The 115,343-nt window shown below is 41.3% G+C and carries 93 protein-coding genes and 2 tRNA genes (2 of these 95 cut by a window edge); 50 read left to right on the forward strand and 45 right to left on the reverse strand.

Annotated elements, in window-relative coordinates; genetic code table 11:
- A protein-coding gene (gene cyoE / locus H3U73_RS05505) for a heme o synthase (protein ID WP_041880326.1) crosses the window boundary here: on the forward strand, window positions 1-732 show its 3' portion. 159 nt of this gene lie to the left of the window's left edge; the window shows 732 of its 891 coding nt (coding positions 160-891); the start codon falls outside the window, past its left edge; it ends in the stop codon at window positions 730-732.
- A gap of 95 nt (window positions 733-827) precedes the next feature.
- A complete protein-coding gene (locus tag H3U73_RS05510) occupies window positions 828-2,213 on the forward strand; it encodes an MFS transporter (protein ID WP_232336203.1) in 1,386 nt (461 codons plus the stop codon).
- Between the two features lie 137 nt (window positions 2,214-2,350).
- On the opposite strand, the gene H3U73_RS05515 is transcribed toward H3U73_RS05510, so the two are convergent.
- Window positions 2,351-4,081, reverse strand: a complete 1,731-nt coding sequence (locus H3U73_RS05515; protein WP_078475311.1) for a cation:proton antiporter — start codon at window positions 4,079-4,081, stop codon at window positions 2,351-2,353.
- Between the two features lie 331 nt (window positions 4,082-4,412).
- Here H3U73_RS05515 and H3U73_RS05520 point away from each other — a divergent pair, with 331 nt between their 5' ends.
- Together H3U73_RS05520 and H3U73_RS05525 are read left to right on the forward strand one after the other, a co-directional pair.
- Window positions 4,413-5,351: a Dyp-type peroxidase gene (locus H3U73_RS05520; RefSeq protein ID WP_084549979.1), complete on the forward strand. Its 939-nt coding sequence runs from the start codon at window positions 4,413-4,415 to the stop codon at window positions 5,349-5,351.
- A 104-nt stretch (window positions 5,352-5,455) separates the two neighbouring features.
- Entirely contained in the window at window positions 5,456-6,958 is a 1,503-nt protein-coding gene (locus H3U73_RS05525; RefSeq protein WP_078475313.1) for a sodium:proton antiporter, read from the forward strand.
- Between the two features lie 65 nt (window positions 6,959-7,023).
- Here H3U73_RS05525 and thrC read toward each other — a convergent pair whose 3' ends face one another.
- Both thrC and H3U73_RS05535 read right to left on the reverse strand, forming a co-directional pair.
- A complete protein-coding gene (thrC, locus tag H3U73_RS05530) occupies window positions 7,024-8,439 on the reverse strand; it encodes a threonine synthase (RefSeq protein ID WP_084549981.1) in 1,416 nt (471 codons plus the stop codon).
- Between the two features lie 38 nt (window positions 8,440-8,477).
- Window positions 8,478-8,825 (reverse strand): hypothetical protein, encoded by a 348-nt coding sequence (locus H3U73_RS05535; protein ID WP_084549983.1) that lies wholly within the window; start codon window positions 8,823-8,825, stop codon window positions 8,478-8,480.
- Window positions 8,826-8,993: 168 nt separating this feature from the next.
- Between H3U73_RS05535 and H3U73_RS05540 the strand changes: the two genes are divergently transcribed.
- The 4 genes from H3U73_RS05540 (at window position 8,994) to recX (ending at window position 12,696) form a co-directional block, all read left to right on the forward strand.
- The gene (locus H3U73_RS05540) at window positions 8,994-10,307 is read left to right on the forward strand and encodes a replication-associated recombination protein A (protein ID WP_198190157.1); all 1,314 of its coding nucleotides are present in this window, start codon (window positions 8,994-8,996) and stop codon (window positions 10,305-10,307) included.
- Entirely contained in the window at window positions 10,294-11,364 is a 1,071-nt protein-coding gene (locus tag H3U73_RS05545) for an aldose epimerase family protein (RefSeq protein WP_198190158.1), read from the forward strand. Before H3U73_RS05540 ends, H3U73_RS05545 begins: the two co-directional genes overlap by 14 nt.
- Before the next feature lie 157 nt (window positions 11,365-11,521).
- Entirely contained in the window at window positions 11,522-12,229 is a 708-nt protein-coding gene (locus tag H3U73_RS05550) for a phosphoglycolate phosphatase (protein WP_198190159.1), read from the forward strand.
- Entirely contained in the window at window positions 12,226-12,696 is a 471-nt protein-coding gene (recX, locus tag H3U73_RS05555) for a recombination regulator RecX (protein WP_084549989.1), read from the forward strand. The genes H3U73_RS05550 and recX overlap by 4 nt, the downstream gene beginning before the upstream one ends.
- Window positions 12,697-12,848: 152 nt before the next feature.
- On the opposite strand, the gene H3U73_RS05560 is transcribed toward recX, so the two are convergent.
- The 6 genes from H3U73_RS05560 to aceE all read right to left on the reverse strand — a co-directional run bounded on the left by H3U73_RS05560 (window position 12,849) and on the right by aceE (window position 21,946).
- Window positions 12,849-13,802 (reverse strand): bile acid:sodium symporter family protein, encoded by a 954-nt coding sequence (locus H3U73_RS05560; RefSeq protein WP_084549991.1) that lies wholly within the window; start codon window positions 13,800-13,802, stop codon window positions 12,849-12,851.
- Window positions 13,803-13,834: 32 nt separating this feature from the next.
- The gene (gene rpsT, locus H3U73_RS05565) at window positions 13,835-14,101 is read right to left on the reverse strand and encodes a 30S ribosomal protein S20 (protein WP_025330392.1); all 267 of its coding nucleotides are present in this window, start codon (window positions 14,099-14,101) and stop codon (window positions 13,835-13,837) included.
- 121 nt (window positions 14,102-14,222) lie between these two features.
- Window positions 14,223-15,350: an AI-2E family transporter gene (locus H3U73_RS05570; protein WP_084549997.1), complete on the reverse strand. Its 1,128-nt coding sequence runs from the start codon at window positions 15,348-15,350 to the stop codon at window positions 14,223-14,225.
- A 273-nt stretch (window positions 15,351-15,623) separates the two neighbouring features.
- Window positions 15,624-17,375: a dihydrolipoyl dehydrogenase gene (lpdA, locus tag H3U73_RS05575; RefSeq protein WP_198190160.1), complete on the reverse strand. Its 1,752-nt coding sequence runs from the start codon at window positions 17,373-17,375 to the stop codon at window positions 15,624-15,626.
- 112 nt (window positions 17,376-17,487) lie between these two features.
- On the reverse strand, window positions 17,488-19,128 hold the full coding sequence (aceF, locus tag H3U73_RS05580; RefSeq protein ID WP_198190161.1) for a dihydrolipoyllysine-residue acetyltransferase: 1,641 nt from the start codon (window positions 19,126-19,128) through the stop codon (window positions 17,488-17,490).
- 109 nt (window positions 19,129-19,237) lie between these two features.
- The gene (gene aceE, locus H3U73_RS05585) at window positions 19,238-21,946 is read right to left on the reverse strand and encodes a pyruvate dehydrogenase (acetyl-transferring), homodimeric type (protein ID WP_370570142.1); all 2,709 of its coding nucleotides are present in this window, start codon (window positions 21,944-21,946) and stop codon (window positions 19,238-19,240) included.
- 952 nt (window positions 21,947-22,898) lie between these two features.
- On the opposite strand from aceE, the gene H3U73_RS05590 reads away from it, so the two are divergent.
- On the forward strand, window positions 22,899-23,867 hold the full coding sequence (locus tag H3U73_RS05590; RefSeq protein WP_198190162.1) for a DnaJ C-terminal domain-containing protein: 969 nt from the start codon (window positions 22,899-22,901) through the stop codon (window positions 23,865-23,867).
- Window positions 23,868-23,882: 15 nt separating this feature from the next.
- Window positions 23,883-24,149 carry a chaperone modulator CbpM gene (locus H3U73_RS05595; RefSeq protein WP_078475325.1) on the forward strand — a complete coding sequence of 89 codons (267 nt, stop codon included), beginning with the start codon at window positions 23,883-23,885 and terminating at the stop codon, window positions 24,147-24,149.
- A 34-nt stretch (window positions 24,150-24,183) separates the two neighbouring features.
- Here H3U73_RS05595 and mtgA read toward each other — a convergent pair whose 3' ends face one another.
- A complete protein-coding gene (gene mtgA / locus H3U73_RS05600) occupies window positions 24,184-24,879 on the reverse strand; it encodes a monofunctional biosynthetic peptidoglycan transglycosylase (RefSeq protein WP_198190163.1) in 696 nt (231 codons plus the stop codon).
- On the reverse strand, window positions 24,876-25,685 hold the full coding sequence (gene aroE, locus H3U73_RS05605) for a shikimate dehydrogenase (protein WP_198190164.1): 810 nt from the start codon (window positions 25,683-25,685) through the stop codon (window positions 24,876-24,878). The genes mtgA and aroE overlap by 4 nt, the downstream gene beginning before the upstream one ends.
- 463 nt (window positions 25,686-26,148) lie before the next feature.
- Between aroE and H3U73_RS05610 the strand changes: the two genes are divergently transcribed.
- The 3 genes from H3U73_RS05610 to glnA all read left to right on the forward strand — a co-directional run bounded on the left by H3U73_RS05610 (window position 26,149) and on the right by glnA (window position 30,678).
- On the forward strand, window positions 26,149-27,624 hold the full coding sequence (locus H3U73_RS05610; RefSeq protein WP_198190165.1) for an MFS transporter: 1,476 nt from the start codon (window positions 26,149-26,151) through the stop codon (window positions 27,622-27,624).
- 73 nt (window positions 27,625-27,697) lie between these two features.
- Complete coding sequence (locus H3U73_RS05615) at window positions 27,698-28,828, forward strand: P1 family peptidase (protein WP_198190166.1); 1,131 nt, start codon at window positions 27,698-27,700, stop codon at window positions 28,826-28,828.
- A gap of 431 nt (window positions 28,829-29,259) precedes the next feature.
- The gene (glnA, locus tag H3U73_RS05620; RefSeq protein ID WP_025330382.1) at window positions 29,260-30,678 is read left to right on the forward strand and encodes a type I glutamate--ammonia ligase; all 1,419 of its coding nucleotides are present in this window, start codon (window positions 29,260-29,262) and stop codon (window positions 30,676-30,678) included.
- Window positions 30,679-31,079: 401 nt separating this feature from the next.
- Here the strand turns inward: glnA and H3U73_RS05625 are convergent, their stop codons facing one another.
- Window positions 31,080-31,850: an MBL fold metallo-hydrolase gene (locus H3U73_RS05625; RefSeq protein ID WP_198190167.1), complete on the reverse strand. Its 771-nt coding sequence runs from the start codon at window positions 31,848-31,850 to the stop codon at window positions 31,080-31,082.
- 330 nt (window positions 31,851-32,180) lie between these two features.
- On the opposite strand from H3U73_RS05625, the gene ppx reads away from it, so the two are divergent.
- The 4 genes from ppx to H3U73_RS05645 all read left to right on the forward strand — a co-directional run bounded on the left by ppx (window position 32,181) and on the right by H3U73_RS05645 (window position 36,005).
- Window positions 32,181-33,680: an exopolyphosphatase gene (ppx, locus tag H3U73_RS05630; RefSeq protein WP_084585087.1), complete on the forward strand. Its 1,500-nt coding sequence runs from the start codon at window positions 32,181-32,183 to the stop codon at window positions 33,678-33,680.
- Between the two features lie 25 nt (window positions 33,681-33,705).
- Window positions 33,706-34,782, forward strand: coding sequence for a magnesium/cobalt transporter CorA (gene corA, locus H3U73_RS05635; RefSeq protein ID WP_084549883.1), 1,077 nt, complete (start codon window positions 33,706-33,708; stop codon window positions 34,780-34,782).
- An 81-nt stretch (window positions 34,783-34,863) separates the two neighbouring features.
- Window positions 34,864-35,361, forward strand: coding sequence for an acyl-CoA thioesterase (locus tag H3U73_RS05640; protein WP_025330379.1), 498 nt, complete (start codon window positions 34,864-34,866; stop codon window positions 35,359-35,361).
- A gap of 20 nt (window positions 35,362-35,381) precedes the next feature.
- Window positions 35,382-36,005 carry a riboflavin synthase subunit alpha gene (locus tag H3U73_RS05645; RefSeq protein WP_198190168.1) on the forward strand — a complete coding sequence of 208 codons (624 nt, stop codon included), beginning with the start codon at window positions 35,382-35,384 and terminating at the stop codon, window positions 36,003-36,005.
- Between the two features lie 139 nt (window positions 36,006-36,144).
- Here the strand turns inward: H3U73_RS05645 and H3U73_RS05650 are convergent, their stop codons facing one another.
- The gene (locus H3U73_RS05650) at window positions 36,145-36,573 is read right to left on the reverse strand and encodes a hypothetical protein (RefSeq protein ID WP_198190169.1); all 429 of its coding nucleotides are present in this window, start codon (window positions 36,571-36,573) and stop codon (window positions 36,145-36,147) included.
- A gap of 1,921 nt (window positions 36,574-38,494) precedes the next feature.
- Here H3U73_RS05650 and ribBA point away from each other — a divergent pair.
- The 5 genes from ribBA to H3U73_RS05675 all read left to right on the forward strand — a co-directional run bounded on the left by ribBA (window position 38,495) and on the right by H3U73_RS05675 (window position 42,663).
- Window positions 38,495-39,583, forward strand: coding sequence for a bifunctional 3,4-dihydroxy-2-butanone-4-phosphate synthase/GTP cyclohydrolase II (ribBA, locus tag H3U73_RS05655; protein WP_038648756.1), 1,089 nt, complete (start codon window positions 38,495-38,497; stop codon window positions 39,581-39,583).
- Between the two features lie 152 nt (window positions 39,584-39,735).
- Complete coding sequence (locus H3U73_RS05660) at window positions 39,736-40,632, forward strand: DMT family transporter (RefSeq protein WP_025330375.1); 897 nt, start codon at window positions 39,736-39,738, stop codon at window positions 40,630-40,632.
- A 133-nt stretch (window positions 40,633-40,765) separates the two neighbouring features.
- Window positions 40,766-41,218, forward strand: coding sequence for a 6,7-dimethyl-8-ribityllumazine synthase (gene ribH / locus H3U73_RS05665; RefSeq protein WP_038648753.1), 453 nt, complete (start codon window positions 40,766-40,768; stop codon window positions 41,216-41,218).
- Window positions 41,219-41,252: 34 nt separating this feature from the next.
- The gene (gene nusB / locus H3U73_RS05670) at window positions 41,253-41,669 is read left to right on the forward strand and encodes a transcription antitermination factor NusB (RefSeq protein ID WP_025330374.1); all 417 of its coding nucleotides are present in this window, start codon (window positions 41,253-41,255) and stop codon (window positions 41,667-41,669) included.
- Window positions 41,670-41,904: 235 nt separating this feature from the next.
- Complete coding sequence (locus tag H3U73_RS05675) at window positions 41,905-42,663, forward strand: RDD family protein (protein WP_078474175.1); 759 nt, start codon at window positions 41,905-41,907, stop codon at window positions 42,661-42,663.
- Between the two features lie 86 nt (window positions 42,664-42,749).
- Here the strand turns inward: H3U73_RS05675 and H3U73_RS10825 are convergent, their stop codons facing one another.
- Window positions 42,750-43,373 carry an RDD family protein gene (locus tag H3U73_RS10825; protein ID WP_198190170.1) on the reverse strand — a complete coding sequence of 208 codons (624 nt, stop codon included), beginning with the start codon at window positions 43,371-43,373 and terminating at the stop codon, window positions 42,750-42,752.
- A 319-nt stretch (window positions 43,374-43,692) separates the two neighbouring features.
- On the opposite strand from H3U73_RS10825, the gene H3U73_RS05685 reads away from it, so the two are divergent.
- From H3U73_RS05685 to recG, 3 genes are all read left to right on the forward strand, one after another.
- Window positions 43,693-44,271, forward strand: coding sequence for an RDD family protein (locus H3U73_RS05685; protein WP_084550530.1), 579 nt, complete (start codon window positions 43,693-43,695; stop codon window positions 44,269-44,271).
- Between the two features lie 189 nt (window positions 44,272-44,460).
- A complete protein-coding gene (gene ilvD / locus H3U73_RS05690; protein ID WP_198190171.1) occupies window positions 44,461-46,329 on the forward strand; it encodes a dihydroxy-acid dehydratase in 1,869 nt (622 codons plus the stop codon).
- A gap of 190 nt (window positions 46,330-46,519) precedes the next feature.
- Window positions 46,520-48,556 (forward strand): ATP-dependent DNA helicase RecG, encoded by a 2,037-nt coding sequence (recG, locus tag H3U73_RS05695; protein WP_198190344.1) that lies wholly within the window; start codon window positions 46,520-46,522, stop codon window positions 48,554-48,556.
- Between the two features lie 151 nt (window positions 48,557-48,707).
- Here the strand turns inward: recG and H3U73_RS05700 are convergent.
- From H3U73_RS05700 to H3U73_RS05720, 5 genes are all read right to left on the reverse strand, one after another.
- Window positions 48,708-48,782: transfer RNA gene (locus tag H3U73_RS05700), tRNA-Glu, on the reverse strand.
- A gap of 9 nt (window positions 48,783-48,791) precedes the next feature.
- Window positions 48,792-48,868: transfer RNA gene (locus H3U73_RS05705), tRNA-Arg, on the reverse strand.
- Between the two features lie 159 nt (window positions 48,869-49,027).
- The gene (locus H3U73_RS05710) at window positions 49,028-50,368 is read right to left on the reverse strand and encodes a deoxyguanosinetriphosphate triphosphohydrolase (protein WP_198190345.1); all 1,341 of its coding nucleotides are present in this window, start codon (window positions 50,366-50,368) and stop codon (window positions 49,028-49,030) included.
- Window positions 50,369-50,525: 157 nt separating this feature from the next.
- Entirely contained in the window at window positions 50,526-51,281 is a 756-nt protein-coding gene (gene gloB, locus H3U73_RS05715; RefSeq protein ID WP_100125293.1) for a hydroxyacylglutathione hydrolase, read from the reverse strand.
- 16 nt (window positions 51,282-51,297) lie between these two features.
- Window positions 51,298-51,834, reverse strand: coding sequence for an NUDIX hydrolase (locus H3U73_RS05720; RefSeq protein WP_025330368.1), 537 nt, complete (start codon window positions 51,832-51,834; stop codon window positions 51,298-51,300).
- A 123-nt stretch (window positions 51,835-51,957) separates the two neighbouring features.
- Between H3U73_RS05720 and crcB the strand changes: the two genes are divergently transcribed.
- Window positions 51,958-52,344 (forward strand): fluoride efflux transporter CrcB, encoded by a 387-nt coding sequence (gene crcB / locus H3U73_RS05725; protein WP_198190172.1) that lies wholly within the window; start codon window positions 51,958-51,960, stop codon window positions 52,342-52,344.
- A gap of 48 nt (window positions 52,345-52,392) precedes the next feature.
- Here the strand turns inward: crcB and H3U73_RS05730 are convergent, their stop codons facing one another.
- Window positions 52,393-52,938 carry a GNAT family N-acetyltransferase gene (locus H3U73_RS05730; protein ID WP_084564786.1) on the reverse strand — a complete coding sequence of 182 codons (546 nt, stop codon included), beginning with the start codon at window positions 52,936-52,938 and terminating at the stop codon, window positions 52,393-52,395.
- A gap of 50 nt (window positions 52,939-52,988) precedes the next feature.
- On the reverse strand, window positions 52,989-54,617 hold the full coding sequence (locus H3U73_RS05735; protein ID WP_174829967.1) for an ABC-F family ATPase: 1,629 nt from the start codon (window positions 54,615-54,617) through the stop codon (window positions 52,989-52,991).
- 145 nt (window positions 54,618-54,762) lie between these two features.
- Between H3U73_RS05735 and H3U73_RS05740 the strand changes: the two genes are divergently transcribed.
- Window positions 54,763-55,995, forward strand: a complete 1,233-nt coding sequence (locus tag H3U73_RS05740; RefSeq protein WP_198190173.1) for a chloride channel protein — start codon at window positions 54,763-54,765, stop codon at window positions 55,993-55,995.
- Window positions 55,996-56,020: 25 nt separating this feature from the next.
- Here the strand turns inward: H3U73_RS05740 and hemF are convergent, their stop codons facing one another.
- Window positions 56,021-56,947 carry an oxygen-dependent coproporphyrinogen oxidase gene (gene hemF, locus H3U73_RS05745; protein WP_084550518.1) on the reverse strand — a complete coding sequence of 309 codons (927 nt, stop codon included), beginning with the start codon at window positions 56,945-56,947 and terminating at the stop codon, window positions 56,021-56,023.
- A 220-nt stretch (window positions 56,948-57,167) separates the two neighbouring features.
- Here hemF and grxB point away from each other — a divergent pair, with 220 nt between their 5' ends.
- The 3 genes from grxB to H3U73_RS05760 all read left to right on the forward strand — a co-directional run bounded on the left by grxB (window position 57,168) and on the right by H3U73_RS05760 (window position 60,596).
- Window positions 57,168-57,815 (forward strand): glutaredoxin 2, encoded by a 648-nt coding sequence (grxB, locus tag H3U73_RS05750; RefSeq protein ID WP_037392813.1) that lies wholly within the window; start codon window positions 57,168-57,170, stop codon window positions 57,813-57,815.
- Between the two features lie 262 nt (window positions 57,816-58,077).
- Window positions 58,078-59,790 (forward strand): thiamine pyrophosphate-dependent enzyme, encoded by a 1,713-nt coding sequence (locus tag H3U73_RS05755; protein ID WP_110414071.1) that lies wholly within the window; start codon window positions 58,078-58,080, stop codon window positions 59,788-59,790.
- Window positions 59,791-59,921: 131 nt separating this feature from the next.
- A complete protein-coding gene (locus H3U73_RS05760; RefSeq protein WP_198190174.1) occupies window positions 59,922-60,596 on the forward strand; it encodes an XRE family transcriptional regulator in 675 nt (224 codons plus the stop codon).
- Between the two features lie 531 nt (window positions 60,597-61,127).
- On the opposite strand, the gene H3U73_RS05765 is transcribed toward H3U73_RS05760, so the two are convergent.
- The 16 genes from H3U73_RS05765 to pcnB form a co-directional block, all read right to left on the reverse strand.
- A complete protein-coding gene (locus tag H3U73_RS05765) occupies window positions 61,128-63,128 on the reverse strand; it encodes a DUF3488 and transglutaminase-like domain-containing protein (RefSeq protein ID WP_198190175.1) in 2,001 nt (666 codons plus the stop codon).
- The gene (locus H3U73_RS05770; protein ID WP_198190176.1) at window positions 63,122-64,057 is read right to left on the reverse strand and encodes a DUF58 domain-containing protein; all 936 of its coding nucleotides are present in this window, start codon (window positions 64,055-64,057) and stop codon (window positions 63,122-63,124) included. Before H3U73_RS05770 ends, H3U73_RS05765 begins: the two co-directional genes overlap by 7 nt.
- Window positions 64,041-64,952, reverse strand: coding sequence for a MoxR family ATPase (locus tag H3U73_RS05775; RefSeq protein WP_037392804.1), 912 nt, complete (start codon window positions 64,950-64,952; stop codon window positions 64,041-64,043). The genes H3U73_RS05770 and H3U73_RS05775 overlap by 17 nt, the downstream gene beginning before the upstream one ends.
- 197 nt (window positions 64,953-65,149) lie before the next feature.
- A complete protein-coding gene (gene greB, locus H3U73_RS05780) occupies window positions 65,150-65,656 on the reverse strand; it encodes a transcription elongation factor GreB (RefSeq protein WP_084550506.1) in 507 nt (168 codons plus the stop codon).
- Between the two features lie 77 nt (window positions 65,657-65,733).
- Window positions 65,734-68,004 carry an NADP-dependent malic enzyme gene (locus H3U73_RS05785; RefSeq protein WP_025330355.1) on the reverse strand — a complete coding sequence of 757 codons (2,271 nt, stop codon included), beginning with the start codon at window positions 68,002-68,004 and terminating at the stop codon, window positions 65,734-65,736.
- Between the two features lie 944 nt (window positions 68,005-68,948).
- Window positions 68,949-69,614: an HAD family phosphatase gene (locus H3U73_RS05790; protein WP_084586780.1), complete on the reverse strand. Its 666-nt coding sequence runs from the start codon at window positions 69,612-69,614 to the stop codon at window positions 68,949-68,951.
- On the reverse strand, window positions 69,611-70,279 hold the full coding sequence (gene hda / locus H3U73_RS05795) for a DnaA regulatory inactivator Hda (protein ID WP_037392794.1): 669 nt from the start codon (window positions 70,277-70,279) through the stop codon (window positions 69,611-69,613). Before hda ends, H3U73_RS05790 begins: the two co-directional genes overlap by 4 nt.
- Before the next feature lie 141 nt (window positions 70,280-70,420).
- Window positions 70,421-73,114 (reverse strand): bifunctional [glutamate--ammonia ligase]-adenylyl-L-tyrosine phosphorylase/[glutamate--ammonia-ligase] adenylyltransferase, encoded by a 2,694-nt coding sequence (gene glnE, locus H3U73_RS05800; protein ID WP_198190177.1) that lies wholly within the window; start codon window positions 73,112-73,114, stop codon window positions 70,421-70,423.
- 192 nt (window positions 73,115-73,306) lie between these two features.
- A complete protein-coding gene (locus tag H3U73_RS05805; protein ID WP_025330351.1) occupies window positions 73,307-73,789 on the reverse strand; it encodes a peptidylprolyl isomerase in 483 nt (160 codons plus the stop codon).
- An 87-nt stretch (window positions 73,790-73,876) separates the two neighbouring features.
- Window positions 73,877-75,874: a DNA helicase Rep gene (gene rep / locus H3U73_RS05810; protein ID WP_037392787.1), complete on the reverse strand. Its 1,998-nt coding sequence runs from the start codon at window positions 75,872-75,874 to the stop codon at window positions 73,877-73,879.
- 72 nt (window positions 75,875-75,946) lie between these two features.
- Window positions 75,947-76,606: a uracil-DNA glycosylase gene (gene ung / locus H3U73_RS05815; protein ID WP_198190178.1), complete on the reverse strand. Its 660-nt coding sequence runs from the start codon at window positions 76,604-76,606 to the stop codon at window positions 75,947-75,949.
- Between the two features lie 93 nt (window positions 76,607-76,699).
- The gene (gene thiD, locus H3U73_RS05820; protein WP_198190179.1) at window positions 76,700-77,524 is read right to left on the reverse strand and encodes a bifunctional hydroxymethylpyrimidine kinase/phosphomethylpyrimidine kinase; all 825 of its coding nucleotides are present in this window, start codon (window positions 77,522-77,524) and stop codon (window positions 76,700-76,702) included.
- Between the two features lie 172 nt (window positions 77,525-77,696).
- Entirely contained in the window at window positions 77,697-78,488 is a 792-nt protein-coding gene (gene panB / locus H3U73_RS05825; protein ID WP_078474438.1) for a 3-methyl-2-oxobutanoate hydroxymethyltransferase, read from the reverse strand.
- Window positions 78,489-79,035: 547 nt separating this feature from the next.
- Window positions 79,036-79,668: a deoxynucleoside kinase gene (locus H3U73_RS05830; RefSeq protein WP_025330346.1), complete on the reverse strand. Its 633-nt coding sequence runs from the start codon at window positions 79,666-79,668 to the stop codon at window positions 79,036-79,038.
- Between the two features lie 19 nt (window positions 79,669-79,687).
- Window positions 79,688-80,203, reverse strand: a complete 516-nt coding sequence (folK, locus tag H3U73_RS05835; protein ID WP_084550483.1) for a 2-amino-4-hydroxy-6-hydroxymethyldihydropteridine diphosphokinase — start codon at window positions 80,201-80,203, stop codon at window positions 79,688-79,690.
- Entirely contained in the window at window positions 80,200-81,534 is a 1,335-nt protein-coding gene (pcnB, locus tag H3U73_RS05840; RefSeq protein ID WP_084550479.1) for a polynucleotide adenylyltransferase PcnB, read from the reverse strand. The genes folK and pcnB overlap by 4 nt, the downstream gene beginning before the upstream one ends.
- A 205-nt stretch (window positions 81,535-81,739) precedes the next feature.
- Here pcnB and H3U73_RS05845 point away from each other — a divergent pair, with 205 nt between their 5' ends.
- The 4 genes from H3U73_RS05845 to purE are packed head-to-tail and all read left to right on the forward strand — an operon-like array spanning window position 81,740 to window position 83,831.
- On the forward strand, window positions 81,740-81,925 hold the full coding sequence (locus H3U73_RS05845) for a DUF3460 family protein (RefSeq protein WP_025330343.1): 186 nt from the start codon (window positions 81,740-81,742) through the stop codon (window positions 81,923-81,925).
- Between the two features lie 17 nt (window positions 81,926-81,942).
- Complete coding sequence (locus tag H3U73_RS05850; RefSeq protein ID WP_084550476.1) at window positions 81,943-82,611, forward strand: O-methyltransferase; 669 nt, start codon at window positions 81,943-81,945, stop codon at window positions 82,609-82,611.
- Window positions 82,612-82,638: 27 nt separating this feature from the next.
- Complete coding sequence (locus H3U73_RS05855) at window positions 82,639-83,337, forward strand: hypothetical protein (RefSeq protein ID WP_198190180.1); 699 nt, start codon at window positions 82,639-82,641, stop codon at window positions 83,335-83,337.
- Window positions 83,334-83,831: a 5-(carboxyamino)imidazole ribonucleotide mutase gene (gene purE, locus H3U73_RS05860; protein ID WP_025330340.1), complete on the forward strand. Its 498-nt coding sequence runs from the start codon at window positions 83,334-83,336 to the stop codon at window positions 83,829-83,831. The genes H3U73_RS05855 and purE overlap by 4 nt, the downstream gene beginning before the upstream one ends.
- Window positions 83,832-84,385: 554 nt before the next feature.
- On the opposite strand, the gene H3U73_RS05865 is transcribed toward purE, so the two are convergent.
- From H3U73_RS05865 to gltX, 3 genes are all read right to left on the reverse strand, one after another.
- Window positions 84,386-86,050, reverse strand: a complete 1,665-nt coding sequence (locus tag H3U73_RS05865) for an AMP-binding protein (RefSeq protein ID WP_174829954.1) — start codon at window positions 86,048-86,050, stop codon at window positions 84,386-84,388.
- 154 nt (window positions 86,051-86,204) lie between these two features.
- Entirely contained in the window at window positions 86,205-87,311 is a 1,107-nt protein-coding gene (gene mnmA / locus H3U73_RS05870) for a tRNA 2-thiouridine(34) synthase MnmA (protein WP_025330338.1), read from the reverse strand.
- Between the two features lie 258 nt (window positions 87,312-87,569).
- Complete coding sequence (gltX, locus tag H3U73_RS05875) at window positions 87,570-88,961, reverse strand: glutamate--tRNA ligase (protein ID WP_174829976.1); 1,392 nt, start codon at window positions 88,959-88,961, stop codon at window positions 87,570-87,572.
- Window positions 88,962-89,073: 112 nt separating this feature from the next.
- On the opposite strand from gltX, the gene H3U73_RS05880 reads away from it, so the two are divergent.
- The 8 genes from H3U73_RS05880 (at window position 89,074) to H3U73_RS05915 (ending at window position 101,024) form a co-directional block, all read left to right on the forward strand.
- Entirely contained in the window at window positions 89,074-90,075 is a 1,002-nt protein-coding gene (locus H3U73_RS05880; protein ID WP_174829953.1) for an asparaginase, read from the forward strand.
- Window positions 90,076-90,594: 519 nt separating this feature from the next.
- Window positions 90,595-91,809 (forward strand): sugar efflux transporter, encoded by a 1,215-nt coding sequence (locus H3U73_RS05885; RefSeq protein ID WP_198190181.1) that lies wholly within the window; start codon window positions 90,595-90,597, stop codon window positions 91,807-91,809.
- Between the two features lie 806 nt (window positions 91,810-92,615).
- Window positions 92,616-93,056 (forward strand): hypothetical protein, encoded by a 441-nt coding sequence (locus H3U73_RS05890; protein WP_084549776.1) that lies wholly within the window; start codon window positions 92,616-92,618, stop codon window positions 93,054-93,056.
- 772 nt (window positions 93,057-93,828) lie between these two features.
- A complete protein-coding gene (gene gabT, locus H3U73_RS05895; protein WP_084549774.1) occupies window positions 93,829-95,103 on the forward strand; it encodes a 4-aminobutyrate--2-oxoglutarate transaminase in 1,275 nt (424 codons plus the stop codon).
- Window positions 95,104-95,184: 81 nt separating this feature from the next.
- A complete protein-coding gene (locus H3U73_RS05900) occupies window positions 95,185-96,642 on the forward strand; it encodes an NAD-dependent succinate-semialdehyde dehydrogenase (protein WP_078474311.1) in 1,458 nt (485 codons plus the stop codon).
- Between the two features lie 161 nt (window positions 96,643-96,803).
- A complete protein-coding gene (locus H3U73_RS05905) occupies window positions 96,804-98,189 on the forward strand; it encodes an amino acid permease (RefSeq protein ID WP_232336111.1) in 1,386 nt (461 codons plus the stop codon).
- A gap of 122 nt (window positions 98,190-98,311) precedes the next feature.
- Window positions 98,312-99,562, forward strand: coding sequence for a kynureninase (gene kynU / locus H3U73_RS05910; protein WP_084549772.1), 1,251 nt, complete (start codon window positions 98,312-98,314; stop codon window positions 99,560-99,562).
- 82 nt (window positions 99,563-99,644) lie between these two features.
- Window positions 99,645-101,024 carry an amino acid permease gene (locus H3U73_RS05915; protein WP_084549770.1) on the forward strand — a complete coding sequence of 460 codons (1,380 nt, stop codon included), beginning with the start codon at window positions 99,645-99,647 and terminating at the stop codon, window positions 101,022-101,024.
- Window positions 101,025-101,215: 191 nt separating this feature from the next.
- On the opposite strand, the gene H3U73_RS05920 is transcribed toward H3U73_RS05915, so the two are convergent.
- Window positions 101,216-101,632, reverse strand: a complete 417-nt coding sequence (locus H3U73_RS05920) for a DUF2628 domain-containing protein (protein WP_037392114.1) — start codon at window positions 101,630-101,632, stop codon at window positions 101,216-101,218.
- A gap of 432 nt (window positions 101,633-102,064) precedes the next feature.
- On the reverse strand, window positions 102,065-103,963 hold the full coding sequence (gene htpG, locus H3U73_RS05925; protein ID WP_084551774.1) for a molecular chaperone HtpG: 1,899 nt from the start codon (window positions 103,961-103,963) through the stop codon (window positions 102,065-102,067).
- 215 nt (window positions 103,964-104,178) lie between these two features.
- Here htpG and H3U73_RS05930 point away from each other — a divergent pair, with 215 nt between their 5' ends.
- From H3U73_RS05930 to H3U73_RS05955, 6 genes are all read left to right on the forward strand, one after another.
- Window positions 104,179-105,279 carry a conjugal transfer protein gene (locus H3U73_RS05930; RefSeq protein WP_084551775.1) on the forward strand — a complete coding sequence of 367 codons (1,101 nt, stop codon included), beginning with the start codon at window positions 104,179-104,181 and terminating at the stop codon, window positions 105,277-105,279.
- A complete protein-coding gene (locus H3U73_RS05935; RefSeq protein WP_084551776.1) occupies window positions 105,279-105,758 on the forward strand; it encodes a low molecular weight protein-tyrosine-phosphatase in 480 nt (159 codons plus the stop codon). Before H3U73_RS05930 ends, H3U73_RS05935 begins: the two co-directional genes overlap by 1 nt.
- A 170-nt stretch (window positions 105,759-105,928) precedes the next feature.
- Complete coding sequence (locus H3U73_RS05940) at window positions 105,929-106,657, forward strand: YebC/PmpR family DNA-binding transcriptional regulator (RefSeq protein ID WP_037392106.1); 729 nt, start codon at window positions 105,929-105,931, stop codon at window positions 106,655-106,657.
- A 60-nt stretch (window positions 106,658-106,717) separates the two neighbouring features.
- The gene (locus tag H3U73_RS05945) at window positions 106,718-106,927 is read left to right on the forward strand and encodes a hypothetical protein (RefSeq protein ID WP_025330322.1); all 210 of its coding nucleotides are present in this window, start codon (window positions 106,718-106,720) and stop codon (window positions 106,925-106,927) included.
- Window positions 106,924-107,307: a VanZ family protein gene (locus H3U73_RS05950; RefSeq protein WP_037392104.1), complete on the forward strand. Its 384-nt coding sequence runs from the start codon at window positions 106,924-106,926 to the stop codon at window positions 107,305-107,307. The genes H3U73_RS05945 and H3U73_RS05950 overlap by 4 nt, the downstream gene beginning before the upstream one ends.
- A 1-nt stretch (window position 107,308) precedes the next feature.
- Complete coding sequence (locus H3U73_RS05955; protein ID WP_037392103.1) at window positions 107,309-108,625, forward strand: aminopeptidase P N-terminal domain-containing protein; 1,317 nt, start codon at window positions 107,309-107,311, stop codon at window positions 108,623-108,625.
- A gap of 74 nt (window positions 108,626-108,699) precedes the next feature.
- Here the strand turns inward: H3U73_RS05955 and hslO are convergent, their stop codons facing one another.
- Complete coding sequence (gene hslO / locus H3U73_RS05960; protein WP_084551777.1) at window positions 108,700-109,614, reverse strand: Hsp33 family molecular chaperone HslO; 915 nt, start codon at window positions 109,612-109,614, stop codon at window positions 108,700-108,702.
- Between the two features lie 1,230 nt (window positions 109,615-110,844).
- Here hslO and H3U73_RS05965 point away from each other — a divergent pair.
- Both H3U73_RS05965 and H3U73_RS05970 read left to right on the forward strand, forming a co-directional pair.
- Window positions 110,845-113,076, forward strand: coding sequence for a calcium-binding protein (locus tag H3U73_RS05965; RefSeq protein WP_084551779.1), 2,232 nt, complete (start codon window positions 110,845-110,847; stop codon window positions 113,074-113,076).
- A gap of 437 nt (window positions 113,077-113,513) precedes the next feature.
- Window positions 113,514-114,356, forward strand: a complete 843-nt coding sequence (locus H3U73_RS05970) for a class II glutamine amidotransferase (RefSeq protein ID WP_084551780.1) — start codon at window positions 113,514-113,516, stop codon at window positions 114,354-114,356.
- 262 nt (window positions 114,357-114,618) lie between these two features.
- Here H3U73_RS05970 and H3U73_RS05975 read toward each other — a convergent pair whose 3' ends face one another.
- Window positions 114,619-115,343 carry the 3' portion of a sodium-dependent transporter gene (locus tag H3U73_RS05975; RefSeq protein WP_084551781.1) on the reverse strand. 637 nt of this gene lie beyond the right edge of the window, so the window shows 725 of its 1,362 coding nt (coding positions 638-1,362); the start codon falls outside the window, past its right edge; it ends in the stop codon at window positions 114,619-114,621.

Genomic DNA, 115,343 nt, shown 5'->3' on the forward strand with positions numbered 1-115,343 from the left:
GCGTTTAATAATCTGATTGACCGTGATATTGATCCGAAAATGGAGCGTACTAAGAATCGTGTGCTTGTGCGGGGCTTAGCATCTGCCCGTGTAACATTTGCACTGGCCACGATACTGGGTATTGCCGGATTTGTTGTGCTTTATTTTGGCGCAAATCCCTTAGCCATGTGGTTATCTGTAATGGGCTTTGTGGTTTATGTAGGGATTTACAGTCTCTATATGAAACGGCATTCAGTTTACGGAACTTTAATTGGCAGTCTGTCGGGTGCCGCACCACCAGTAATCGGTTATTGCGCTGTAAGCAATAATTTTGATGCAGGTGCACTTATTCTGCTGGCGATTTTCAGTCTCTGGCAGATGCCACATTCCTATGCAATCGCGATTTACCGCTTTAAGGATTATCAGGCGGCTAATATTCCGGTTTTACCGGTAGTAAAAGGCATTGCTGTAGCAAAACACCATATCACGTTTTATATTATTGCCTTTATGTTTGCAACATTGATGCTGTCAATAGGCGGTTACGCTGGCTACAAATATCTGGTCGTTGCTGCGGCTGTCAGCGTGTGGTGGCTGTGTATGGCATTATCCGGCTATAAAGCACAGAATAATGATCGTATATGGGCGCGCAAACTGTTTGTGTTTTCGATTATTGCTATCACTACCTTAAGCATAATGATGTCGGTAGATTTTATGACTCCGGCCTCACAAACTGTATTAAGCTTTGCTGGCTGATACCGTGACATAAATATATAACAATACGCAAACCAACCCAACCTGCCTTTGTTTCTTTTACAATAGGCAGGTTTTTCTTTTAAGCAGTATTAAACATGAATTCCAAGAACAACAGTGATACACACATGAATCTTGCCGAAAGGCGTGCAACTTGGGGATTAGGAGCAGTCTTTTCGCTGCGCATGCTGGGCATGTTTATGGTTCTTCCTGTTCTGACTACTTATGGTATGAAACTAGAGGGAGCAAGTGAAAGCCTGATCGGACTGGCAATCGGAATTTATGGTCTGATGCAGGCTATATTACAAATTCCTTTTGGTTTGTGGTCTGACCGTTTCGGGCGTAAACCTTTAATTGTAGGCGGCTTGCTGATTTTCACTCTGGGCAGCATTATTGCTGCCTTAACATCCTCTATCTGGGGAGTCATACTGGGACGTGCATTACAAGGCAGTGGTGCTATCGCAGCAGCTGTAATGGCATTATTATCTGACCTGACGCGCGAACAAAACCGCACCAAAGCCATGGCTTTTATTGGTATTAGCTTTGGTATCACTTTTGCAATTGCCATGGTCTGCGGACCTATCATTACACACGCAATAGGTTTACACGGATTATTCTGGGTTATTGCGGTACTGGCACTGGCTGCTATCGGCCTGACATTGTTTTTTGTACCCGACAGTACTGTTCATATACTTAACCGTGAATCAGGCATTGTACGCGGCAGTTTTGGTACTGTACTGCGCAACCCTGCCCTGTTTAAGCTGAACATCGGTATTTTCTGCATGCATTTTCTGCTTATGTCGACTTTTGTTGCACTGCCTATACAACTGGAACAGGCAGGCTTTCCGGCAGCCAGACATTGGCAGATTTATTTATACACGATGCTGATTGCTTTCATAACTGTTCTGCCACCAATTATATACGCTGAAAGCAAACGGCAAATGAAGCAAGTGTTTATCTTGTGTGTTGCCGGACTATTAATTGCTGAAAGTGTATTATGGCTGGCTAATATTTCTTTCTGGCCGCTTGTCACAGGTGTTTTATTATTCTTTATTGCTTTTAATCTGATGGAAGCACTCTTGCCTTCATGGGTCAGTAAAGAAGCACCGGCAGGTTATAAAGGCACTGCAATGGGCATCTATGCAACCGGGCAGTTTCTGGGCGTAGCCTGCGGAGGAACAATCGGAGGCTGGCTAGCTGCACATACCGGTGCACATAGTGTTTTTATCTTTGGCACAGGATTAACTTTTATCTGGCTTCTGCTGAGCCTGACAATGCACGAACCACCCTATTTGGCCAGTCTGCGCATTATCCTGAAACAGGGTCGTGTTTTACCTGACAATGCCCGACAACAATTACTTGAACAGGCTGGTGTACATCAGGTACTGATTATTCCTGAAGAACACAGTATATATATCAAAATAGACAGCAAAATTACTAACCGTGAACAACTGGAAGTATTCATCGATACCATAAGTAATTAAACCAAAACAGGCGCAAACCAATATTAGATAATTATTGATTTACGCCTGTTTCAGAAAATATCATTCTCAGGATATTGGATTATTTTTAAAAAACTAATAAAAAAATTATATTTTTCTATTGGAATCAATGTCAGTTTTCAGACCTGTCCGAATGCTTGCATAATTTCATTGGCCAGTACGAGCTGACTGTCAACAACTTTGGTTGCCCCTGCCTGAATAAACAATTGTTTGTCCTGTTCATATCTGCTGAATGTGACTATGTGCAGTTGCGGATTAAGCGCGATAGCAGCCTTTATAATTGATATCACTTCAGTTTTATTCTGAATAGTAATAATCAGATTTTTAGCCTGAGCGACAAATACAGCGTCCAGCATCCCATCTGATAATGCATGCCCATAGGCAACGGGTATCTGACGTGCACGCAACTCGGTAACAACTTCTAAACGATTTTCCTGTACATAGACTGTTTCATTACGTGCGTGCAAATGTCTGATTATTTCTTGTCCGACCGGGCCTGCACCCACCAACACTGTATGATCGCTCACCGCAGGAGCAATAGCCATATCTTCATCTACAAAATAGATTGAAACCGGCTTAATCGGTGCAGCTACTTTTGCATGAGGTTTATCCGATAATCGATTATTCTCGGACACAATGGTTGTAGCAGAAGTTTTTTGCTGTGACTGTTTTTCCAGATAGTGGTTCAGCCAGACAAATAAAAACGGGTTACAGATTATGGATATTAGTGCACTACCCAGAATCAGATCACTGGCTAATTGTGGCAAAATATTGTATACCGCGCCCAGACTGGCAATCATGAAGGAAAACTCACCGATCTGAGCCAGCGCAACAGCAATTGTTAGTGCAGTTTGAGGCGGATAGCCGAATACACGCACAATCAAAAATGCTCCCGCACTTTTACCTATTACTACCACCAATAAAGTGGCTAAGAGTAATAGTGGGTTACGGACAATAATACTAGGATCAAACAGCATACCCACTGAAACAAAAAACAGTACGGTAAAAAAATCACGTAAGCCGCCGGATGCTTCTTCAGCAGTGTGATTCATACTGGTTTCGCTGATGATGGCTCCGGCAAAAAAAGCACCCAGAGCAAACGACACACCAAAGAAATAATTGGCCAGTATGGCACAGCCTAAAGCAATAGCAATGACAGCCAGACGAAACAACTCAGGACTTCCGGTGCTCACTACACGCTGTAAAGACCATGGAATTATTCTGCGACCAAGAAAAAGCATAACCAGTATAAATGCAATGATTTGTACTCCGGTTTTACCCAGCAAATAAAGCAAATTTGCACTGGAAACAGCTCCCTCTCCTGATAAAACCGGCGCCAGAGCCGGAATCATCACCAGCACAAACACCATGGCAATATCTTCAACAATCAGCCAGCCGGTGGCAATTCGCCCCTGTGTAGAATCCCCCAAATGCCAGCGCTGTAAAGCCGCTATTAAGACAACAGTTGAAGCACAAGATAGAGCCAATCCGAAGACGATACCGGCACCTGTTGTCCAGCCAGCCAGATAAGCAAGCAGCCAGCCAAGTAAAGTAGCCAGAATAATCTGGATAAGTGCGCCTGGTATTGCTACCCGCTTAACCGCAAGTAAATCGCGAATGGAAAAATGCAGTCCCACCCCAAACATCAGCAAAATCACGCCCAGTTCGGCCAACTGCTGTGATAAATGCATATCTGCAGTAAATCCTTTGGTATACGGTCCGACAATTATGCCGGCCAGCAGATAGCCGACCAGCGGGGGCATACGCAGCTTATGTGCGATATAACCGAGCACAAAGGCGAAAAATAAACCACCTACGATGGTTTCAACCAATGGAAATGAGTGATGCATTGCTTTCTCAGGGTAATAGTAAATAATAGTAAGTAATCTATACTAGCGGAAAAATATCAGCAAATAAAAGCTTTTATACGCTTTTAGGTTATAATTATCATATTTTATCGATAATTTTCATATCTTATGTATAAGTATCCCCATTTATTAATTACGTTACTAATACAGGCAGTGAGAAAAGCCGGGTTTATTACTCGGTTCGGTTTACAGTGCTGAACGTATTTACAGGCAATTTTTATGACATAGTTAAAAATATTTAAATTCATGTCAGTTTGTACTTAATAATGTACGTTGATTTCATTATAATAATGGTTTAGGAAAGTATTTATTAATGACAATATACAGAACACCTTCAGTATTAGCTTATCCGGGTAAAAGTGCTTTATTTATTACGTTAGGGATACAGAATAATCAGGCAGCGATTACCAAGGTACTCGAATTTATTACTGGTTTTTCAGCGTTAGTACGCAGCATGCATGGCCGGTTTCATGATGAGAATTTTAATGCATTAATGGGGATTGGTTCGGAAGCCTGGGACAGGCTGCGGCCGGGTAAACCAAAGCCTAAGGAACTGATTCCTTTTACTGCTATTAAAGGCGAAAAACATACTGCTGTAGCGACAGCAGGCGATCTTTTCTTTCATATCCGTGCCGATCGTCAGGATATTTGTTATGAAATGGCCGCTATGATTGATGAACTACTGGCTGATGCGACTTATTCCATCGATGAAGTAAGTGGTTTCCGTTATCTGGATGGTCGCGCTATCATCGGTTTTGTTGACGGTACTGAAAATCCGGAAGATGTATCCAAAGCAGAATATGCTCTGGTGGGTGATGAAGATCCGTTATTTCGCAACGGCAGTTATGCTTTTACTCAGAAATATCTGCATAACATGCAGGCATGGCGGCAATTATCAGTAGAAGAACAGGAAAAAGTCATTGGCCGGCGCCGTTTTAATGACATTGAGCTTTCTGATGAAGAAAAGCCGAAAACTGCACATAGTAACGTGAGTAAGGCTTATGATGCGCAAGGCAATGAACTGAAAATTATTCGTGCCAATGTAGCATTTGCTCATCCGTCAAAAAATGAGTACGGTACGTTTTTTATCGGTTATGCACGTTCATTTGCAGTAACACGCCAAATGCTGCAGCATATGTTTACCGGAAATGACGAAGGTCACGTAGACCGTCTGCTGGATTTCAGCACACCGGTAAGCGGCAGTCTCTATTTTATTCCAGCACCTGATTTACTGGATGAATTTGATTCGTAAGTTATTATTGCAAGTTTTGATTCAAGGGGAACCTGCTACAAACTGCGACAGATTCGATTCATCAGCAACTTATTACAATACTTAAATAAAGGAAAACTGTTTGCATGGGTAGTGTACTTTTTTTACAGGCAATAACGGTTATTTTTTCACTGTCTATTGTCACCACATTATTAAATAAACGCTTATTTGATATGCCGCAGGCCATTGGTGTACCGATTGTTTCAGCCATTCTGGTGTTTGCACTGCAATGGGGCATGAATTTATTCGGACGCAATCATTTTATCCATGTAGATATCATGGCCTTAAAGGCAGCCGTAAGTCATATTAATTTTTATGATTTTCTGGTAAACGGCGTAATCTGCTTTATTCTGACCTCCTCTGCTCTTAAATTTAAGATTTCTGATTTAAAGCGTTACTGGAGACAAATTCTGATTCTGGCCACTCTGGGATTATTGCTGTGCTCAGTGCTGTTTGGCGGTCTGCTTTATGGGTTTCAGTTTCTGGTCGGCGATCATGTTCCTCTGCTGGTTCTGCTGTTACTGGGCTCTGCTCTGGGTGCAACAGACCCTATCGGGATTAAAGGCGTACTGAGCTCAGTACGTACCCCACGCCATTTAATGGTTAAACTGGAAGGTGAATCATTATTTAATGATGCCATGTGTATCGTTGTATTTATGACCATTCTTACTCTGATTAATGGTCAGCACGTATCTCCTTTAGGTGTTATTGAAAATTTCTTCTATGAAATTGTTGTTGCCGTTATTATCGGGTTTATTTTCGGCATTGGCGCATTGCGCCTGTTGCATGGCAAACATGAAAATGAATCACTGATTCTGACAACAGCTTTGCTGGCTTCCGGTTCTTATCTGGTGGCTTATTTCGCTCATGCGTCCGGCCCGATTGCCTGTGTTGTCGGCGGTTTGATCGTTGGAAATAAATGGCAGGAAGTTTTACAGAAAAAAGAAATAGATGATGTTAATAACTTCTGGCACGCTGTAGAAGGCATCATCAATTCATTTCTGTTTACCTTAATCGGTCTGGAACTGTTTATCGTTGATATGAGTAAAACTCTGGTTATCGGCGGTATTATAGCTTTCGTATTACTGCATCTGAGCCGTTTTGCCGGAAACATACTGGCATTTATGTTGTTTCCGAAAGTATATAAGAAAAGCTACCATGGCAGCCTTACCATTTTATCTTGGGGGGGTGTACGCGGTGGTATCTCTCTCGCCCTGATACTGGCTGTAGCCAATATGCCGGCATTGGCTAAATACAGCGATATTCTGGTTGGTTATACATTTATCTGTGTATTGCTTTCCGGTGTGGTATGTGGCCTTGGCTTACCGGAAATACTCAACGCATTCTATTACAACCCGAATGAACCTAAAACCGGGTTCCGAGGCTGGTATCAGCGCCAGTGCCACCGTTTCAACCGCAGCGGAGTGATGTACACTATTGAGGATCGTTCTGACGGATCAGAATACATTTCTGTCTATAATCCTGTTGCAGTAGCCACTGCGGCCGCTAATCCAAGTGAAGAAATTGCGCTGACTCCTGAAGAATTAAAACAGAAAGTAGATAAACTGGAAAATCCGGATAATTTCTAATTTGAAAAACTAAGGCCGGCATAACCATGCCGGCCTTTAATATTTAAAAACGCTTACATCTACTTTTATTTACCTAATTGTGTTTCCACAAACCGTTTAACCGCAGCCGCATCATTATCCATCACGGTAACATGCTGTGGTAAATCTTCCAGTCCGTCTAGATTATCAGGGCGCGGTATGGTTACATCACTTCCAACTGCCTCATGAATGGTCTGTGCAAATTTAGCTGCCAGAGCAGTTTCCAGACACACAATGATTTCGCCGGCTTCGCGCAACTGTCGCGCTACCTTTACGCCATCTGCTGTATGCGGATCAATCAATTCATTGTCTTCCCGATACACCTGAGCAATGGTTTGCAAACGATCAGCATGAGTACTTTTACCAGCAGCAAAACCATACTGATGCTGAATTTTATTCAGCATATGGCTTAAATCAAATCCCTCACCAGCTGCAACCTGCTGCCAGAGTTTTTGCATATGGGAACCATCATGGTCAAGCAAATCATAAACAAAGCGTTCAAAGTTGGAAGCCTTGGAAATATCCATAGACGGGCTTGAAGTAACAAATGTATGTGCCGCATCACGGGGACGATAATGCCCAGTGTTGAAAAATTCATTCAACACATCGTTTTCATTTGTAGCAACAATCAGGCGATGAATAGGCAGCCCCATGCTTCGGGCAATATGCCCTGCGAGCACATTACCAAAATTACCACTGGGTACGCAGAATGAAACCTTCTGTTCATTTGTGCTGGTAGCCGCAAAATAGCCCTTAAAGTAATACACCACCTGCGCAACAATACGACCCCAGTTGATAGAATTAACTGTACTTAAATGATAGTGTGCCTTAAAAGCATGATCATTCTGCAGCGCTTTTACAATATCCTGGCAATCATCGAACATGCCTTTAACAGCAATATTAAAAATGTTACTGTCTTTCAGGCTATACATCTGAGCACGCTGAAAATCACTCATTTTTCCATATGGCGACAACATAAATACATTTACCCGTTTTTTGCCGCGCAGAGCATACTCAGCAGCAGAACCGGTATCGCCACTGGTGGCGCCGATAATATTCAGAAAGCGGTTTTCACGTTCCAGCACATACTCAAACAAATTACCCAATAATTGCATGGCCATATCTTTAAATGCCAGCGTCGGACCATTTGAAAGTCCTTCAATCAGAATTCCATCATGCAAAGTTCTGACCGGAGTAATCTCATTACTTCCGAATATTTCTTTTGTATATGTCTTACTGACTATCTTCTGTAAATCTGCTTTGGGAATATCAGTAGCAAACAGACTGATAATCTGCATAGCCAGTTCAGCATAATTTAATGACCGCCACTCATGAAGAGTAAATGTATCAATATGCGGATAGCTTTGTGGTAATAATAAACCACCGTCATCTGCCAGTCCGGCCATTAATGCCTGACTGAAATTTTTTGACGCGGTCTGCCCTCTGGTGCTAATGTATTTCATTGTTTCTCCTGTATGATTTAATCATATTTGAGCTATAGTTAATAACGCTGTAATCTTATCTTGCATACTCTGGCCTGAGATACAGTAAATTCACGCACTCTTCGCTGACGAACCTGCGGATCGACCATTTTTGCAATTTCTTTAATACTGAGTTTTCGACTTGCATGTACTGCAATACAGTTACAATCCTTTTGACTGATTCTTTTGATGATAAATAATTCTGTCAATTGTTTATTTATCGGTTGACTAAACTGACGCTGACATTCCTGATTGATCATATATCCGCCAATACCAGATATCAGCCCGTATTCTGATTTTCTGTCATAATTTATATAAGCCCCTATCACCACAACTATAAAAACCAGAAAAAACAATATTTTACTCATGTAATTTCTTCAGTTGGATTAAATTTAAGTCTAGAATACAACTTTTCTTATTTATACAATATATAACCATACTGATTATACCTATAATCCAATGGTTACCAGCCCTGCAAAGTTTACATAATCAGGTACAATATATTACACGAATTATCGTGTACTGAATGACACGTTATGGATTTATTTAATCAGAAACCTTTACCACCACTGGCAGAACAGTTACGCCCGAAAAATCTGGACGACGTAATCGGGCAGCAACACCTGATTGGTGCAGGTAAACCTCTGCGTGTTGCCGTAGAAACCGGACACCTGCATTCCATGCTGTTATGGGGTCCTCCCGGCGTGGGTAAAACCACTCTGGCACGGATTCTGGCACAAAGCTTTAATGCTCTGTTTATTCCTTTATCAGCGGTTTTTTCAGGAGTAAAAGAAATCCGTACTGCGGTTGAAAAAGCTCAGCTGGCTTTACAACAGGGACAACGCACCATACTTTTTGTCGATGAAGTACATCGCTTTAATAAATCACAGCAGGATGCATTTTTACCTTATGTCGAAAACGGCTTATTTACTTTTATAGGCGCTACAACAGAAAATCCTTCTTTTGAGGTTAATCCGGCACTGCTAAGCCGATCACAGGTGTATACCCTGCACTCACTCAGCATTGAAGAACTGAAACAATTGCAAAATAAAGTTTTCAGCCTGCCTGAGTTTCAATCATTCAGTATTAGTTCGGATGCACAGACATTAATCCTTAACAGCGCTGATGGTGATGGCAGGCGTTTTCTGAATTTACTCGAACAACTGATTCATACCGCACAAGCACAGCAGCAAACTGAAATTAGCGCAGAGTTAACTGCCGGCAGTCTTGGCACGCAATTACGCCGTTTTGATAAAGGCGGCGACAGCTTCTACGAACAGATTTCTGCACTGCATAAATCAGTACGCGGATCTCATCCGAATGCCGCTCTGTACTGGTTTACCCGGATGCTGGATGGTGGTGCTGATCCCCGCTATCTGGCAAGACGTATAATCCGTATGGCATGGGAAGATATTGGTCTGGCTGATCCGAGAGCGATGCAAATAGCCAATGATGCAGCGCAGACTTTTGAACGACTTGGCAGCCCTGAAGGGGAACTGGCTCTGGCGCAGGCAGTACTGTATCTGGCGTGTGCGGCAAAAAGCAATGCCGGTTATCTTGCTTATAACGAAGCCTGTGCTTTTGTCAAAAAACACCCGTCCAATGAAGTACCGGTTCATTTACGCAATGCACCGACTAAGTTAATGAAAGAGCTGGGCTACGGGCGTGAATACCGCTATGCCCATGATGAACCTAATGCCTATGCAGCCGGAGAAACCTATATGCCTGAAGGGATGGATGAACCGGCATTCTATCAGCCGGTAGCTCGCGGGCTGGAAATTAAAATCGCCGAAAAACTGGCGTTCTTACATAATCTTGATGAAGAGGCCGGAGAGAATGAAATCAAATGAACTTTCATTATGTACGATTAGTACCCAGCCATTCGGTTTGGTAGACGGTGAAAGTGCCACATTGTGGACACTGACAAACAGTCAGGGGATGCAGGTATCTGTTATGGATTTCGGCGCCACAATTACCTCACTCATCATGCCGGATAGAGATTGTAATCCTGTGCAATGTGTTCTGGGTTTCAATAATGCTGAGGATTATGCCAGCACCAGTTATCGTACCAACAATCCTCATCTGGGCGCTGTAATCGGACGGCATGCCGGACGCATCAGCTTTGCACATGCACCGCTCAACCATGAACTGCTCCACCTGACTGCTAATCAGGGAGAACATCATATGCATGGCGGATATACTGGTTTTGATCAGAAGTGGTGGAAAGTATGTGCTACCCATAATGATGAACATTGCGCTTCGGTTACCATGCAGCTTTTTAGTGCCGATGGTGAAGAAGGCTATCCGGGTAACCTGAATGTACAGGTATGCTATACCCTGACAGTAAATAACGAACTGAATATTGATTTCAGCGCTGATTCAGATCGTGATACTTTAATTAATCTGACTCAGCATAGTTATTTTAATCTGGCTCTGAGAGAAAGCACGATCAGCGAACATCAGTTATGGCTGTTACCACAAGAAGTCATTGTGACTGATAAAGATATGATACCAACTGGTGATATTCATAAGGCACCGGCAACGCTTGATTTTCATTCAGCACGTCCCATAGGCAGCAGTATCATTGATACGGCCTATGTATTACCACCAAATTCAGCAAACAACATTGTTGCGCGCTTAAGTGCTCCAGATACCGGTTTGTCCATGGCGGTAAAAACAGATGCACCTGTAATGGTGGTCTATAATGCTCAAAATCTGTCTGAGCAGCAGATACCGGCACGTAAATCACTTCTGCCGTTTGCAGCAATCTGTTTTGAACCACAAGGCTATACAGATGCTCCGAATCACCATGCATTTCCGAATAATATTCTGCATGCCGGTACAAAGTTTAAACAGCATATAGCTTATATATTCAGCCGTGATCCCATTCAGCCAGTTATAAACTAACTACAACGGATTAATTGCCTGTAGTTTTATCCGGCTATGTCTGAACCTAAATAATACCGGATTGCTAAACAGAGTAAATATACTGCTACCGGCAGCCTTACTGGTTATTTGAACATGATAAAATAAGCATGTCTTTTACCCAATCAATAAGCCAATCATGAAATGGAATGATATTCATGCCATAGCATTCGATCTGGATGGTACCCTGGTCGATTCAATCGCCGATTTATGTGCTGCTGCCAATCATATGCGCGCGGAACTAGGACTGTCATCATTGCCAGAATCTGAACTGACTACCTATGTAGGTGACGGTTTATCCAGCCTTGTACACCGGGTTCTCAGTGGTAATCGGGACGGTCTGGTGGATGAAGCCATCTGGACACAAGGATTTACTGCCTTTATTTCCTATTACCGTACTCATTTGAGTGTTCATACCCGCCCCTACCCTGAAGTAGAAACCGCACTGGCATTATTCCGTGCCCGTGGTTTGCCTTTAGCAGTAATCACAAATAAAAATGAAATTCTGGCTGTGGAATTATTATGTGAGCTTGGATTGGCTGATTCATTCAGTTTGGTTGTGGGTGGTGATACACTGGCTGAAAAAAAACCTTCTCCTATGCCTTTATTGCACACAGCAGAAGTATTAGGCGTACCCGTCGGAAATTTACTGATGGTTGGTGACTCTGCTAATGATATTCTGGCAGCTAAAGCAGCCGGAGCTTTAAGCTGTGGCGTCACATGGGGTTATGCAGATATGGCACAGCTGGCAAAAAACACCCAGACTAAACCAGACATTATTGTTGATCATCTGCCTCATATTGATGATGGCATACGTCATCATGCTAACAGCGAAATCCGCGCATGAAGCAAAAAATCAGTTTACGTGCCCGTGCCATTGCCCTACTGGCACGGCGGGAAATCAGCAGAGCTGAGCTGGCACGTAAGCTGAATCCTTATGCAGATGAAAACGACAATCTTGAAGCATTACTGGATGAACTGGCACAAAAGCACTGGCAATCAGATGAGCGATATACGGAAACTTATATCAATAGTAAAAGCCGGCTGCATGGTAATCTGCGTTTAGAGCAAAGCCTGAAGCAAAAAGGTGTTGATGCAGCTCTGATTGCAGATTATTTACCGGACAGAGAACAACAGACAAATAATGCTATAGCTGTTTTGCAAAAAAAATATCGTCAACCTCCCGCTGACTTAAAAGAAAAACATAAATGTATGCATTTTCTTGCTTACCGCGGTTTTAGTATGGATATTATTCACTCAGCTATCCGCCAGGCGTGGGCTGATACTTCGCTGCCTGACGAAGATGAATACTGATTATAATGACAGGTACTGACTACACATCCTAAAAATACAAAATTTCGTCTATATACATACAAAATCAATACCTGTACATTTAATTCAGCAAAGCATTATTAAATAAAAAAAGCCCAGACTAATAACCGGGCTTTTTTGGTATGTCAAATTAATTAATGTAAACTGACATCTTCACGTTTTACATGGTCGTTACTTGTACCTGTCGGCTTTCCCGACCAATAGCTGGCGAGAAATGAACCGGAAATATTATGCCATAATGAAAATATTGCGCCCGGTAAAGCAGCCATCGAACCAAAAAATTCAGATCCCAATACTGCTGCCAGACCAGAATTCTGCATCCCTACTTCCAGAGCCAGTGTGCGACAGATGGATTTATCAAAACCAAACAACCGTCCACCCCAGTAACCGCCAATCAGCCCTAAAGCATTATGCAAAATCACACCAACAACAACAATTACCGTCTTTATTCCGATTTTATCGCTGCTTAATGACACCACAGTTGATAGCACAATAATAATCATACACATCGTTATCAGTGGCAGTGAAGGTATAATTTTTTTTACCAGTTTCGGCGCAAAATAATTAATACTTACCCCTATAGCAATAGGTAAGGCAACAATCAGCAAAATTTCCCTGAGCATATTTACGACAGGTACTTCGATTGATGCAGCTATATAAAGTTTTGCCAATAGTGGTGTAGCAAAAATGCCCACTACAGTAGACAAGGCACTGATTGTGACAGACAGTGCAACATCACCTTTGGATAAAAACACCATCACATTCGAAGCAGTACCACTGGCCACACATCCTACCAGCACCATTCCTGCCTGCAATTCTGGTGACATGTTCAGCAATCTGGCAATCAGCCATGCCGCCAGTGGCATAATCAGATAATGCAGACCAATACCTGCCGCAATAGGCGCCGGCCGCTTCAATACTCGGGTAAAATCCTCAATTCTCAGCGTCATGCCCATGGATAGCATTACCAGCATCAGCATTTCAGAGATATAAGATTTCAGAGGAGTAAAAACGGCAGGATTATAATAGGCAAAGATAGAACATAAGGCTGCCCACAATGGGAACAGCCTTGTGATAATAGCAATCATGAGAATCGTCTCATGCAATGACAAAAATCAGCTTAAGCAGCCATAGCCTTGATTTTGGCAGCCAGACGGCTTTTATGACGTGCAGCTTTATTTTTATGGAAAACACCTTTATCAGCAATGCGATCAATCACTTTAACGCTCTCGCTGTAGGTAACCTGAGCAGCTGCTTTGTCACCAGCTTCAACGGCTTTCAATACTTTTTTAACCGCAGTGCGAAAAGCGGTACGCAAGCTAGCGTTATGGGCACGTTGTTTCAGTGCCTGACGGGCGCGCTTACGAGATTGTGCACTATTGGCCATCAATATCTCCTAACATACATATACAAATCATGAAACGCAGAATTTTAATGACTTCACAGCATAAATGCAAGTACTGGTGTTGTTTTTTCAGCAGGCAACATATAAAAACAAGAAGCCAAGATTATCTGTCCTGCTGTGTTTTTTCATCCTTGATTATGCTATTTTCCGGTAATTTGCGGAAATAATCACTTCTCCAGTACGCCTGAGTTCCTTCCCGAATCAATACCAGACATATAGCAGCCAGTGGTAACGCCAGCAGCATACCGACAAAACCAAGTAACTGCCCGAATGCCATCAATGAGAAAATAACCCAGAACGGAGACAGACCAATTCTGTCACCCACAATTTTCGGAGTGACAAAGAAGCTTTCCAGAAACTGACCAATGGCAAATACACCCCAGACAAGTAATAGTCCTGTCCAGCCATCAAACTGCAATAATGCTGCCAGCGTGGCCAGCAGCAAACCGGTAAAAGCACCCAGATAAGGTACAAACACCAGCAAACCGGCAACCATACCTATGGCAAATCCGGATTCCAGCCCTACCAGTGCCAGCCCCAGACCATAAACCATGCCCATAATTACCATTACGAGCAGTTCGCCGCGAAGGAATTCGCCCAGTACCGTATCCATATTGGTTGCGATACGATTATAAGTAGGTAAGGCACGGCGCGGAATCAGATGCCGGATACCGGAGGTCCAGCGATTCCAGTCCAGCAGAAAATAATATAAAAGAAAAGGCAGTAACAGCAGATTGGTCACCCACTCTACCATACCACTGCTATGCTGCCATACTACAGGTAAAACTTTGGAAGCGGCATCTTTAATACTGGCATTATGAGTTTGAATCCATTGTGCTACATACTTGGACATATAATCCGCATCCCAGCGGATACGGATATGAAATGTCTGATTAAGCCATGGAACAAGCCGGTGATGCACCCAGTCAAGAAATGCGGGCAGTTTCTCATAAATACTGTCCAGCAAATTAATCAGCATCGGTATCACAATCAGCAGCAAAATCACAATAACACTCAGTCCCAGAAACATCACCAGCATTGCTGCCAGCGAGCGGGAAATTTTTAGACTATGCAGTTTTACTACCAACGGATTTAAAATATAGGCCAGTACTCCGGCTGCGGCAAAAGGCATTAAAATCGGTTTTAGCCCTACAAATAGACCGATGGTTGCCAGCAGTACCAACCCGCCTATAATCCAGGGGGCAATACCAGAAGAGGTTTTGCTGTTCATATTCATTTAATTACACTCATACTGATTAATAAAAATATAAGCTCACAGCAATATACGGATAATGATTTATCAGCATATTTATTTTGATAATAGCTGAATAAGCACAGTACTGGAATGTCTAAATGTAACTTACGTATCAGATACTGATATTTTTTTGCAAAAATTATTTAATTTAACCAGCTGATTTAATCAATTGTTTCCGAATTTACCCTTTTTCCAATAAAAAAGCTGTCCGGAAAAACCGGACAGCTTGTGATATAAGAATTTTAGTTTTTACTTTTTACGCTGTGGTGGCAGATCAGTACACGTACCCATAGCAACTTCAGCCGCCATACCTATTGATTCACCCAGCGTCGGATGAGGATGGATGGTGCGACCGATATCATCTGCATCACAACCCATTTCAATAGCCAGACAGATTTCACCAATCATATCGCCGGCACTCGGACCAACAATTGCACCGCCGATTATCAGTCCACTGTCGGCGTCAAAAATCAGCTTAGTTGCACCCTCACTGCAACCATTGGCTACAGCACGGCCGGAAGCAGCCCAAGGGAATACAGATTTAGTGATTTTTACCCCGTCTTTTTTCGCCTGATCTTCTGTCATGCCTACCCATGCAACTTCCGGATTGGTATAAGCCACCCCAGGGATAACACGTGCATCAAAATACGCCTGATGACCGGCACAATTATCAGCAGCCACATGGGCTTCATGTACAGCTTTATGCGCCAGCATCGGCTGCCCCACAATATCACCTATGGCAAAAATATGCGGTACATTAGTACGCATCTGCTTATCAACATTAATAAACCCGCGATCTGTAACGGCCACTCCGGCGTTTTCTGCGCCTATCAGCTTGCCATTGGGTGCACGACCGGCTGCAACCAGAACTAAATCATAGCGTTGCGGCTGTGTCGGAGCTTTAGCGCCTTCAAATGTCACGTAAATACCATCTTCTTTAGCTTCAACAGCTGTGGTTTTGGTATTCAGCATAATATTATCAAAACGATGTTCGTTTTTCTTCTGCCAGATTCTGACCATATCGCGGTCAGCACCCTGCATCAGACCATCCATCATTTCTACTACATCCAGACGTGCGCCCAGTGTGCTGTACACTGTGCCCATTTCCAGACCAATAATACCGCCGCCGATTATCAGCATTTTTTCCGGCACAAATTTCAGTGCCAGAGCGCCTGTTGAATCAACAATGCGCGGATCTTCAGGAATAAACGGTAAATTAACTACGCGACTGCCGGCAGCAATAATGGTATTTTTAAAAGCCAGTGTTCTGGTTTCACCGGTTTCAACACGTCCTTCACCTGAAGTCAGTTTGACTTCAATATGATGCGGATCGATATAACGACCATTACCGCGAATAATATCAACTTTACGGGTTTTAGCCATGCCGGCCAGACCGCCGGTCATTCTCGCTACTACTTTTTCCTTGTAGCTGCGCAACTGGTCGATATCAATTTTTGGTGCCGGATACTCAATACCATTGGCTTTCAGTTCTTTAACTTCATCGATTACAGCTGCATTATGCAGTAAAGCTTTGGATGGAATGCAACCAACATTCAAACAAACGCCGCCTAAAGTTGCATAACGTTCCACGATGGCAACTTTCAGGCCTTCATCAGCTGCGGCAAAAGCTGCAGAATACCCACCCGGGCCGCCGCCAAGTACAACAACATCGTACTCAGCATCACTGCTGCCGGAGTAACTGGCTGCCTGAGGTGCTGCTACCGGTGCACTTTCAGCTGCAGGAGCACTTGCTGCCGGTTTAGCAACAGCTTCTACTACTGCAATCACACCGCCTTCAGAAATTTTATCACCAACTTTAACTTTAACCTCTTTCACCACACCGGCTGTTTCTGCCGGTACATCCATCGTGGCTTTATCTGTTTCCAGCGTAATCAGTGTGTCATCTACCGCAACGGTATCGCCCGGTTTGATTTCTACCGCAATAATATCGACATCTTTATAATTGCCGATATCCGGTACTTTCAATTCAATTAAGCTCATGGTCTTACCTTTTGCCTGACTGTTGCATTAGATACAACAGTAATTGCCTGTATTTCATGTATACAGGCTGCCAGAAACCAATCTGTTTTCAGGCAGCCTGTTATTTAAAAACTTACAGAGATACACGGCGGAAATCAGCCAGCAGCTGGCTGATAAATACCAGAAAACGCATACCGGCCGCACCATCAATCACACGGTGGTCAAAAGACAGAGACAGCGGGCATTGTAAGCGCGGCTCAAATTCCTTACCATTCCAGGTCGGTTTGATCTGTGATTTACAAACGCCCAGAATAGCCACTTCCGGTGCATTAACAATAGGCGTAAAGCCTGTACCGCCAATACCGCCTAAAGAAGAAATGGTGAAAGAAGCGCCTTGCATTTCCTGAGGTTTCAGCTTGCCTTCACGAGCACGCTTACTCATATCAGCCAGTTCCTGCGTGATTTCTTTCAGACCTTTCTGGTCAGCGTTTTTAATAACCGGCACAACCAGACCATTCGGCGTATCAGCGGCAAAACCGATATGAATGTATTTCTTCAGAATCAGGTTATCACCATCAAGCGAAGAATTAAATTCAGGGAATTCCTGTAATGCTTTCACGCAGGCCAGAATAATGAAAGCCAGCGGAGATACTTTAATACCGGCACGCTCCCATTCTTTATTCAGCTGTTTACGGAAAGCCTCCAGATCTGTCATGTCTGCATCTTCATGCAAAGTAACATGAGGAATCATTACCCAGTTACGAGCCAGATTCTGACCAGAGATTTTCTTGATTCGTGACAGTTCTTTAACTTCAATTTCACCAAATTTGCTGAAATCTACTTTAGGCCATGGCAATAAATCCAGCCCGCCTCCGAGAGAAGCACCACTACCACCCTGCTCAACCTTCTGCATAACCGATTTAACAAATTCACGCAGATCAACAGGGGTAATGCGCCCTTTACGTCCACTACCACTCACACGTCCTAAATCTACGCCAAGTTCACGAGCCAGTTTGCGTACAGACGGGCTGGCATGGGCTTTTTCAAAACCTTTCTCATCAATATCAGAGCTGCCAAAAGCCTGAGGCACGTGGCTTTTGATTTCGGCACGTAATTCGTTATTTTCAGCAGATGGTGTGGCAGCAACCTGTTTTTTGATTTCAGAAGCTTCTTTTTGTTCCGGCGTTAACGGTGCGGCAGTAGCACTTGCCGGAGCAACAGCCACTTCAATCAGAGCACTTCCTTCTGATACTTTATCGCCAACTTTTACATGTACAGCCGTTACTTTACCGGCAACAGTAGACGGTACATCCATCGTCGCTTTATCAGTTTCCAGGGTAACCAGTGTCTGATCAACAGCCACATCATCACCAACCTTAATATCTACTTCAATTACATCAACATTCGAGAAATTACCGATATCCGGCACTTTCACAGCAACAGACTGAGCAGCTGTACCGGCTGCTTCGGTAGTTGTTGCCTTAACCGGAGCTTCAGTAGTGGTACCAGCAGATGAAGATGCACTTGCGGCAGCAGAAGTTTCTACTTTCACAATCACATTACCTTCAGATACTTTATCACCTACTTTAACCAAGACTTCTTTCACCACACCAGCCTTATCAGCAGGAACGTCCATAGTGGCTTTATCTGTTTCAAGCGTAATCAGGGTATCGTCTACCGCAATGCTATCGCCAACTTTGACCGCCACGTCAATAACATCGACACCGGTATAATTACCGATATCAGGCACTTTTATTTCTACAATCTGACTCATCATTATGTCCTTTGATGACAGCAGGCTTAAGCCTGCGTCCGACAATCATTAGCTTGCACAGCCAGCAAAACCTGCCTGAAATCCGAATGAACTTCAGGCATTGGGTTTATTAACGTGCCCAGCTCGGTTCTACATCAGCCTTGATACCATATTTATTGATGGCATCCTGTACCACCTGTTTACTGATCTTGCCTTCATCAGCCAGACCATTCAGAGCAGCTACAGCCACGTGGTAACGGTTGATTTCAAAGAACTCACGCAAATTGTCACGGGAATCACTGCGACCAAAGCCATCTGTACCCAGAACTGTGAACACATCCTGTGGTACATAAGCACGAATACGGTCAGCAAAGTGACGTACATAATCGGTTGAAGCCACAATCGGACCTTCATGACCAGACAGTAATTGAGTCACATAAGGTACTTTCTGGGTATCGGTCGGATGCAGACGGTTGTAGCGTTCGATATCAATACCATCACGGTACAGTTCATTAAATGAAGTCACACTCCAGATATTGGCATCAACATCGAAATCCTGTTTCAGCAGTTCTGCTGCAGCAATCACTTCCTGCAAAATAACACCGGAACCCATTAACTGCACTTTCAGTTTACCGCTGCCACCTTCCTGCAACAGATACATACCTTTCAGAATCTGCTGTTCGATTCCTTCACGCTGCGGCATAGCCGGATGTTTATAGTTCTGGTTCATCAGAGTGATGTAATAGAACACATCTTCACGGTCTACATACATGCGCTGCAGACCATGCTGAATAATGACAGCAACTTCATAAGAGAAGGACGGGTCATAGGAAATGCAGTTTGGAATCAGCTCAGCCTGAATATGGCTATGACCATCCTGATGCTGCAAGCCTTCACCGTTCAGAGTTGTACGGCCGGAAGTACCACCCAGCATAAAGCCGCGGGCACGCTGATCACCGGCAGCCCAGGCCAGATCGCCGATACGCTGGAAACCAAACATTGAATAATAAATATAGAACGGGATTAGCGGGCAATCATTATTGGAATAGCTTGTTGCAGCAGCAATCCATGAACTCATTGCACCCGGCTCATTAATACCTTCCTGGAAAATCTGACCATTTTTAGATTCTTTATAGAACATCAGCTGGTCGTGATCCTGCGGGGTGTAAATCTGACCTTTCGGATTCCAGATAGCATACTGACGGAACAGACCTTCCATACCGAATGTACGGCTTTCATCCGGCACAATCGGCACAATCCGCTTGCCGATATTTTTATCTTTAAGCAGTGTACTCAGAATACGTACGAAGGCCATTGTTGTAGAGAATTCACGGTCTCCGCTATCCTGCAGCTGAGCTTCAAATTCACTTAATGGCGGAATTGGCAGCTGCTCAGAATCAGGATGACGGTAAGGCAGGAAACCACCCAGCTGAGCACGACGCTCTTTCATGTATTTCATTTCTTCGCTGTCTTCAGGCAGACGGAAGAATGGCAGAGTATGTTCCATCTCTTCATCAGTTACCGGAATCTGGAAACGATCACGGAACTGTTTCAAAGATTTCATATCCATTTTCTTAGCCTGGTGAGCAGTATTCTGTGCCTCACCAGAAGCACCCATACCATAACCTTTAATGGTTTTAGCCAGAATTACAGTCGGACGTCCATCCGGATTATTAACTGCTTCATAGTAAGCGGCATACACTTTATGCGGATCGTGACCACCACGGTTCAGTGACCAGATTTCATCGTCTGACATATTAGCCACCATGGCTTTCAGTTCAGGCGTATTGAAGAAGTGTTCGCGCACATATGCGCCATTCTGTGATTTATACATCTGATAATCACCGTCAACACATTCTTCCATGCGTTTTTTCAGCAGATTATCTTTATCCTGAGCCAGCAGTGCATCCCACTTACTGCCCCAGATTACTTTCAGTACATTCCAGCCGGCACCGCGGAAGTTGCCTTCCAGTTCCTGAATAATTTTACCGTTACCGCGTACCGGTCCGTCCAGACGCTGCAAGTTACAGTTAACAACAAAAATCAGGTTATCTAATCCATCACGGGCAGCCAGTGCAATTGCGCCCTGACTTTCCGGCTCATCCATTTCGCCATCACCACAGAATACCCATACTTTACGGCCCTGAGTTTTCGCCAGACCACGGGATTCCAGATATTTCAGCAAACGGGCCTGATAAATACCCTGGATTGGTCCCAGACCCATAGATACTGTCGGGAACTGCCAGAAGTCAGGCATCAGCCATGGATGAGGATAAGAAGACAGGCCATTACCATGTACTTCCTGACGGAAATTACTCATCTGTTCTTCAGTTAAGCGGCCTTCAACAAATGCACGTGCATAGAAACCAGGTGCACTATGACCCTGGAAAAATACCAGATCGCCTTCCTGATTATCTGTTTTACCATGCCAGAAGTGATTGAAACCAACATCATATAAAGTAGCACAAGACTGGAAGCTGGCAATATGCCCGCCCAACTCAAGATTCTTTTTGCTGGCATTTAATACCAGTGCTGCCGCATTCCAGCGCACCAGTGATCGGATTCGGTGCTCTAATTCATGATTACCCGGTGATTTTTTTTCTTTACCAACAGGAATAGTATTCAGATAGGCTGTTGTGGCACTGAACGGCATATAAATGCCTCGGCGGCGGATATAGCGCACCAGGCTTTCCATTAAATAATGCGCACGTTCAGGTCCCTCTTCTTTCAGCACCGAGCTGAGTGAATCCAGCCATTCCTGGGTTTCAATCGGATCGATATCTTGATCATGGAAGTCAGCAGACATAGCAATATCCTCTTTCATTTGGGATTGAGTCATGAACAAAACACTTTATGTTGTTGCTATTTCATTTATCATTTTCTTTATTAACCAGATGCTTTACCAAATTAATTAAAAGAAATACAAATAAATTCAAATAACTTACAATAAATCTGCATAATCTTAGTTGAATAAAAGCATATATTATTGTGATGCAACATACTGTATTTTCGTTTAAATCGTACCAGCGTAATACCTAAACAGCAATGTATTTTTACACCAATTTTCTGATTTAAAACAAGTAAACAAATTATCACAGAAATTTTATCAGAATGTGGTAAATGATTTTTACTATGCCAAAAACAGGTAATTAGATAAAACAAAAGTAAATATAATAAGTTATATTAATACCAAATACGTAATTATCATTAACAAAAACTATTTCTTATTAATAAATTCAGAATTGAAATTATTTTTGAATTTATGCACATTAGTTGGCATTTATTAACAAATAAATTTTATTTTATACAAACGCTATTAATGAGTAATCATATTTGTTTATTCGCTGCTTTAAACAACCAAACCTAAATCAAGTTATCAGTATCAGTTTTATTCAGACAAATGAGATTTTCTTTATTTTTATCTTAGTTTTAATTCTTTAGAATTTTATTTATAGTTTAATGTTAAATAATTATCATAAACTGATCCCATAAAATTATTTCACATTCTGTTATTTTCAATCTCAATTTATAATTTATTTAGTATAATCAATATTATATTAGCTGGATTATTACAATTTTTCTTTATCGCATTATTAAATCAAGTTTTAATTTCTTTCAGACTTCAAAAATTAATCATTTCATTTTTATTTAACTATAATTAAAACACAAATATACATTTTATTAATTGTTTTTACTACCTAAAATAAGCACTTTAAATCTTAATCATTTGACCTTATTTTAATTTAAATAGTATTTTGAAAACGAATAGAAATTTCAGCAAAGGATAAAATATGGCTGAACGCAATTATTATGAAATTCTGGGTGTTGATCGAAAGGCCAGCGAAGACGATATCAAAAAAGCTTATCGTAAACTGGTTCGCAAATATCACCCAGATGTAAGTAAAGATCCTGATGCCGTAGCTAAAACTAGTGAAATCAATATTGCTTATGAAACCTTACATGATAAGGAAAAACGGGCTGAATATGATGAAATGCTGGACAATCCGTTCCGGCATAGCAGCCGGCAGGCTGGAGGCAGCCAGGGTGATTACAGTTATCAGCAGTATGATTTTGACCCGAGTCACTTTGGCCAGAACGGAGCCTTTGGCAATGGCGATTTTCGTTTTGACGACTTGTTCTCTGCTTTCGGCAGCAGTGCAAGACAAGGCTTTCAACAACGCCGAAGCGGTCCGGCAGGCGGAGAAGACCAGCATGCTGAGCTGATTATTGATATTGCCGCAGCCTATCAGGGAGCACAGCGTAATTTATCCCTGGATATGCCTACACTGAATGCTCAGGGGCAAATGGCTTATGAGCGTAAAACACTCAATGTAAAAATTCCGGCAGGAATTACTGAAGGTCAGCAAATCCGGCTTAGCGGTCAGGGATTACCTGGTTTTAACGGTGGTTCATCCGGAGATTTATATTTAAAAATCAGTTTCCGTAATCAGGATAATTTATATGTCCAGAACCGTAAAGATGTTTACCAGCGTATCAACGTCGCTCCCTGGACTGCTGCATTAGGCGGTAAAACAGATATCACCACTCCAGCCGGCAAACTGAGTGTCAATATTCCTGCCAACAGCCACAACGGGCAGAAAATGCGCCTGAAAGGTAAAGGTATACCGGCAAAAGCAGCCGGTGATTTGTATCTGCTGATTAATATTGTGCTGCCACAAGCCAGTAACGAAGCAGACCGTGCCGCATGGCAGGCACTTGCCACGCATTACGCCGGTTTTAAACCCCAGAATCATGTTTGATAACAGGAGCGAAGAATGAATAAAAATCAACAAGATATTGAATTGAGCTTTGATGATCTGGTTCGTGCCTGTGACAATCAGAGTAACTGGATATTAAGCCTGATTGCTGAAAGCGTTATTCCTGTTGAACAAGAACCGCAATTGGCGCGCTATAGTGGCTACCATATGGCTATTGCCCGCCGCGCATGGCGTATTCATCGTGATTTTGATGCCAGTGCGAGTGCCACTGCACTGATTCTGCAATTACTGGATGAAGTAGAAGATTTACGCCGACGCGGTTAATCTGGAGTGAGTAATTAACCAATACTCTTTGCAGTTACTGGTCATTATCCGGCAATTGTGCAGAACCCATTCGCCGTAAAATAACATTGGCTTTACGGCGGATTTCTTTATCTCGCGGATGATCAATGTAATACAGCGGTCTGGGTACACGCGCAGCGAGTTTGGCTGCCTGCTGCGGAGACAACTGCATGGCGGTTCGTCCATAAATCGTTTCACTGGCCGCTTCGGCACCGTATACCCCATATCCCCACTCAATTACATTCAGATATAGCGCAAAAATCCGGTCTTTATTGGTTGTAGCTTCAAGCAGCGAAGTAATCACTGCTTCTTCTGCCTTACGCCAGTAACTGCGACTTTCAGATAAAAACAGATTTTTAGCCAGCTGCTGGCTGATGGTTGACCCGCCAGCCTTAATATTACCCTGACGTTCATTTTTTTTAATTGCCGTACGGATACCATTCCAGTCAAAACCATCATGTTCGGCAAAACGCGCATCTTCTGAGGCAATCAGCGCTTTTTTCAGATTTGGCGAAATACGGTTGTAAGCTACCCACTGATAATTCAACTGCGTATCCGGGTGAGTTTCAGCCAGCTCATGCATACGTAACAACATAAACATGGTACGGTGCGGCGCTACTGTCCGATAGATTAACAGACTGCCATAAATATAAACATTAAACAGCAAAAACAGCGTAACGAGCACAATAAACAAATTACGCACGATTTTCATGACTGTTCCATTTCTTTACGTATCTGCTCGGTTACCGGCCGGATATCAGGATTAAAACCATGCCACAATGCATATGAGGCTGCTGCCTGCGCTACCAGCATACCAAGACCATCAGCCAGATGCCGACACCCTGCTTCATGAGCCTGAAGCAAAAAAGGGGTTAGCTTTGCCGAATACATCATATCGTAAACCAGTTGTGCTCTGGCCAGTACTGGCGCAGACACAGATAATTTCTGCCCGTGTAAACTACCTGAGGTAGCATTGATAATGACATCATATTCCGGTTTTATCTGCGTTACTGCACACCAGTTTACATTATGCTCTTGAGCAAGCAACTGCGCTTTTTCAACTGAACGGTTAGCAATGGTCAGTGAAGCCGGCAGTTGCTGTAAAAGCGGCTGAATGACACCACATGCTGCACCACCGGCTCCCAGCAGTAATATATGTTTATTACTCAGAGAAAATGACAGTAATTCTTCAATTGCCCGCACCAGACCAATACCGTCAGTATTGTCTCCCAGCAACTGTCCGTTGCGCCAGAATAAAGTATTAACAGCTTTTGCTGCTTTAGCCCGTTCAGTCAGCACATCAGCCAGAATATAAGCCTCATGCTTAAAAGGCACAGTAACATTAGCCCCGGTTCCGCCGGCTTTAAAAAATTCTCTGGCTTGTACAGCAAAATCATCTAAAGCAATCAGACGCCGCTCATAAATTAACTTTTGACCGTGCTGAGCAGCAAAAGCCTGATGAATTTGCGGAGAACGACTATGCGCTACAGGATTACCCAATACTGCAAATATACTCATTGACTCCCCTCTGCTATGTAAATAACTGTCGCCATTATCCAGACTACACCGGTCAAAGGCAAAACCCTATCATAAAACCATTAATTTTTCTTTCATGATAAGCAGACGCTGGCTTTCATACGTATGCATATCTGGTCACTAAATAAATTTCTGACTGAATAAAATTAGTTTTTTAGCCTGAAAACCAGACCAATTAGCAACAATTGTAAAAATTTATTTTTATTTTACTTCAATTTACCGTATGATTTACTCACGCTTACTCTTTAATTTTCGGATTATCGATTAACCGTAATAAAACCTGATTACATCCAGGTAAACACAAAACTACTTATCAATCAGCTGGCATTCAATCAGCACGTTCAAAAATAATCTGATATCAGGCCAGCATCTGAAGTAAAAATTTCTAATTTTTATGCAATGCATATTGCAATGCCAATTGATATAGTTTTTATCAGGATGAATCATGCATACTCGCCGGCCTGTCGTTCCTCACACATTCAATAAAAAATTACCCTTACACGTTAAACTGGGATATGCCATCGGACAAATGGCCGATTCACTCGCCTATAATCTTTTTTATGTTTTTTATCTTTTTTTTCTGACAAACGTTGCCAGCATTCCTGCTACTCAGGCAGGTACCATTGTTCTGATTGCTGTTATCTGGGATGCTGTGGCTGATCCGCTGGTCGGTCAGTTTTCAGATAATATCTGTTCACACTGGGGGCGGCGCAGACCATTAATGCTGGCAGCTATTCTGCCATATACCCTGCTATTGTTACTGCTCTATACTGATATTTCATCTCTCAGCACCAATCAGAAAACGGTTTATTTCACCATAATTGCCATTCTGTTCTGGTCTGCTTACAAAATCTACGTCATACCTTTCTACACTTTAGGTGCAGAAATGACCAATAACTTTGATGAACGTACTTCGCTTCGGGTATGGGCGGGTTATGCACTTAATGCAGCCGTTCTTGTATCTTCTTGCGCTCCGCCGCTGATTGTTAAATGGATGGTAGATTATGGATTCAGTGTCAGCAGCGGCTGGCACGGCGTGAGTGTGATATTTGCTGTTCTGACTTTACTGAGCGGACTCACCTGCTGGTTTCTGACACGTGGTTATGAACTGCCTGTCCGGCATAAAACAAGCCGAATACATAGCAGATACCGGCTTCTGGCTTTTATTCGCGAAGTTATCAGTAATATGATTGAAATCTGGCGTCTTTCATCAAGTAAATTTCTTGGCGCATCAGTTTTTTTCTGGTCGGCAGCTTACGCACTCAGTACCGGAGCCTTATATTATTTATTCTTAAACAACATGGCATACAGCGAAAAAGATGCTGCGATCTGTTTTTTGATTTATAGCTCACTGGCTCTTGCCTGGCTTCCCGCTGTAAATTATACCGCGCAGAAATTTGATAAAAGAAATGTCTATTATCTGTCTATGCTCATTAGCTCAATAGGCACAGGCGTATTCTTTTTTTGCGGAATTCCTAACAGAACTATGCTGATAATTTTTTTAATTCTGCTGCAACTTGGCAATAGTTATTTTTGGACTATATATTATTCCATGATGTACGACATTAGTGAGCTGGATGATTTTATTAACAACAAACGAAGAGAAGGAGCAATTACAGCCCTGATGTCATTCTTACAAAAATTCGGTAGTGCACTGGCCATTTGGTTTATTGGTTTTTATCTGGAGAAACATGGATATATATCATCCACAGGTCAGGAAACCATTATTCAGCCACCACTGGCACAACAGGCTATTCTGGAATTAAACACATGGATTCATGCATTAGCCGGCATTATTGCTGCATTGTGTGCTATTGGTTATCCACTGTCCCGCAGCCGTTACCAGGCATTACTTACCGCTCTTAAAGCAAAAAAAGAGCAGCAACCGTACACCACCAGTAATTTCAAACAACTATTGTAAAAATACTGCAAAAGCTGATTTTTACAATATAATCAAGACAAACAACATGATACATGTAAAAAGGAGAAATATTATGACTAAGAAACGTGCACGGGAATTAGGAATTCCTCTAACCGGCACCACTGGCAAAAACAATGCGATAACCGATGTATGCGGCATTGAAGTTGGCTACAGTACCGTTATCTATGGTACACCGGATGATTATACAGGTCCGGGTTCAGCCTTTGCCCGTACTGGCGTAACCGCTATTTTGCCCAGAGGTAAACAACGCAGTGCTGTATTCGTCGGCAGGCATGATTTAAACGGTAATGGAGAATTAACCGGCACTCACTGGCTGGATGATTCAGGTTTAATGCATGGTCCGGTACTCATTACCAATACCAACAGCGTAGGTATTGTTCGCGATACCACCAGCAAATGGATGATAGATAATCACTTTTATTTTCCATATGTTAACAATGGTCAGCCTGTAGACGGCGTAGGATATTTTTATCCGGTAGTGGGCGAAACATGGGACGGATTATTAAACGACATTAATGGTTTTCATATCAAACCTGAACATGCACTTGAGGCTTTAAATAATGCACACGCAGGTGCCATTGCTGAAGGTAACGTCGGTGGTGGCACCGGCATGATCTGCCATGATTTCAAAGGTGGTACCGGCACCGCATCACGTATAGTCAGCACAGAAGCCGGTGAATTTACTCTGGGTGTACTGGTACAGGCCAACCATGGGATGCGTGATACTTTTCAAATTTGCGGTATTCCGCTGAAAGATGAATTTGGTCCTGAAACCATGCCTGTAATTAATACTTTTGCCCCCAAACCGGGAACAGGATCTATCATTGTGATTCTCGCTACCGACGCCCCGTTACTTCCCTGGCAACTGAGTAAACTCACCAAACGTGTCCCTATTGGCATAGGCTTACTCGGCGCTTATGGTGATAACGGTTCCGGCGACATTTTTCTGGCTTTCTCTACCGCTAATGAAAATGCTTACAGTCTGGGCATCAGCAAAATTGATATGCTGAGCGATGAAATTATTGATCCGCTTTATATTGCTACAGTAGAAGCAGTTGAAGAAGCAGTATTAAATGCTTTATGTGCAGCTGAAACCATGGAAGGTCGTGACCACAATCTGGTTCAGGCACTACCGCAGGATCAACTGTTAGCTATTTTGAAAAAATACGGAAAAATCAAATAAATAATTAATATTTATTAATTTCAGCCCGTTAATTATGAGTTAATAGATAACTTACGGGCTGAAACAAATCAATACAATTCGATTCAAATATCAGCATTCCGAATCAATAACATAAGAAAATTTGAAATAACGCCTTTTATTTACCGTTAATATTCTGACTGATACATCACCTGGCTCTTCCTTATTTCCTGACAATATTTGATTTATTAAATTTTTCTGTAGTGAATATCTAAATCTGATAGTTCACAAATTCTGATATAAACCAGAATAGATATACATAACAACATGTTTTTAAATAAATTAATTTAATCCGTTATAAAAAACCGGCTTTTTTTACATCAATGCGTTTTTTTTACAAATTGAATGTGGCAGAATCACCTTAACTTGCCGGAGAGTTTGTCACTCTCCAGACCTTAATGGGAGCCTTAAATATGTCAATAAAAAAAGTAGTTAGCCTGATTGAAGAAAATGATGCCAAATTCATTGATTTGCGCTTTACCGATACAAAAGGCAAACAGCAGCACGTATCCGTGCCAGCCAGAATTGTGCTGGAAGACCCTGAAGAATGGTTTGAAAACGGTCAGGCTTTTGATGGATCTTCCATCGCCGGCTGGAAAGGAATTCAGGCTTCCGATATGACTCTGAGACCAGATGCATCGACAGCATTTATTGACCCTTTCTATGATGACACCACAGTTGTTTTAACCTGTGATGTTATCGATCCGGCCAATGGTCAGGGTTACGACCGTGATCCGCGCTCCATCGCAAAACGTGCCGAAGCTTATCTGAAATCAACCGGTATCGGTGATACTGCATTCTTTGGTCCGGAACCGGAATTTTTCGTGTTTGACGGCGTAGAATGGCAAACCGATATGAGCGGTACCCGTTACAAAATTCATTCTGAAGAAGCCGCATGGTCTAGTGGTAAATCATATGACGGTCAGAATACCGGACACCGCCCGGGCGTTAAAGGCGGCTATTTCCCTGTAGCACCTGTTGATTCCGGTCAGGATTTACGCTCAGCCTGCACCCAGACACTGGAAGCGATCGGCATTCCGGTAGAAGTACATCACCACGAAGTTGCCACAGCCGGTCAGATGGAAATTGGTACCCGCTTCAATACACTGGTACGCCGTGCTGACTGGACACAAGATATGAAATATGTCATCCAGAATGTAGCGCACAACTTTGGTAAAACTGCTACTTTCATGCCAAAACCTATTCTGGGTGATAATGGTTCCGGTATGCATGTACATCAGTCTATCTGGAAAGACGGACAAAATCTGTTTTCCGGTGATGGCTATGCCGGCTTGTCTGATCTGGCTTTGTACTACATCGGCGGTATCATTAAACATGCTAAAGCACTGAATGCGCTGACTAATCCGTCAACCAACTCTTACAAACGCCTGGTACCGCATTTTGAAGCCCCGACTAAACTGGCCTACTCTGCCAAAAACCGTTCAGCTTCTATCCGCATTCCGTACGTTGCCAGTGCAAAAGCCCGCCGTATCGAAGCTCGCTTCCCGGATCCAACCGCTAATCCTTATCTGGCTTTCACCGCTTTGTTAATGGCCGGACTGGACGGCATCCAGAATAAAATTCATCCGGGCGATCCTTCAGATAAAAATCTGTACGATTTACCACCGGAAGAAGATGCTCTGGTACCAACCGTATGTGCTTCTTTAGAAGAGGCACTGGAAGCACTGAAAGCAGACCATGAATTTTTAACCCGTGGCGGCGTATTCAGTCAGGACTGGATCGACAGCTATATTGAATTCAAGAGCGATGATGTAAAACGCATCCGTATGGCACCACATCCGCTTGAATTTGAAATGTATTACAGTCTGTAAAATATTAGTCTCAAGCTGATTCTCAGACCGCTTTATCTGTGGGATAAAGCGGTCTGAATTGTATCCGGATTTTAGCTGACTCAAGCTTTATACACTTCTGCAATCTGTCAGCATAATAGCAAATGTTAAGTCTTTAAGAATGAAAAAATTTTCATATTCAATTTTGCAGATATGATTAGTATACCCTTTGTACCATTTCTTGCCCATTTATTCTCTTTTGAGAGAGTAATACATCATGTCGTCATTTTCTATGACTTCACTAATACACCTATATCCTAGTGTTAAGCGATCTTCGCCAAAAAAGTGGGCAGATGTCTCTTCTATGATATTGGTCGACAAACAAGCCATCACATATTTAAAGTTTTTAACATAACAACACTATCATTAAGACAAAATATAGATTATATAAACTCTAATATATCACCAGTAGACATTTTTTTTGAATTTAATATTTTTTCTGCAATTTTACCTGTACAATGACATGTATAAAAATTAGTCGTATTTGTTTTTTTTAAAATTCTAAGCACGAATGGTAATTTTAATACCGAAAGCCCATTAAAATGTAATCCACCAACTATTGCATAAACTCTCTTATCCCCAGTTATTCTGATAGCTTTATTTATATGTTTCTTCAAACCAGCATGATTGCATCCGGTAATAATGACTAATCCCTTTTCTGAACAATAAACTAAACTAGAATCATCATTAATATAGTCTAATCTTATTTTATTATCAGTTTTAATAATTCCTGTGGGTAATTTGCATCCACCAACATCACCAAGAAATACCATTTTTTTTGTTAACCAAATAGCTTCTGTTGTTAACTTTATATCAAATTTTGTTTTCAATTTTTCCAAAGATAACCTGCCATCCGATCGAGTTTTTAATGGATTGATGGCATATCTTTTTTCTAATGCATCAGGATGCGCTATCAGCGTTATTTTTTCTAATGCATCCTGATTTATATTTACATGTTTTATTCCACCAGAATGATCATAATGACCGTGTGATAAAACTATATAATTTATGTTATTTAGAGTTAAATTCTCACTCCATTCAGATCCACAATCCATTAGAATTTTTGTATTATCATCTTCAATATAAAAACTAACACCTTTATTGGGGCTTAATTTGAAGCCTCTAATATCATTAATTAATAATTTTATTTTCATATACTACTCAAAACATGATTTTCCAAAAAAACTAACAAGCATGGTAATTTGAAAATTATTATTGTCTGTGTGATGGATCTCACTTATTTTAAACTAAACTGGTAAAGGATGGTTATATTTGTTTGGACGTAAAGTGAAAAGTATTCAGCTCTGCCAAAATACTTAAGTACATTCAATCACAAATTTCCCCTTTTTATTTTTACCCAAAAATAAAATTCACTGTTACTTGTGTATCATTTTCGCTGATAGCATTTGGTAAAACAGCCTTTCATGGCAGTTGTGGTAGGGATACGGTAACATTAAGCCTATCTGAACTAAAAAATATTTATTATGACCACGCAAGACATGCTCGCTACTGTAGACCTAGGCTCTAACAGTTTTCGTCTCCAGATTTGCCACAATCAGAACGGCCATTTACAGGTCATTGATTCCATCAAAGAAATGGTAAGGCTGGCAGCAGGACTGGACGAACAAAAAAATCTTGATCAGGATTCTCAGCAACGTGCATTGGATTGTCTGGCCAGATTCGGAGAAAGGCTGCGTGGTTTCAATCCCGACCAGGTAAGAGTTGTTGCAACCAATACTTTTCGCGTTGCCAAAAATATCAGCCAGTTTATACCGCTTGCCGAAGCCAGACTGGGTTTTCCGATTGATATTATTGCCGGACGCGAAGAAGCCAGACTGATATATACCGGTGTGGTTCACACCTTACCGCCTAAGGGTGAAAACATGCTGGTAATAGATATTGGCGGCGGCTCTACTGAATTTGTTATCGGACAGGATTTACAGCCTGCCATTACTGAAAGCCTGAATCTTGGCTGTGTTTCCTACAGTATGCGGTTCTTCCCGCGCGGTAAAATACACCATAAAAATTTTCAGGCCGCAGTCAACAATGCACGGGCAGAAATTCAGCGTATTTCCGTCGCACTTAAAAATATTGGCTGGCATTACGCTATTGGTACCTCCGGCTCTGCCCGCTCAATTCGCGATGTGATTGCAGCCGGCGACACAACCATCGATGCAATTACCGCAACACAAATGCACAAAATTGCCAATCATATTATTGCAGCCGGAAGTACCAAAAAAGCCAAACTGGAAGGCTTAAAATCAGACCGGACAGAGGTTTTTGCCGGCGGACTGGCTGTAATGATCGCCGCCTTTGCCGAACTGAATATCAGCGAAATGACAGTAACCGATGCCGCACTGCGGGATGGTGTGTTTTACGACATGATCGGACGACAACTTGGTGATGATATGCGCAACCAGACTATAGCTGATTTTCAGCAGCGCTATCATGTTGATACCATCCAGGCAGAACGCGTAGCCGAGCTAGCTCAAATGATATTCAATCATCTGTCCGCCTCTGTTTCTCCTGATCATCCGGAACAATGGCAGCAATATGTACATTGGGCTGGGCTGGTACATGAAATTGGTCTGGATATTTCTCATACTGGTTTTCATAAGCATGCAGCCTATATTCTCGATCAGGCTGATATGCCCGGTTTTTCACGTAAAGAACAGCATATTCTGGCCACAATGGTATTAGGACAGCGCGGCGACCTACGCAAAATAGCCGAATTCAGTCAGCAGGAAATGCTCTGGCTGGGTATATTGTCATTACGGCTGGCTGCACTGTTCTGCCGGGCACGGCAAGACATTCAGATACCGGTGAATCATTGTGACATTCACTATGACCAACAGTTAAGGAAACTGACCATCAGCCTGGGTAAAGAATGGTTAAAACACAATCCGCTTACTGATAGTGTCTTATTGCAGGAATCTGTTTTATGGCAGAAAATTGGATTACAGTTAGAAATCAAAGCCATGTAAACCATAAATCAGTCAAGGATGTCCCATGAGTACAACGCCGAATGTTTCCAGTAACAAACTGGCTCAGACCCATAATCTGCCTAGTCTGGTACATCGCAGCAATGTCAGCAACATGCCGGCACAATCCATGACTATTATCCGGATTAAAGAAAAGCAACTAATCAATCATAGCTTCACCGGCGACGATATATGCAGTAAAAACATACCGGCACCTGATACAGACTGTCTCACATGGATTCACCTGATTGGTATTACTGATAACGAACAGCTGCATCAGCTATTACAGCCTTTTAATATCCATGAACTGGCCATGGAAGACATGCTTAGTCGCAAGCAGCGTCCGAAAATTGAAGACTACGGACATTATCTGTTTGTAGCCGCACGAGTTTTTGTTTATAAAAAACAAAAACTGCAATATAACCAGATTTATATCATCATTGGTCAGAATTATATTATTACTTTCCAGTTTGAACCGCTCGGATTACTGCATATTATCCGTAAATATATTCAGCATAATTACAGCGATATCTACCGCAAAGGAATTGATTTTCTGGCGTATTCATTGCTGGATCGTATCATTGATGATTATTTTGTTACTGTAGATGAATTTGATAATCGGGTTGAAGGAGTAGACAAACGCCTGTTTAGCAACAGTAATAAAAACTTACTGATTCTGATCCACCAGTTAAAACGTGATGCCAGCAATCTGCGCCGTACCCTTTCCCCTATCCGTGATATTGTCGGCCGAATTGTACATGGTGAATTTTCCATGTTCAGTCAGAACACTCATGTTTATTTACTTGACGTGTATGACCATACCCAGCAATTAATGGAAACGCTCGACAGTGCACGAGATACTGTAATGGGCATGATGGATGTGCATTTATCCTATCAGTCAAACCATCTGAATGAACAAATGCGCATGCTTACCGTTATCACTATCATCGTCATGCCACTGAATGTCCTTACCGGTATCTATGGGATGAATTTTGATAACATGCCTGAATTACACTGGCATTATAGTTATTTTGTGGTACTCGGTCTTATGGCGACTATAATTATTAGCTTATTAATTTATTTCTACAGACGGCGCTGGTTATAACTATCAATAGCTTCTATAATAACAATCAGTCTTCATAGAAAGACAATAATTAATACAGAAATACACATCAGAGGCTATTCCATGAAACCTACACCTTTACCACCACAAGGTGCGCAGCATCAGCTTTCCATGTCTGTACTCATGACTCCAGCATTAGCAAATTTTCACGGAAATGTACATGGCGGAGATTTACTCAAGCTACTGGATCAGGTAGCCTATGCCTGCGCCAGTCGTTATTCTGGCGAATATGTAGTAACATTATCAGTTGATCAGGTAATATTCAAAGAACCAATTCACGTGGGCGAACTCGTTACTTTTTATGCGTCAGTTAACCATGTCGGCCGAACTTCTATGGAAGTTGGTATTCGCGTGGAAGCACAGGATATCCAGCATCGCAGTGCACGTCACACTAATAGTTGTTATTTCAGCATGGTTGCTGTAGACAAAAACGGCAAACCTACAGTTGTACCGCCGCTATGTATTGCCAGCGAAGAAGAGGCTCGCCGTTTTCAGGAAGGAGCCATTCGCAAAGAAGCCCGGTTAAAAGCTGCAAAAACCAGACATACACAATCTGCCTGATCTATTTAAAGGGAATATAAATGTTTACAGGAATTGTCTGCGGTTTAGGTACCGTTACCTCTATTCAAGAGTATGAACAATTGCGCACAATACAGGTACGTCTCCCTGAGGGAGCCTGTGACAACCTGACTATCGGTGCTTCTATTGCCAATAATGGCTGCTGCCTGACCATTACAGCCATTAAAGGTGATGAAGTATGTTTTGATGTCATGGCGGAAAGTCTGGCCAAAACCAATTTAGGACAACTACAAGTAGGTGATGCGGTAAACATTGAGCGGGCTGCACGCTATGGGGATGAAATTGGCGGTCATATTATGAGTGGTCATATTTTTACTACGACCACCATTAATAAAATTGAAGATACCCCTGATAATCGTACTGTCTGGTTTAATCTCCCTGAAAGTACAGCCCCTTATATCCTTACTAAAGGTTTTATCGGGCTGAACGGTTGCAGCCTGACCATCGGCGAGGTAACCACTACTGAATTTAACGTTCATCTGATTCCCGAAACCCTGAACCGGACTTTATTTGGACGCTGTCAGGTAAATGATCGCATCAATCTTGAAGTGGATGCTCAGACACAGGCAATTGTTGATACTGTGCAGAAATATATGCAACAGTATATAAATAAAGTAAAAAATTAATTATAAATTTGCTTATATATAAAATATGTTATATAAATATACAGAAACTGATTACTATTTATCCTAATAAGTAATAATCAGTTTCAAAATATTCGGCTATAAATAATTATTTGTTATTAATTTTATCTTTAAACTGAGTTTAATCGAAAATATTAAAGTACCTAAGTGACAGATATATAGATAATATTGTCGCAGGTAAAATTAATAATCCTATTCCTATCAGGGCACCAAAACTCAAACACAATGCAGCGTTAGGAAAACCGCAGCAACAGCCAATAATCACCAATATTTTCAGAAAACGATTAGTAGAAATATCAAATATCCATCCGAACATCATAATTAATAATATTACTGTGGCTAAAAAAGCCATTACTCCCAATGTGAAATAAAAAATTTCATCACTGCTCATATTTTCCGGCATAGGCATAATATGCAATAAACGTAAAAACGGAAATGCTTTATCATCACCTACAATACCTAGAAAGAAACACGGTGATCCTATAATCAGGCACATGACAGAAATACTAAAACGCCGCAGAAATGTAGCCTCAGTATATTCTTTATCCATAATAGTTATCCTGTGTAATAATATTGATTAAAAATGCAATAAATTTATTAAATTTATTAACTTATTTAACAAACTCAATACGAGCAGATGTGGCCATTAGTTTTAATTAATGAAATATTTCATGGCCAGTTATCATACTGATATTTTATATTTTTTTAATAGATATTTTTTAAATATAAAAACTAAATCATACTATAACTTTATTGATGACATATTTTAGCTGATTACCTTTAACCTAATTCTCTTTGGCTTTGTTGTGGGCTGGTAATTTGCACCACCTTTCAAATACCAATAAGCTAGGTAATAAGTAAATATGTATAAAGGGAGGCTGAAAATACCTAGCAGAAATACCAAACTGAATAATAAATGAGGAATAGCACAACATGACGCGAAGATGACAACTGTCTTAATCCAAATATTTGATTTACAGTTAAGAGCCCATCCTAAAATCATTAAAACAAGTATAGTAAGTATAAAGTAGACTGATAACAAAAGCAGAATTAAATCATTATTTTTGTTTTCTTTATAAATTAATCCGATATACAACAATATTGGATATCCATAGCAAATTATAATTGCTAAAGAAGAACATAAACGTGAAAAAAATACTGTTGGTGTAAAAGAGCTCATTACTATTCCTATATTTTCATAAATAAACTTTTCTTTACATTTATAAACAAATTATAACTTTAATAACTTAGATTTTCAATATTATTTTTATTCTAAAAACTACAATTTAATTTTTTATTATTTCAGACAAATCCAGATTAATTTGTTTAGATACATACATATATTCAGACATCAATTGATATATAACATTATGTCTTCTAAGTTTAATTCATAAGGTATTTAAGGCAATACTATCCTATTCAGACAAATTTATATCTGGAATAAAATTTTTAATAAAAAAATTGAATTTAATAGCTAACAAATTTATCGGATACTTTATTTTTGTAATTATAAGATTTATTTATTCAGACTATATAAATAAGAAATGACTGGGACAATCACCATTGAGCTTGCAGATATGGCTTACGGCACGATGTGTATGGAAAGCAAATTTAAAAATCTATACTATTAAAGTTCAGGAATAATATTGATATCGAATCAAATCTGATGAGCCAATTACTGGCTTCTATAGATATCTATCAGGTAAAATCTGGCTCGAATTTTATTCCCGAAACTGTTTTCCATAAAGTGCAGCTGATTAAAAAAATTCTTGTCTACAAGGTATTTAATTAAAAGAATAGAAAATATAATTAAATATTATTTTATCTCGATAATAAAAGCTGTTCCGCCAAGTTTGTATTTATCCACCCTTCTACATTCAATCTGTTTTCAAAACGGCTTACTGCTATGTTTCGCTATATACTTACGCAATCAGAAGCAGAAACCTTTATAAACATTTTTTGTATACCGCGTAATATTATTTACCAATACCATTCTATCGTTACTTTCAAAAAAATTTCTACTTTAATCTGAACATGCAGAATTAATTTATGAATCTGTTTTATAGCAGATTGTACAATCTTATGACTGTCAGAATAATCTTTGTTGGTTAGTTGGCAAGTTTTGTGAAAAAATTTGCTAACTGACTGAACCTTACCTTTTTCAAAAATTCAACTTGCCAGTACCTGAATAAATAAAGCAAGCGACTGACTCATCTTTTATTCATCAATAATGCCTGCGAGTAAAATTTTATTATCTCACTATCTATTCTGTAACTTGAGTAAAAAATCATCATTATTTATATAATTTCCTGCCTGATTAATGATATTGCAGCTTAATCTGTTTATTTTAATTTTTTTATTCCGGTAATTTCGTAGCCGGCATTCGAATAACGCTAAGATAAAAGCCCACCAATCCCGGTAATCCAGAGTAAAATAACCCTTATTTTATTAAGGGAGCGTTGTTTGCTATCATGAGTATTGCCACCATTCCTGAAATTATTGCCGACATAAAAGCCGGTAAAATGGTTATTATTACTGATGCAGAAAACCGTGAAAACGAAGGTGATTTAATCATGGCTGCACAGTTTGTCACACCTGAAGCCATCAATTTCATGATTAAATATGCCCGGGGTCTGGTTTGCCTGCCTCTGGAAGAAGAAATAGTAGATCGCCTCCGCTTACCACTGATGACACAGAATAACGGCGCTCAGTATGGTACTAATTTTACGGTTTCCATAGAAGCAGCACATGGTATTACTACCGGTATTTCCGCAGCAGACCGTGCCCATACTGTACAGGCAGCAGTTTCCCCTACTGCCAAAGCAGAAGATATTGTCCAGCCGGGCCATATTTTTCCGCTACGTGCACAAAAAGGCGGTGTTCTGGTTCGCACCGGGCACACTGAGGCAAGCGTTGATTTAGCCAAACTGGCCGGCCTGATTCCGGCAGCCGTTATCTGTGAAATCATTAATGACGATGGCACTATGGCCCGTATGCCGGAGCTGATGGTTTTTGCTGAAAAACATGATATTAAAATTGGCACTATTGCTGATTTGATTGAATATCGCAGCCGTCACGAAAGTCTGATAGAAGAACTGGGAGTAAATACTATCCATACAACATGGGGAGATTTTACTCAGCATGTATATGTTGATCAATTATCCGGTGAAACCCATCTGGCACTGGTTAAAGGCGATCCGGAAACTGCCGGTGAAGTGCTGGTAAGAGTACATGAACCATTTAGTGCCATGGATTTTCTGCAACCGGATCAGTTGCATACATGGCCACTACCTGAAGCTATGGCACGTATACAGCAAGCTGATGCCGGTATAATAATACTGATGCACCGTACTGAAACCGGAGCCACTTTATTAGACCGCACCTTACCCAAAGGCACTCATCAGACCAGACAGTGGGATAGTAAAACTTATGGTATCGGTGCTCAGATACTGGCTGGTTTAAAAGTCAAACGTATGCGGGTAATGGGTAAGCCTTCTGCCTTTACCGGTCTGAATGGATTTGGTTTGGAAGTTACCGGGTTTGAAGAACCATCCCGATAATAATTCTTTACTAAACAAGTATATATTTTAGTAACACAATTAAATACAATACCCCACCTCAGGCTGTCTGAATTATCTGTTGCCATGGAACACCGGCATCGGGTATTTTCCGACAGCCTATTGTAATGGCTGTTATTTAAGGATGGTATCTAATGCAACTGACCCCGCAAAAATGGGCTGCTTCCGGTTTAACTTTCGGCTGCGTTGTTTTCGGACTCGGCAGCCTGATTGTTAAATTTGTATCTATTGGTTCTTATGCCATTGCATTATGGCGTGTATTCATTGGTGGTATTGTTTTTCTGTTTTTAAGTCGCTATTTTGGTCAGAAACTGCCTGAAAGCAATAAAGCAAAACGGTTTTGTATGTTATCAGGTGTATTTTTAGGTTTTGATCTGGCATTCTGGCATGAAAGCATTCATGCAGTAGGTCCGGGAATTTCTACTCTGCTCAACAGTATGCAGATTTTTTTTCTGGCGGCAATTGCCTGGTTTTTCTTCGGTGAACGACAGAGCAAATTACAACTATTCAGCATGATATTGTCTGTAATCGGCATTTTACTGATTGCCCACCCTGAACTCAGACACAATTCACATGGTGGTTATGGTATTTTTATCGGTCTGATTTCCGGTGCAGCAATGGCTGCCTCCATGGCATGTATTCGTCAGGCACACCTGGCAGAGCCGGTTGCATTATTTCCGCTAATGCTGCTGGTCAGTGTCGGAGCAGTCGGTGCATTAATTGTGCCAAGTATCCTCATTGACTCAAGCCATTTCTGGCCTACTAACACAAAAGATATTCTGCTGATCATGATTTACGGTGTGGTCATGCAGTGTTTTGCCTGGGGGTTAATTGCTTATGCCGTACCTTTGCTGTCACTGACTTTAACCGGTTTATTACTATTAAGTGAACCTGTTGCTGCGATTCTGATCGATTTTTTCTTGCTGAATAAACCGATAAATACTGTGCAATGGACTGGTACTGCACTGACCTTACTGGCCATTTATCTGGGCTCACTTAAGCCTAGACACAAACAGAAAAAAACGGTTTAAACATTCCACCCTATTGGCAAATTCGGTAAAATCAGAATGCTAAGCATAAATACTTGTATGTCTGTGATGTAAGTATTTTATTCCGGACAATGCAATGGTGCTTGAGGCGTAACAGATGAAAAAAGGAAACTGAATGAATACCATCACCCCGGAACATAACGGCTCTGGCCTGCGTATAGGCATTGTACAGGCACGCTTTACTAATCCTATCGGAGCAGAGCTGGTCAAAGCCTGTTGCAGCCGCTTGGTTAAACTGGGGGTTAAAGACAGCGATATAACTTTGGCTACTGTGCCGGGTGCTTTAGAAGTACCTCTGGTATTGAAAAGCATGGCTGGTAGCGGCAAATTTGATGCTTTGGTGGCCATCGGAGTGGTTATCCGCGGTGAGACTTATCATTTTGAGCTGGTGTCCAACGAAGCTGCCGCAGGTGTATCCCGAGTTAGTCTGGATCACAATATACCCATTGCCAATGCCATACTGACTACCGAAAACGATGCTCAGGCACTGGCGCGTATGCACAATAAAGGCAGTGAAGCGGCTATAGTTGCAGTAGAAATGGCCAATCTGCTTAAAATTCAATATTGATTATTTATTAAACAAGGACATTGTATACATGTCAATGATTACACCACGTCGTCGTGCCCGTCAGTTTGCTGTTCAGGCTTTATATCAGGCACAACTGAATAACGAAGAATCAGCTGCTATTATTGCGCAGAATATCCGTGATAATGAATATTTCGCCAAAGCTGATGAAGAATTGTTTACCCAGATATTTTTTGGTGCCTATAACAATCAGCGTGATTACATGAAACGGATCCGTCCTCTGCTGGACCGCCACGAAGATGAGCTTAATCCAGTTGAACGGGCTGTACTGCTGATGGCCTGCCATGAGCTTTCTGCCATGCCCGAAACACCCCATCCAGTAATTATCAATGAAGCTATCGAAATTACTAAAACCTTCGGTGGTACTGATGGCTATAAATTCATTAATGGTATTCTGGATAAACTTTCAGCTGAGTTGAGAACACCTGCATGATATAAAAACGGATTAGCTACATCATAAAACAGATATTTTATTTAAAAATATCTGTTTTTATTTACAAAAAAATATTTACCAAATAAATCTAATGAAATATAAATAAATTCTGATATTATTACCAAATAATATTATGTAAATATATAATATTATTTTTTATAAAAACTAACTTAAAACATTGCTGATTTATAAGCATATTGAAATTTGATTTCACACTAGGAGATTTATAAAATTTATGTCCCGTACTCAACAATCATCAGCATTAAATGATAAACATAATTTTTTAATGACGGAAAAAGGCGGCCTGGTTGAACTGGCTCCGCCATGGAAAAGAGTTACAGCATATCTGATTAATTATGTAATATATTATTTTATATTTTACATTTCTTTACATGTTTACAATTTTCAAACTGATTATGAATCGAATTATTCACAAAATATTATAAATCCTTTTGAATTATGGATTTTTGCAGATTATACAACTGATAAACCAATAAGATCTATTTTTTCATTCTTATTTATGGGTGATAATTTTGAGGGAGGTGTACATCAACCAATACGAATATTCTTATATATCATATTACCTTTACTCATTTATGTTGTGTTTCAATTTATACAAATGAGTCTAACAGGCCAATCTGTTGGTAAGCGATTAATGAAAATCAAAGTTATTAAAAAAAATGGTGAGAAAGCTGGCTTTTTCAATGCAGTATTAGTCCGTGAAATTTTTTATACATTCATTACTCTTATCCTTTTGTTTAAATTAGTAGGAATATATGTATATTTCAGTAAAATGGAACCTGCTAAAAATATTGGTATATACCTGAATTTTATTGATAAGTTTTTAGATTATTTATATAGGATTTTAAGTATATTCACTGAATTTTCAACTCTATTTCTTTTTATTTGTATAATTATGTTATTTATAAGAAAATCAAATTATCGTACACTGCAAGACTTTTTGGCTAATACAATCGTTGTAAAAATTAAATAACTAAGAAGCCTCAGGAAAAATTAAAATTTCTTGAGGCTGACTAAATTTAAAATTACTCAAATAATATTAATATATTTTTTATAAAGCTATTTTGAAATATTTTGTACTACTTTGGTTTTTGCAAGTTTATCCTGTAAAGTGATAGATAAAAATTTATCTGAAAGTAGTCGATATAGACACGTTAAATTGAATATATTTACCAAAAGAATGATAAATAATAACGGAAGTGTTGTTACTGATGACCATAGCTTAAGCAACGTCAGTAAGAAAAAATTCCAAAAATCCTCATTATGTAGATCTGGTAAATAAAAAATAGTTATTACAAGAAAAAATAAATATAAATAATAAATGATCTCCCTTTTTATTACATTAGTCCAAAAATCAGGCGAACTATTATCAAGGTGTATTACCCTGATACCCATTATTTTTTTACCTATAGACTGCCCTCGTGTCCGCATCCAGTAACACTGCCAGGCCGGAAAAATTATTAAAAATATAATACAAGCAAGAGTAATATAGAAAAAAATATTCGAATAAGGACGAATATGTAAAACAATATACATGACAATTGCAGTAGCGAGAAATAATTGTATATTGATCATACCTGCTATCACGTGTTGTAATGAAGTTGCAACAAGATAATCTTGTGTAGAAATATCATCTTTTTCATTCAAACCTTGTATTTTTGTAAAATCCTGTATCTTACTCAAGCTAACCTCAAATTAATTCATTTTATTTGATATTGATATAAATTGAATATTTTAAAATAATAAATAAAATATTTATATATTATTAAAAAATTTGCTAAAAATTCACTAATTGAATATTTTTTCATGACAAATAGAAAAATAAATATTGAAAACAAATGATTGACGATTGACAGGGAACAAAATAAAATAATTTACTACATTTAACCTATTTATAATTTAATATTATTTAAATTTGTTTTTATAAAAGTACTTACGACTAATGTTTGAGCAACAATACATTTCTTTAATACTTTTTTAACAAATTTTAAGGAAATACACTATGCCCAATACTCAGAAGAATTTTTCAAAGAATAATTATGATTATGATGATTTTCATGATTCGGAAATAGAAGTTGAACTTGCCAGTCCATGGGAAAGGAGCGCTGCGTATATAATTAACGCTGTTTTATATTCTCTATGTATATTTTTGGCTGCACTGCTATATGTATTTCATGAGGGTTCCCAGTCAGTATCTATGCAAATAAATTACCTAGATTACCTAGCTTTGATCATATGTATTTTAATACCTTCAATACCATTTATCACAGCACAATGGATTATGATGAGTAAAACTGGTCAGTCATTTGGTAAGCGCATTATGAAAATTAAAGTTATTAACCTTGACGGACGCAATCCGGGATTTGTCGGTACTGTATTAATTCGTGAAATTTTGTTTCAAACAATTATCATTATTTTTTCATACTTATTGATTGAAATTTTCAACCTTAATCCTGAATCTACTGAGAAAATATTTAACTATTTAATTACATTTATTTGTTTTTTTATGCTGTTCAGAACAGAGGCCAATCGTCGTACTCTCCAAGATTATTTGGCCAAAACAATTGTCATAAAAAAATAATTTTATATACTTAAGATTATTACATACTGATATGTCGTTTCAGCAATATTAATTTCTGTGTAGTCTGAAATTAACCTGTTAAAATTATATAATCAATTCAGTTCTAAGTTTACAAACATCAACTGCCTGCGTACCATGCTGGCAGTTGTTTTACATTTACAGATAAAAACCAATACAAGGGAATGCATAATGCCACAATACCGTTCACAAACTTCTACACATGGGCGCAATATGGCCGGTGCACGTGCGCTCTGGCGTGCAACAGGTGTCGCTGATAATGATTTTGGTAAACCGATTATTGCCATAGCCAATTCTTTTACTCAGTTTGTTCCCGGACATGTGCATTTGCACGATATAGGTCAGCTGGTAGCACGTGAAATCGAACGTTCTGGCGGTATTGCCAAAGAATTTAATACCATCGCGGTTGATGATGGCATCGCTATGGGACATGAAGGAATGCTTTATAGTCTGCCTTCACGCGACCTGATTGCGGATAGTGTGGAATATATGGTCAACGCACATTGTGCTGATGCACTGGTGTGTATATCCAATTGTGACAAAATTACTCCGGGAATGCTGATGGCATCCATGCGCCTAAACATTCCGACTATTTTTGTCTCCGGTGGTCCGATGGAGGCCGGTAAAATTATCTCAGCCACCAATGGTGAGCAACAAATCCGCAAGCTGGATCTGATTGATGCAATGATTGAGGCTGGTAACGATAAAATCAGCGATGAAACGGTTGCACAAGTGGAGCGTAGTGCCTGCCCTACCTGCGGTTCATGCTCAGGTATGTTTACGGCTAATTCAATGAACTGTCTGACTGAAGCGCTGGGTTTATCCTTACCCGGTAATGGTTCTTTACTCGCTACTCATGCATTACGTAAAGAACTTTTTCTTGAAGCAGGCCGGCGTATTGTTGAATTAGCCAAACGCTATTATGAACAGGATGACTCCAGTGTGCTTCCGCGCAGTATTGCAACTAAGGCAGCTTTTAATAATGCTATGAGTCTGGATATTGCTATGGGTGGTTCTACCAATACGGTATTACACTTACTGGCAGCTGCGACCGAGGCCGGTGTTAATTTTAAAATGGCTGATATTGATCAGTTAAGCCGCCATGTACCCTGCCTGTGTAAAGTGGCTCCGGCTACACAAAAATATCACATGGAAGATGTGCATCGTGCCGGAGGTGTTATGGCCATTTTATCCCAGCTTAATCATGCTGGTTTACTTGATACCAGTGTACATACTGTACATATGCCTACTCTGGCAGATGCGATTAAGCACTGGGATGTAAGCAATCAGAACAATACTGAGGCAATACAACGATATCGGGCTGCACCGGGCGGCATCCGTTCAACAGAGGCCTTCTCACAAAACGCGATGTGGCCTACTCTGGATCTGGATCGTGAAAATGGCTGTATCCGTGATAAACAGCATGCTTATTCTCAGGACGGCGGTCTTGCTGTGTTATTCGGTAATCTCGCAGAACGTGGCTGTGTAGTTAAAACGGCTGGTGTAGATGATAGTATTCTTAAATTTACCGGCCGTGCTCGGGTGTTTGAAAGTCAGGATGAAGCTGTTGAAGCCATTCTAGGTAATCAAATAGTAGCTGGTGATGTGGTTATTATCCGTTATGAGGGTCCCAAAGGTGGTCCAGGAATGCAGGAAATGCTTTATCCGACCAGTTATCTGAAATCTAAAGGTTTGGGTAAAGCATGTGCTCTGCTTACAGACGGTCGTTTTTCCGGGGGCACCTCGGGTCTTTCGATTGGTCACGCCTCTCCTGAAGCTGCTGAAGGCGGCAATATCGGGCTGGTACAGGAAGGAGATATTATCGAAATTGATATTCCTGAACGCCGGATACACCTGGCTGTATCTGATGCAGAGTTGGTACAACGCCGCACAGAAATGGAAAGTCGTGGTGCCCGTGCATGGAAACCTGTTAAACGTCAGCGTCATGTCTCTGTTGCTTTACGTGCCTATGCAGCCATGACTACAAGTGCTGATACCGGTGCTGTACGTGATGTAACACAGGTTGAGCGACAAGATTAATTCATTCTGTCGGAGTACCCGTTTCGCTGTCCGGATAGCGAAACGGGTTTATTTTTTAATCAAAATACACAGTGTATTAATTTGATATTCTGATCAATTATTTAAATATGATTAAAGTGGTCAGATTAGCGCTATATGTGCAAACATGCTATTGTAACCATGTTGTAATATGCTTTTACTGTTTGTCACTATGTCTGCTGCTGATTTTCCCTTTCCAGTAAGTGCCAATACGCTTGCCAAACTGAACAAACTCAATATTACTAATATATGGGATCTGGCTTTACACTTACCATTACGCTATGAAGATGAGACACATATTACGCCGATTGCTGATGCACAGAACGGGGTGCCGGTACAGATTGAAGCGACTGTTATTCATCAGCAAATACAATTCCGTCCGCGTAAACAGCTGGTAGTACAAGTTCAGGACGTATCCGGACATGTCTTGTACCTGCGATTTTTGCATTTTTATCCTAATCAGCAAAAACAACTGGCAGAAGGTAATGTGATTCGGGCTCTGGGTGAAATCAGACATGGTTTTTTTGGCGATGAGATGGTGCACCCAAAGATTCGCACTGATATTGATAAAGGACTGGCAGAAAGCCTCACTCCTGTTTATCCCACCGTTAACGGACTAAACCAGCCTGCTCTTCGCCGGCTGATTCAGGCTGCACTTAAGCACTTGCCGGCAGATGATACACTGCCGGCTGAATTATTACAGCAATTACAATTACCTCCCCTGCTGGAAAGCCTGATTTTTCTGCACTCTCCGCCACCAGAGTACACTGCGCGTGATTTACATGAAGGTACTTTACCGGCATGGCAAAGACTGAAATTTGATGAATTGCTGGCTCAGCAGTTATCCATGAGGCTGGCACGCCAGCAACGCTTAAACGGGCATGCAAAAGCTTTAACTGGTAACGGCCATATTAGTGAGCACTTACTGGCTAATCTGAGTTTTACCTTAACAGAAGCTCAGCAGCGTGCTCTTTCTGAAATCACTGATGATTTAGCCCAGACACACCCGATGCACCGTTTACTACAGGGAGATGTGGGTAGTGGTAAAACCATTGTTTGTGCTCTGGCAGCGGCAATTGCAATAGAAGCCGGTTTTCAGGTAGCGGTCATGGCACCCACAGAAATTCTGGCTGAACAACATTATCTGAAATTTACACAATGGTTTTCACCTTTAGGAATCCGGATTGCCAGACTTTCAGGCAGTATGCGCAAAAAAGCCCGTGATGAAGCACGGAAAGAACTGGCAGATGGTACTGCTCAGCTGGCAATAGGTACGCATGCTCTATTTCAGGATGATGTTACTTTTCATAATCTGGGTCTGATTATTGTTGATGAACAGCACAGATTCGGTGTTGCCCAGCGTCTGGCATTAAAAAATAAAGGTGAAGATGTACATCAGCTGATGATGTCCGCAACACCAATACCCCGCACACTGGCAATGAGTTTTTTTGCCGATCTGGATGTTTCTGTCATTGATGAACTGCCTCCCGGACGAACACCTGTTATAACCCGTCTGGTAAACACGGCCCGCCGTCAGGAAGTTGAAAAACTGGTAAAGCATACCTGTGCACAAGGCCGGCAGGTATACTGGGTCTGTCCGTTAATTGAAGAATCTGAAGTACTGCAATTGCAAACTGCCGTAGATACAGTTGCTCAATTACAGACGGCGTTACCGGAACTGAATATAGGCTTAATACATGGACGGCTCAAGCCGGCAGAAAAAGCAGCTGTTATGACAGCATTTGTTGAAGGCAGTATTCAGGTACTGGTAGCTACAACAGTGATTGAAGTTGGTGTAGATGTACCCAATGCCAGTCTGATGGTAATAGAACATGCTGAACGTATGGGGCTGGCACAATTGCATCAGCTTCGCGGTCGGGTGGGACGTGGAGCAGCAGCCAGCCGCTGTGTATTGTTATTCAGTGAACCTCTTAGTGATGTTGCCAAAGCACGTTTGAAAGTAATTTATGAAAATACCGACGGCTTTGAAATTGCCCGGCAAGATTTGAATATTCGCGGACCGGGAGAGTTTCTGGGAGCACGCCAGAGTGGTGTGCCGATGCTGCGTTTTGCCAATCTGGAAGAAGATCTGCCCATACTGGAAAAAGCACGTGATTTAGCGCCTGTTCTGATTAGCCAGCAACCTGAAGTAGTCAATAAACACTTGCAACGGTGGCTATCTCAACGGTCTGCTTATTTGGGCGTATAAAATATTTATCTGTATTAACAGCTCCAGTGAAACCTGAAAAATTTAATGACAAAATTCAGCAGCTATATTCTCAGGACTAAACAATTAAACCAGCAATATTTCAAGCTAAAATAAAAAAACCTGTTTGCAAAATCAAACAGGTTTTAAAATCTGGCACGCCCACGGGGAATCGAACCCCGGTTACCGCCGTGAAAGGGCGATGTCCTAACCGCTAGACGATGGGCGCATAGCTTGATGGTGCACCCGGAGCGATTCGAACGCCCGACCCTCTGGTTCGTAGCCAGATACTCTATCCAACTGAGCTACGGGTGCACTGCTTTCGAACTCGTTTAAGAGTCACCGAAAATCAAGAAGCGCGATAATACGCAATAAATGGTCTTTTGGCAAGCCAAAAATAGATAAAAATGAAAACAAATAGATAAATATCTTGATTTTTATATATTTATTTTGCAACTATATAAGCAAAAAAATCTACAGCATTCCGATTCCGGATACTTCACGCGCCAGCTTTGCCGCAGTATTGTCAGTCATACCACCAACAAAATCCAGAACTTTCATATATCCCAGATATAAACCATCCTTTTTATCCAGTTTTTGTTCTTTTAATAATGACAATGCCAGCTCCTGCCTTTTACTAAGCTGATCGGTTTTAATAAAGGCATGCACCGCAGGTACAAGCAAACCCAGTATCGAGCCCAGACAAGGAAAAGTAGCAATTTCAGTAATCAGTTTGCTTTGATGGCGGAATATACGTGTGCGAGCCAGCTCTTTTGCAGCGTTCAGGGCTTCACTAACATCCGGACTAGCCAGAGCAAGCAAATCCTTACCACGAAATGAACCATTCAATAAATCCCGATGATGCTTAATAAAAGTATGTGCAATATCGTCTACTGCTCTTCCGATGGCAATTCCGCGCAAGCGGGCACAACGCTCCTGACTGCTATAAGACTGCCAGAAATATTCTTTATTTGTCAGCCTGGATAGTATTTGCTCTACGTCTGCCACCTGTAATAATCCCATTTCAACAGCATCTTCCAAATCCAGCAAGGCATAACAAATATCATCAGCAGCTTCCATTAAATATGAAAGCGGATGGCGCATCCACTGATTTTCACCGGTTTGCGGCAATCCCAGCTGTTCTGCAATACAGCGCATAAAGGGCAGCTCAGTCTGATAAATATTGAATTTATTCCGCCTATGCGGTGCAGAACTGGTCCACGGATACTTAATTAAAGCACCGATAACAGCAGCAGTCAGACGCATTCCGCCATCATTCTGATACATTTCCAGACTGGCTACCAGACGCAAGCTATGTGCATTTCCTTCATAAGTTTCGATATCATTGCGTTCAGTATTGCTCAATTCCTGTAAATAATAAGCATGCTGCGGATCACGGAACCACTCACGCAAAGCATCTTCACCTGTATGACCAAATGGCGGATTACCGAAATCATGAGCCAGACAGGCAACCTGTACAATCGCCCCGATATCAGCAGCATGGCTGCCAGATGGCAGGAAATGGCCGGCATTCAGCATTACACCGACCCGATTTCCAAGACTGCGCCCGACACTGGCAACTTCAACACTATGAGTCAGACGATTATGCGTATGGTCATGTAAGGCAAACGGATGAACCTGCGTTTTACGGGCGAGACGACGAAAACCACTGGAAAAAACCACACGATCATAATCAATATGAAAATCAGTACGCAGTGCATCCGCCCCCTCTTCACTTGAAGCGGTCACTGTAGGCACAATACAACCATTTTCCGGCTTAAAGCGCTGGGTACTGAGCAACTTAGTCCAGTCCATGCAATATGATGATTTTTTCATATTCAGATAAATTGAAAGCTGCATATGCCGGCTGAGATAATCAGTCGCCATTCTTTAGCTCAGTTTCAACTCATTTATTCCTTCGTTATTATGTTGAAATAATCATAGCATGCAGAAAGTCACATTGTGATTAATTTTAAAAATGATTTTTCCACTCCCTTAAATAAGTAAACACTGCCAATGGTTGGGCAAGCTGATGCTCTGAGAGGCCTTTTTGGCGTAATGTGGCAATCACTTCCGGCTGACTGGTACGCAAAAAAGGATTGATTGTGCGTTCATGTGCCAGACTTACCGGTAAGGTAGGTAATTTATCTGCCTGTACTAATGCTTTTCTGATTGCAGAATTATTCGGTTCAACGGCTTGTGCAAATTTCAAATTTGCTGCGGTATATTCATGTGCCGGATAAAACAAGGTATCAGGCGGCAGACTGTTTAAACGCTGCAAACTGCTGAACAATTGTGCCATAGTCCCATTCACTCGTCCGCAGCCTGCACTGAACAGCGTATCACCACAAAATACTCTGTAACGACCGGCAGAATCGCATACTAAATAAGCCAAATGATCTGTAGTATGCCCGGGAATATGCCAAACTGTTACATGCTGACCGAATACCTGAAATTTACTGCCTTCAGTTACGGGTATATTCACAATATGCCAATCAATGCAACCGGTAATCTGGCATTGCGAATAATGTTTTTTTAATTCCGCCACCCCATCAATATGGTCATAATGAGAATGAGTAAGCCAGATAGCATCCAGGGTCAGGTTGTGTTCAGTCAGATAATTTATGACAACAGGTGCTTCGCCCGGGTCAATTACTATAGCCTGATTTTCTTGCTGCAACAGCCAGATATAGTTATCAGAAAGAGCGGGTAACGGGATTATTTTCATGACAAATATAAATTTATTAACAATATAACAACCAGTACTGCAAAGCAATCAGCGTTTTTCCATCATGAATCTGATTATTTGCCAGTGCCGAACGCACTTGCTCACGATTGAGCAACACTGGTTCAATAATTTCATCTTCATCCGCCGCCAGGGCACTATTTGGTTGCACATTTTCAGCCAGATAAAGATACATTTTTTCATCACCGAAACCGGGAACAGTATAAAAAGTATGTATCAGTTTTACTTCAGCAGCAGTATAAGGGGTTTCTTCAGCCAGCTCGCGCAAAGCAGCATGCGCAGGATCTTCATTTTTTCCGTCCAGCTTACCTGCCGGGATTTCCAGTAAAGCCTCACCTACCGGATAGCGCCACTGTCGTACCAATACCACTTTTTGCTCAGCCGTAACCGCAAGTACAGCCGCGGCACCCGGATGCTGTACAACTACCCGCTGTGCCTGGTTGCCATTGGGTAAACGAACAGTGTCCTCTGAAACATTTAAAAAGGAACCGCGATAAACTTCTTTACTGGAAATTTTGGTTTCAGTCAGATCCATATTGATACTTTCTATATGTCTAAAAACACTAGCGTAGTCATTTCAGCAGCAGAAGGCAATATGGCATGTCCGGCTTTAGTTTAAAATTATTAATTATATATTCGTTGTATGATCGGATTAATTATGTATTTATCTTTATTTGCCATTGCTGCCGGCGCAGCTCTGGGTGCCATCATGCGCTGGTTTCTGGGAATCTCGCTGAATACGTTTCATTCCGGTTTGCCCTATGGCACACTGCTGGCAAACTGGATCGGTGCTTATCTGATTGGTCTGTTCAGTGCATTGTGTATACATTTTACCCAGATCGCTCCGGAATGGCGTCTATTTGTTATTACTGGTTTTCTCGGCGGGCTGACTACGTTTTCCACCTTCTCACTCGAAGCCGTGCAAATGCTTTTGTCACAACGTTATACTCTGGCAGTAACACATATACTGCTGCATACAGGCGGTTCTTTACTGCTGACTATTCTGGGTTTGGTAACTGTGCACTGGTGGCTTAAAACCGGCTAAGATATGATTTTGTATTGATGGCGAGCTTTGTAAAAAGCCGAGTTACTATTAACCATCGACAGGCTGAGCTGGAGTATCCAGAATTAACTGATAAAGTGCCGCATCCAGCCAGTGACCAAATTTAAAACCAATCTGAGGCAATGTGCCAACATGTTTGAAGCCAAGCTGTTCATGCAGAGCAATACTGCTGTCATTGGCTGCATCAATCACACCCATTAATACATGTAAATCAGCCTGACGTGCACGTACAATCAGTTCCTGCATCAGTTTGCGTGCCAGTCCCTGCCGGCGACAGTCATTACGCACATATACACTGTGTTCCACCGTATATTTATTGGCAGGATAATCACGGAATGCGCCCCATGAAGCAAAAGCCAACAGTTCACCCTGACTATTTACTGCACCGATAACCGGAAAATTGCGCTCACGTTTAGCTGCAAACCAGCCACGCATAAATGATAGTGAACGGGGCTCATAATCATACAGTGCAGTTGAGGTGGTGATAGTATCGTTAAACAGCGCCAGAATGGCTGCCGCATGTTCCTTTTCATTACATTCAATCAGCTCAACTGCGTTACTTTTGCCGGTATTCATTTTTTTCCCATATAAAAAAACTGCCTGTAAACACAGGCAGCTTACAAATATTAAACTACACCTTTTTTAGCCAGATAACCTTCATAATCACCCAGATAATATTCATAACCACCTTCACCATCCAGCTCAATAATCTGTGTAGCCAGACTGGAAACAAACTGGCGGTCATGAGATACAAACACAAGAGTACCCGGGAATTTTTCCAGCGCCATATTCAGCGCCTCAATACTTTCCATATCCATGTGATTTGTAGGTTCATCCATTACCAGCACATTAGGTTCCTGCAAAATCAGTTTACCATATAGCATACGGCCTTTTTCACCACCGGAAAGTACCTGTACCTGCTTGCCGACTTCATTACTGCCAAAAAGCAGACGGCCTAAAGTACCGCGAATCACCTGCTCATCATCGCCTTCCTTGCCCCACTGACGCATCCATTCAGTCAAAGTCATAGATACATCGAAATCATTTTCATGATCTTGCGGGTAATAGCCAACCTGTGCTTTCTCTGCCCATTTTATAGTACCGCTATCTGCTTTAATGCCATCAGTGTATGCTTCATTATATGCACCAGCCAGTAATTTCAGCAGTGTAGATTTACCGGCACCGTTAGGACCGATAATTGCCAGACGTTCACCGGCATCAAGCATCAGATTCAGCTTTTTAAACAATTGCCGGTCAAAACGTTTTGATAAATCCTCAACTTCAAGCGCCTGCCGATGTAGCTTTTTCTTATCATCAAAATTAAAGCGGATAAACGGGCTTTGACGGCTGGAAGGTTTCACTTCCACCATATCTGCCTTAATTTTATCAGCCAGTTTCGCCCGGCTGGTTGCCTGTCTTGCCTTGGATTTATTGGCAGAAAAACGTGCCACAAACTCCTGTAATTCCTGAAGTTTTTCCTTAGCTTTAGCATTATCCTTTAAAGTACGTTCACGTGCTTGTGCAGAGGCAAGCATATAATCATCGTAGTTGCCTGGATACAATGTAATGCCACCATAGTCTACATCGGCCATATAAGTACATACTTCATTCAGAAAATGGCGATCGTGCGAAATAATAATCATGGTGGATTCATAGCTGTTCAGCACACCTTCCAGCCAGCGAATAGTATTAATATCCAGATTATTGGTCGGTTCATCCAGCAACAGCACATCCGGTTTGGAAAACAGTGCCTGTGCCAGTAATACGCGCAGTTTAAAACCCGGTGCAACTTCACTCATGCTGGCATTATGCAGATGCTCATCGATACCGACACCGGCAAGTAATTCTCCCGCCCGTGCCTCAGCTGTATAGCCGTCATACTCGGCAAATTTTGTTTCCAGATCGGCTGCACGCATATAATCATCTTCAGTGGCATCCGGATTAGCATAAATGGCGTCGCGTTCTGTCATGGCTGCCCACATTTCTGTGTGCCCCATCAGTACCACGTCCAGTACGCGCATATCCTCATACGCAAACTGATCCTGTCTCAGCTTACCCAGACGCAGGCCTTGATCAATGGCCACCTCACCACTAGTGGGTTCGAGATCACCGCCGAGAATCTTCATAAAAGTTGATTTACCCGAGCCATTAGCACCAATCAACCCATAACGATGGCCTCCACCGAACTTAACCGATACATTCTCAAACAATGGCTTCGCGCCAAACTGCATCGTAATATTATTGGTACTGATCACTGCAATACTTCCTTTAAATTCCTGACAAAATATTCTGATTTTAACACAGACACGTGCCAAAATTCGGCAAAGTCTGTGCTGTCGTTTACAATATCGTTATTTAAAATGTAAAAGTACCTTTGATTTATCGCAAATTTATCATGCCATGTTCAGATTAAATCCGAAACTGATTGCCTTATTACTATTTTGTGGTGCCATTGCCGGCGTGGCAGGCATGTCACTTATCGGATTATTGCATTTCATTCAGCAGTTAGTGTACGGAATAGTCCGTACAGACGGTATCACATTTCGTAATATTGTCGAACAAACCACAGCCATACATCGTTTACTTGCATTAAGTGCATGTGGCGTAATAGCGGGCGCCGGCTGGTATCTGCTGCACCGTTTTGCTCCCAAACTGGTTGATATCAGGGAAGCAATTGGCAACAGTGCCACACCTATACCGTTAGTTTCTACTTTCTTTCATGGTATGTTACAGATATTCACAGTAGGCATGGGTTCACCTCTCGGACGTGAGACAGCACCACGTGAAATCAGTTCAGCTATTGCAGATTTTATCGGCCGGCGATTTAACATCAGTACAGAAGAGAGAAAAGTCCTGCTTGCCTGTAGTGCAGCCGCCGGTCTGTCCGCGGTTTTTGATGTACCTCTGGCCGGTGCTCTGTTTGCACTGGAAACTTTATTATTCAGTTTTCAGCGCAATACCGTTATTGCGGCTTTAATCTGCTGTACAACCGCAGCATGGGTAGGCCGGATCGGACTGGGTAGCCAGCCAGCCTATCAGCTACCGGCAATTACCCTGAACAGTCAACTGTTAATCTGGTCGTTGTTGCTGGGACCACTGATTGTTGCATTCTCATGGCTGTTACAATACCAGCTCGCCTATTGCAAACCGGCTGTACGTACCAGCCCCAAGCTGATCTTTATCAGTATCGGTGCCTTTATACTTATCGGGGTTTTGTCCATGCAACTACCGGAGATACTTGGTAACGGAAAAGCCGGTAATGAACTGTTATTTAATGACCAGATAAGCTGGCATTATGCTCTGGCACTATTAATCGGTAAATGGCTGGCGCTTCTACTGGCCACCCGTGCCGGAGCATACGGGGGATTTATTACTCCTTCGATGATGCTTGGCGGTCTGATTGCATTACTGGCAGCCACTGCATGGAACAGCATGCTGCCACCTGTTCCCATAGTCGCCGCAGTTGTGACCGGAGCTACCGTTTTTCTGGCAGTACAGCAAAAAATGCCTCTTACCGCCATATTATTTTTATTGGAAATAACCAATATTACGCCCGACATGATAATGCCAATTTGCCTGTGTCTGCTTACAGCACTATCCTGCCAGCAAGGATTGAACAAAAAACAAAGTTAAACAGTATATATAATAATTTTACTACTCAAACCAGACAGTTTTCTGCTTCTGCCAGCCAGTCACGCGCCTGTAAATATCCGGCCAGACCGGCTTCAGCAGAACCAGGTACCGGTTCATACTGATATTCAAAGCGGGCTAAAGGCGGCATAGACATCAGAATAGATTCTGTTCGCCCGCCGGCATGTAAACCAAACTGAGTGCCTCTGTCCCACAATAAATTAAATTCAATATAACGTCCGCGCCTGTATAACTGAAACTGACGTTCACGCTCGCCAAAATCCATATTTTTGCGCCGCGCCACAATAGGCAGATAAGCTTGTAAATAAGCAGCACTTATTGCACGTACAAAAGCAAAACAACGAGCAAAATCCCAGCGGTTTAAATCATCAAAAAATAAACCGCCTACCCCTCGCTGTTCCTGCCGGTGAGGCAGATAGAAATAACGGTCACACCACTCTTTAAATTCAGAATATACCGTTTCACCAAAAGGCAGACACGCATCATAAGCAACCTTATGCCAATGCACTACATCTTCAATAAATGGATAAAAGGGGGTCAAATCAAAACCGCCGCCAAACCACCAGACCGGATTACTGCGTTCCGGATATGCAATGAATAAACGTACATTCGCATGACTGGTAGGTATATATGGATTACACGGATGTACCACCATTGACACCCCCATTGCTTCATAAGGAGCTCCTGCCAGATACTGGCGTTTACGCACAGCTGAAGCCGGCATAGCGGTACCCTTAACATGAGAAAAATTAACGCCAGCCTGTTCAAACACAGCACCTTGTTTGAGCACCATACTGCGCCCGTTTCCCAATTTGCCAGACCATTCATCTGTTACAAACCCCGCAGTACCATCTTCTTTTGCCAGGGCATCAGCCAAATGTAATTGTAAGTTTTGAAAAAAATCCAGATTTTGATTAAAGACATCGCAACTCATAAAAAACCGCAAACTAAGTTTAATTAATATATGTATAATATTAATTAATATTTGTAATACACAATCTACAATAACAGATTATTTTAATCAGTATTATTGTTACCTGACAGTATTTATCGCTTATTTAACAATACGAAACTATCAGTATAAATATTAAAACATGATATTTTTTGTATATTGTACATTTAATCAACACACTAAATCCGAAAAGGAAATCTGAATGCAACTTTATATTTATGACCATTGTCCCTACTGTGTACGAGCCAGAATGATATTCGGTAAAAAAATAGTACCAGTAGAAAATATCTATCTGCTGAATGATGACGAAGACACCCCGAATAAATTAATCGGAAAAAAAATGGTACCGATTCTGGTAAAAGATGATGGTACTGCCATGGGTGAAAGTCTGGATATCGTTCACTACATTGATCAGCTTTCTGGTACAGCTCTTATAAACAATACTGTACGCCCTGAAATTGAAGGCTGGATAAAAATTGTTGATACTTACCGTAATTTCCTGACTTTACCGCGCTGCATCAGTATTAACCTGCCTGAGTTTGCGACGCAGAATGCCATCAACTATTTCATCAACAAAAAAACAGCTATTTTTGGTGATTTTCAGCACCATTTACAAAACAGTCAAACCTATATTAACCGGTTCAATGCCGATCTGATTGCACTATCGCCGCTAATTGTGAATGATCATGGTAGTAATGGTACTTTCGGAATGGAAGATATTCTTTTATTTCCTTTATTGCGCAATATGACTATGGTCAAAGGAATCGAATGGACTGCGCCGGTGCTGGATTATATGCACAGCATTAGCCGGATTACCCGCATTCCATTGTTTGATGACCGCGCAATCTGATTATTAAGCAGTTTTTGGCAGCCGGCAAAACATAAAGGCTGCCATTTTTATAAAAATTTATTCGAAAATATCGATTTTAAATGATTTTCAACAATAATCTTGTTTTGTTGATTACACAATATTACAATACAAACAATATTGATAAAGAATTAATATAAATATTTTATTTATTTATAACATATAGTTATATAAATAAATAGTAAGAAAATATTTTACTTTATTATTTTTGAAATAAATAATCAATTTTAAGAGGAAATACAGCATGTCTAAAACGAAAACTGTATCAGAAATATTGGTTGATGTTCTTACTGAAGCAGGTGTCAGCAACTGTTACGGCATTATCGGTGATACCCTGAACTTTGTTGGCAAAGCGATAGAAAAAAGTAGCATTAACTGGGTGCATACACGTCATGAAGAAGCAGCTGCCTTTGCTGCCGGCGCTGAAGCTCTGATTACAAACAAACTTACTGCATGTGCCGGTTCCTGCGGTCCCGGCAGCTTGCATCTGATTAACGGCTTATACGAATCCAACCGCAATAATGCACCAGTAATTGTTATTGCCAGTCAGCTGGCCGCCACTTCTATGGGCACCGGATTCCCGCAGGAAGTGGATTTCCTCAAGGTCTATCAGGATACAAGCGTTTTCTGCCAGATGGTAAACCAGCCGGAAGAAGCTCAGCGTATATTCACTCAGGCCGCACAAGCTGCCATTAATAAACGCGGTGTAGCCGTTGTTATTCTGCCCAGCGACATCAGCAAAATGGAAGTAGCTGAGAAACCAGTAAAAATATGGCACCCACAACCAGTTACCCGTCCGAATGATAACGAAATCGAAGAACTGGTCAAAGCAATTAATCAGGGAAATAAAATCACCATTTACGCTGGTTTTGGCGCTAAAGATGCACATGATGAAGTAATTGCACTGGCAGAAAAACTAAAGGCACCAGTTGTACACACTTCCCGTGCTAAAGACAGCATTGCCTGGGATAATCCTTATCAGGTGGGCATGACCGGGATGTTTGGTACTAAGGCTGGTTATGATGCCATCAAAAACTGCGATACCTTATTATTACTCGGTTGCAGCTTTGCATGGTCTGAATATTATCCGGAAAAGGCCAATATCATCCAGATTGATCATGAAGCTACTCAGTTAGGCTTGCGTCATCCGATTAATCTGGGGCTGGTTGGTGATGTTAAAACCACTCTGCAAACAATTTTGCCGAAAATACAAACTCGTAACGACAGCAGTTTTCTGGAGCACCATACCGCTTTATTTGCCAAAATTATGGATAAATTTGAAACGTATGCCACTCCGGATGACAAACACCCAATTCACCCCCAGCAACTAATCGAATTGATAGATAAGTATGCCAGTGATGATGCATTGATTACCGCAGATGTAGGAACTCCAATGCTGTGGGGAGCCCGCTATTTAACCATGAATGGCAAACGGCGCTTCCTGACCAGCCTTAAACATGGCACCATGTCAAACGGTATGCCACAGGCTTATGGTTTCCAGAAAGCCTTTCCGGGCAGACAAGTCATTTCTTTATCCGGAGATGGCGGTTTAGCCATGCTGATGGGTGATCTGCTTACTGCCAAACAGGAAAATCTGCCGATTAAAATAGTTGTTTTCAACAACAGTTCCCTGAACTTCGTGGAGCAGGAACAAAAAGGCGAAGGTTTGGTAGAAGTCTATGTTGACCTGAAAAACGGTGACTTCAAAACCATTGCAGAAGGCTGTGGTTTCAGTGCTCAAAGCGTAAGCAAATCTTCTGAGCTGGAGGCCGCTGTAAAAACATTTCTTGCACACGAAGGTCCTGCATTACTGGATGTCGTAATCAGTGATAAAGAACTGATAATGCCACCAGCAATCAGCTATGAAAATGTGAAAAACATGGTCTGGTATGGTTCTAAAGCCATCCTCGAAGGTAAAGGCAAAGAAGTTATTGATATGATCAAAAATAACATCTAAACCTTAACAGGCCCGCTGATTGATGCAGCGGGCGCTTTTTTACACATTAATCAAAAATAATTATTTAAATTAATAATTTAATTGTATTCTTGAATCTCTTATTATTTGAAATAAAAAATAAGTCAAAATTTATGCACACTATTCATAGCCGTATTAAACAAGCTAGAACTAATAAAGGTTTAACCCAAGCTGAATTAGCAGAGAAGTTAAATATATCAATTACAGCTATCCAACTATGGGAAAATAAAGATGAGACTAAAGCCACAGCTCCAAAAAGAAAACGGCTAGAGGAAGTAGCAAAAATTTTAGGAGTAACGGTTACATGGCTATATACAGGGGAAAATTTAATACAAACAGAAGAAAATCCAAAACCAACTGAAAACCCCAGTCCAAGAGACGGATATAAAAAAATTATGATATACAATATTGATTTATCAAAAAATCATGAAAATACCAAATGGGTTTTATCAGAATTTGAAGAGCCACTACTCATAAATAATAATTGGTTCAAATCTAAAAATTTAATTCCTGATGATTTGCGTGCCATGCGTGTAAAAGGTAACAGCATGGCTCCTAACTTGGAAAATAATGACATTGTTATGATAAACACTAATGATGTTGAACCTATTGATGGTGAAATATATGCTATTACTTACAATAAACATTTTTTTATAAGACAAATCCGTCAAACTGTTGATGGTATAAATCTCATAAGCTCAAATAGTGATTATGAAACTATTAAGATTTCTTATAATCATCTAGATAACTTTATAATTTTAGGAAAAAAAGTCTGGCGTTGTGGCTAGTTAATATTCTTTATTTCTTTTTATCTTCCGACATTTTGAAAATAGACATCAAAATTTTTTATACATTTAACATAAAATATTTTTCTAATTCATAAAGATAGCTAATTAATATGAAATAAAATTTTAGTGATACAAAATACAAATATCCGGCAGCATCAACAATCTAAAAGCAACTTCAAAACTAAAAAATATTATATTTTTAACAACAATCTATTCTATTTTTATATTTTTTAAAATCAAATAGTTAATTATTAACATTAATTACTCCTTTTCATTCCAAAGAATTTAAAGTATTGTTATTTCTTAACTTTTATTCGAACCGAGTAAAAGTTATCTGTCAGTAGTGATTTCGGAAAGTCAGGCATTCCAGACCACACGGAAACACGACTGATCTAAAAATTAATATGGTCATTAAATGTAATAATAAACTACCCAGCTCTTGATAACATTGATTGCTGGGTAGTTTTCGTTTCTGTGCTTAATAATTTATCCAAACAACTTCGATATGATGCATCGGGATAATCGGCATAATTACAGATTGCGTACAGCTTTCTTCATTTTACGCAACCATTTTCGCTGGCTGCGCATGTCTGGCATTCCTGCTGCTCCATACTGCCAGTCTATATACTGTGTCAATAAAGCAGCCAAATCTTCATTAAGCAAATTATGCTCTGCCAGTATATTTTGTAACTCAAGCGGACCGATTGCAGATAATTCTGACTCTTCACCTTCTACAATAGTCTGCTTAAGCAGATTAATACCATCGGTTAATGGCTGAGTCTGCACATTACCCTGACGGCGTAACCAGAAAATCAGTGGAAGTGACGTAATGACAATTGCGATTATAATGACTATTATCAGTACATATACAGGTATATTTTTTAAATTCAGCCAGCTAAGTATTGACTTCTGACTACCCCTATCATAATTAACCACCCATTGCTGCCAGTAAAACTGACCATTATCCAGATATTTCTGTAATAACGGAAAAGCTGAAGATAATCCGGCACGCTGTTCTGCCGGTAAAGCACTTTCCACCCCTTTGTCTATACGCACTGATGAAACTGCCGTGGTCGGATCTACCCGTTTCCATAAACCCTTTTCAGCAATCCAGATTTCAGTCCATGCATGGGCATCCTTACTGCGAATTTGCCAGAACTTATTGTCAGGGTGATATTCTCCTCCCTGATAACCAATTACGATTCGTGCCGGCACACCGATTGAACGAGCCAGCCACACCATAGCGTCTGCATAATCTTCACAAAAACCTTCATGTCCCTCGAATAAAAAATAATCTATTTTATTCTGTGTTTCATTGTTCCGTTTTGGGGTTAGAGTGTATTGAAAATGACTGCTTTTGAAATAAGTTAGTATATGATTGATAAACGCTTCGCTGCCGCCAGATTTATCGGCCAGCTGTTTTGCCAGTCTGCGGGTTTCAGGATTCAGTCCATCCGGCAACTGGGTATAATAATTCAGTAAACCCTGATCCATTTGCTGACGCAGGTATGGTGTCATCTGAGAATATAAATGTACCCTGCGCAGACCTTCGCGACTATTATTGACCCTGACAACGTTACCTACTCGTCGGCTGAAACCAAACTGTTCATTAGGCAAAGGCTGATCTAGTGCCGGTAATCGCCCGTGATCATCCTGAATAATCAGCTCATATCCTACCATTTTACTGTCGGTACGCTGTTCCAGCAAAGCTCTGCTTGGCAGCTGTAAAGTATCTTCATCCGTATACTGTTCTTTTACTGCATGCCATTTTCCATCCGTGTTATTACCCATTACCATTACACGCCAGTACATATCAGCATTGCGTGGAATAGCATTATTATCAAAGATAACATTGAAAGCCAGTTCATTACTCAAAATCAGATTGCTGACACTCCCTGATTCAAGGGTATCCGACAATCCTGTAACAGATGATTGCTGCGGCTGCGGCACACCCCATAATGGCGTATTTCTGCGCGGCATCGCTATAAATAAAATAACGGCCAGTGGAAAAGACAGAATTAAAATTACTGCACCCTGCCGTATTGCCATCATAGGTTTGATGCCCGCAAGTAATCCCAGAGATGAAATCAGGCAGAACAACGCTACAATCAGCCAGGGGGCCATTAATATACTTTGATTAAACAGCAGACCGCCGCCCATCAGTACTAGCTGAGCTAACAATAATATTTGCCAGTCGCGTAAAGTTTCACCCTCAAATGCCTTGAGTATTATCATTAACATGAGCAAAGAAACACTGGCATCCCGGCCAATAATCGTTCCCACACGAAAATATACCCATACAGAAGTAGCCACCAGCAATATTATTAATGCCCATAACGGCAATTTTTTAATACTGGTAAATAGCAAAGCAACGCGCGCAATCCACAACAGAGCGAATGCAGCGCACACACTCAGAGGTAATTCAAATAATAAGGGTAACGATACCCATGCCAGCATCAGTAACAGAATAAGCTGGGTGCGTACAGATGGGGATTTACGTAAAAAAACCGGATCAGCAAGCCACATTACCATCTACCCAAAGCATTCAGGCATTTTGTCCGTTGACCTGTCGTTGCCTCATAGCGCTGTCTTGGTAACTCCAGTATATATTTTTCCCCGATAGCATCTGCTGCCAGTACCCGATAGCACATCATACTCGCCATCTTTTCCAGGCTGGTTCCCTGAGGATAATCCCGATAGGAAATCAGTAGCGGCTCAGCCCGCTTACCTCCCTGTTCAAAATATTTATCCAATAAATCACCTGTTTTGGCATAATGTTTCCATGCTATCTGCCGCATTGAAGCTGAACTCTGATGAGGCAGCAGATAAGCCGGATCCTGACCGCTCAGACTGATTTGGGTGCTGGGTACGTCATCACTGCTACGCTGTGCTGAAATAGTATGTTCTAAAGGTTCCGGAAAAATCACAAGTTCTTCAGTAAATTCCCATTGAGTTTTAATCATCAGTAACCCAAATGGCGCCATACTGGCTCCGGCAAGTATTAACGGTGGCAGAATACCGCGGCGCTGCGGAGGTAATTTCCAGAGAAATTCAGTATTTTCTGGTGTAATTGTCCACAATTCCCAATCACTGGCTGTGCCGGTTATTTCCTGTGCTGTTTGCAGCCATAACCAGCGTGTACGTTTGCAGCTGTCACAGGCTCGCAAAGTCAGAACACATTCTTTACCGGCAAAATATTCCTGTTGGGGTTTAATCGTCAATACTATCCCGGTAAGCTGGCGGACACCGGCAAGTGCACCAAATAATAAAATGCCCACTAACCAGAACACCAGTGCATGAGCTACGTTTACCTGATAATTAACTGCCATAACCCATAACAGAAAACTGGCAATAGCCACACCCCAGCCCATACGTGTCAGGTTGACACGTATATTACGTGCACGCAAAGCTGTGTGCCCGTCAATAAGTGTAGGTGCAGGTGTCTCAGACCACAGCCACATGGTCCAGCATTCCTGTGAGTAAAGTACTGCTTCGGGACTGACTTTGTAAAGGTTGCAGGCGGTGTGCCGCTACTGCTACCCAGACAGCTTTCACATCTTCCGGAACAACATGTGCTCTTCCCTGTACCCATGCATATGCTTTTGCAGCCTGAACTACCGCCAATCCGGCACGCGGACTCAGCCCGACTGCGAATGTACCCGGAGTACGCGTAGCTGCAACTAGCCGATAAATATAATCCGCTGCAGCTGCAGATAAATTTATTTTGGATACTTCTGCCTGCCATTGCTGTAATATTTCCGCATTGCATACTGCTTTAATGCGCGGCACAAACTGGCGACGCCCGCCAGAGATGTAAAGCTGTTTTTCTTCTTTTTCTGCCGGATAGCCAATACTCAGACACATCATAAACCGGTCCAGCTGCGATTCAGGTAAAGGGTAAGTACCCAGCTGTTCTGTCGGATTCTGGGTAGCAACTACAAGAAATGGTTTCGGCAGCGCATAGGTTTTACCATCCACAGATACCTGCCCCTCTTCCATAGCTTCAAGCAAAGCCGATTGCAGTTTGGGAGAAGCACGGTTAATTTCATCAGCCAGTAAAAAAGAATTGAAAACCGGTCCCGGATGAAAAATAAACTCGTTGGAATTTGGCTGGAATATACTGACTCCCAGCAAATCAGCCGGTAACATATCGTTAGTAAATTGTACGCGCTGGTAATTTAATCCTAGTACCGCTGCCAGTGCATGCGCCAGTGTGGTTTTACCAACTCCTGGTACATCTTCAAGCAGAATATGTCCGCGTGCCAGTACACAGGTAACAATTTGTATCAGCAATTGTTGTTTGCCCAGAATAAGGGCATTGAGTTGTTTGAAAATCGGTTCGAGTTTTGGATTCATATTTGGATACAGTAATAATAAAAAATCCGGCAGTGATATCGGGTTTGTTATCGCAGAATGTAACTACTGGACATAATTCTGTATTATTTATACAAAATTTATTTTATACATATATTTTTGCAGCAATACATACGTATATAAATTGTAAAAATTAAATTTTATAACGAATATTAACACTATTCATGAGTATATGTACATTATTCAATGCGAATATATTCTACTGTTAATATTTCAATATTTTCCACTCCATCAGGGCCATGCAAACGCACTTCATCACCTTCATGTGCTTTCAATAAAGTACGCGCAAGCGGTGAAACCCAGGAAATTTTATTTCTACTGGTATCGATTTCATCTGTACCTACAATATGTACAATCTGCTCCTGACCATTGCCGCGTAAAATAGTTACAGTAGCACTAAAAAAAATCTGATCACTGGGTTCACGTGCTTCCGGATCAATAACCTGTGCAGCTTCCAGTCTTTTAGTCAAAAAGCGGATACGTCGGTCAATTTCACGCAACCTGCGTTTCCCATACAGATAATCACCATTTTCACTTCGGTCACCATTACCCGCTGCCCAGTTCACCACATTAACAATTTCAGGACGTTCTTTATGAACAAGCTGATAAAGCTCATCCTGTAAAGCCTGATGGCCCGAAGGGGTAATATAATTGGGTGCAGTCTGGGGTGCTGACACATTACTCATAAACTGTCTCCATAATTGACACAAAAAGGCTGTCTGAAAACACAGACAGCCTGCATGATTCTTCCAGAATTCAGCGATTATTTACGCTGGGCATCTACAGCAGCCAAAGCCACCATATTTACTATACGGCGTACAGAAGCCATAGGAGTAACAATATGTACAGATTCATTCATACCCATCAGAATCGGGCCAATCGTTACGCCATGAGATGAAGTACGTAATAGATTGTAACTGATATTCGCTGCTTCAACATTCGGCATTACCAGCAAGTTTGCTGCACCTTTTAGTTTGCAGTCCGGCATCAGTTTCTGACGCAGTTTTTCATCCAGTGCCAGATCACCCTGCATTTCACCATCCACGTTTAGCTCCGGAGCTGCCTCTTTAATTAAAGCAAGCGCTTCCTGCATTTTGGTGCTGCTTGGTTGATCGAGTGAGCCGAAGTTTGAATTGGACAATAAAGCCACTTTTGGTTCTATACCAAAACGTTTCATTTCATCAACACACATCAGTGTATTAGCAGCAATCTGCTCTGCAGTCGGTTCCGGATTAACATAGGTATCGGCAATAAACATATTACCTGAAGTCATAATCAGTGCATTCATAGCACAGGCATTCTGTTCAGGATTGTTATAGCCGATTACTTCTTCCAGAATATTGAAATGATCATGGAAGCGACCTACCGTGCCACACAGTAATGCATCGGCACTGCCCATTCGCACCAGCATTGCACCAATCAGAGTAGAACTGCTAATCATCCGGCGCCGGGCCATTTCCTCGGTGACACCGTGACGTTTACGCAGCTCGTAATAAGCCTGCCAGTATTCACGGTAGCGAGGATCATCCTGATTATTAACAATCTCAAAATCCTTGCCTGGCTGTATAGTCAGACCCAGTTTTTTCGAACGTGCTTCAATTACTGCCGGCCGGCCAATCAGAATCGGGAAGGCCAGCTTGTGGTTAACAATGTGCTGCGTTGCATGCAGAACACGCTCATCCTCACCTTCACACAATACCACACGTTTCAGTTCTTTTTTCGCCTGAGAGAATACCGGTTTCATAAACAGGCTGGATTTATAGACAAACTGACTCAGTTTCTCTACATAGGCTTCCATGTCATCAATCGGACGGGTTGCCACACCGGAATCCATAGCTGCTTTGGCTACAGCAGGCGCCACTACAGCAATCAGACGAGGGTCAAATGGCTTAGGAATCAGATATTCACGTCCGAAAGAAAGCTCGGTATTGCCATAAGCAGCAGAGACTTCATCACTTAGCTCAGCTTTGGCCAGTTCAGCAATAGCATGCACACAGGCCAGCTTCATCTGTTCATTAATGGTAGTTGCACCTACATCCAGTGCACCACGGAAAATAAACGGGAAGCATAGAACATTATTTACCTGATTCGGAAAATCAGAACGTCCGGTACCAATTACCGCATCCGGTCGTGCAGCTTTAGCTTCAGGCGGCCAGATTTCCGGAGTCGGATTAGCCATAGCCAGAATAATCGGATCTTTGGCCATAGTTTTGAGCATATCCACGCTCAACACATTCGGACCAGATAATCCGAGGAAAATATCTTTGTCATGAACAGCATCAGCAAGCTTACGCTGACCATTATCCGGTATAGCGAATAATTTTTTCGATTCCACCATGTTTTCTTCACGATTCTGGTAAATCACACCTTTTGAATCGCACACAGTGATATTTTCACGCTTCATACCTAGCGCAACCAGCAGCTCCAGACAGGCAATCGCTGCTGCACCGGCTCCGGAACATACTAGTTTAACCTGACTGATATCTTTACCAACAACTTCAAGACCATTTTTAATCGCTGCTGCAGTAATAATTGCTGTACCATGCTGATCATCATGGAATACCGGAATGTTGCAACGCTCACGCAGTTTTTTCTCAATATAAAAACATTCCGGTGCTTTAATATCTTCAAGGTTAATACCGCCGAATGTCGGCTCCAGTGAAGCAATAATATCTACCAGTTTGTCCGGATCAGTTTCATTAATTTCGATATCGAATACATCAATACCACCGAATTTTTTGAACAGTACCCCCTTACCTTCCATTACTGGTTTTCCGGCCAGAGCACCGATATTACCCAAACCCAGTACCGCTGTACCATTGGAAATAACTGCAACCAGATTACCGCGTGCAGTATATCTGTATGCATTCAGGGGATCACGGTGAATTTCCATACACGGTGCAGCCACACCCGGTGAATAGGCCAGTGACAAATCATATTGAGTAGCCAATGGTTTGGTAGGCGTAATTTGAATTTTACCGGGACGGGGTTCTTCGTGAAAATGTAATGCTGCTTCTTTGATTAATTCATCCATATCTTTTCTCAGTCTTAGGTTTTCAATACCAGTAAGCTGTTCTTGAAAGAGCACGCTAAAAAGTCACTTTTACCCGAGCAATTTACTAAATATGGCCAAGATAAAAGTTATTCACATTATAGCGTTAATTAACAAAATCATACACCGCTTTATTATCAGTATAATCAATTGCCATTCATTGTAAACATCCGGTTCTTGCAATTCTGCTGGATTTAAAACAACTATTCTTTAAACCGGAAAATACGTTTTCTTATTTTTATAAAACATCAGTCGGTATTTATTAAAATTATTTTTACCGGTTAATTTAAATTCAGTCTGAATCATCATATTTCATACAATACAGCCTACTGATTAATTTATATAGATTCAGGAAATATAGTTCAGTTAAACTAATTAAAAAGAGAAATTATAGTTTTATAATCTAACAATATTATTCAGAATATAATTTATTTAAATGAAACCTATGCTATTAATCAGACAATGATTTCAGCAAATTTTAACTGATATATCAATAAGCCGGCGCATCTGATATCTGAAACGCCGGCTTTTCTTTTAAATATCGAATTCAATATATTATATTTAAAGATTATAAAGTAAGTTCCATCTGCATATTTAATAAGTTAAAAGTATTTGCCTGACCAGTGATTTCCTTAAAACCGGTTTGTAGATAAAGGTCTATTGTCGGCTTCAGACTGGTATGAATTTCAACATATAGTTTTTTTACACTCAGCTTTCTGGCTTTAGCTAGACAACCTCAATAAGCTTTTTATCAATGTGTGTCCGCCCTTTTCAAGAACAGCCAGCTTCGGATTATCCAGTATCTGATAATCGCCACCTTCCATTTCAATTGGTCAGCCATGCTGCATTTAAATCACGTAAAGTGGGCTGATAGCGATCACTTAGCCTGAAATCTGTACACTGTCTGCCAAAGTTATGATACATCATTACATAAAATTCAGTATCGGCCAGCCATGGCGATGGGCATACTGCACCAGTTTCTCATCAGGATTAACGGCAACCGGATCCGTTACCAAATTGAGCAAGGGCAAATCATTATGCGAATCACTGTAAAAATACACTTTACTAAAATCTTCCAGTTGTTGCCCGCGCTGTGTTAACCACTGCTGCAAGCGGGTAACTTTGCCTTCTTTAAAACTGGGCGTACCTGTATAGTGTCCGGTATAGTTACCGTCTGCATCTGTTTCTAACTGCACGCCGATAATATTCTGAATACCAAACGCTTTTGCGATGGGTGCGATAATAAATTCATTAGTAGCAGACAAAAGCAGCATTTCATCACCAGCATCGCGGTGTCCTTGTACCAGCATTTTAGCCATAGTAGAAATATGCGGCACGATAAAATCGCGCATATACTCATTATGCATTTCATCCAGCTCTGCGCGGCTAAAGCGCGCCAGTGGTGCAAGCTGGAATTTCAGAAATTCATCAATATCCAGACAGCCATTCAGGTAATCCTGGTAAAATTTGTCGTTTTTCATGTCAACAAACGATTTATCTACCAGCCCTTTTTGCATCAGATACTTCGGCCATTCATTATCTGAATCACAGTTAATCAGTGTGTGGTCAAGGTCAAAAATAGCCAGATTCATGCATTTTCCTGTTGTTTAAGTAACTGGCGCAATAATGTAAGAGTGATGCGTCTACCCTGCGCCAGTGAATAATCATTCAGGGTATTAAGCATCAGCAGCAAGCTATCCAGATCTCTGCGCCAGTGAGCCAGCAAATAGCGGATTACTTCTGCATCAACCGGTATTTGCCTTGCATGAGCCATGCCTACCAGAGCATTGAATTTTTCATCATCACTTAATGGTTTGATTTCGTAGACAAGACAATAGGCCATGCGTGTACGTAAATCTTCACGGATCATTAGCTGCTGAGGGGGGATTGCTGAACTTAAAAGCAGATTACCGTGCCGGCTGTTGCGAAAATGGTTGAAGAGAGAAAATAGTTGCTGCTGTTCAGTGGCACTGAGTAATTCAATCTGGTCTACGGCAACACAATCCAGATCGAACAGCCAGTGTCCCAGGCCTTCTCTGGCTGCATCAACATATTCAGCTTTCAGCCCGCGTGACTGTGCTTGAGCCACCCATGCTTTGAGCAAGTGGCTTTTACCACTGCCTGCTTCCCCCCAGACAAAGATAAACGGGTCAGCCTGATGCTGTAACACATAAATCAGTTCCGCATTGGTATGTCCAAGAAATTTATCAAATCCGGGATAGCTACGATCGTCAAAGTCAAATATCAGTTGGTTCACTACAGTAGACCAGTTTGAAAGCTAGTGCGACCTTTGATTGTAGCTGTCTGCTTAGTTCATATCAAGCAGCATAACGATGGAATTTAACTGATGAATAAGGATTTTATATTTAGCGGAAGTGAAAACCAACAGATAAAATATTTACTCCGACGGTTCAGCGGCAAATACCTGTTTCCATAGTTTCTTCACTATCTGATAATATTCAAGTAAGGAAGCATCTATGGGCGTAGTGACTGCGTCACGAAGACGGGTGTTATGCTGTAGCTGTCGATAATAACGATATGCAGTACGGCTGCCTTCCGCCAGTTTAGTGTCAATCAGCCCCAGCTCAGCCGCAATACTGAGCAAAGCAATATTGCCATAATTTTGTAATAATTGCGGATACTGATGTGCAAAAGAAAGAATCAGATACTGCACAATGAATTCCACATCAACGACACCGCCGCGGGCATATTTCACGTTACTATCAACTGGAGGATGTGTAGGGAACATTTTTTCGCGCATGGCAATAATTTCTTTCCGAAGCTGTTCTGCATCACGCTGACGACACAGTATCTCATTCCGTACAGCATCAAAGCGTCTGCCAACTACACTGTCTCCGGCAATAAAGCGGGCACGTGTTAAAGCCTGATGTTCCCATGTCCATGCACTTTCACGTTCATAGCGCTCATAAGCCTGTATATGTGTGACGGTAAAACCGGAATCTCCGTTCGGACGCAGACGTAAATCAATATCATAGAGCATACCGGCGCCAGTCGGAACAGTGAGCCAGCTGGTCAAGCGGCGTGCCAGTCGAGTATAAGTATCGACAGCATCCGGATGATTATCATCAAATACATAAACCAAATCCAGATCAGAAGTATAGCCCAGCTCTTTGCCGCCTAATTTGCCATAACCAATCACAGCAAAGTGCGCAGTATCAGTATGCCTGCGTGGTAATTCAGTCCATACTCTTGTAAGTGCTGCTTGAATAATCAAATCAGCCAAAGCGGAAAGCTGGTCGGATAAAGACTCAACTGTCCACAAGCCAGCCAGATCCTGCACAGCCAGACGGAAAGTCCATGCATGCTGAAACCGGCGTAAAACATCCATCTGGGCTTCAACATCACCGTGACACTCATCAAGCTGATACTCCAGTTCAATCGAGTGAGCTGCCCAATCAGTATCTATACGCATTAATTCGTTGCTAAGCAGCTCATCCAGCAATACCGGATGCTGCTGTAGATAAGTAGCTACCCAGCTACTCTGGCTCATTAAACCAGCCAGTTTTTCCAGAGCCTCAGGATGCTCATGCATAAATGCCAGATAAGAGCTGCGCCGACCAATGGCCTCAAGAAAATCCAGTAAACGGGCTAAAGTAACATCTGCTTGCGAACATTTCGCAGCAATACTAAGCACTGACGGTATGATTTCGTCAAAGCGCTGTTGCGCAGTGGACGATAGCTGCCGGTACTGACTGCCATGATGCAATTGTTGCAGCCGCTGCAATACATTTTTGGCATCAAACCCGTGCGCAGTCAGCAAAGCGATTTTTTCTTTGTTGTCACTTTCATCCTGCCATACACGCAACATATCCGGATCGTTTACTTTGGCTTTGTCTTCCGGTTCAGTAAATATTGCTTCAAAAATCTGGTGCACAGCCTGTCTGTGCTGATTCAGGGCAGCCAGATAATCTTTGTAGTCGCTGTATCCCATACTTTGTGCCAGCATTTGCTGCTGCTTTTCACCAGTTGGTAACATCTGGGTTTGTTGGTCATCCCAGTATTGCAGCCGGTGTTCGGTATCCCGCAAAAAATAATAGGCTTTCAGTAATGTATCGACATTATCCTCCGACAGCATACCGTGCTGAAGCAAAGCATGCAGCGTTTCCTGTGTACCTTTTAATTGCAGGCTGCGTACCTGTCCGCCCCGTATTAACTGGAATATCTGGGCAACAAATTCCACCTCACGGATACCACCGGCACCAAGTTTGATATTATCAGCCATACCTTTACGGGTAACTTCACGCTGTATCTGCCTATGCAGGTTGCGCATGCCGTCATAAGCATTAAAATCCAGATATTTGCGATATACAAAAGGTCGTACCAGTGCAGCAATATTATTCGGATAGTCAGTGACCAGACGCGCCTTTGTCCATGCATAACGCTCCCACTCCCGTCCCTGCTGAATCAGATAATGCTCCAGTGCGGTTTCATTGATTACCAGAGCTCCAGAATCACCATCTGGACGCAAACGCATATCAACCCGAAAGACCTGACCATCTCCGGTAATATCATTTAACAAAGCAATGATTTTCTGTCCGACTTTTGTAAAAAATTCCTGATTGCTCTTCTGTCGTTTACCATCAGTATTTCCGGCTTCCGGAAACACAAAAATTAAATCAATATCAGAAGATACATTCAGCTCATAGCCACCCATTTTCCCCATACCTACAATACTAAGGCGTTGCTTATCCCCGCTGTACTGGCCGACTGGCTGTCCGTACAAACCAGCATAGTAGGCATGTGCATACTGCTCAGCAATATTTATAGCGAAATCCGCCAGATGGGTAATAGTTACAGTGACTTCATTTAAATCGCTTACCCGCGCCAAATCACGAGCCATAATATGTGCCATTACATAACGGCGCAGCAGGCGTAACTGGCGTGCCAGTTCATCTTCATTTTCACTACTCTGTAATTGCGCCCAGTCAGCGAAATTCCGGAAATCATCAATGGTCAGTTGCCGCTCCAGCCAAGGATAAAGTTTGTCTGTATTAAGTAACTGATTATCCAGTAAACGGCTTAGAAACAATGAATACGGACGTGCTGCTGCAAGAATTTGTTCGGGAGTCATAATGGCATTAATAAGAATATGAATGCATGGTTTATCATACCGTCTGAAACTAATACTGTGAATCAGTAATTCAGAGACAATAACATGCAGTATTTCAGTGAGAAGCTGAATATTGCCGGAAATAAAAAAAGAAGTTTGCGCTTTCGGCGAAACTTCCTTTTTTCAGATTTAATTATCCAATGATGTAACTAATTAGTGATGATGGTGATCATGCGCTCCATGTACATGACCATGTTCCAGCTCCTCAGCCGTAGCAGGGCGAATGTCTTTTACTGTTGCTTTAAAACGAATACACTGTCCAGCCAACGGATGATTACCATCGACTACAGCTTTACCATCTGCTACATCGGTAATACGATAAACCATTACATCACCAGTTTCCGGGTCATCTGCTTCAAACATCATGCCCACTTCAACTTCAACCGGAAACACATCCAATGGTTCAATACGAATCAGATCTTCATCCTGTTCGCCAAATGCATCATCTGGTGCCAGTTTTACATCTACTACATCGCCAACCGTCTTATCATGTAACTGTTCTTCAACCAACGGAAAAATACCGTCATAGCCACCGTGCAAATAGCTAATCGGTTCTTCAGTTTTATCGATCAGCTGGTTATCAGCATTGAACATTTCATAGTCCAGTGTCACAACAGAATTTTTGGCGATTTTCATAATTTTTTTCCATAATCAAGCTGCACAGGCAGCAAACAATTTGTATTTTAACATGTAATGGTGCAAACCACATGACGTTACAGACTGCTATTGCAGACTATCCAGCCGTGCCATCATTCCGGCAAGAATACTTTTACCTTCCGACTGACTAACAATGGGTTCACTGCCCTTACGTCCCAGCAAACGAATATCTTCGCCCGGCATTTCATCAATAAAACGGCTGGGTTCATGAAATTCCCAGGAACCGGCACGTTTGCGTTTATGACAATGTGTAAGAGTAAGAGTTTGCCGCGCACGGGTGATACCCACATACATCAGCCGGCGTTCCTCATCAATATTGCCTTCTTCGATACTGTCAGCATGCGGAAATACTCCTTCTTCACAGCCTACCAGAAACACATGCGGATACTCCAGACCTTTAGACGCATGCAGAGTGGACATACTCACCATATCTGCATCTTCATCTTCTTTACCATCAAGCAATGTCATTAGTGCTATAGTCTGGGCTATTTCCAGAATATTCCGGCCATCTTCTTCACCTTTTTTGCCTATCCAGCTGAGCAAATCCTGCACATTGCGCCATTTAATTTCTCCGGCCCGTCCTTCCTCTGTATTGAGCAAATGTGTTTCATAAGCTATATCGGCAAGCAAACTGTGCAACAATTGTCCGGCATCTTCCACAGTAGCACGTGCCTGATAATCAGCCAGCAAAGCCATAAACTGCTGTAACGGTTCACGGCTTTTTGCTGACAACTCTGCCAGCGCATCCATACTGCGTGCAGCTTCAAATAAACTGCATTGTGCTACTTTGGCATAATTATTCAGCTTAGCCAGTGTGGTTTCACCTACTCCTCGCCGTGGTGTCGTTACTGCGCGCAGAAATGCCGGATCATCGTCCGGATTAGCAAGTAAACGAACATAAGCCAGTACATCTTTGATTTCGGCCTTATCAAAAAAACTTTGTCCGCCTGAAAGTCTGTATGGAATTCTCCGGCTGCGCAATGCCTCTTCAAAAACTCTCGCCTGATGATTACCCCGATATAAAATCGCAAAATCCCGGTAATGTACGGCATCACCACCAATCAATTTCTGATGAGCAATTCTGCTGACGACTACATCAGCTTCGTGAGCCTCATTTTTACAGGCAATAACATCAATCATGTCACCCAACCCGTATTCACTCCATAATGTTTTAGCAAAAAGTTTGGGATTATGGGCAATCACCTGATTGGCTACACGCAGAATACGTGCAGTAGAACGATAATTCTGCTCCAGTTTAATAATCTTTAAATCCGGATAATCTTGTTGCAGCAGACGCAGATTTTCCATATTGGCACCACGCCAGGCATAAATACTCTGATCATCATCACCTACGGCAGTAAACTTACCTTCTGCACCGGTAAGCAGACGCATCAGCGCATACTGACAGGTATTGGTATCCTGACATTCATCTACCAGCAAATAACGCAAACGAAGCTGCCACTTATAGCGAATGTCTGCCTGTGACTGGAGCAGCTCAACCGGTATCCGGATTAAATCATCAAAATCTACTGCCTGATAGCTGGTCAGAGTATCCTGATAAGAGGCATATAACTGCCCCATCTGATGTGTCCATGTATCATCAGCCTGCCGAATAACAGTTTCCGGAGAAAGCAGACTATTTTTCCACAGTGAAATCTGATGCTGGGCTTTAAACACCATTTCCCTGCCGGTACTGCCCAGTAATTCACTGATGATTTTGCCCGCATCGGCACTGTCGAGAATAGAAAATTGTTTTTTATATCCCGCAGCTGCTGCTTCCTCACGTAAAAAACGCATACCCAGCGAATGAAAAGTACATATAGTTAAACCGCGGGTTTGCGGTTTACTTAATAAATGACCAACACGCTCCTGCATTTCCCGTGCCGCTTTATTAGTAAAGGTAATTGCAGCTATCTGCTGGGCAGGATAATGTGCTTGTGTAATCAGGTAAGCAATTTTTTCAGTAATAACACGCGTTTTACCACTGCCGGCACCGGCCAGCACCAGTAATGGTCCATCAAGATAGTGAATAGCTTCGTGTTGTTGCGGATTCAGATTTAACATGGTTTTATTGATGCTTCCGGCAAAAACACAACCGTACTGTTTATCAGGCCGGCTTCTGGTCAGCCGGATATCTTACAATTGCCAGTCTATCGGGCTTAATCCGTGCTCCTGCAGATATGCATTAGCCCGTGAAAAATGTCTGCATCCGAAAAAACCACGGTATGCAGATAAAGGAGACGGATGAGGTGCAGTTAATACCAGATGTTTTTTCCGGTCAATCATAGCACCTTTTTTTTGGGCATGGCTGCCCCAAAGCATAAATACAATATGTTCACGTTCAGCATTTAAGACAGCAATCACATGGTCGGTAAAAGTTTCCCAGCCCAGCTCTGCATGTGAATGTGCCTGACCGGCGCGCACGGTTAAAACGGTATTAAGCAACAATACACCTTGCTCTGCCCAGTGCTGCAAATAGCCATGCTGCGGAATACGAAAGCCGGGTATATCCCCAGTCAGTTCTTTATATATATTGACTAGTGAAGGAGGAATGGCTACACCTTGCCGTACAGAAAAAGACAAACCATGCGCCTGCTGCGGACCATGATAAGGATCCTGACCAAGAATAACCACTTTAACCTGAGCAAATTCAGTTGCCTTAAACGCATTGAACACATCTTGTGCCGGCGGATAAATCACCTTACCGGCCAGCCTTTCAGCACGTACTGTTTCCAGAATATGCTGAAAATACGGTTGCTGTTTTTCTGCACCAATTGCCTGATGCCATGTCTGCATTAAAACTTCCCCTGTCTGATAAAAAGGCAATTTATGCCTTGCAGTCGGCCTTATACCCGTCAAGCTGCCAATTTTAGCATAGCGGCAAAACTACTAATCATGCCTTATACGCCAGAAATGCGCTAACGGACCATACCCATGTCCCAGATGCCAGTGTTGCCCTGCCTCAATCGCACCATGTACATAACTTTTGGCAGCCGCAACTGTATTAGCCAGATTTTCATGCTGTGGTCGCAAAGCGGCTATCGCAGCTGAAAGAGTACAGCCGGTACCATGAGTATGTGAAGTATGAATCCGGAGACTTTTAAAACATACCGGTTCATTATCCCGTTCCATCAGCCAGTCTGCAGCATCTTCAGAATTATTACGGTGCCCGCCTTTTACCAGTACCGCATGACAGCCTTCATCCAGTAAAATCTGTCCCTGCTCGAGCATTTCTTTATCCGTAGTGGCTATCGGCTTATGTGTCATGATAGACAGTTCAAAAAGATTAGGTGTCAGAATATCAGCCAGCGGCATCAGCAAATGCTTCATTATCTGCACAGTATTTTCTATCGACAAAGCTGAACCTGAAGTAGCCACCATGACCGGATCCAGTACAGTAAAGGGCAAATGATATTGTTGCAGTGATTGAGCAACCGTACGGATGCTGTCAATATCAGCCAGCATACCGATTTTGACTGCATCAATACGAATATCAGACATCACTGCCGCACACTGCGCTTCTATCATATCCGGCGCTACTACCATAACCTGCTGTACACCAAAAGTATTCTGTGCAGTAATGGCTGTAATCACACTAGTACCGTATGCGCCCAGCGCAGCAAAAGTTTTTAAGTCCGCCTGAATACCTGCTCCGCCACTGGAATCAGATCCGGCAATAGTTAAAGCACGGGGGTAAGGCTTGGCGAGCGCCATAAGCATCTCCCTGAAAATTTTTATTTGTCAACGAATTAACTTATATATACTTCCAGAAAAAAAAACAAGCCCGTATAAATATCCGCAAAATATGCCTATTGACTATTTGTAAAGAAAAACCCACATAAAAATATAATATTTTCAATTAAAAACAGAAATTTAATTCAAACTTTCAATCAGCAAAAATATGTTCTGCTGCCGGAAAAGTTTTTGCTTTTACTTCGCGAACATAGGCACTGACTGCTGCCTGAATACTATCCTGATCCTGCATAAAATTTTTGACAAATTTAGCTGTTTTACCCGGATAAATACCCAGCATATCATGCATTACCAAAACTTGTCCGTCACAGTCGACACCTGCACCAATACCGATTGTCGGGCAGCTAAGTGCTGCTGTCACTTCTGCTGCCAGCTGACCGGGTACACACTCCATTAATACCATATCAGCACCAGCCTGTGCATGAGCCTGAGCATCGGCCATTAATTGTGCCGCGGCTTCACCACGACCTTGTACTTTATAGCCTCCGAGTGTATGAACGGATTGCGGTGTAAGACCGATATGTGCACATACCGGAATACCTCGCTGCTGTAAAAACTGCGTGGTTTCTGCTATCCATGCACCCCCTTCCAGTTTTACCATATGTGCACCAGCAACCATCAGGCGTACTGCAGCAGCAAAAGCCTGTTCTTTGCTTTGCTGATAGGCTCCAAAAGGCAGATCAGCCAGAATCATTGCCTGTTGATTACCTCGTGCTACAGCAGCCGTGTGATAACAGATATCATCAACACTAACCGGTATAGTAGATGTTTGCCCTTGTACCGCCATACCAAGCGAATCACCAATCAGCAATATATCAACACCGGCATCGCTCATCAGACGGGCAAAACTGGCATCATAACAAGTCAGCATGGCAATTTTTTCACCGGCTGCCTTCATTTTCCTTAAAGTATGAATAGTATGCATATACAGATAAATCCGCTATTTATGTTTTATCAGAAAATACTGCCGGAAATAACAGCTTATTTATTTTTAACTTGCATTCCGGCTAAAGAAACCCAAATTTGTTACAACAAATATCCGGCTAGTTGTAATGACCGGCAAAATACCACAGACTACAGCCAAACCAGAACAGATTAACAAATATTTTGCCATCCTTTATTCCCATCTGATGACTGGAATATCTTTAAAATTATTTATCTAATATGGATATATCCAATGTTGGTACTAAACCAGTAATTTCATCCTCGGTAATGCTGGGAAAATACGTATCTGAATTTTGCAATTCCATATACAAAAACTGTACTTTTTTCTATAAAAAGTACAGTTTGTAAGTCTGAAATCCATCGCAAAGAGAAAATAAATACCAAATTAACAGAATATTGTCATTGATATTTTTTTACTCAAATTAAACGGCATAAAATGCCGATATAGCTAATTTACGACAAATCAGATTGACGAAATATCCACGCAGACAACAGAAATAATTATTTCACCAAACAATTTTAAATAACTATTCGCTTAAATTGAGATAATTACGGCTGCCCTGCATATTGGCAATGGTATTGAGCAACAGTTCAAAATGATCGTCATTACCAAGAAAATCCAGCTCATTAGTATTAGCAATCAATAGCGGAGCATGCTGATATAAATGGAAAAACCGGCGATACTCAGCGTGAATTTGCTGTAAATAACCAGCCGGAAACAGATTAACCATTCCGTCATCCCGCTGACGCAAACGCTTATCAAGCAACTCGTCATCAGCTTCCAGATAAATCACCAGATCCGGAACCGGAAATTTCGGCATTACTTTTTGCTTAATTTGCCAGTACAGAGTCTGTTCCTCTTCACGCAAAATTACCGGCACATATATCTGATCCTTCTCAAGCAGAAAATCAGCAATAACCCGCGAGCGTCGCTCATCCTCTGCATAAATCACATTTATTGCCTCGCAACGACGCATTAAAAAATGCATCTCTGTGGCTAGCCCGTGATTAGTCGCATTCAGATAAAATTTTTCCAGAAACGGATTGCTTTCCGGAATTTCCGACAGCAGCAGAGCATCAAAATATTGTGCCAGACGGCGGCTTAAAGCTGATTTTCCACTGCCAATAGATCCTTCTACGACAATGTAGCGATAATCCATACTCCCTGCTCCCCTGTTTTTATTCCTGTTCGTCAGTAATTTCAGTAATTATAGTTACTGCATCCGGCTGTTTCTTTAATAATGCCGCGGCCACCACAGAAGCACTGTCATGAGTACCAATTACATAATAAGGCGCAATTGCAGCCAGCGGTGCCATTACAAAAGCACGTTCACACGCACGCGGGTGCGGCAGTGTCAGATCCGCATCATTAATATCCTGATGATCATAATCAATTATATCCAAATCAATCACTCGCGGTCCGTTTGGAACCTCACGTACCCGTCCCAGTCGGTTTTCCAGATCCAATAAAGAATTTAATAGTTCATGAGCACTTAAAGTGGTATGAACCAGAACAACAGCATTGACAAAATCCGGCTGGTCAGTCATTCCTACCGGCTTAGTAATATAAAGTGGTGAAATTGCCTTGACCCGAACCCCTTTAATCTGATTCAAATCTGTCAGAGCTGTTTCAACCTGTTTACGTGGATTATCAAGATTAGCCCCTAAAGCAATTACCGCTGTAACTAAATTCATGCTTCCTCCTGCTTAGGTTTGTTAGTGCGTCTGTTACGGTATCTTTTTTGTCTTGTTGAATTTTTTTCTGATTGCGAAGCAGTACGAATTAATTGCTCACGCTCTACATCTGAACCATGCTGAAAAGCCTGCCACCACTGAACTGTCTCCTGTGATAATTCGCCCAGACTGGCACGCAGACACATAAAATCAAAAGCAGCACGAAAACGCGGCTGTCCGAGTAAGCGGTAAGGACGCGCCCCGCGCATAATTTCAAACTGCGGTTGCAAACTCCAGATTTCACGCATGGTTACACTATATCGCTGCGGCACACCCCAGTTTTTATCTACATGCTGACGTTCTGAAGTAATCGCCGCATTCATCGCTGCACTGGAGCGCATACCACTATTCAGTTCCCGCTGCCATACTGTTCTTATATGCGGCCATAATACAGCTGCCAGTACAAAGCCCATAGATACAGATTTATCTGCCCGCAGGCGTTCGTCAGTATTGTGCAGAGCCAGTGCGACAATATTATCATTACTTTCGCCGCCCGGCATTAATGCATCAAGTAGCGGATGAATATCTTTCAGACCAAGATTATTCATCTGGCGCAGACATGCCTGTGCATAACCACTGAACAATATTTTCAGCACTTCATCAAACAGCCGAGCCGGCGGTTCCCGCTTTAACAACTGCACACATTCAGCTATCGGTTTAGATGTATGTTTATCTACGGTAAAGCCAAGTTTGCCAGATAATCTGGCTGCCCGTAGCATGCGCACCGGATCCTCCTGATAGCGCTCAGCCGGATTACCTATCATTACCAGACGCCGGTTAAGTATGTCTTCAACGCCATGATGAAAATCCAGAACTACCTGCTGTTTCGGATCATAGTATAGAGCGTTGGCAGTAAAGTCCCGGCGCATTGCATCCTGTTCAAGCGTACCGAAACTGACATCCTTCATAATCCGGCCTAGCTCATTATGGCTGTTGACTGCCCCGCCCCGAAAAGTTGTTACCTCGATAGTTTCCGGACCAACCATAACATGCACAATCGGAAAACGCCTGCCGATAATGCGGCTGCGCCGGAAAAGTTTATGTATCTGTTCGGGTGTAGCATCTGTTGCCACATCGAAATCTTTAGGTGTCACACCAAGCAATAAATCACGCACAGCACCACCTACCACATAAGCCTGATAACCCTCCTTCTGCAAGCGGGTGATAACCTTTTCCGCTGCAAAACTCAGATCATCTGCCTGAATATGGTGTTGTGCCAATGAGATTTCCCGCCTTTTGCCACGCCGGGCAGATTTTCTCGGCAAAACCTTGTGTAACCACTTTGTTAGCATAAATAATACAAAAGCTTGTGAAAAAAATACTCGCGTGCCGCAGCAACCACGACCGATAAAGTACTATAGTATAACCTATCTATCCGTATCTCATCATTCCTCACCGCACGGACAAGTGCAATCTGCCGGCATTTTCTTCACTACCACTGCCTACTTTGTATATAATACACCCGTTTCTGAACTCATCATGTAAGAAGAAACCGATATGTATAATTATCAGTCTGACACTACCCAGTTTCTGAATGAATTTCTAACTAAGCACCCGGAAGAAGCACAAGCACAAATCGAACATCGCGGCATGCTATGGGATGTACAACTCAATCCGGAAGATGAAGCAAACTTTGCTGCCGCCAAATTGCCGAAAAAAGGTTATACCTATCTAACTGAATAATCTCTGTTTAACCAGTTATGAGCCAGAACGGTTATCTGAATACCCCGGAGCTGAGGCAATATCTTGCCGGAATAAACCCTGCAGAAGCGCCACTATTGGCACAGCTGCGTGCTGAAACGGCACGGCATCGCAAGGGTAATATGAGTATCGCACCGGAACAGGCTCAATTAATGGTATGGCTTGCACGGATGATTCAGGCTCGCAACTATCTGGAAATTGGTGTTTTTACCGGTTACAGTAGTACAGCTATGGCAATGGCACTGCCGGAAGACGGACACATCACTGCCTGTGATATTAACGTAACCTATACCGATATTGCCCGCCGCTACTGGCAAGAGGCTAATGTCAGCCATAAAATCCAGCTGTATCTGCAGCCGGCAATAATAACCCTCGATAAACTGATTACCAGTAATCAAAACAATTATTACGATATTGCTCTGATAGACGCAGATAAGATACCCACCCCTCAATATTTTGAGCGCTGCCTGCAATTGGTTCGTCCCGGCGGTATTATCGCCATTGATAATGTCTTATTGCATGGCCGTGTTGCACAGACAGCCAACGCTAATGAATCAGAAAGTGTTCATATCATGCGTCAGTTCAATGCCGGCCTGATAAACAATACGCGGATAATTCCGTTAACTATACCACTTGGTGATGGTTTAACACTTATTCAGAAAAGATAATAACAAACAACCAGAGGAGAAAAATACATGAATTCACGTTTAAATCAATACTATTTCAGCCTAATCCTGATAGTTACATTTTGTATCAGTGCTTGCAGTAACCTACCATCCTCCTCTGTTATGACTAGTACTTCTGCTGCGGAAGAAGTACACACAAATAGTAACCAATCTACTGAACAGCTTGGCCAGATTCAGGCGCAGCTGAATGCTTTACAGATACAGATCAATGGTCTGCAAAACCAGATGAATGATATTCGTCAGCAACAAGATACATTATCGCGCTACCTGAATGTACGTACTCCGGTCAGCCACACTACTCCGGTCAAAGCCTCCGCTACTAATGATAATACCAGCGAAGCACGCCGGCTATATAATGCCGGTCTTTATAGCCAAAGCATTCGTCTGCTGAAAAACGCTGATAGTGGTGGCAATGGCAGTGCCCAGGCACAAGATCGCATGTGGCTGCTGCTGCAAAACCATTCTCGTTTGAATAATTGTGAATCAGTAATTAATATCGGCAAGCGCTTTAACAGCCTTTATCCGCAAAACAGTCAAAGTGCCAACGCTCTTTATCTGGTGGCACAATGTCAGACTCATTTACAGCAGCAGGATATTTCCCGCCTTACTTATCAGCACATTATCAGTAGTTATCCCAACAGTAATGCCGCTGTTAAAGCCAGGCATCAATTAAAAAACCTGTTACCAATCAAAAAAGGAACTCGATGAACACTCCGCAAATCGGCATTATTATGGGTAGCAATAGTGACTATCCGATTATGCAGCAGGCAGAGCAGTTTCTGCAGCAATTCAGTATTCCTTATGAAATACAGGTTGTATCCGCACACCGTACTCCGGATTTAATGTTTGAATACGCTGAAACCGCCCGTTCCCGAGGCTTGAAAGCGATTATAGCCGGCGCCGGAGGGGCTGCTCATCTGCCGGGCATGGTTGCTGCCAAAACCACCGTTCCTGTTCTGGGCGTACCTGTACCAAGTAAATATTTGCGCGGTGAAGATTCACTACTGTCTATTGTCCAAATGCCTAAAGGCGTACCAGTAGCCACTTTTGCTATTGGTGAAGCTGGTGCAGCCAATGCTGCTTTATTTGCCATTTCCATGCTGGCCAATGACAATCCGCAGCTGGCACAAAAACTGGCAGAATTTCGTGAAAGCCAGAAACAAAGTGTTCTGGATATGAATTTACCCAGCATTTCAGCCTGATTACTACTTAATTCAGACATATTTGCTGCATAAATATACTGAATAATATCATTATGCTATTGATATTAATTGTATTCAAATAAGAAAGAAAATTGACTATTATCCTCAGTAGCATGAGCATATTTACATGATTAGAATTAGCTCCAGAAAGCAATATCAGTTTTTTAGTTATCAACTTAATCTAAAGAATTTCTGCTAAATAACTGAAAGTAGAATACAATTTAAAATTAAAAATAAAATTCCAGCTTTCTTATTATTGCCAACAACAAGTACTAAAAATATTCATTCTAAATTAAATATTCCATTTGAATTACAATCAGTATTGGACTGATTTAAGATTCAGTTTAACAATAAATTAAGCTAAAAAATTAGTAAATTCATTTATTTATTACAACCAGACAGGATTTGGATATTAAACAAATAAAACCTATAAATATGTTTATATCATTTATTATATTTGATACCCATAATAAATAAATTATTACATTTTATTTACTGAATAAAAAACGGATACTGCTCTTATATTAGCAGTATCCGTTTTTTATAACAAAATATTATTTTTCTGTTCGCAAATCCTTACGCAAAATTTTTCCTACAGCAGATTTGGGCAGTTCTGAGCAAAACTCTATATCTTTAGGCACTTTATAGCCGGTCAGATTCTGGCGGCAATAGGCAATAATTTGTTCACGAGTCAGATTCGGTTCTCGTTTTACTACAAATAACTTGATTGCTTCGCCTGATTTTTCATTAGGTACACCGATACAAGCTACTTCCAGCACCTCAGGCATAGCGGCTACAACCTCTTCTACCTCATTCGGATATACATTAAAACCCGATACCAGAATCATATCTTTTTTGCGATCTACCAGCTTTACATAACCTTTAGCATCAATTTCAGCCATATCACCGGTAGCCACAAAACCACGGCTATCAAGAACTTTAGCTGTTTCTTCTGGTCGGTTCCAGTAGCCTTTCATTACTTGCGGCCCCTGAACCCATAATTCGCCTACTTCACCAACCCCGAGAACCTTGCCGTTATCATCACGAATTTCAATATCTGTATTCGACACCGGCAAACCGGCAGTACCCGTATATTCAGGATTATTCAGCGGATTAGCACACACGCCGGGGCTGGCCTCAGTTAAACCATAAGCATCAATAATGGGCACACCCGTAATGGCTTTCCATTCCTGCGCTACCATTTTCTGAGTTGCCATTCCGCCACCCAGCACCAGCTTCCAGGTTGAAAAATCAATCGTTTTAAATTCTTCATTATGAATCAGTGCATTAAACAGAGTATTAACGCCACTCATTACCGTTACCCGATTGTTTTTCAGAACTTTAACCAAAGCTTTAATATCACGTGGGTTGGTAATCAGAATATTTTTGGAACCAGCATTAGCAAAAATCATAATATTCACAGTAAGTGAAAAAATATGATATAGCGGCAATGGTGTTACTACTACTTCCTTTCCAGGGACCAGATTTGCTTTAATCCATTCTGATGCCTGCTGCATATTAGCTACAATATTACCATGCGTCAGCATTGCGCCCTTGGACATACCGGTTGTCCCGCCGGTATATTGCAACAAAGCCAAATCTTCCAGCTCAAGCGGTACCGGAGTAAAACGTTGTTTTTTCCCTAATTCCAGAGCATGCAGAAAAGTAACTGCCCCCTCAATCCGAAAAGGCTTCACCATTTTTTTGACTTTGCGCAGCATGAAGTTCACTACAGTACCCTTCAGCCAGCCAAGCATATCGCCCATACTGGCCACTATCACCTGCTTGATTGCAGTCTGCTCCAGAACCTGAGCCACTGTATGCGCAAAATTTTCCAGTACAATAATCGCAGTTGCACCGGAATCAATCAACTGATGAGCTAATTCCCTCGGCGTATACAGAGGATTAACGTTAACAACTACGCCGCCAGCCTGTAACACCCCGAATACCGCAATCGGATACTGCAATACATTAGGCATCATAATTGCTACCCGCTCACCTTTTTGCAGATTCAGTACATTCTGCAAATATGACGTGAACTGATTTACAAAAGTAGCAGTTTGAGTATACGTGAGTGTAGTACCCATATTGGAAAAGCTTGGCTGCGGGCCGAATTTCTTCACACTGGTGTCAAGAACGTCAATAATTGACGAATATGCACGCACATCTACTTCTGCCCGCACCCCTTCCTGATAACTTTGTAACCAGATTTTTTCCATTATCTTTTTCCTCTGCAACAATGCGTCTAATTTAAAGTGAAGTAAGGAAATATCAGTCAAAACAGACTGCAAAGAAAACATCAAATCAGAACATCAGCATTGTCTGCAAGATGACTGACTGTAGCCAGCCAGTCTGTTGATATAAGTGATTAAATTAATTATTTTGAATACTATGACTGTCGGTATCTCTGATAATACCACCACCCAGACACACAGCGCCAGCATACAGTACAGCAGACTGACCGGGTGTCACTGCCCATTGTGGTTCATCAAACACCAGTTCCGCGCAATCATCAGCCAGATAACGCAATTGAGCCGCCGCATCAGGCATGCGATAACGTGTTTTCACGCCATAGCGCCCTTCTGCCGGACGTTCTGGTGTCGTAAAACTTAAATCATGCATAATCAGGCTGCGACTGAACAACAGTGGATGATCATGTCCCTGTACAACCAGAAGCTCATTATCCGACAAATTTTTTCCGGCAACAAACCATGGCTCACCGTCGCCACCAATACCCAAACCTTTGCGCTGCCCCAGTGTGTAATACATCAGTCCTTCATGCTCACCTACAATTTTACCTTCCGGCGTCACCATTGCACCCGGATTAGTAGGCAGATAACGCTGTAAAAATTGTCTGAACGGACGTTCACCAATAAAGCAGATTCCGGTACTGTCTTTTTTTCCGGCTGTGGGTAACTGAGCCTGCTCCGCCAGTCGGCGTACTTCAGATTTTTCCAGATCACCCAGCGGAAACAATGCACGCTGTAATTGGTATGGTTGCAGTCGATACAGAAAATAGCTTTGGTCTTTATTCTGATCCAGCCCCTTGAGCAGATAATGTACGCCATCGCGTACATCCTTACGTGCATAATGTCCTGTTGCAATCAGATCTGCACCACCGTTCAGCGCATGTTCCAGAAAACATTTGAATTTAATTTCTGCATTACACAATACATCAGGATTGGGTGTGCGACCAGCCTGATACTCCTGAAGAAAATATGCAAAGACATTATCTTTATACTGACCTGCAAAATTAACAATATCAATATCCATATCAATCAGATCAGCCACTGCTACTGCATCCAGTGAATCCTGCTTGATAGAACAATATTCGTCATCGTTATCGTCTTCCCAGTTTTGCATGAAGACACCGCGCACATCATAACCGCCCTGCTTGAGCAGCCAGGCTGTAACCGATGAATCCACTCCACCGGACATGCCAACAACAATACGTTGTGATAAATTTGCTTTTGTATTCATTTACATTCATCCAAAACCGGCGCAGATTGTGCCACAGGCAGAACACAGCAGCAACCTGCCGGCATAATTAATTGTGTATCAAACTTACAAAAAAATGCCATAAATACACAATTTGCATCCATAATCAGCTTTTTATTTACACAAAAAAAATTTTTACTCAATACTATTAGCCTAAATAACACAGACTGCCGGTACTGTAATATCTGTCTGTAGACAAATAATCACAAGACCGGCAGCCTGTGTAAATGCAAATCAAACTCAGTTCTGACGCAGACGGCGCAATACCTCATCGCGCCCTAATAAAGCCAGCACCTGATCAATCGACGGGGTTTTTTCTGTACCACATACAGCCAGACGTAAAGGCATACCCAATTTACCCATTTTAATATTTTCTGTTTCACAAAATGGTGCAAAAAGAGCGTGAATACTTTCCGCATCCCAGTGTGATAACTGTTCAAGCAGGGCTGCAAAGCGCTGCATACGTGCCGGAGCATCAGCATCCCAGTGTTTAGCTACTTCCTTTTCTCCAGGAGTGGCTTTAGCATAAAAATATCTGCATTCTTCAGCCAGCTGATTTAAATCCTGAGCACGTTCCTTAACCAGTGCTATCACTTCAGCCAAATCCGGCTGCTCAGTCACTTCAATGCCCTGCTGTGTCAGACGCGGACGCACCAGCTCAGCCAGACGAGAATTATCACTGGCTTTAATATGCTGCGCATTCAGCCACAACAGCTTTTCATGATCAAAACGGCTGGCTGAAGGGCTGACATCTTTTAAATCAAACCATTCAACAAACTGTTCCATCGTGAAGAATTCATCATCACCATGTCCCCAGCCGAGTCGTGCCAGATAATTCAGCAAAGCTTCCGGTAAAATACCTTGCCGGTCATAATCAACCACACTAACAGCGTCACGGCGCTTACTCATTTTTGCGCCTTTTTCATTCAAAATCATCGGCAAATGAGCATATTGAGGTAAAGCTGCACCCATAGCCAAAAGAATATTAATCTGTTTAGGTGTATTGTTGACATGGTCATCACCACGGATAACCTGCGTAATACCCATATCATAATCATCTACAACTACACAGAAATTATAGGTAGGCGTACCATCGGCACGCGCAATAATCAGATCATCCAGATCCTGATTGGCAATGGCAATATGACCTTTAACCAAATCATCCCATGCCGTTTCACCAGTTAGCGGCATTTTAAAACGTACAACCGGCTGAACACCTTCGGGTACAGGCGGCAGTGTTTTGCCTTCATCCGGCCGCCAGCGGCGGTCATACCAGAAGTGTTCACCACGTGCCTCAGCTTCCTGCCGCATTGCTTCCAGTTCTTCACGGCTGGTATAGTCATAATAGGCATGACCGGAAGCCACTAACTCACGTAAAACTTCTGCATAACGGTCAAAGCGCTTTGTCTGGTAAAACGGACCTTCATCATAGTCCAGACCAACCCAGTGCATACCATCCATAATCGCCTGCACTGATTCAGCCGTAGAACGTTCCAGATCCGTGTCTTCAATTCGTAATATAAACTTACCATGATGTTTACGTGCAAATGCCCAAGAGAACAAAGCAGTGCGCACACCACCAATATGCAAAAAACCGGTAGGACTGGGAGCAAAACGAGTACGAATCATGATTACCATTCTTCAGACACAGAAAAAACCTTATTGTACGCGTAAGCCAGAGTAAACAAAACCCGTTCGTGATATGCTTGCACTAATACCAGTAACCGTATGAAAGGCAGCATATATGAACTCCCCGAAACATCTGGCTGTTTACTACACTGGCGGAACCATTGGTATGCAGCAAACACCGGCCGGACTGGCTCCGGCTGCCAATTTTGCCAGCCTGGCTGCGCCGATTTTTCAGGAATACAGTCATCAGCTCAAATGCGACTGGTTTATTTGTGAACCACTGATTGATTCTTCAGCGATTACCCTGTCAAACTGGGAGACATGGCTTAACTGGATAGACAGCAAAGCTGAAAATTATGATGGTCTGCTCATTCTGCACGGTACCGATACCATGGCCTACAGTGCCAATATAATTGCGCTGGCACGGCCGAAACTGAATATCCCCATTATCCTTACCGGAGCCATGCTACCCCTGGAAGCTGATAACAGTGATGCACCACAAAACCTGCGTACTGCACTAGCTGCATTCAGCCTGCCGGGTTTTACCCAAACTGCCATTGCCTTTAACAGACAGCTCTGGCCGGCTGTCGGCAGCAGCAAAATCAGTACAGAACAGGCAGACGCATTTGCCAATCCGCAGTTTGGTTCACTGGCACAATGGTCAGAATCCGAAGGATGGTTTAATACTAATCTGCCTGTTGCCGGCAATTCAGACCTATCTGCACAATATGACATCAGTACATCGGCCAGAATTCACTGCTTTACTCTGACTCCGGGCGCTAATCTGGCAATGATTACCACCAGTCTTACTCACAATCCGCCTGACGGAGTAATTTTACAAAGCTATGGCAATGGCAATACACCTAATGATAGGAATTTTCTGGCTGCAATCAGACAGATTAGTGAGCAATCTATACCTGTTCTGAATATCAGTCAGGTTTTACAGGGATGTGCCTCTGCTGTTTACGCACAAGGACATGAATTGCGTGCAGCCGGCGTTATCAACGGCGGTAAATGTAATCTGGAAACTGCTGTGGCTATCCTGACACTGGCTGTAAGCAATAACTGGAATAAAGAACAAATTGAAAATCTGCTGCATACACAGAAGCTGATTTAAATATTTACTTTTGCAGGATTATCCGGCTTACCCTGTAACCGATTAATCCTGCAAAATTTTTGTTAATAAACAGCTTCTGATAACTTAGTCCGGTATCGTCGATACTATAAAAAGCTATTAACAACTTTTTGTATTCTCAATTACTTGAAACTTTCGTTGAAAAATTATTCAAATTCCCCAAAAAATTTCATTTTAAATTAATCGTATAAACTAATTTGTAATAATCAAATATTTTTTATACAAACACTGGTCTCTGCCAATTATTTTTAGATAAAAATTTATCGGCTTTTATAATCATATTGCTATTTTTTATCAAACACGATTTCATATATACTGTATTTATATTTACTATCAATAAATTTAAATTTAATAAATATTCAAATTTGAAATTTAATTAACAAATTAACAATAACTTATGTGCTTTATTAAATAAAATATGACATTTTTATTAAGAGTTTTAAATACCTATAACCATGATTTATGATATAACTCATTCTTTTCAGAATAGAAAAGTCAGTTATGGAAGAAAACCTTGCGATAAAACAAAAGGCTTATATTATTCTGGGTTCTTTTCTGGTTGCCGCATTTATTATTGGTATTGCCGGTGCATTGCAGGCACCGACACTCAGCCGTTATCTTGCCGAAGATGTGAAGGTTAATCCATATCAGGTAGGTTTGTTTTACTCAATCAATGCCGTTGCCGGCATTGTCGTCAGCTTTCTGCTGGCACAATATTCAGATAATAAAGGCGTTCGACGGAATATTATTCTATTTTGTTGTCTGATGGGCATAGGAAATTGCATTACATTTGCATTTTCGCGCCAATACTTTATCCTCGTTACCATAGGCATATTTTTTTCAGCTTTTACCTCTGCAGCTATGCCGCAAATTTTTGCATCTGCACGTGAATATACAGATAAAACCGGCCGCAACGTTGTCGTTTTCAATGGCATTTTACGGGCGCAATTATCACTGGCCTGGGTAATCGGTCCGCCATTATCATTTGCATTAGCCGTGAATTACGGATTTACCATTATGTATCTGAGTGCGGCAGCTATGTTTTTTGTAGCCATGCTGATCGTTTTTCTGTACTTTCCTGTCATAAAACGTCCGGCATCTGTTACTAAAAAACAAGAGCCAAAAGAAAAGATTTTCAATAATCCTAATGTCATTTTGCTGTTTATCGCTTCAATCAGTATGGGTACAGCCAATATGATGTATTTGATTGATATGCCTTTATATATTGATGATATTCTGCCCGGTTCACCTTCACTACCCGGACATTTGATGGGCATAGCTGCTGCCATTGAAATTCCCGCTATGCTGATTGCCAGCATGCTGGTACCGCGCTTTGGTAATAAAAATCTGATTTGTTTTGCAGTCATTTGCGGCATCATATTTTATATCGGTATGGTTTCTACCCAAAACGAATGGATGCTGATTGGTTTACAATTCTTTAATGGTTTATTTATCGGCATAATAGCCAGTATCGGTCTGATTTATTTCCAGGATTTATTACCTAAACGTACGGGTGTTGCTTCTACATTGTTTAATAACTGTATTTCTTGCAGTATTATTCTGGCCGGTATGTTGCAGGGCGTAATTTCGGCCAACTTCGGCCATCAGAGTATCTATACCATTTCTTTAGCCATGGTAATTTTATCTTTCATCTTGTGCCTGATTATTCAGCCACCGCCTTCAGCAATTAAATCGCCCTCAAAGGTTAATCACTGATCAGCACCGTAATCACCATTCTAACAAGGTTCTAAAACTGACTATAGACTTATCTTAAAACATCTATTATCAATATCAATAAAGCACTGTAGTAATAAATAAATTCATACCGCCAAAAATCCGCATTAACAAACAAATATTTTCTTAAACTATCCGACACAATTATATTATCGTTTAACAGTTGTAAACGTTTAAATAGTCATATTTCAGGGAAAATAAAACGCAATTGTATGATTCTAAATTATTCAAAACCCAGTGCTAAGTTGATGGTGAATGATTAAATGCTGATGATAAAAAATCATACCTGTATCCAATCCTGCAATCGGTGAAAAACTGGCTGATAATCCTAAAATGGTTACCACAGAAGCTGTACGTGCAGTAACAGCCGCCCGGAATACTTTAAAAACGAAGTTAGAGCAAAACTTATTGCGCAATAAGCATTTCAGTAAAAAAATTTCTATAGAACTTGAGGAAAGTCCCATCTATTGTTTTCAATGATACAGATATTCATGCAGCGGTAACCTTATTATCAAAAGAATAATAGGAGCTTCTCTGAATTACTCAGACAATTTAGAAAGAAAAACAAATTCTCCATCATTCAGTGATAAAAAGCCTACTTAAATTTAACAAATTGTTTTTTAATTAACATTAATATACAAAATATTGCGAATAAAACAAGGAAAGTTTACAATCTTCATAATACAAAACCAATTGATAAACCCGTACTTTATTTTTGCTTGGCTCTACTTTGATATTAAGCATATACATTTGTAAATAGCCGGATAATTTCAAAAAGAGGAAGATTAATGAAAAGAATCATTCTAACAGTAGTAGCATCCTGTGCCCTGTGTTTTGCGGGTTATCAATGGCATAAAAGCATACAAGAAAAAAGAATATTTGTTCAGGATATCAAATCCAGAACTGATCAATATGGTTTTCTGGATATATCAGATAATCTTCCCGAAAGTAAGGGAATTGTCATTGTGGCTCCAGTCAATTGTCCGTCACAGCAGGCAAAGGTTGCTGATTATCTGGTCACAGAACTAAATAAACAGAATATTCCTGCGACCCGAACTAATAGTTACAATTTCAGACAGAAAAACATTATGTCAGAAAGAGAAATAAATCAGATGATTAAAAGATATCAATATGTCAGAACAATGGCTCCACCGCTGGTATTTGTAAATGGTAAAATAAAGTCTAATCCATCAATTGAAGCCATCAAAAAAGAGTGGGAGTTACAATAGTTGTTTCGTTAACCAAACTTACTTCAACATGTTCAATAAAAATTAAAATTAATCAAGTGTGCCAATGTCTGTATCTTGTATTTTCAGGATCAGCTTCCCAATTGAACTATTTAATTTCTAATTTGTTTAACAATTGCCTTTATACAGTACTATTCTGCTTGGTTTGTTACAGGACGTAATTTCTGCCAACTTCGGCTACCATATGATTTATGCGATTGCACTTGCAATGGTATCTGTTTTATTTATTTTCTGTCTCATTATTGCTAAACCAGTCCATACCAAAATAGTTTCTTAACAGCAGTATTGATTAGTTTCAACTGAATAACACTACACGACCCCAATATCTATCAGGCTAAACCCAACCGGTTTAGCCTTTTTAATTAACACTGACATCTATACATCATTGAAATCAATAATCAAATAAGGCAGCACTTTATTTGCCTGCCTGCAGACGCTCAGCAATTAAGAATATACGCATAAATTAAGCAATTAATTCATAAAATAATATTTATAATTAATATTAATTGCTAATAATACCAATTATAAAAACATTTAATTTCATTCTTATTGAATTTTTTTCAATATTCTACGTTAGCAGAATATTTATCCAGATTGACAGTATAAATTTAATCCCGTAATTTAACCGAATAAACCAATCAATTATAAGACTGATATATTCAGTCAGTTAATTATATTGTCAGAACACATATCATACCGTTGATATTAGTAAAAACCTGCTTAGGCCGGTCTGCACTTTATTGGAGAAAATATTATGAGTCAAACAAGCAATGTTCGTCAGCGTCAACTGGCCGCAGCCCCTCGTGGCGTCGGTTTCATGTGCGATTTTTATATTGATCACGCTAAAAACGCTGAGTTCTGGACTCCTGAAGGTAAGCGTTATATTGACTTTGCCGGAGGCATCGGCGTTTTGAATACTGGTCATCTGCATCCCAAAGTACAAAAAGCAGTAGCTGATCAACTGCAGAAATTTTCGCATACCTGTTTTAATACTGTTCCATATGAGCTGTATGCTAAGGTTGCCGAAAAAATTAATGCCAGAGCACCTATTGCCGGCGACAAACGCACAATGTTTGTTACCTCTGGTGCTGAAGCTGTTGAAAATGCCATTAAAATTGCCCGTGCCTATACCAAAAGACGTGGTGTAATTGCATTTAACGGTGCCTTTCATGGCCGTACCAATCTCACTATGGCTTTAACTGGCAAAATCGCACCCTATAAAGTAGATTTCGGGCCATTCCCTGCTGATATCGTACATGCACCTTATCCGAATGCACTGCATGGCGTTAGCATTGAAGATGCCTTGCATGGTCTTCATAATATTTTCAAATGCCATCTGGCACCCAGTGATATTGCTGCTATTATTATCGAAGTAGTTCAGGGTGAAGGCGGCTTTAATGTTACACCAAATGAATTTCTGCGTGCCTTACGCCAGCTGGCAGATGAACACGGAATTGTGCTGATTTTTGATGAAATTCAGTCCGGCTTTGCCCGTAGCGGAAAAATGTTTGCTACCGAATTGACCGGTGTACAGCCAGATTTAATGACCATTGCCAAATCTCTGGCCGGCGGTTTTCCACTTTCCGGTGTAGTAGGCAAAGAAGCCATAATGAATGCTCCTGTAGTAGGCGGCTTGGGCGGTACTTACGCCGGCAGTCCGCTGGGACTGGCTGCTGCTGATGCAGTTATTGATGTTATCGAAGAAGAAAAACTATGTGAGCGCGCCAATATTCTGGGGAACAGATTAAAAGAACGCTTTAAAAATTTAAAAGAAGTTATTCCGTCTATTGCAGAAGTACGCGGACCAGGCTCTATGGTCGCTATTGAATTAGTTAAACCAGGCACCTCAGAACCAGATGCTGAACGAACCAAAAAAGTACAGCAACTGGCACTGGAAAACGGTCTGATGATTCTGACCTGCGGACAGTATTACAACGTAATTCGTTGTCTCTATCCGCTTACTATTGAAGATCATGTATTTGATGAAGCCTTGAATATACTTGAAACTGCCCTGCGTCAGGCTCAATAATATTCATTGTGTGCAGGCTGCTCCGGTTGAATATTTTACCGGCAGTCTGCCATGTCTGTTTCAGTTTTTTAGGAAAAAACTATGCAATTGCATGATTCTGCATTATTAAAAACCCAGTGTTATATAAATGGACAATGGCTGAACGCCGATAATGGCGCAGTTATTTCAGTTATCAATCCGGCTACCGGAAACAATCTGGCAGACGTGCCCCGCATGGGTACAGCAGAAGCTGAACGTGCTGTAGCAGCAGCACATGCAGCATTGAAACCATGGCAAGCCAAATCAGCCAAAGAACGCAGCAATCTTCTGCGCCGCTGGTTTGAACTAATGATGCAGCATCAGGAAGATCTGGGCATTATCCTGACTTCAGAACAGGGAAAGCCGCTGGCTGAGGCTAAAGGTGAAATTGCTTATGGTGCATCTTATCTGGAATGGTATTCAGAAGAAGCCAAACGTATTTATGGTGATACCATACCCGCACCGTCAAATGACAAACGGATTATGGTACTTAAGCAGCCAATCGGCGTATGTGCAGCCATTACGCCGTGGAACTTTCCGAATGCAATGATTACCCGCAAGATTGCTCCGGCTCTGGCTGCCGGCTGTACTTTTGTTATTCGTCCGGCCTCGCAAACACCATTATCTGCACTGGCCATTGCTGAGCTGGCACAGCGTGCCGGCATCCCGCCCGGAGTAGTCAATGTCATTACCGGCAGCTCCAGTGAAATCGGTAAAGTATTAACTGAAGACGATCGGGTAAAAAAATTCAGTTTTACCGGTTCTACAGAAGTAGGTCGTAAACTGATTGCTCAGTGCGCCGGTACAGTAAAAAAAGTATCGATGGAACTGGGTGGTAATGCACCATTTATCGTCTTCAATGATGCTGATATCGATGCAGCCGTAGAAGGTGCGATGATTTCCAAATTCCGCAATGCCGGCCAGACCTGCGTATGTGCCAACCGGTTGTACGTACAAAGTGCTGTATATGATGAATTCGTGGATAAACTGGCTCAGGCCATTGCCAAACTGAAAATAGGCAACGGACTGGATCAGGGCGTAACTGTCGGACCATTAATCGATGCAGGTGCGGTTAACAAAGTTCAGGAACATATTACTGATGCTATTGGCAAAGGGGCGGAAATCGTTACCGGCGGAACCGCAGATAATCACGGTGAATTATTTTTCCAGCCTACATTACTGAAAAATGTTACTCAGGACATGAAAGTTGCTCGTGAGGAAACTTTCGGTCCGCTGGCGCCGGTATTTCGTTTTGAAAGCGAAGACGAAGTTGTCAGCTGGGCTAATGACACCGAATTCGGGCTAGCCAGTTATTTCTACAGCCGTGATATCGGCAGAATAGTACGCGTCAGCGAAAATCTGGATTATGGCATGGTAGCCATCAATACAGGACTGCTGTCAAATGAAGCAGCACCTTTTGGCGGCGTCAAGCAATCCGGTCTTGGTCGGGAAGGTTCTAAATACGGTATAGAAGATTACGTTGAAATTAAATATGTACTTCTTGCCGGCATTGACCAGTAATTCCTGAATCCGCGGCAGCCATAATCTGCTTCGCTGCCGCTTTCTTCATAATTATAAAAATCCTGAATGCACTGCATAAATCAGGATGGGGCGTTGTTGACTGAATTCAGCCAGCTAAAGGTGTTTCAGTCTGATATTACTCTTTCCAAAGGAGAATTAATTTGAGCACATCATCCACACTGAAAAACGGACTTAAATCACGCCATCTGACTATGATTTCTATTGCTGGCGTGATCGGAGGGGCTTTATTTATTGGCTCCGGCTCTGTAATTTACCATACAGGACCCGCAGCCATTCTTGCCTATGGTGCCGGCGGTCTTCTGGTCATGCTGATTATGCGCATGTTAGGAGAAATGGCTGTAGCTCATCCGGATAGCGGTTCTTTTTCCACATATGCCGATACTGCTATCGGCCGCTGGGCAGGTTTCAGCATTGGCTGGTTATACTGGTTTTTCTGGGCATTGCTCATGGGCTGGGAAGCCTATGTAGCCGGTAAAATTCTTAATAACTGGTTTCCAATATTTCCCATCTGGAGCTATATGCTGGCAGTAACCGTAGCTCTGGTTGTTATCAATCTGATGGATGTTAAAAATTACGGAGAATTTGAATTCTGGTTTGCTTTAATCAAAGTAGTCGCCATTGTATTGTTTCTGATTGTAGGCAGTCTGGCTATTATCTATTTATGGCCGTGGGGTCAGGCAGATGCAAAAGGCTGGACACACTTAACTGATCAGGGATTCATGCCTAAAGGATCATCATCTGTGGTAACAGCATTGCTGGGTGTTATGTTTGCCTATATTGGTGCTGAAATCGTTACTGTTGCTGCTGCAGAATCCAACCATCCGGCTACAGAAATTCGTAAAGCCACAAAATCTGTCGTCTGGCGCATCATCCTGTTTTATGTAGGTTCGATTTTTATTACCGTTTGTCTGATTCCGTATAACGACCCACGGCTGAATGATGCCACATGGGGAACATACAGTGTAGTATTAACCTCACTGGGAATTCCTCAGGCACGTCATATCGTCAACTTTGTTGTCCTTACTTCAGTTTTAAGCTGTTTTAATTCAGCTCTGTATACCTGTTCGCGCATGTTATATTCATTGGCAAAACGCGGTGATGCTCATCGGATCATGTCCTATACCTCGAAAAATGGCAGTCCGCAAATTGGCGTGCTTATTTCCTGTGTCTTTACCCTATTTGCAGTGTATCTCACCGCTACCGCCAAAATGGATGTTTACGATGTACTGATGACTGCTACCGGTACGATTGCCCTGTATGTTTATCTCGCTATCAGCTGCTCACAATTATTTCTGCGAAAAAAACTGGAAAAACAAGGGCAGACACTGACATTTAAAATGTGGTGCTTTCCATGGCTGACTTATCTGGTTATCGGGCTGATTATTGCTTCGATTATTATTATGATTATCGAAGGAACCTATAAATATGAAGTAATATATACCAGCATACTGGCGGCTATCATCCTGATAATGGGTATAGTGGCACAAATATTTAAAATCGGCAGCCAGCAGAATAAAACAGAATAATATTTATCTATCTTGACACAGATTGATTAAGATAAATATTCGGATAAATTAATTTAAATTTTATTCGCCATAACTGGCAACAATTCAGTACACTATTCATTTTGAAATTCAACCGGCACAAAATGATTACACTAGAACAATGTCAGCAATGGGATGCCGCCGATATTCTGGCTCCCCTAAAAAATCAGTTTGAATTACCACAAGGGGTTATATATCTGGATGGTAATTCTTTGGGTGCGAAACCCAGAAAAGCTGCAGAAAATGCTCAGGCAGTGATTAATCAGCAATGGGGTACCGATCTGATTAATAGCTGGAATAAAGCCGGCTGGTGGGATTTACCGGTTCGATTAGGCAATAAAGTCGGTCAGCTGATTGGTGCTCAGGAAAATGAAACCGTTGTTACCGATACAACCAGCCTGAATCTGTTTAAAGTATTGGCCACAGCCATCCATATTCAGCAGAATAATGACAATAATCGTAAAATCATTATCGCTGAGCGTGATTCTTTCCCTACCGATATTTATATGATTGAAGGTTTCATGGCTCTGATTAATCAGGGTTATCAGCTTCATCTAATAGATACACCGGCAGATCTGCCCGCCCGTATTAATGAAAACACTGCTGTTGTAGTGTTATCTCATGTTAACTATCGTACCGGCTACCTGCATGACATGGCAGCAAACAATGCACTGGTACATTCGCATGGTGCATTACTTATCTGGGATTTGTGTCATTCAATCGGTGCTGTACCTATTGATCTGAATGCCAGTAACAGTGATTTTGCTATTGGTTGTACTTACAAATATTTGAACGGCGGACCCGGCGCACCTGCTATGCTGTGGGTAAATGAGCGTTATCAGACTGCATTCAGCCAGCCATTATCCGGCTGGTGGGGTCATGCGCGGCCGTTTGATATGGCTGAAAGCTATACACCCGCAGACAATATCCGTCGTTATTTATGCGGTACACAGCCAATTGTATCTATGAGCCTGATAGAAAGCGGCGTAGATATCTTTTTGCAAACAGATATGCAGTCATTACGGCACAAATCTCTGCAACTAACTGATTTACTGATTGCCCTTACTGAGCAGGAATGTGCCGGACATAATTTAACGCTGATTACACCGCGTGAACATGCTCACCGTGGCAGCCATGTCAGCCTACGTCACCCTCATGGTTATGCCATAGTTCAGGCTCTGATTGCCCGCGGTGTAATCGGAGATTATCGCGAACCGGAAGTGATTCGCCTGGGAGTTACACCTTTGTATCTGAGCTATACCGATATCTGGCATGCTGTTCAGCATCTGAAACAGGTATTAATTAATGAGGAGTGGGCACAGCCACAGTTTCACACGCGCGGACAGGTAACCTGATTTGCATTTCTTTAATCCACACAGGTACAGGCCGGGCATGAATATTCTGCTCGGCTTATGCTTCTCATCTTAAGGAAAAACGATGGGTAATTTCGAGCGTATTCAGTCTCGGGAAACAGGATTACACAAAAAGCTATCCGCCGGTCAGATGAGCATGATTGCCATTGGCGGAGCAATAGGAACCGGCTTATTTCTAGGCAGCAAATTTGCCATTGGCTTTGCCGGCCCTGCTGTTATCATCAGTTATGCACTGGGCGGCATGATTGCACTGGCTTTAATGGGATGTCTGGCAGAAATGACTGTACAGCACCCTACTTCGGGTTCTTTTGGTGCTTATGCTGAATTTTATCTGCATCCTCTGGCTGGTTTTCTGGTGCGTTACAGTTACTGGGCCTGTATTGTTCTGGCTGTGGGTACAGAAGTCACAGCCATCGCTGAATACATGAAATTCTGGTTTCCACAGGTTGATTCATGGATATGGATTGCACTGTTTTCATGCTGTCTGATCGGCGTTAATGCCTATAGTGTCAAAGCTTTCGGTTCAGTTGAATACTGGTTTTCCACCATTAAAATTTTTGCCATTATCGTATTTATTGTACTGGCCATCAGTGTATTACTAACGCAAAGCAGTATCAGCAGAATTGAACAAAACATGTTTAGCGGCGGCTTTGCTCCGCATGGATTTTCCGGTATCTGGACCGGTGTTATTATTTCCATATTCAGCTATCTCGGTATTGAAATGATCGCTATAGCCGCAGGTGAAGCCACCAATCCTGAACAGGCAGTTAAAACCGCGTTTAAAGGAACTTTTGCAAGGCTATTGATATTTTATCTGCTTGCACTCAGTCTGATTGTCATGCTGGTACCGTGGCAGGAATTAATTAAAGAAGGAAGCACCAGCCCGTTTGTCAGCGTAATGAAAAATGTAGGTATACCATTTGCCGACAGTATTCTGAACTTTATTGTCATTGTTGCTGCACTTTCAGCCATGAACAGTATGCTCTATATTGCCACTCGTATGATGTTCAGCCTGTCTCGTGCTAACGAAGCACCACAAATATTCGGTAAAGTAAAAAGTAATGGCGTACCACTGAATGCACTGGCTTTATCCTCTGCCGGTATCGCTGTCGCCGCACTGGTTTATATTTTAAATCCGGAAACGGCTTTTCCAGTTATGATAGCTTTGTCTATGTTTGGTGCATTATTCAGCTGGGGGGCAGTATTTCTGACACATCTGTGTTTTCGCATCCGGATGCAGCGGCAACAGCAAAAACTAAAATTCCGTGTACCCGGTTTTCCATTTGTCACTATAGCCGGTTTATTGGCAATCATCAGCATCATGATCACCACATGGTTTACCCCGATATTTCATGCTACCTTATTATTTGGTTTACCTTTTCTGGCATTTTTAATTCTGGCATATATTATTCAGATATATCATAAAAAAAGTATAAATAAATAAATATGTACAAAGTGTATATATCATAACAGCATCAATGCCAACTGGCATTGATGCTGTTATTGAATTAATAGAAAACAATATGGGATTAATAAATTAAATATCTATTTTTCATCAATAATAAATAAAATAATATTTATTGAATTTTAGTAAACTCAATATATAATTTTTATATAAATTATATATTTATTATATTAAATCTGCATTCCTTCAAAAGGATTAAAAGATTTGGATTTTTTAGTTCTATGTACATAATAAATAGGATTAGTCATAACAGCCCAAAAGATTGCATAACAACAACCTGCTGCCGCTTTAGAAAGAAGCAGTATTAGTAATAAATCTAGTACTGTTAAAAATAACAATATAGTTAGCGCTTTACGCCACATACCTAAATAAAAATAATAGAAAGGACCAAAAAAGAATGCTTTCCAGTTCATCGCCATCGTCATTTGTGACTTAAATGGTAAACTTTTAAAATTTTTTACATATTTATCTGTTTGTTTGAAAACCTTTGGTATACCATTTTCTTCATAAAATTTGAATCTGAACAGCCATGCATCACTAAGCCCCATGTCGGAAAAATCACATTTTTTTTCAGTACTCTCGTCCATAAATAACCTATAGATATATTAATTACTAATTTAAAAATTTTAATTAAATACAAAAAAACTTCATTAATTTTAACATAAATAATTTTATTTAAATAATATTACAGAATTTACCTTAATATTGTTTGACTATTGTTAAATTTTAGAGATTAATTTAAATATAATCACAGTTCATTTACTGATAACTTTCATCTAATAATTTAATTATTTATAATTATCAATATTTTGTGATATATCAGTGATTAACTATAGATTATCATCTATCACAATCAGAAAATTTAATATTCTCTCCACTGTAATACTACTATTTAATTACGGAAATACTATTCTTATTTAATAAATTACATTTTTATCTGTTCAGCAAAAAATTACCGACAGGTAAAACAAAAGAGCTGCTTGTGATAAAGCAGCTCTTTTGGTCTGAGAAAAACAATATTACTGATTTAGTGTCAGCAATAAATGATTCATGCGTTTTACAAATGCCGCCGGATTTTCCAGTTTACCGCCTTCAGCCAGCAAAGCCTGATCATATACCAGCTCAGCCAGTTCATTGCGCTGTACTTCGTCCTGCTCTGAAGCAATTTTCTTAATCAAAGGATGATCCGGATTAATTTCCAGTGTTGGTTTGGTCTGCGGAATTTGACCGGCTGCGCCGGAAGCTTCCAGCATTCTTGCCAGATGCTGGCTCATATCATGCTCACCAACAACCAGACATGCCGGACTTTCTGTCAAACGGGCAGTAGCACGAACAGCGTCAACTTTATCACCCAGAGCAGTTTTAATCTGCTCTACCAGTTCCTTATTGTCTTCTTCTGTTTTAGCCTGAGCTGCTTTTTCTTCCTCATCAGCCAGATTACCTAAGTCCAGTGAACCCTTGGCTACACTTACCAAACCCTTGCCATCAAATTCAGATAAGCTGTTTACCACCCATTCATCCACACGGTCAGTCAGCAGCAGTACCTCAACACCTTTTTTCAGGAAAATTTCCAGATGCGGGCTATTTTTGGCAGCAGCATAACTATCGGCAGTAATATAGTAAATTTTCTCCTGCCCCTCTTTCATCCGACCAATATAATCAGCCAGAGTAACATTTTGCTCATTACTATCATTATACGTAGAGGCAAACCAGCATAAACCAGCTATTTTGTCTTTATTAGTGAAATCTTCAGCAATACCTTCTTTCAGTGTATTACCGAACACCTGCCAGAATTCAGCATATTTTTCCGGCTGATTTTTCTTCAGATCTTCTAAAAGAGACAATACTTTTTTAACACTGCCAGAGCGAATTGCATCCAGATCACGGCTTTCCTGCAAAATTTCACGGGATACATTCAAAGGCAAATCGCTGCTGTCGATCACTCCGCGAATAAAACGCAGATAAGAAGGCATCAGCTTTTTCGCATCATCCATAATGAATACACGTTTTACATATAACTGTACACCATGCTTAGGTTCACGCTCATATAAATCAAATGGTGCATGTTTCGGAATGTACAGCAATCCGGTGTATTCATGCCGACCTTCCACACGAAAATGTGTCCACGCTAAAGCATCATCATAATCGTGTGATACATGACGATAGAAAGTCTGGTACTGCTCATCGGTAATTTCATTTTTCGGCCGCTGCCATAAAGCCTGAGCCTGATTAACCACTTCCAGCTCATCTGAAACTTTTACATTACCTTCTTCATCATATTCAGGCGCTTTCTTCATATAAATCGGCACAGAAATATGATCACTATAAGTCGTTACAATCCGGCGCAAAGTCCAGTCAGACAACAAATCTTTTTCATCATCTTTAAGATGCAGAATTACATCTGTACCACGGGCAGACTTACTAATCGGTTCAACAGTAAATTCGCCGTCACCAGCACTCACCCAGCGTACAGCTTGATTTTCAGCAGCACCTGCCCTGCGGCTTTCAACAGTTACCTTATCAGCCACGATAAATGCAGAATAAAAACCTACACCAAACTGCCCGATAAGATTGGCATCTTTTTTATCGTCGCCAGTCAGTTTTTCCAGAAATGCTTTGGTACCGGATTTAGCAATGGTGCCCAGATGTTCAATAATATCGGCTTCAGTCATACCGATACCATTATCTGATACAGTAATGGTTTTAGCTTCTGCATCAGCAGTAACTTTAATCCTGAATTCTGTATCATCTCCCAGCAAAGAAGCATCATTCAGAGACTCAAAGCGCAATTTATCGCACGCGTCGGCAGCATTGGAAATCAGTTCCCGCAAAAAGATTTCTTTATTGCTGTATAAAGAATGAATCATCAACTGTAACAACTGTTTTACTTCAGTCTGAAAACTGTGTGTCTGTTTCATAATTTTCTCAAAAGCCCAAATATATGATTGTTGTTAATTTAAAATATGGGCAGCACATTTCAGTTTCAAGCCGGATAGTCATATGTTTGCTTGCTGTACAGCTTTTTCCGCAAGCACAAAATATCAGACAAATATCAGTATATACATTTCAGACAAAGCTAATTTGTTACAATAGAATATTTACTAAGCCTACTAAATAAAAACGATCAAACATCATGAACACCCATCATTGTTTGCCTGATACCCGCGCATTTCCTACCGATCAGGTTAAAAACGAACTGCTGCTGCATGCAGCCAGTCTGGTAACACCTGCATCAAAAGCACAAACTACCCTTGCCCGTGAGAGCCTGCAAACTGAAATCAGCCGTATGCTGGCACAAAATCACTATACCAACCTTTCTGTAGCTCTGGCTATGGCGGCCAATAGTGATGTTTACAATGCACTGTGGAACAGTATGGAAACTGTATTACAAGCACGTAATCAGACAGAAGTACAATGGCTGGCCTTGCCCGTGATAATAGTAGGTGGTGCTAAAGAAAATATCTCTCTGCCAGACAGCATACCCGCAGAAGCCATTGCTGAAATCTTCAAAAACCGTCCATGGTCTGATGAATGGAATAAAATTCAATGGGCATCTCATCTTGTGAGTGATACTACCCTGACCCATATCAAAGCCAGTCAATGGTATGCTGCTAAACAAAATCAACAAATGGCCGCAGATTTTCTCGGTCAGTTACCTAAAACACCACTGATAGTTGAAAGCGGACAATCAGTACAGGTTTTTTATGCCCTTGGTTTTTCCGGACCAGACATTCAGTCTGCCCTTAACTGCAATCTGGCAGATACTGCCCTGCCGCTCATGCAAGTCTGGCAAACTCATCTGGCTACAGCCGGTGCTACGCTGTTTATCAACCCGCTTGCGCCACAATCACCATTAAACGCCTTACGCTCTGGCAGTGCCATGCGTCTGCGAATGGCCTGTGATGTCTTTACAACTAATGCTATCCGAGCGATTCGCCTGCAAAGTCCGCGGGTTGGCGTAGTTATTGCTGCTCAGGAGGGCGGGAATATATTATTTGGTTTCAACGCAACCGACAGTGTATTTGAACTTCAGCCACAAATTTTTCGCTGGCCGCTAACACAGGCAGACAACATTGACAGCATAATACAAAATTTCATTGATCTGCTGGCTGAGTGCAATGTTGAAAATATTCGCCTGTTACATGAACCAATCAGTGCACAGGCCCAATTGCCTAATTATGCCCAATCTATCAATATGGTCGGGCATAACCCACTTTTTCCACGGAGTCACTGATGGCTGCAACAAAAGTATTATTTGTCTGTCTGGGTAATATCTGCCGTTCTCCCATGGCAGAATACATTCTGCGCGACCTGGTAACAAAAAAAGGTCTGAGTGAACAGATTGAAATTGCCAGCGCCGGCACTTCCGGCTGGCACAATGGTGAAGACATGCACTCAGGCACCAAAGAAATTTTGCATGCAAAACAAATCAGTACTAATGATTTTCAAAGTAGTGAAGTAAGGCCGGAGGATATTGCCATTTACGATCATATTATTGCTATGGATGATAAAAACCTGCGAGACTTATCCCGTATTTTTGGGTGTAACCGTCCGGATAAAGTCTACAAAATTACCGATTTATTACCAGACAGCGAATATGACTACGTACCAGACCCTTATTTCAGCGGTAATTTTACAGAAAGCTGCACCATTATCCATGCCGGCTGCGAGGCATGGCTCAAATACTGGCAAACCTCAGCAGGCAAACAGTAATCCAGATTACCCGCCGTTTATACTATCCGGATAGAATCTACTCAATAAAAGAGCAATATGGTAAAATTAATACCATATTTCAATTATTTGATGGTATTAAAACTTGCCAAAGCGCTCAGCTTTGGCATTGTTTTAGTACGTAAAATCAACACAGCAATAAGGAATTTAAAATGGCAGGACATAGCAAGTGGGCCAATATTCAGCATCGTAAAGGTCGTCAGGATGCCAAACGCGGCAAAATCTTCACCCGCCTGATTAAAGAAATTACCATTGCAGCCCGTCTGGGCGGTGGCGATCCGAATGCCAATCCACGCCTGCGTCTGGCAATGGATAAAGCTACTGATGCCAACATGCCCAAAGATAATATTCAGCGGGCAATAGATAAAGGTACAGGTAATCTTGAAGGTGTTGAATATGCAGAACTGCGTTACGAAGGTTATGGCATTGGCGGAGCAGCAGTAATGGTAGACTGCCTGACCGACAATAAAACCCGTACCGTAGCCGATGTACGCCATGCCTTCACCAAACATGGCGGCAATCTTGGTACAGACGGCTCAGTAGCTTTTCAGTTTGTTCATCAGGGCTATTTACTTTTCAGCCCGGAAGTGGATGAAGATACTCTGATGGAGGCTGCTCTCGAAGCAGGTGCTGAAGACGTTATCGTACAGGCAGATGGTTCTAAAGAAGTCATCACCGAACCCTATCAGTACAGCAGTGTTAAAGAAGCACTGGAAGCAGCGGGTTTGCACGCGGCCGATGGCGAAGTAACCATGCGTGCTATTAATGAAACCGTTCTGCAAGGAGCAGAAGCTGAAAAAATGCAGCGTTTACTAGACGCACTTGAAGATCTTGATGATGTTCAGAACGTTTATACTACAGCCGTACTGGAAACTGAATAAACATAAAACGGACTGTTACTCAGTCCGTTTTTATCATTAACAGCATATTATTATTGATTCATGCAAGCTATAACCGAACTTTTTCAAACAGCTTCTGCCGGTGAATGCGCTGAAATTTTAGATTTCTGGCTCAACGAATGCAGCCTTGATGAAGCACCAGATGTACATACAGTAAAATTATGGCAACAATTGTTTCAACAGCGCGGCAGTAAATTTAACCGTCTGGCTACCCTGTGTCAGCAATGGCTAATTGAAACAGACTCATTATGAAATCATCATGGATGAATAAATGGCTGTTCCTTGCCGCCATCTGGTTTCTGGCCAGCCTGTATTTTTTATTCTTCAAAGCAAGCGGTAATCCGGTACCTATTCCGCAATTTGATAAAATCTGTCACTTTGGCTTATTTTTCGGCCAATTCTGGCTCCTGTCCAAATCCTGCTTTAGTGCCGGCATCACAATTCCGCTACGCCTGCTAATTATAACTGCCATTATCTGGGCTGCTTCCAGCGAAATCATTCAGGCACTGTTCACTAAACGTGAGGGCGATATAATGGATGCAATGGCCGATCTCATCGGTGCCGCACTGGCACTTTGGCTGGCTCGTCAAATACAAACAGCTCGCCGCAACATCAGCAGGGAGAAATATTAAAATGGATATTACCGTTTATCAGCAACGCCGTCAGACTGTACTGGATAAAATCGGCGAAGATGGCATTGCCATTATATTTGCCGCTCCGGAACAACGCCGCAGTAATGACACAGAATACCCCTTCAGACAGGATAGCTACTTTCATTACCTGACCGGTTTTCCTGAGCCCGGAGCAGCATTGATACTGAATGGACGTGAACACACCTCCACTCTTCTGTGCCGCAATAAAGACCCTGAACACGAAATCTGGAACGGTTTCCGATATGGTTATACAGCTGCACGAGAGCAATTTGCTTTCGACTCAGCCGATGATATCAACCAGTGGCCGGTTTTGCTTAAACAAGCACTGGCTGGTCACCGACGACTCTTCGCATTGTGGGGACTATATCCTGAAAATGACCCTAAGCTCATTGAATTATGGTATGAAATTGCCCGTATAGCCAATTATCGCAGTGCCAATGGCAGTACGATTGCACCTGACAGTCTGGTAAATCTGGCCAGCATCCTTGATCCGATGCGTCTTATCAAAGATAAACATGAACAGTCGATCATGCGCATTGCCGCAGAAATCAGTGCACAAGCTCATATTCGTGCCATGCAGACTACTTGTGCCGGTCAGTATGAATATCAGGTAGAGGCAGAAATTCTGCATGAATTCATGCAACGCGGAGCACGCTATCCATCGTACAACAGCATAGTTGCCGGAGGCAAAAATGCCTGTTGTCTGCATTATGTCAGCAATAACTGTCAATTGCAGCAAAATGATTTACTCATGATTGATGCAGGTGCCGAATACCAGATGTATGCTGGTGATATTAGCCGCACCTTTCCCGTCAGCGGGCGTTTCAGCAGTGCACAAAAAGATATCTACGATATAGTACTGGCTGTTAACCAGGCGAGCATTGCCTCTACTGTAAAACAAGCAAACTGGCAGAATATCAGTGCTACAGCCATCAGCATGCTAACCCAGGGGCTGATTGATCTGGGCATCCTCCATGGCAGTCTCGAACAGAATATTGAAACTCAGACTTATCGGCGTTTTTATATGCATGGGCTCGGACACTGGCTCGGACTGGATGTTCATGATGTTGGTGGCCGTTTTGACAGCAATGAACAGCCTATTTTGCTTCAGGCGGGAATGGTAACGACCATAGAGCCTGGTTTATATATCAGCGCAGCAGATGATATACCTCAGGCATTTCATAATATTGGTATCCGCATTGAAGACAACGTTCTGATTACAGAAACCGGTAATGAAGTACTCACTGCTTCTGTACCTAAAACTACCGCAGAAATCGAAACATTGATGCAGCACTAAATCAGAATTTAATCAGTATTAGCCATTAAAATAGCCGGATAACATTTATCCGGCTATTTTTTATAAATGTACATTTAATGATTAAGCTGTCGTGCAGCCAGTTCCTCCTGCGCAGTAGCCACAATATCAGTACCAAACAAAGAATTCACATCTGCCTCATCAAATACATAGCGTGCATGACAAAAATCACAGTTTACCTCAATACTGCCTTGCTCCGCTACAGCCTCACCTACTTCTTGCCCGCCAAGCAATAGCAGCATATCACCAACCTTAGCACGCGAGCAGGTACAGGAAAATTCAACATTCTGAGGTGTAAACACCCTTAGCTCATGCTCATGAAACAGCCTGAATAAAAATTTCTGCACATCCAGCCGCAACAACTCATCCTCCGTAAGCGTCTCAGATAAAGCTGATAACTCTGTCCAGCTATCTTCATCTATATCCTGTTCGGGTAACTTTTGCAGTAATAGACCGCTGGCATGCTCATCATCCGCAGCAAGCATAATATACGTAGCCAGCTGTTCGGAACGCGCCATATAATTCATCAGCATCTGAGCAATACTGCTACCACTAAGCTCGACCACACCCTGCCAGGATTCACCCTGTGAGGGCTGCAAAGTCAGTACAAACATTCCTCCCTCACCAAGCAAATCTACCAGTGTCATATTGTCATCAATGACAGCAGATTCATCCCAGCGTGCTGTTGCTCGGCAGGTTGCTGCCGATGTAGCTTCCGCCACCAGCATTTTCAAAACGCCCTTACCTTGCACCTGTACAATCAGATTACCTTCAAATTTCAGATTACTGGCCAACAATACCGCAGCCACAGTCAGCTCACCCAGAGCTTGATGAACTGCCTTAGGATAAACTTTATTTGCTGCCACATGACGCCATACCTGCTGCAAATTCACATGCAGACCACGTACAGGACAGTCATCAAACATAAACCTCGTTAACTGATCTGCTTGTACCATCTTATTTTCTGTCATCATTCCAATCCTGGCAAAATAATCAAACAATATGACCTCATCCGCCCAAAAATCAAGTAAAAGAAATTTCCGTTTGCATTAATATATATTTGACCTAAGAAATCAATTTATTCCAAAAATATAAAATTAAACTTAGATATATATAAATTAAATTTTAATTATCATTTAATAATTTCAACCCAAAAATTAACTATAACAATTTAATAAATTATTTATAAATATACATACTTAACTTATAAACAATATTAAAAGCAAAAATGCATAAAATATGAATACTATTATTGCAACTAAGTAACTATAAATTTGCAGAAGTGGCAATGATTGTCTTATATAGAAATAATAATAATTGTATCCTGATTGAAGGTAAGAGTCTTAATTCTCTCTGGGAACAACCGAAAGTAACATCTACTTTTTTTATATCAGGATCCGGGCTGGATGAAATAGTAGAAAATACCATTCTTCCTGATGATATAAAACCATCTTTGTCTCCGGCTGCGCCAGCAATGAACTTTGTTTAGCTTAAATTCTAATGAATTAATCATTAATCACATAGATACCTCAGACTAAATAAACATTAGTTCATAAGGCTCAATTACCTAACATTTTAATATCACAACTTCCGATACAAACAAATAGGTGCAGCTCAGCTCAGATAACTAATTAATGCTTTATCTGGATATTATAATACCAATGAAATAAATATAACTGATATTTGAATAAATAAGTATATTTGTTCTTCCTCTACCTGTTTTAATCCAGAAATAATCAACTAAATGCTGTAGTTTAATTCGTATGCAAACTTAGCTGCCATATAAGATTAATTAATAGATTTAGCTCTGCTTGTTTTTGTATAAACACCTGCCATTCAATAGCTGGCGGATGTTTTTTATTTGGAAATGGTTTCTTTTTTCAATAACCTTTATTAAAAAGTTAATATAAATCAAATTTAAAGACAATATTTGATTTATATTAACTTTTTAACTCTTTGATACAGTATAATTTTCTTTCGAGAGATGAAAATTAAATTGTCACAATATCCTAGAATATAAAATTATAATTAATTCTATATTCTATTACTAATAAAAATATTTTTTAAATTATAAAGGAGAAGCATATAGATAATCAAATTCATTATGAGCAGTAAATATATGGCGATCATATTAATATTATACAAAATATGATCAGAATAATTTTATTTTATATTGAAATGATTACATTTAGGAGATAATAATGCCCCAATCTCAAAATACATCAACCGTTAATACTGTTGTTAGCACTTCAAAAAATGAATTTCTGAAAGGTACAGATAATAAAAAAGATCGTTATATTTTTCAGAAAGGTCACGGACAAGATATTATTGAAGATATTGGCTTTGCAAGCCGCCGGGATAATACTCTGGTATACTATGAAGAATCTGATGAGCAAATACAATTAGAAAATTTTGAAAATGAAACTAACGAATTAATTTTCAAAGATTCAAATTCGTTTAATACCGCATTTATCAGATCTGGAAATGATCTGATTATTAAAGCTTATGGCGAAAAAGATTCAGTCACTTTACGTAATTTTTTCATTGATCCTGCTAATCCAGAAGACAACAATAGATATAGAAACTATAAATTTATATTTCAGGATAAAACAATTACGCTGAATGACATTAGTCATATGCCTTTTGAAACTCCATATAATCCCTTATTTAATGCTTATACAGGCTGGCTGGGAACTGACATTATCAAAGGTAGTTCAAAAGCAGATATTTTGTTTGGTTACGACGGTGATGACATTCTTTATGGCTATGATGGTGATGACGACTTGAACGGAGGAATGGGTAATGACACTATTTACGGAGGAGATGGTAATGATATTCTCTATGGAGGAAATTACTATCCTGATGCTAACAGGGATGGCGACGACTATCTTGACGGTGGTAACGGAGACGATGAAATTTATGGAGGTGGTGGACACGACACCCTGATTGGAGGAGCCGGCAACGATTATCTGGCTGGCGGTGACTGGGAAAGTGATTCTTACATTTTTCATAAAGGTCATGGGCAAGACATTATAGAAGATAAGGGCTACGATCAGTTGCCATTCTTATCCCAGAGCAATCAGCTCAAATTTACAGAGGCTAAAAGCACTGATGCAGTATTCAAACGTGACGGAGAAGATTTATTAGTTTATGCATACAAAATTGATGACTGTGTCAGACTAAAAGATTATTTTAAAGATGCTTTCCATCGGGCATTTATCTTCTGTTTTGAGGATCAGACATTGGATATTAGTGGTATTGCGCAGAAACTGTCAGAGCAAAGTGGTGAAAGCATGGCAGAGATACTTGATAATTTCATTTCTCAGGGTATACAGACTGCTTCAAAACCCGGTGATGTTTTATCAGGCGAAAATTCGGAAACCGGTGAATTGTATAATCAGCTAATCGGCAGCAATGGTAATGATAGATTATCTGGAGAAAATGAATATAACTTCATAGATGCCGGTGATGGTGATGACACTCTGATTGCAAACGGTGAATATAATATTCTGATTGGTGGTCGTGGTAACGATTACATGATTGGTTCTGAAGATTGTAAGGATATCTATATTTTTGAAGAAGGTCATGGTCAGGATACCATCGAAGATGGAGGTGAAAATAGTACTCTTAAAGATGGAGCATTAACCAATGAACTGATATTTAAAGGTGCTCAAAAAAATAATATCCAATTCTACCGTGAACTCGATGATTTAATTATTCATGCATATAACAGTAATGATTCAATTAGATTAAAAAAATTCTTTTATGCTGAATATTATCAGGATTACAGATTGATATTTGAAGATGGTACTATATCAAGTATTGATATTCCTAAAAACCTGCCAACTAATGGTACCAGCGATGATGATTACATCCTGGGTGACGAAACAAATGATATTATTTACGGGGGTGCAGGTGATGATACTATTTTCGGAGAAGAAGGTGATGATATTATCTATGGAGATGCTGGAGATGATGATATTACAGGAGATGAAGGTAACGACATTTTAATCGGTGGCAGTGGAAATGATATTCTTGATGGAGGAAGCGGAAGTGATCGTTATATATTTGAAGCTGGTCATGGACAGGATACGGTTACAGAATGGGATGTAAATCCTAAAGACATCAACTCACTTGAATTTACAGAATATAATAGTAATGAATTATGGTTCAGAGAGGATGGATCTGATTTGATTATCAGTCATATCGGAACAAACGATCAGGTAACAGTTACCTCATGGTTTGAAGATACTGATTATCAACACTATAATGTTATTACTGCTGATGGTAAAAAGATAAATTCAAATCAGATACAACAACTGGTTGAAGCCATGGCTGCATTTACAAATGATTGCGACTTTAACTCTCCAGATATTGCCAGTCAGATGCAGCAATTTATACAAAAAGCAAATGTTGCTGCCTATTGGGGCTAATCAACCGATTTAATTAACTTTAATTATTACCTGCCAGCTATAAACTGACAGGTAATTTTTTGTCTTTCAAACTTAGATTTTTATTTTATTTACATATTTAGCAATTTTTCATTTAATCAGTTTACCAATGATCAAAAATAAACAATTGATTCGCTCAAATATAAAACAATTATGAATTTGATTTTTACTATGAATAAATATCTATATTGAGTATTTAAATATACAATTTTTTATATAGAGTAATTTTATTGCAATATCTTTAAGGATATTCAGTTGATAAAAAAGCTTATTCAAATTGAATTTTAGGTCTAAGGTTACAGGCTTTTTTATGGGTATGCATGCTTATAAATTATGGATTAATATAATCACGATGTATAATCTTTATTTGGTGAAATACGAAAAATTATATTGTTGATTTATTTATGGAGAAATAATACATGTGCCAGTTGTTAGGCATGGATTGCAATACCCCTACTGATATTGTCTTTTCTTTTGAAGGTTTTCGTTTGCGGGGAGGTCTGACTGACAGCCATGCAGATGGTTTCGGCATTGCTTTTTTCGAGGGGCACGGAGTGCGTCTGCTTCAGGATGATAAGCCTTGTGCCAGCTCACCTGTAGCGGATTTGGTGCAGCAATATAAAATCAAATCGGAAAATGTAATAGCCCATATTCGCAAAGCTACTCAGGGACAAGTGCATTTAGTAAATACACATCCGTTTGTACGCGAGTTATGGGGAGAATACTGGGTGTTTGCACATAATGGCAATTTGCGCCGTTTTAATCCTTCTGAAGGTGAATATTTCAACCCGGTAGGCTCTACGGATTCAGAACAGGCCTTTTGCTATCTGCTTGAGCAGCTACGCCAGCGCTTTCGTCACAAGCCTTCTCGGGAAATTTTATTTAATGCTATAGCAGAAATTACTGGTGAGCTGCGTCAGTATGGTTTATTTAATTATATGCTTTCGAATGGTGACTGGTTAATTGCCCATGCCAGCACCCTGCTTTTTTATATTATCCGGCAGGCGCCTTTTGGTAAGGCTGTTCTGGCAGATGAAGACGTGGCTATTGATTTTTCCGCGGTTACTACGCCACATGATCGTGTAGCCGTAATTGCCACATTACCGCTTACCTGTAATGAGCAGTGGCAGCAACTGGCTGTTAATGAACTGGTGATGTTCAGCCAGGGAGAAATTATTTTGCGCGATTGTATCCAGCCGGCTCAATATATGAGTGTAGAAGATGGTCTGAGCATCGCACGCAAAGCCGGCGTCAGCATGTAACAGATTAAATTGAACTAAGAAACTAAAATTTCAGAAAATCTGTTATTAACTGAACTATCTTATGTTATTTATCCAGAATGGATTTAAACCAGATTAAAGTATAGTAACAATTGCAGATATTTGATGCAAATCCAGATATTCATTAAATATCTATATCTGCTTTCAGGCATTTTCTATAGTAATTAGCGAATCCATAAAAGAAAATCCCGGACAATTCCGGGATTTTTTTTACTCAGATATGAGAATATTAACTATATATTGATTACATAAATCCGTAAATCAGAATTGCTATTACAGCTATCGGAATAACATAACGGCATAGCACTTTCCAACAAGCAAATACAGCCGGGCCTAAATTCAGCTCCTGACGAATTCTTTCCTGATTCATCATCCAGCCGGCAAATACAATGGTGCCAAGACCGGTTAACGGTAACATAAGCTTACTGGTCAGATAATCGAGAGAATCAAATATATTTTTACCGAAAATTGTAATATCCTGCCACTCATTAAAAGACAGCAGGCAGGCAATACCCAATGCCCAGATAAACAAACTACTTACTAAAGTCGCTGATTTACGTCCCAAATGAGTTTTTTCTTCCAGTAACTCAACTGTCGGCTCCAGCAATGAAATTGAGGAAGTCAGGGCGGCGAAAGTCAGGAAAATAAAGAATACGACACCAATAATAGTACCACCGGCCATATTGCCGAAAGCGATAGGTAAGGTAACAAAAATCAGACCCGGACCTTCTCCCGGTTGCAGACCATTGGCAAATACCAGCGGGAAAATGGCCATACCGGATAACATGGCAACAATAACATCCAGAATAACTACAGTACGTGCTGTAGAAATCAGATTCACATCTTTACCCAGATAGGAACCGTAAGCCATCATAATACCCATGCCCAGAGACAGGCTGAAAAATGCATGCCCCAATGCCGCCAGTACTGCCTTACCGGTAATAGCAGACCAGTTAGGAGTAAATAGGA

Source organism: Snodgrassella sp. W8124 (genome assembly GCF_016100875.1).
Taxonomy (GTDB): Bacteria; Pseudomonadota; Gammaproteobacteria; order Burkholderiales; family Neisseriaceae; genus Snodgrassella; species Snodgrassella alvi.

Bases quoted from the DNA above. Each gene is read 5' to 3' on its own strand.
- H3U73_RS05510 (WP_232336203.1), top strand. From the start codon at position 828: ATGAATTCCAAGAACAACAGTGATACACACATGAATCTTGCCGAAAGG.
- H3U73_RS05515 (WP_078475311.1), bottom strand. From the start codon at position 4,081: ATGCATCACTCATTTCCATTGGTTGAAACCATCGTAGGTGGTTTATTT.
- H3U73_RS05520 (WP_084549979.1), top strand. From the start codon at position 4,413: ATGACAATATACAGAACACCTTCAGTATTAGCTTATCCGGGTAAAAGT.
- H3U73_RS05525 (WP_078475313.1), top strand. From the start codon at position 5,456: ATGGGTAGTGTACTTTTTTTACAGGCAATAACGGTTATTTTTTCACTG.
- thrC (WP_084549981.1), bottom strand. From the start codon at position 8,439: ATGAAATACATTAGCACCAGAGGGCAGACCGCGTCAAAAAATTTCAGT.
- H3U73_RS05535 (WP_084549983.1), bottom strand. From the start codon at position 8,825: ATGAGTAAAATATTGTTTTTTCTGGTTTTTATAGTTGTGGTGATAGGG.
- H3U73_RS05540 (WP_198190157.1), top strand. From the start codon at position 8,994: ATGGATTTATTTAATCAGAAACCTTTACCACCACTGGCAGAACAGTTA.
- H3U73_RS05545 (WP_198190158.1), top strand. From the start codon at position 10,294: ATGAAATCAAATGAACTTTCATTATGTACGATTAGTACCCAGCCATTC.
- H3U73_RS05550 (WP_198190159.1), top strand. From the start codon at position 11,522: ATGAAATGGAATGATATTCATGCCATAGCATTCGATCTGGATGGTACC.
- recX (WP_084549989.1), top strand. From the start codon at position 12,226: ATGAAGCAAAAAATCAGTTTACGTGCCCGTGCCATTGCCCTACTGGCA.
- H3U73_RS05560 (WP_084549991.1), bottom strand. From the start codon at position 13,802: ATGATTGCTATTATCACAAGGCTGTTCCCATTGTGGGCAGCCTTATGT.
- rpsT (WP_025330392.1), bottom strand. From the start codon at position 14,101: ATGGCCAATAGTGCACAATCTCGTAAGCGCGCCCGTCAGGCACTGAAA.
- H3U73_RS05570 (WP_084549997.1), bottom strand. From the start codon at position 15,350: ATGAACAGCAAAACCTCTTCTGGTATTGCCCCCTGGATTATAGGCGGG.
- lpdA (WP_198190160.1), bottom strand. From the start codon at position 17,375: ATGAGCTTAATTGAATTGAAAGTACCGGATATCGGCAATTATAAAGAT.
- aceF (WP_198190161.1), bottom strand. From the start codon at position 19,128: ATGAGTCAGATTGTAGAAATAAAAGTGCCTGATATCGGTAATTATACC.
- aceE (WP_370570142.1), bottom strand. From the start codon at position 21,946: ATGACTCAATCCCAAATGAAAGAGGATATTGCTATGTCTGCTGACTTC.
- H3U73_RS05590 (WP_198190162.1), top strand. From the start codon at position 22,899: ATGGCTGAACGCAATTATTATGAAATTCTGGGTGTTGATCGAAAGGCC.
- H3U73_RS05595 (WP_078475325.1), top strand. From the start codon at position 23,883: ATGAATAAAAATCAACAAGATATTGAATTGAGCTTTGATGATCTGGTT.
- mtgA (WP_198190163.1), bottom strand. From the start codon at position 24,879: ATGAAAATCGTGCGTAATTTGTTTATTGTGCTCGTTACGCTGTTTTTG.
- aroE (WP_198190164.1), bottom strand. From the start codon at position 25,685: ATGAGTATATTTGCAGTATTGGGTAATCCTGTAGCGCATAGTCGTTCT.
- H3U73_RS05610 (WP_198190165.1), top strand. From the start codon at position 26,149: ATGCATACTCGCCGGCCTGTCGTTCCTCACACATTCAATAAAAAATTA.
- H3U73_RS05615 (WP_198190166.1), top strand. From the start codon at position 27,698: ATGACTAAGAAACGTGCACGGGAATTAGGAATTCCTCTAACCGGCACC.
- glnA (WP_025330382.1), top strand. From the start codon at position 29,260: ATGTCAATAAAAAAAGTAGTTAGCCTGATTGAAGAAAATGATGCCAAA.
- H3U73_RS05625 (WP_198190167.1), bottom strand. From the start codon at position 31,850: ATGAAAATAAAATTATTAATTAATGATATTAGAGGCTTCAAATTAAGC.
- ppx (WP_084585087.1), top strand. From the start codon at position 32,181: ATGACCACGCAAGACATGCTCGCTACTGTAGACCTAGGCTCTAACAGT.
- corA (WP_084549883.1), top strand. From the start codon at position 33,706: ATGAGTACAACGCCGAATGTTTCCAGTAACAAACTGGCTCAGACCCAT.
- H3U73_RS05640 (WP_025330379.1), top strand. From the start codon at position 34,864: ATGAAACCTACACCTTTACCACCACAAGGTGCGCAGCATCAGCTTTCC.
- H3U73_RS05645 (WP_198190168.1), top strand. From the start codon at position 35,382: ATGTTTACAGGAATTGTCTGCGGTTTAGGTACCGTTACCTCTATTCAA.
- H3U73_RS05650 (WP_198190169.1), bottom strand. From the start codon at position 36,573: ATGGATAAAGAATATACTGAGGCTACATTTCTGCGGCGTTTTAGTATT.
- ribBA (WP_038648756.1), top strand. From the start codon at position 38,495: ATGAGTATTGCCACCATTCCTGAAATTATTGCCGACATAAAAGCCGGT.
- H3U73_RS05660 (WP_025330375.1), top strand. From the start codon at position 39,736: ATGCAACTGACCCCGCAAAAATGGGCTGCTTCCGGTTTAACTTTCGGC.
- ribH (WP_038648753.1), top strand. From the start codon at position 40,766: ATGAATACCATCACCCCGGAACATAACGGCTCTGGCCTGCGTATAGGC.
- nusB (WP_025330374.1), top strand. From the start codon at position 41,253: ATGATTACACCACGTCGTCGTGCCCGTCAGTTTGCTGTTCAGGCTTTA.
- H3U73_RS05675 (WP_078474175.1), top strand. From the start codon at position 41,905: ATGTCCCGTACTCAACAATCATCAGCATTAAATGATAAACATAATTTT.
- H3U73_RS05685 (WP_084550530.1), top strand. From the start codon at position 43,693: ATGCCCAATACTCAGAAGAATTTTTCAAAGAATAATTATGATTATGAT.
- ilvD (WP_198190171.1), top strand. From the start codon at position 44,461: ATGCCACAATACCGTTCACAAACTTCTACACATGGGCGCAATATGGCC.
- recG (WP_198190344.1), top strand. From the start codon at position 46,520: ATGTCTGCTGCTGATTTTCCCTTTCCAGTAAGTGCCAATACGCTTGCC.
- H3U73_RS05710 (WP_198190345.1), bottom strand. From the start codon at position 50,368: ATGGACTGGACTAAGTTGCTCAGTACCCAGCGCTTTAAGCCGGAAAAT.
- gloB (WP_100125293.1), bottom strand. From the start codon at position 51,281: ATGAAAATAATCCCGTTACCCGCTCTTTCTGATAACTATATCTGGCTG.
- H3U73_RS05720 (WP_025330368.1), bottom strand. From the start codon at position 51,834: ATGGATCTGACTGAAACCAAAATTTCCAGTAAAGAAGTTTATCGCGGT.
- crcB (WP_198190172.1), top strand. From the start codon at position 51,958: ATGTATTTATCTTTATTTGCCATTGCTGCCGGCGCAGCTCTGGGTGCC.
- H3U73_RS05730 (WP_084564786.1), bottom strand. From the start codon at position 52,938: ATGAATACCGGCAAAAGTAACGCAGTTGAGCTGATTGAATGTAATGAA.
- H3U73_RS05740 (WP_198190173.1), top strand. From the start codon at position 54,763: ATGTTCAGATTAAATCCGAAACTGATTGCCTTATTACTATTTTGTGGT.
- hemF (WP_084550518.1), bottom strand. From the start codon at position 56,947: ATGAGTTGCGATGTCTTTAATCAAAATCTGGATTTTTTTCAAAACTTA.
- grxB (WP_037392813.1), top strand. From the start codon at position 57,168: ATGCAACTTTATATTTATGACCATTGTCCCTACTGTGTACGAGCCAGA.
- H3U73_RS05755 (WP_110414071.1), top strand. From the start codon at position 58,078: ATGTCTAAAACGAAAACTGTATCAGAAATATTGGTTGATGTTCTTACT.
- H3U73_RS05760 (WP_198190174.1), top strand. From the start codon at position 59,922: ATGCACACTATTCATAGCCGTATTAAACAAGCTAGAACTAATAAAGGT.
- H3U73_RS05765 (WP_198190175.1), bottom strand. From the start codon at position 63,128: ATGGTAATGTGGCTTGCTGATCCGGTTTTTTTACGTAAATCCCCATCT.
- H3U73_RS05770 (WP_198190176.1), bottom strand. From the start codon at position 64,057: ATGTGGCTGTGGTCTGAGACACCTGCACCTACACTTATTGACGGGCAC.
- H3U73_RS05775 (WP_037392804.1), bottom strand. From the start codon at position 64,952: ATGAATCCAAAACTCGAACCGATTTTCAAACAACTCAATGCCCTTATT.
- greB (WP_084550506.1), bottom strand. From the start codon at position 65,656: ATGAGTAATGTGTCAGCACCCCAGACTGCACCCAATTATATTACCCCT.
- H3U73_RS05785 (WP_025330355.1), bottom strand. From the start codon at position 68,004: ATGGATGAATTAATCAAAGAAGCAGCATTACATTTTCACGAAGAACCC.
- H3U73_RS05790 (WP_084586780.1), bottom strand. From the start codon at position 69,614: ATGAATCTGGCTATTTTTGACCTTGACCACACACTGATTAACTGTGAT.
- glnE (WP_198190177.1), bottom strand. From the start codon at position 73,114: ATGACTCCCGAACAAATTCTTGCAGCAGCACGTCCGTATTCATTGTTT.
- H3U73_RS05805 (WP_025330351.1), bottom strand. From the start codon at position 73,789: ATGAAAATCGCCAAAAATTCTGTTGTGACACTGGACTATGAAATGTTC.
- rep (WP_037392787.1), bottom strand. From the start codon at position 75,874: ATGTTAAATCTGAATCCGCAACAACACGAAGCTATTCACTATCTTGAT.
- ung (WP_198190178.1), bottom strand. From the start codon at position 76,606: ATGCAGACATGGCATCAGGCAATTGGTGCAGAAAAACAGCAACCGTAT.
- thiD (WP_198190179.1), bottom strand. From the start codon at position 77,524: ATGGCGCTCGCCAAGCCTTACCCCCGTGCTTTAACTATTGCCGGATCT.
- panB (WP_078474438.1), bottom strand. From the start codon at position 78,488: ATGCATACTATTCATACTTTAAGGAAAATGAAGGCAGCCGGTGAAAAA.
- H3U73_RS05830 (WP_025330346.1), bottom strand. From the start codon at position 79,668: ATGGATTATCGCTACATTGTCGTAGAAGGATCTATTGGCAGTGGAAAA.
- folK (WP_084550483.1), bottom strand. From the start codon at position 80,203: ATGAATTTAGTTACAGCGGTAATTGCTTTAGGGGCTAATCTTGATAAT.
- pcnB (WP_084550479.1), bottom strand. From the start codon at position 81,534: ATGCTAACAAAGTGGTTACACAAGGTTTTGCCGAGAAAATCTGCCCGG.
- H3U73_RS05845 (WP_025330343.1), top strand. From the start codon at position 81,740: ATGTATAATTATCAGTCTGACACTACCCAGTTTCTGAATGAATTTCTA.
- H3U73_RS05850 (WP_084550476.1), top strand. From the start codon at position 81,943: ATGAGCCAGAACGGTTATCTGAATACCCCGGAGCTGAGGCAATATCTT.
- H3U73_RS05855 (WP_198190180.1), top strand. From the start codon at position 82,639: ATGAATTCACGTTTAAATCAATACTATTTCAGCCTAATCCTGATAGTT.
- purE (WP_025330340.1), top strand. From the start codon at position 83,334: ATGAACACTCCGCAAATCGGCATTATTATGGGTAGCAATAGTGACTAT.
- H3U73_RS05865 (WP_174829954.1), bottom strand. From the start codon at position 86,050: ATGGAAAAAATCTGGTTACAAAGTTATCAGGAAGGGGTGCGGGCAGAA.
- mnmA (WP_025330338.1), bottom strand. From the start codon at position 87,311: ATGAATACAAAAGCAAATTTATCACAACGTATTGTTGTTGGCATGTCC.
- H3U73_RS05880 (WP_174829953.1), top strand. From the start codon at position 89,074: ATGAACTCCCCGAAACATCTGGCTGTTTACTACACTGGCGGAACCATT.
- H3U73_RS05885 (WP_198190181.1), top strand. From the start codon at position 90,595: ATGGAAGAAAACCTTGCGATAAAACAAAAGGCTTATATTATTCTGGGT.
- H3U73_RS05890 (WP_084549776.1), top strand. From the start codon at position 92,616: ATGAAAAGAATCATTCTAACAGTAGTAGCATCCTGTGCCCTGTGTTTT.
- gabT (WP_084549774.1), top strand. From the start codon at position 93,829: ATGAGTCAAACAAGCAATGTTCGTCAGCGTCAACTGGCCGCAGCCCCT.
- H3U73_RS05900 (WP_078474311.1), top strand. From the start codon at position 95,185: ATGCAATTGCATGATTCTGCATTATTAAAAACCCAGTGTTATATAAAT.
- kynU (WP_084549772.1), top strand. From the start codon at position 98,312: ATGATTACACTAGAACAATGTCAGCAATGGGATGCCGCCGATATTCTG.
- H3U73_RS05915 (WP_084549770.1), top strand. From the start codon at position 99,645: ATGGGTAATTTCGAGCGTATTCAGTCTCGGGAAACAGGATTACACAAA.
- H3U73_RS05920 (WP_037392114.1), bottom strand. From the start codon at position 101,632: ATGGACGAGAGTACTGAAAAAAAATGTGATTTTTCCGACATGGGGCTT.
- htpG (WP_084551774.1), bottom strand. From the start codon at position 103,963: ATGAAACAGACACACAGTTTTCAGACTGAAGTAAAACAGTTGTTACAG.
- H3U73_RS05930 (WP_084551775.1), top strand. From the start codon at position 104,179: ATGAACACCCATCATTGTTTGCCTGATACCCGCGCATTTCCTACCGAT.
- H3U73_RS05935 (WP_084551776.1), top strand. From the start codon at position 105,279: ATGGCTGCAACAAAAGTATTATTTGTCTGTCTGGGTAATATCTGCCGT.
- H3U73_RS05940 (WP_037392106.1), top strand. From the start codon at position 105,929: ATGGCAGGACATAGCAAGTGGGCCAATATTCAGCATCGTAAAGGTCGT.
- H3U73_RS05945 (WP_025330322.1), top strand. From the start codon at position 106,718: ATGCAAGCTATAACCGAACTTTTTCAAACAGCTTCTGCCGGTGAATGC.
- H3U73_RS05950 (WP_037392104.1), top strand. From the start codon at position 106,924: ATGAAATCATCATGGATGAATAAATGGCTGTTCCTTGCCGCCATCTGG.
- H3U73_RS05955 (WP_037392103.1), top strand. From the start codon at position 107,309: ATGGATATTACCGTTTATCAGCAACGCCGTCAGACTGTACTGGATAAA.
- hslO (WP_084551777.1), bottom strand. From the start codon at position 109,614: ATGACAGAAAATAAGATGGTACAAGCAGATCAGTTAACGAGGTTTATG.
- H3U73_RS05965 (WP_084551779.1), top strand. From the start codon at position 110,845: ATGCCCCAATCTCAAAATACATCAACCGTTAATACTGTTGTTAGCACT.
- H3U73_RS05970 (WP_084551780.1), top strand. From the start codon at position 113,514: ATGTGCCAGTTGTTAGGCATGGATTGCAATACCCCTACTGATATTGTC.